Origin of the sequence: Paenibacillus tyrphae (assembly GCF_027925525.1) — a bacterium.
Classification (GTDB): Bacteria; Bacillota; Bacilli; order Paenibacillales; family NBRC-103111; genus Paenibacillus_G; species Paenibacillus_G tyrfis_B.
The window spans coordinates 1-114,365 of record NZ_BSDJ01000022.1 but is presented as its reverse complement, the minus strand read 5'-3'; the positions used below and the strand labels follow the sequence as shown (position 1 = coordinate 114,365).

The window sequence follows — 114,365 nt, the reverse complement described above, 5'->3', positions numbered from 1 at the left end:
TTTATTCCTTGGGGCACGGCTTATCGTTGTTCAATTAATATGGTGCTCATTGTGAAGCACTTTATTAGGTCTATAGAAACGGAAAAACTCTGAATGAAATTTACCTATTATAATATCAATGTTCTCTTCACAATAGTATATATTTCGCATTATCCCAGAATGTTGCGTTAATAATTTGCTCAGTAACATCCGATAATCATTATATAATGAGAGATGGCGAGTTTGCTGGTCAGTTACACGTTCATATTCAATACGGTTTAGAAAATTTGCAAAACCTTTGTGAGTCAGGGTCAAAAATACAAAATCTAGCCCCTCGCTGTGAATACCAGATGCGCCAAGCAAATATGGCATTTCCCCGCGGTGAGAGAGATTAGTGGAGGAACTATGAGAATAGCAATTATGCAACCATATTTTCTACCGTATATCGGCTATTTTCAGCTAATAAATGCAGTTGATGTCTTTGTAATTTATGACAACATAGAATATACGAAAAAAGGCTGGTTCAACAGAAATCGTTTCCTACAGAACGGGAGAGATGTTTATTTTAGCATCTCTGTTCAAAAGGATTCAGACTATTTAAACGTGAATGATCGTAAGATTGCCTTAGATTTTAATAAAAAAAAGCTTCTCAACCAACTAAGTGAGGCTTATAAAAAAGCCCCTCATTTTCTACAGGGAATTAAAATTTTCGAAGACTCCCTATTAAATAATGAAACTAATTTGTTTAAATATATTTGTTATTCAATAAATACAGTAGTTAAGTCTTTGGATATAAGAACCAAAATAATTATTTCTTCTTCCATAGATATTGATCATTCCTTGAGGGGACAAAGTAAGGTATTAGCAATTTGCAAACAATTAAACGCTAGTACTTACATAAACTCCATTGGCGGAGTGGATCTCTATTCAAAAGAGGTATTTGCGGAAAATGAAATCGAACTGCGTTTTATAAGATCAAAGCCAATTATATACACGCAGTTCAAAAACGAGTTTGTACCATGGCTTTCCATAATTGATGTTATGATGTTTAATGACCTAGATAATATTAAGAAGATGTTAGAGGATTATGAGGTGATATAGTGTCATTTAATCCAACTCCGATTACATCTGAAACTGAAATTGTGCATGTATTAAGTTATTTTAATGATTATTTTCCGCGTTCAATTGAAAGTCGGGTCGGAAATCTAGTTACATATGCATCTAAACTTGCTGACCATGCTTGTGTTTTTGTAACGAAAGATAGTAACGCAATCTCTGGGGTAGTCATATTTTATGCAAATGATCTAGTCAGCAAAGTAGCGTATCTAAGTCACATTGCAGTATCAGTCGAATATCAAAACATGGGGATTGGAAGTTTATTATTGCAATTAAGCTGTCTACTTTCTAAAGGATATGGTATGACAAAAATAAAACTCGAAGTTGATAAGGTAAATTCTAAAGCAATAGCTTATTATGAAAAACATGGCTTCACAATAGTTAGCAGAGCATCTTTAGATTCCTATTATATGATAAAGGAGCTAACATAAGCATGTTTAAGTGGATTAAAAAGGGGATTGTTTTTGATCCCGCAACTATTAAAAACAGACCGTTGTGGATGGATCAATTCGCACAAGCACCTAACGTAGTAAATTTCGATAATTTTATTAGGGTTTACTTCAGCTGCAGACCAAAACCTGATGAAAATAGACAATATGTAAGTTACAGTGCTTTTGTTGATTTAAATAGGAAAAACTTGCTGGACGTTATTAACGTAGCCGAAATTCCTTGCCTAGAGCTAGGTAATATCGGAACTTTCGACGAGTTTGGCACCTATCCAGTCACTGCTATTAGAGAAGGGGATGACATATTAGCCTTCTATGGAGGTTGGACAAGGTGTGAGTCAGTACCATTTAATGTTGCAATTGGTTTTGCAAAAAGCACAAATGGTGGGAGCTCCTTCGAAAAAATTGGCCAGGGACCAATACTATCTTATTCGTTAAATGAGCCTTTTGTTGTTGCCTCCCCAAAAATTAGAAAGTTTAATGATGTTTGGTATTTATCATATATAGCTGGACGTAAGTGGATTCTAGATGGTGAAAAAGCAGAAATTATTTATAAAATTAGAATGGCAACATCAACGGATTGTTTGCATTGGAATAAAGTTAATAAAGATATTATTTCTAATAAATTGGGGGAAAATGAAGCTCAAGCCTGTCCGGATATTATTTTTCGTAATGGCAAATATCATATGTTTTTTTGTTATAGACAAGCAATTGATTTTAGAAGAAATAAGGAAAAAAGCTATCGTATAGGTTACGCCTATTCTAATGATTTAATAAATTGGACAAGGGATGATGACAAGGTAGGAATAGATGTATCTAACGATGGCTGGGACTCTGAAATGGTTGCGTATCCAAACGTATTTGAATTGGATGGTAAAATACATATGCTGTATCTTGGAAACGAAGTTGGTAAATATGGATTCGGGCTAGCTGAGTTGGAAGGGGACTTAGTGTAAATGATTTGGGAAAAGAAAGGTAAAATATTTGATCCATCGGATTACGGGTTACTATTTGCACAATCACCACAGGCATTGGTTTTCGATCAATTTATTCGTATATATTTCTCGACCAGACAAAAAGATAAACAGAAATATTTGAGCAATATTGCTTTTGTTGATTTTGATAAGAATTTTAAGAAAGTACTTGATGTCTCCACGCATACAGTTATTCCACTTGGGAAGTTAGGTTGTTTTGACGAACATGGTATTTTTCCTATGAATGTTGTAAGGTATGAAAACAAAATATATGCCTATACCTCTGGTTGGAATAGGAAGGTTTCCGTTTCCACTGATACAGGTATTGGTTTAGCAGTATCAAATGACGATGGAATAACATTTCAAAAACTAGGTGATGGTCCCGTATTAACCTCATCTTTGTATGAACCATTCCTAGTGGGTGATCCTTTTGTTAAGATTATTAACAATATATTTCACATGTGGTATATATACGGAGTGAGTTGGAAGATTTTTGATGGTAACTTACAACCTGATCGAGTTTATAAAATTGGACACGCAATCTCGAAAGATGGCATCGATTGGATTAAAGATAATAAACAGATTATAAGCGACAAGTTTCCTGATGAAAGCCAAGCGCTCCCTACAGTCATTCATTTCGAAGATAAGTACCATATGTTTTTTTGTTACAGACAATCTTCCGATTTTCGAGAAAACAGGAACAGAGCCTATAGAATTGGCTATGCGTACTCAAGTGATTTAATCAATTGGATCAGGAATGATGCGCTAGCAGGAATCGATGTTACTGAAAATAGCTGGGATTCTGATATGATGTGTTATCCAAATGTGTTCAGTTCTGATAATAAAATTTATATTCTATATAATGGAAACGAGTTTGGGAAGTATGGTTTTGGTTTGGCACAGTTAAAGGAGGAATAAAAAGTGAAACGAAACTACAACCAGGAACTTGAAGATAATTCAGTACGCAAATACGCATATAACTTTGATTTGGATATTATGCATCCGTATATGTTAAAATCTTTTTTACCGTTTTTCATAGTAGGGAATCTTTTAGAACTTGGTAGCTATAAAGGTAATTTTACACAAAGGTTTTTAGAGTTTTTTGACGACATTACATGTGTTGAAGCCTCGGATGAGGCTTGTAATTATGCAAAATCGCTATTGGGTGACGAAGTGAAGTTTGTAAACTCACTTTTTGAAGAAACGCTATTACCTACTAAATACGATAATATAGTTTTAACTCATGTGTTAGAGCATATCGATGATCCTGTTTCATTACTAAAGAAAGTAAATAACGAATGGTTATCTGACAAAGGCCGGTTCTTTATCGTTTGTCCCAATGCCAATGCTCCATCAAGACAAATAGCCGTAAAAATGGGACTTATTAGTCATAATAGTGCGGTTACTGATGCAGAAGCGGCCCATGGTCACAGAATAACGTACTCGCTAGATACACTAGAAAGAGATATTAAACTGTCAGGACTCAAAATCATTCATCGGTCAGGAATATTTTTCAAAGCACTTGCTAACTTCCAGTGGGATAAGATCCTTAACACAGATATTGTTTCAAAAGAATACTTAGATGGTTGTTATGAATTAGGACAGCAATATCCCGATTTATGCGCAAGCATATTTTTTGTATGTGAAAAAGGCGGTAATTAGTAAATATATTTAATGAGGTGTTTTATATGCTAATCAATGTAACTAGATCCTCATTACCGCCTTTTGAGGAATATATAGATGAGATAAGATCTATATGGGAAACAAAATGGCTTACAAACATGGGAGAAAAACATAATCAGCTTGAAAAAGAACTTGAAACCTACCTTGGTGTTCCATTCGTTTCACTTTTTACCAATGGCCACATTGCACTCGAAATGGCAATAGAAGCACTTAATCTAACCGGCGAAGTAATCACAACACCTTTTACCTTTGCTTCAACAACACATGCTATCACAAGGCACGGGTTAACGCCTGTGTTTTGTGACATTTCACCAAGTGACTATACCATAGATGTCGAGCGAATTGAATCCCTTATAACTGATAAAACATCTGCAATTATTCCGGTTCATGTTTATGGAAATATTTGTAACGTCCATGAGATAGATAAACTTGCAAAAAAGTATAACTTAAAGGTTATTTATGATGCAGCTCATGCATTTGGAGTTGCCTTGAATGGCCAAGGAATCGGAAGTTTTGGAGATATTTCTATGTTTAGTTTTCACGCAACCAAAGTGTTTAACTCAATCGAGGGTGGGGCACTAACTTTTTCAGATGAAAAGTATAAAAATAGACTTTACCAAATTAAAAATTTTGGGATTGCATCTCCTGAAAGTGTAATTTTCGCCGGTGGTAATGGCAAAATGAATGAATTCTGTGCTGCTATGGGTATTTGCAATATTCGCCACGTTAATGAAGATATTAATAATAGGAAATTGGTTGTGGAACGATACAAAGAGCGATTCATGGGGGTTAAAGGTTTAACATTATTGCAAGAACAAAAGGGTGTATCCCAAAATTATGCCTATTTCCCTGTTGTATTCAACGAGAAACAATTTGGAAAAACTCGTGATGAGGTGCACGCTGCACTCGCAAAAGAAAACATAATAGCTCGAAAATATTTCTACCCGCTTACAAATAATTATGAATGTTATAGTGGAAGATATAATTCAAATTATATACCTGTAGCAAAATATATTTCTGAAAGGGTTCTCACTTTACCCTTATACGGAGAGCTTACACAGCAAGATGTTGATAGGGTATGTAATATAGTCTTGGCGGATTAAAATGGGATTGGACCGTCATTGAGAAAGGATTTATAAAAAAAAGGGACCTAGCCAACAGGCCAGGTCCCTTTTTGAACTATCTCCCTTGTAATTTAATCAAATCATACTACTTTACTTAAATACTACATATAATACATCACTCGGCGATAATCCATATTTTTCAGCTTCCTCTGCACCATATTGCTCAGAAAAATTATATTGAAGCACTCTAAAGCCGGCTTCCTCTAATCTATTCACATAATCCTTTGCGTATATTCTTACATGATCTTCTTGCCCGAATGTTTCAAGACGCCCAGACTCGGTAGTTATTGAAAAATCCTCAAACGTACAATCAATACTTGTTGCTAAAGGTACTTGTAAAATTCCCCATCCTCCTTTTTTCAGCACTCTATAGAATTCTCTCATTGCTCGTCTATCATCCGGAACATGCTCAAGAACATGACTACAAAAAATTACATCAAAACTCTCATTGGCATAATGAATATCAGTCACATCTAATTTTTCTGTTTCATGATCATTAGGATAAAGATCACCACATTTATAACTAAGATTTGAGAAACTTTTAAGCCAATTTCTCATATTTTTCTCAGGCGCAACGTGTAAGATCTTATTTTCCTTGGATAATAAATTAGTCTCTTTCTCAATATAAAGTTTATAAAGTCTCTCCCTGTCTAATGCCAAACATCCAGGGCAAATCGCTGTGAACTTATTATTCATCTCAAATGTATACCTGGGAAAATCGTATTTATCATCCCATGGAATAAACTTATTAAAACTATGATTACAGTATGGACAAGAATACTTGTCGTCTTTTTGGTCTTCTAAGTAATTTATAGTTTTCTTGATGTAATGAAATGCTTGCTCTTCTTGTAATTGATTTTCATATCCGGCGCTAAGTGCCTCCTGAATAATCTGAAGAGCTATAACACTGTAATTCGCTAAAGATTTTTTAAAATCTTTCTGAATGTTAAGAAACCCACTTTTTCTGGAATCTACTATTAGTTGAAACCATTCTCTTATAGTCGGAATACGGATGTGCATTTGGACTTGATTTTGGCCTGGATGTTGTCTAAAGTAACTCAGTGGTTCAGTAATATAGGCTAAATTCCCTTTGGAAAGTAGTGAAATCCATGAGGCTAAGTCGTTTATACTTCTATTGTAATCAAATCCATGGAAACATCCGAAGTTTTCCAATAAATCTTGTTTTCTAAAGATAGGTGTACTTGGCTCACCTATTACATTAATAATATTAGTTAACATGTAATTCCCTATCGCTTTTCCATCTACGATAGTTGTTTCTTGGAACAACCTTTTAGTACTCGGGAGGTCTCCCAAAACGTTGCCATCTAGGTCAATTAGCTGTCTATATGATGTTACTAATGTTACGCTTTTATTGTGTTCTAAAATTCTAACCATTTTCTCTAATTTATTTTTATGATACAAATCATCATCACAAAGGTAACTAATATACTTTCCTTTTGCTAGTCTGAACAATTTATGTAGATTCTCATAATTTAACTGACGTTCATTACGGTAGTAATGCAAATTAGTATTATTTTTTAGATAAGGCTGAATCATTTGCTCAACCCCATCGTTCGTGCTATCGTCACAAACAATGATCTCGATATTCTTATAGGTTTGATTAAGTACGCTTTGTAATGCTAGTTCTAAATAGCGCGGCCTATTGTAAGCAGGTATTAACACACTCACTAGCGGTTCCTCAATATTAATTGAGGCTCCCAAGCCGTTCAATTTATCGATCAACATTCCCTTATAGCGAACAATCTCTTCAAAATAATCTTCATTCGAAGCTAATTTTTGTACAGAACCAAGCACTTTATCGAGATAAGCTATACAATTTCGAATAGCTTTTACATGCAGAGATCCATCCCTAAAGTAACCGTAATCTACACTATTTAAAATGATATGAGCGTAATCCACAGCACCTTCCAATACTTTCTGAGTCGTATGCAGTTGCTGGCTTTCATGTATTCTGAAATAACTCAATGTTTCGGACATATATACAATTTTGCCTCTTGAAAGCAATTGAATCCAAGTTGCCATATCCACGTTACATCCATAAGCCCGACCATTAAAAAATCCGAAAGGTTCTACAAGGAGTTTTTTCCTGAAAAGTGGCGTAGTGGGCTCTCCTATGCAATTAAAATTTCTAGTAAGGGCAAACTCACCAAATGCTATGCCATCAATAATTTTATCTTCCTCAAACAGCCGCTTTGTTACAGACCAATCAGGTGTTTCATTACCATCAGCATCAATTAATTGACGATGGGATGTAACGAGCGAAATCTCTTGGTTCCGATCGTGGATAAAGTAATGCATCATTTTTTCAATCTTCTCTGGATGAAAAAGATCATCATCCATCAAAAAGTTTATGTATTCTCCGGAAGCCAGTTCCATGCACTTCAAATCATTTTCAAATTGACCTAGGTTCTTCTCGTTTTTGTAGTAATGGATATGACTGTGCTCTTTTAAGTAAGGCTCCAATAATTTTAACGTATCGTCATTCGTGCTATCATCGGATACTATAATTTCAATGTTTTTGTAAGTTTGTTGTAACACGCTAGTAAGCGCCTGCTCAAAATACTGCGGACGATTATATGTAGGAATAAGTACACTCACTTTGGGCAGCACATTAGATGAATATTGATTAAGGAAAACGTCACGATAAATATCAAATTCGCTTCCAACATCATAACTGCCGCCATCGTGAATGCACCAAGGTTGTTCTTGATTCACCACGCCAACTTCGAACCCTGCCTGTGAAAACTCAAGACATTGCGACAAATCGCATAAATGCCATCCACTAAATAAGTCTTCTTTCCATGCCAAATCGTACTGTGTTATTAGCAGTAAACCATCTAAAGCTATAACACTCTTATAGTCGCTTGGCTGGGAATTGAATTCAATTTTTTCTAGATGGCCCATAACATTTTCATAAACTTTACCATACTTAAGTTTGGAATCCTTCCAAACACCATTTGTCGGCAGATACTCAGCACCTACCATTCCAAGAATCCCAACTTGGGGATTTTCCTTAAAAATCCCTACAACATCATACATAAAATCCTTATTTACAATAAATGTATCCTGATGCAAATACACTTTATACTTCGCGTCGGAGCTTTGCATAGCCTTGTTATAACCCGCGGCCATGCTTTCAGCCCCGACGATACCTAACGTTTCAATCTCAAATCCTTCAGGAATCTTTAGAGTATGTATATACTTCAAACACTCTTGGTAGAGCACCTCGTCATTGTAGCAAGTGATAAAACATACTTTGTTTTCGTTCATACGGCGCTTACCTCACTTAGTTTTTGCATAAGTTCTGTTACGCTGCTATCGTTGTTCCGCACACGATTAAGATATAATCTTGCACTATCAAACTCCCCAAGATCATACAAAATACGTGCCAGCAAATATAGCGCATCTTGATTATCCGCATCAAACTCTAGTGCTTTTTCAAAGAATGGAAATACCATATCCGGTAGATCGTGCTCATAACAAGCTACCGCTAACTGTGTTAACAGTTGTGATTTTTCCACCATATCGTTTTCAATTGCTTGATTTATTTGTTCGATGCGTGCTTCTCCATTACCTAACATTCGAAGCAGCTCTGCCAAACTGGCTTCTCCCTCGACGTCATTTTCCAATCTCCGAAGCAAAAACTTTAATTTATGTTTCTCATAAGTTTTAGTATAGAGATCCGCTTCAATTTGCTTTATCCAATGCTCAAGCTTATCATCTCTAACGGAAATTAAACTCAGCCAATCCAAAGCAAGTTGGTCATGCCCCTGTGTATACATCGCCAATCCCAAATTAAACAAAGTAGGATCATGGCTGGCATCAAGCTCAAAAGCTCTGCTTAAATATGGAAGCGAAAGATCCGGTTTCTGATGCTCGATAAACTGCACTGCAATATAGTTCAGCAATTCAACCTTTTGTTCGTGCCCCGCATCTTCAATAACGTTCAAAATCTCTTCGGCATCTATTTTTGCAAGCTTAGTTACGCTCGACTGAATGTCGTTTTGAAGTAAAAGATTGTTAATTAACGTCTTAACGCCCTGTTCTTTATTAATTTTGCATGCCATAACCAAGTAACTGTGTATTTCGTATGGCTTTGTAGTCTTGAGTCCTGCCATTTCAGCCAAGCGCTGAATAAATAACTGGTCAGCGGGTCTGATCTCTTCTAAGAGGCCAATAATCTCTGGTTTTACAAAACCTAACTTATGAAAAACCTCTTCAAGATCGGATAATTTCCAATACTTCAATTCATCTGAATTGATTGTTCCCTCAATAATCTTTTTGATTGAAAGATGATAAAGCAAATGAGGGACAATCACTATTAGCTGTCCATTTTTATTTAAAAGTTTGTAGAAAAGCTTTACCATATCTAACGTATCATCACTAAAGCCTCCAAGATTGCCCACAATAATAACGTCGAAAAATCCGTCCGTATATTGATGAGAAATATCTTCGAGAGATCCGTAGATCCGAGGCGTGACTTTAGTCGCCACTTTTGCAGCAAAAGGATTAGTCTCAATTCCATAAACTTCTGCGCAAGGGAAATGATTTCTTACATACAGAAGCGTTCCACCGCAACCACTCCCCATTTCAAGCACTCGAATAGGATCCGTTGATAATGCTTTAATCTGTTTTACAAGTCCATTTTGAATAATCGTAGCCTCTGGATTAAAACCCCACTTTTTAAAAAATTTGTCTTTGTTTACACTAAGCAGCTGGTTATAAGCCTCTATGTTATTTCTAAATGAGACGCTTCCAAAGTGATGGATAAATGTATCCCTACATAAAAAAAGCTTATATCCTGCTAGCTTAATGCGTAATGAAAGATCGTCATCTTCGAAATTCCCCGGCGTAAATCTTTCATCCAACAGACCTACCTCATCTAAAACCTGCTTCTTTATTAACATGCAATAACCGACAAGCCTAAGACGCTCTTCCCATAGCTTCGGATTCGATGCTCGATTATATTGGGTGGCAAATGGATGCAGTTCTTCGATTGATTTATAAGAAACCTGAATACTTTGATCATAGGAGCAGTGATTTGTTACCGTTCCCACCGCGCCAACCTCTTCACTGCTATAGAGACAAGCCAACATGTTAGTTAACCAGTTTTGGGTCACAATCGTATCGTTGTTCAACAATAAAATATTGTCACCGGTCGAAATTTCAATCCCTTGGTTGCAAGCTTTAGGAAAGCCCAGATTTTCTTTGTTAAATATCACTGTAATATCCGACTGGCTGCTGAGCCATGCTGCGGTATCGTCTGTCGAATGATTATCGACGACAATAATTTCGTACTCATGCTGGGACGTGAATTCTCGGATGCTTTCGATACACAATTGCGTATATTCCAATTTGTTGTAAGTTGCTATAACGATACTGGTTTTCACGTTGTTTCCTCCGCTTTCGTCACGTGGAATCTGGTATACTATATATATCGACAATTTTAGATAAAAAGTGATACCAAATTACTTTACAATTTCTGTGATCCTGTCGATAAAACCTATATAGATCTACTTTGGAACTCCGTCTATCGGGAGGCATTATGGAAAAGCTTATTACCTTATGTATGATCATAAAAAACGAGGAGGCCGTCCTTGCTCGTTGTTTAGAAAGCGTTAAGAATATCGTAGACGAAATCGTCATTGTAGATACAGGATCAACAGATCAGACGAAAACCATTGCTCAGCAGTATACGGATCTTGTTTTTGATTTCCCGTGGAGCAACGATTTTTCTGTTGCCAAGAATGACGCAATCTCGAAAGCAACCGCTCCATGGATCCTCGTGCTGGATGCTGATGAGTACTTGCAGCATGACGGCCCGGACATTCGAAATTTCCTAAGAGGTCTGGATCCTCAAAAGCCTCTGGGAGTTATTTCTTCTATCATTAACTATGTCGGTCATCCGAACTCTGGAAAAATGGTCGAATCTTCCGCCGCTCGTATTTTTCCTAGAAATCCTGATATTTATTTCGTGCGCCCTATTCATGAACAGTTAAGATACCGACACGGGGAGCTTACTTATATTAACGGCCCCCTGGTTATTTACCATACCGGATATACACAAGATACTATTCAGCTTAAGAATAAAACCGAGCGCAATTTATCTATTTTTCAAACTATGCAACACACTGGAAATTTAAAGCCATATGATTATTACACACTTGGCAACGAATATATGATGGCAGAACAATATGAGTTGGCCTTAAAACAATACCAGAAAGCGTATGTCAAAGAGGAATTTGAAAAATACTGGTTCCCTTATTGTGCAACCCAAATGATCACAGCATATTTAAAACTCAAACAATATAAAGAAGCTTCTCTTTTAATTGATAGTAGCTGGCGGTTTTGGCCCCAATACTCTGATTTTTACTGGTTCAAAGGGGCCATTTTATATGATCTCGGTCTTTATGATGCAGCAATAACAGAATTGCAAATGGCAATAACGCTATCTGACATGCAAGATGTACAGAGTGCTGATAACCAACCATGGCTCATTAGTCCGAATTACGGAACATCTCTCCCTTACCAAAGACTGGCCGTCATTCATTTGGATCATTTACGTATCCGTGAGGCCGTTTATTGTCTTACGAAACTGCTGTATTCCAATCCAAATAATGAAACCGTATTATTTCGAATCCTTCAGCTCATGAGTCAATCCGAGTCACCAGATTCGATAATATCGTTTCTGGATAAAGTATACGATGCCCCAAAGGAACATCATTTGCTTATGCTGCTTCGGGTAACGATGAATTTAGGAAACCTGCCTTTATATCATTACTATAATGAAGAGTGTCTAAAAAAGGGTATTCCTCTCCCTATTCATTTACAGCTGATTCAGGCATTAGTGTTGGATAGACAGGATCTATTCGTTAGCTTAATTGAAAGTTGTAGTCCTCTGCCTGATGATATCGAGCTAATGACAACAATCTGTTCTGCAAGTATGGTGTGGGAGGAAAGTAGCTTTTCGGCATTAATTCCGCAGAGTAACAAGGCCAGCGAGTTAAAGTTTATTCTGGACCATTATTGGGGAGTGTCGCCAGAAAATTCGTTATCGCAAAAAGATATTGCTGTATTAACCAAGTTGCTCACTCAACTATTCCAACTTGGCTTTTTCGATACTTACGATAGGCTTATTGAGAGCTTTAACATTTATGCTGACGAGCTAGCGAACGAACTCGGACATTACTTTTATTCGGTACAGCAAATCGAGCTTGCTATCAATTATTATTCGATTCTGATCAACAAAAACAAGCTTTCAGGAAAAGGGTACGAGAACTTAGCTAAGCTTTATATTCTTCAAGGTGAATACGAAGAAGCTCTTTATTTCATTAAACAGGCTCTTCAATTAATAGCCGTTCCTCCATCTCTCTACTTCATGTTTTTACAGCATTGCGAAGATTGTAAACTGAACACTCAAATTCGGGAATTGCTGCGAATGAAGCATTCTGAACTTTTAGACATTCCATTGTTAAAACCATATATATAAACTAAGACAGCATAGGAGAAATCGGCATGAACAAATTGCTATCCTTATGTATGATTGTAAAAGACGAAGAAAAGACCCTCCGGAGGTGCCTAGACAGTGTTAAAGGCTTGGTTGATGAAATCATAGTGGTTGATACAGGCTCTACGGATAAAACGGTAGAGATTGCTTCCGAATTCACCAACCATGTCTATCCATTTCAGTGGATCAATGACTTTGCCGCGGCAAAGAACGAAGCGATAAGGAAATCCACTGCGAAATGGATCTTGGTACTGGATGCAGATGAGTATGTGCAATCCGACGAACATCAACGCCTCCGTGAGCACCTGCAAAATCTCAATTATGCGGAACCTCAAGGAATCATATTGCCGATCTTCAATTTTCTAGGCCATGTAAAAGATCGAAAGTTCATTGAGTCTACAGCCGTACGTTTGTTTACCAATCATCCAGACGTTTATTTTTATAGACCCATTCATGAACAAATAACATACCGGCATGGTGAAATAAAGTTAACCAATCACTATTTTAAAATATTTCACACGGGTTACACAGATGAAACAAGAGGAAGGAAAGATAAATCAACTCGAAATTTGTCTATTTTCGAATCTCTAAGCAATAAAACAGACTATGACTTCTTTACCCTTGGAAATGAATATATGATTCTTAAGGATTACAAAAAAGCGCTTTATTACTATGAACGTGCTTACAAAAAGGCAAAGAAAGATGAAGCCTGGTATCTCCATTGTGTAAACTCCACGATTAATGCTTATTTTCATTTGGATCGATACAAGGAAGCTAGTGAATTGATTGAGGAATCTATTCGAACCTGGCCTTATTATTCAGACTATTATTGCTATAGGGGGCTAGTTTTTTCCCACTTCGGTCTTTATGAGCAAGCGATTCACTCGTTTAACAAGGCTTTGGAATTAGGTGAAAATCCAGTTAGTAAAAACCAGCGTTTTTGGCTCATTAGTCCGACATATGGTAGCTCCCTACCTTATTCTAAACTTTCTAATATCTATATGCTTTTACGTGATATGCCCAAGGCTGTCTATTGTTTAACCAAACTGATGCAGCTCATACCTAATGACCGCTTGGTGCTATATCAACTGCTCATGATTTTGATATCGACGGATTCAGCCTCTTCTATCATAGAGTTTCTTAATAAAAAATATCCTGAGATGACTGCAGCCAACGCTTTGCTTCTATTTCAAATGGGACTACTAACAGGTAATAAAGAGATTGCTGATCATTATTACAGAGCATGTATGAACTTAAATCTAGAGATCTCTTCAATAAATAATATTCACTACGCATTGATTTCTAACGATCGTACTCTCTTTGATCTACATTTATCGAATCTAAATCATGCCAATGAACAGGAAGAAACTGATCTCGCTAAAACTTTATTATTAGCCGCAAGCATTTGGAAAGATACAAGCTATCTTAATAGAATTCCATACAACGAGGAAACAAATCTAACAAAAGTTACGATGAAATATATCCTCTCTGAATCATTAAATGATAGTGCAGAAATTGATTTATTAATGATTATCAAATTACTTATTGATCTGTTTAAAATGGGGCATTTTGAAGTATATGATTGGCTTATTAAGCAGTTACCTTTTCATCAAGACTCGATAGCCAATCTGCTCGGAGACTACTTCTACACGCAAAATCAAATCGATTTAGCCTTTGATTATTATTCGATGCTGCTGCAAAGAAACGCCCTTCAAGCTACAGGATATGAAAATATAGCAAGACTATATCTTCAACAAGGAGAGATAACGGAGGGTCTGAACTTTCTAAAAACCGCTTTAAAGATAAACCCTACTAATATCGTATCTTATACGTTATTTTTACAGTACAGCTCTGATACTCAGGAAAAAGCAAAATTTAAAGAACTAATGTATAACCAATTTCCTCAATACAGAGGACTTCCTTTTATTAAATCACTCTAAAAAAATAGGATCAGACCAATGAAGGTCTGATCCTATTTTTTGTTATCTATGAAGTAACCTTCTACTTGCGAATAAGCTTGCTGGTATCTGTGCTTCATCAAGGATCCGGCCTGTAGCTTATTTATTTCGGCCTTAATCATATTTTGTTCTAATTGAAGTCTTTTCTGTGTGGATTGCTCTAATTGCAAGCACTCTGCTATTATTGCCTTTGCTGAGACATCGGCATTTTGACCATTAAACCCAAGTTGATCCAATTGCTTTCTGAGCTCGTCTTGACTAGCTTGCAGTATCGTTAATTGATCCAAACTCTCCTCTTGATCAAAAGCAAGCAAAGAGATTTGTTTAGTAACGTCCAATAACTGTTCTAAAAGCTGTTTTTCATGCACCGAAACCATTACGACTGCACCTTCGCAGGAGACTTCAAAGATTTCATGGCTTTAACCCAAGTATCTCTGAGATCTGTCATCAACTCAATGCTTACTTGAAGGGCTTCTACATTGAGTTTAACATTGGCCTCAAATAATTTATCTTTCATAAAAACGTATAATGCATCGAGGTTTTTGGATATTTCATATTTTTTATCCAGTGTAGCAATTAATTCATCTATGATTCGGATTGCTTTTTTGATATAAACATTTTTCATTTCAAAATCTCTTTTTTGAATCCCGTCCAAGGCTTGCTTCATGAATTTGATACAACCATTATAGAGCATTAAGGTTAATTCCCACGGCGCCGCTGTTGTCACCTGCATTCGCAGGTAGGTTTCTTGTCCTTGCTGCTGGATCATTCGTGTTACCTCTTTTCATCTATAATTATGCCGCAGATATCCTGAAGCTTTGCAACGAGATCCAATAGTTTTTCAGGTGGGATTTCCCGGATAATTTCATTGGTTTCTTGGTTGAGCACTTTTACCATAATTTCGCCTGTTTTTTGATGAACACGATATTCAAATCTTTTTTCGACGCCTTGAAGAGCTTTATTTGCTTTTTGGATCGCCTTGACCACGGCTTCCTCAGAAATGGACAACTCAAACTTCTCTTTTTTCAATAACTCTGTTGCATTAGGCGAAACATTAGGCACGTAACCAATGCTACCATAGCTATCTATCTGAACTGCTGAGTCTGTCCCGTTTCTTACTGATCCTGTCATACCCGTCATGTTAGTCGAGGAAGGCATTGAGTTCATTTCCATAACATCCACCTCACCTTTACAAACAAGAAATTACATTCTTTGGGCTAACCATGAGCTTTGAGCATTGCTTTTTTGGATCGCTTTTTCCATTCGTGCAAACATGGCGTAATAGTTATCTTCTTTTTTCTTCATTTTGGCTTCCATATCTGTGATTTTGCGCTCAAAGGTCAACATTGAGGAGCCTAATGTCGTGTTGATATCATTTTCAACAGTTCCTGGCTTGCCTGCTTTTTCAGATAACTCATTGATGGATGAACCGATTTGTTCAAACATACGCTGAGCAATACCCTTTTGCTTGTATTTAGCCTGTTCGGATAAACTGGAGTCTGCAGGAAAATTCGTAAACATGGCGATCACTGAGTCCGGGTCGCTGGCCAAAGCTTGTTTAAGCTTGGTCTCGTCGATCGTTAACTTTGCCGAATCTTCCGGTTTATTGATGTTGTACGGCATCGTCGTAATACCAATTTTATAAAGAGCATTGTAATCTTGCGTAACCCCATCAACGGTTTCACTCGTCATTCTTCTTAAAGAACTCAATGCTTTAGAAACAATGCTATCTCTTCGAATGAGACCGCTCTTTGCTTTTTCTTCCCAAAGCTTGATGTCAGCCTCTTTCATGTCCTTCTTCTCATCGTCACTTAAAGGATCGTAGCCGCGATACTTGTCTTCATTCAAGCGTTTACCCATTAACTCTACGGTTTCGTTGTACTTCGAGACAAAATTTACAATTTTGTTAAAGAGGGCATCCGTATCTTTAGTGACCGAAATGTTAACGACTGTTGCAGGCGCCGTTGTTTGATTTAAGGTGTAAGTAATGCCGCCTTTGGTAAAGGTATTGGACTGTTCGTAGTGTTGAACACCGTCAATTTGAACACTTGCATCTTGTCCATAAACCGCGCTGCTGTCAGCAAATTTTAACCCGGCTAAAATGGAACTATTGGTTCCCGTTAAGTCTACCTTTGCAGCGCTCCCCGTTCCTTTGGATGTAAAAATAACTTTATCGCTTGCCACATCGTAACTCATCGCTACACCTGCAGCGGACGTATTAACTTTGGTCATGATATTAGATAACGAATCTCCCGGTCCGATAGCTACCGTTTTCCCATTAATGACCATATTTCCGGAGAATCCTATCGGAGCAGCGCTATCCAGTCTATTGGATCTTTGAGTTCCGGCTGCAAATCCAAGAGCTGTTAGTCCATTGTTGCCAGCCACATCTGATAATGTGACTTGTCCTGTACTATTGAATTTAAGCTGGTCGTTACCTGCTCCTGTTAAACTAACCGATACGGCAGCGCCAAAAGCGGCTGAAAGCTGCGTATTAATTTCATCTTTTAGAGTAGCAGGAGTATAGGAGGCATTGGGGGTTAGCGTGATCGTCTTCCTGACTCCATTAACGGTTATATCAAACTTATTATTGCTGGAATCGATCGAGGGCGTTCCGGATAAACTGCTTCCCGCAAGATCATTTGTTATTGCTGAACTGCTCGATTTAGTTGCTCCGCCCGCCAATCTATCAATAGTGATCGTATGATTCATAACATTCGCACTGCCATCCGACGATACCGTTACTGCGGTGTTCGAGGATGCTGCTTTAGTTGCCTTCCAATCACCGCTTAATTTCATATCATTGACGACAGATTTAAAACTGGAAAGCTTCGTATTAATTTCCCGATACAACCCCATCGTCCAAGATGTTTGGGTTTTCTTTTTAGTCATTTTGTTTAATGGCATCCGTTCCGCCTTCATCAGGTCGCTTACCATTTTGTCGATATCAAGTCCCGAGCTCATACCGGTAATTCTCATAGGCATAAAAAACGCCCCCCTTTTCCATAATAGTCTTTACTTCATTTATCGTAATTTTGGCAATAAAAATAAAGGGTTTTATAAAAATTTTAGTCTTTCCGTAGCAGGCTTGTATCCTTCAGAGGCTGAAGATAAATAGTATTCTCTGGCTTTAGCTGTATTACCGATAATTTCATAGTACACTCCTAGATTATAAGCGGCTTTATATGAGCCTACACCGGTAACGGAAGTATACTTTGTGCTCTCTCCAATGGCCATAGCTCTTTGAAAAGCAGGAGCAATTCGTTGAACATTTCCCGTATCCATCGCGAGCAAGCCTTGCAAAAAGGGAAGGTCCGGGAAATCGGGATAATCACCCTCGAAATTGATTAGCAATTGCTCCGCTTCTGAACTTCTCCCCGTCTCTTTTAAAGCATATCCCAACATAACCAATGCTACCGGAAAATACAACCGGTCCGCTTCACCGATATTTAAAGACTGCATTAAATACCTGATGGCCGAGGAATAATCGTTTTGCGAAAAATAAATCTTTCCCATTTGATAAATCATGTAACCATCATTCGGGTTCTCATCCAGATGCTTTTTATATAGAGGCAGATACCTGCTCATTTTATTCTTCCGATCGTAATGATCTTGCTCATAACCGTAGTGGGTAACGGTCAAATTCATTGGCTTAAACTCGGCTGGGGCATCCTTATAATAAATTTGCTCATGAACAATTCCATGAAACAAGTACATTCCGTCGTTAGGGTAAAAACGCACCATGCGATGTGTCTTGATCTCATCTTCCATCTCATTCTTAATAAAAACCGAGGCACACATTTTCGGGTATTGTAAAACAAATTGATTTATGATCTCGTTGGTATTTACAGGAAAAGTCTCGTCTGCGTCAAGTACTAAAATATAGTCTCCTGTAGCAAACGAGTGACAATAATTTCTTGCATCTGAAAAATTATCGTTCCAAGCATAACTCTTAACTATTGCCCCGCTGGACTGAGCAATTTGGATGGTTTGATCCGTTGAGCCCGTATCCAGTACAATGACCTCATAATAAGGAGGGATGCTGGCCAAAGCGTTTTTAATGCAATCCTGTTCATTTTTCACAATCATACAAACGCTTACTTTCATTTAGGAGCCTCCCGTATTTACTAATACAAAGAGCCCATTAATCCATAATGGGCTCTTTGTATTACATCTAAAACAATTAACGAAGCAATTGCAGTACGCCTTGAGGTGCTTGGTTCGCTTGAGCCAACATCGAGTTGGAAGCTTGTTGCAGGATGTTGAGCTTCGTGTAGTTCATCATTTCTTTTGCCATATCGGTATCGCGGATACGGGATTCTGCAGCTTGCAGGTTCTCGGTAGTGGTTCCCAAGTTGTTGTAAGTGTGCTCCAATTGGTTTTGAACAGCACCGAATGCGGAACGAGCGCTGTTTACTTTCAAGATATCAGTGTCAATTTTAACAAGTGCTGCACTTGCGTTTGCCATGCTGGTGAGATCGGCACCGTTGATGGAAAGACTTGCAACTTTGATATCTTGCAGCGAAACTGTTACAATGTCGCCAGCGTTATCGCCAATTTGAATAGTAACGTTTCCTGTGCTGTTCAGTACGCCGATACCGTTAAATTTCGTTTTTTGTGCAATGTTATCAATAGCGGAGCTCAAAGAGCTGAACTCTTGGTTGATAGCTGCCAAGTCGGAACCATTGTATGTACCGTTCGCCGCTTTTACAGCCAGCTCTTTCATGCGGGACAGCATGTCGGATACTTCGTTCATTGCACCTTCAGCCGTTTGTACAAGGGAGATACCGTCTTGAGAGTTGGCTTGCGCTTGGTTCAAAGATCTGATCTGCGTACGCATTTTTTCCGAGATAGAAAGACCTGCAGCATCGTCAGCAGCGCGGTTGATGCGGTAGCCGGAAGACAACTTCTCGCTGGATTTGCCTTGGGAGATGTTGTTCAAGCTCATGTTGCGGTGTGCGTTCATTGCGTTAAGATTGTGGTTGATAATCATGTGATTGTTCCTCCTTGAATTTTGAATTCATTCACATCCGTGTGAATATAGGGATTGTTCCCTACAATTAGTTATATCGGCACATAGACTTCAAATGTTAATAGCTTTTTTCAACTTTTTTCTGCCGATTTCATCATGTTCTTTAACTTGATTAAGTCTAGTTTTGCCGACAAGGCTTCCTGATTGCTTTGCTGAATCGCTTCAATTAATTCTTTTCGGTATATTTTAATGTCACTGGGGGCCTTAATACCTATTTTTACTTGATCCCCTTCGATAGCGGAGATTACAATTTCAATATTGTCATGAATCATAATCGACTGTCCTTTTTTTCGGGATAGGACCAACAATGCGATTCACCGCCTTTCTATTTATTCGATTTATCGAATAGAGGAGTTTTGATGTCATATTCATATTTGGGAGGCAGCACAATTTGTCGTCCGTTCAAGCTTTGAATATTAATAATAATTGGTGCCATTAAGTTCATGGTAGAGTTCTCAAACGGCTCTTTGACGGTAACGATACAAAGAACCAATGCTTCTTCTTCTGACGAAAGCGCAAGCTGATCGATATCATCTTGTGATAATTCAAAAGTATAATCTTTAAAATGCACGAACGGCACGCCAACGACAAATCCAATATTTTCGTCGTCCAAGCTTTGAAAATAAGCGAATTCCGTCCCCTCGATATGCTGCAGATCATATTGATTGTAGTTCTCGAAACCTAATATACTGCCGTTCAGATTGAATGCCTTTCCATTCAGTTGATCCAACATAGGAATGCTCCTTTCAAATATGCAAAGGCTATAGCATTATAGCTATAGCCTTTAATTGTTTTACTTATACCAATCGTACTCGCTTACCGTAATGTTAATAGATTGCATTTGCCTCATATAAATATCAACCTTGCCCGGGGTATAAGTGAACTCGGGCTTCGATACGGTATAGTTGATTTCCGGTTTATTCGCTTGAATATTAATTTGTGGAGAATTTGCTGTATAGTTAATTTTAACGTTCATAAAAGATGCCGGCCCTACATATTGAATTTCAGGTTTATCCTGTAAGGCTCCTTTGGCAATATCGGCAAAAGCATTGGACGGGTTTGTAATTTGCGCCATTCGCTTACCTTCTTCGACTTTTTTGGCCAATCCTTGCAGAAACACGGAGTCCATCTGGCTATAAATCATATTCAGCCAAGCCTGATGCCCGCCTTTAGCATAGGCCTGCCAAGCTTGCGACGAATCGATCTGAAGCTCGCCTTGCGGACTGTGAAACTCAAGCGTGGCCGGCTTTTGCTCTATCGTTTGCTGACCTGGAGAATTGTGCTCAATTTCCTGCTTCGCATTGTTCGTCTCCATGCCAATCTGGCCCAAGGTTTGTTCAATGGATAATCGAAGTAATCTCACCTAATCCCTCCTAGGATAAGGCATTTATCTCAAGTAATCAAGCAAGCTGGGCTGAATGATTTTTGCGCCGGAAGAAAGAGAGGCCTGATACACGTTCTCATCCCGCTGCATTCGAATCATCGTTTCCGCCATATCGGCATCTTCCGTTTTGGAACTCATACTCGTCAGATTCATCTCGAGGTCCTTCAAACGATTGTCCATAAGATCAATTCGATTCGCTCGAGCTCCCACTTCCGATCTGACTTGGGAAAACTTATCTTGGCGCACCTTTAGCTTTTCCATGAAATCTCGGGCCGTAGCCTGATCTCCATTCACAAAAGCATTTTGGATACCCTTCAGTACAGTAAACAAATTATCGGTTTCCGCACCTTCTCCAAACACTTCATTGCCGGTAATATTAATCGGAATCACTACGCCTGCAGAAAACTCATATTTAATCTGCGCCGTATCGGTAGATTCAGCCCCTGTCGTATACGGTTTTTTATCCGTAAACTGGCCGTTGAAAATGTATTTCCCGTTCATTTGGGAATTCCCCAAAGTTATAGCTTCATCGAACAAGGAACCGATTTCCTTGGCTATAGCGTTTAAAGCATCTTGAGGGTTTGTCCCGCTAACCCCTTTTACTGTCAATTCGCTTGCCCGTTGGATAATGTCATTGATTTGACCAAGAACCGAATCCGTATGATCGACCGAAGATTTAGCAAAATCAATGTTTTTTTGATATTGTTCGTTAATGGAGAGTTCGCTTCTATAACGCAATGCATAGGTAATACCTACTGGATCATCCGACGGCTTGTTCAATTTTCTGGCCGTGGTCAGTTCGTTTTCTGTATTACTCATTCTTTTCACATTATTGGACAGGTTGCGCAGAAGCTGGGACTGCATCATCCCTTGGGTGACTCTTAATGGCATTGAAAGCACCTCCTACTGATAAAATTGTTATCTACCCACAACACCCATGCTGTTTATCACTTTATCCAGCATTTCATCGAACGTTGTCATTGCTCTGGAAGCCGCGCCATAGGCATGCTGGAATTTGATCATATTGGACATTTCCTCATCGATAGATACTCCACTAACCGATTGTCTGCGGCTGTCTACTTGGTCCACCAATGCTTTCTGGTTTTCCAGCTGTCTCGTCGCTTCTTTAGACTGAACGCCGAGCTGTCCGACCGTGGACCTGAAATAGTCGTCTACCGTTCCTTCGGCTACTGTAGCCCCGTTACTTACAAATGTTAATTTTGTATCTTTCATCTGGGAGATGAGCAATGCTAACCCGTTATTTCCTTTAACAACCTTTTCCGAAGTACCCGATATTGCTGTGCGGAGCGAAGTGGCGATTTTATCCGGGTTGGTTGCAATAACAGGGTTAAGCTGAAAACTCTCCGCCGTTATAGTGGTAAAGCCGCTTTTTGCTGTAAAGAAATCGCCGCCTGCCTGAATCGGATCAGATAAGTTGTACCCGAGTTTGTGAAGACCGTTCAATCCGTTTACCTTAACTGTCAAATCGTCAGTAAGCGTACGGCTTGCTCCGGTATACTTGATATTGTTCAGAACCGTCCCTTCCGGCAATACGGAACCTTTAGGGATAGTGATTGTCATTTCACCGTTAGCTATCGTGTTAGCCAACGTATCTAATTGTCGTTGATAATCAGAGACATATCTTTCACGGGAAAGAAGCATCCCGTGAACCTCGCCGCTATTAAGAACACCGGAGTTATAAGCATCCGTTAATGCAGCGGCAGAAGTAGGAACTGCCGTTTGACCGTTCACCAAGTTTATCGTACCCATGTTAATATTATAGCCTTGGTCGGTATCTTGAACGGTAATGTTTACGATTTGCGATAATTGGTCAACTAATAAATCTCTCTGGTCACGTAAATCGTTGGCATCGTCACCTAAACCCTCGATTCTGAAAATCTCCGCGTTCAGATTCGCGATACCCGTAGTAATCGAGTTCAATTGAGTGGTCTTTACGTCTACATTATTAGTTAAGTCCGTGGAAAGGTCTCTGAGCTGCTTGCTCGTATAGTTAAATGCATCCGCCAAAGCCATTGCATTCTCGCGTACAATCTTGCGTCCGGTTACATTCTCGGGGTCTTTGCTTAAGTCGGACCAGGATTTCCAAAAATTGTCAATAACCGTGCGAATACCGGTACTGCTTGGCTCATTCATAATAGTTTCCAATTTCTCTAAAGTGTCCGCTTGAACGGTCCAAGTGCCCAACCCTTTGCTTTCATTTCGGAATTGATCGTCCAAAAACCTTTCCCTTACTCTTGTAATGGATGTGAATTCCACACCCGTACCAAGCTGGCCCGGTACGGCGGAATGCGACATGCCTACCGCTTCGATCGGTCGGGACGCGACCATATTCACGACTTGCCGAGAATATCCCGCCGTATTGGCATTCGCGATATTATGAGCCGTCGTTTGCAATGCCGCTTGTTGTGTAAACAGGCTCCGCTTGGCCGTTTCTATTCCATGGAAAGTTGACCTCATAACGTCACTCCTCTTTTCCTATGCTCTCGTATCAAACATGGTATTTCGACGAAGGTGTTGGTCCTGTTGTTGAGTTGGTTTGGAATAAAACATATCATTATCTGGAGGAGCTGCAATGATATCTATCGAATAATTAATAAACGCGAGCGACTGCTCGATCATCTGTTGATTTAACTGATTGTGCTCCCGCAGCTTTCGGATGGTAGCCAGCAACTGTTTCTGGGAATCGACCAAGATTCGCTTCTCCTCGGCATTAAAAATAATCTTGGTCAAGTCGCTGACCGTCACCCGCGGATTCGGTTTGTATCCTTTTTCAATCAAGAAATTACCGATCGCATCCACCCGCTGCTGGTCCAATTCCCCAATTCGCTTGAGCAGCTTGTTTTCTTTCGTTACAATTTGCGTCAGCTGCTCCACTTGATTGTGGATAAGCGCATGCTTTTTCTGCTCCGCCAGCTCCAACAAGGTGAGATGTATATCGTTCAGTTCGGACATGGTCTGCAACACGGCTTCAAAAGACATGGCTCTCCACCTTCAAAAAAGTTATTTCAAAAACGGGAAAATTTTCTCGGCCAGCTTGCGCGCATCGACAACATACGTCCCGGATTTTACGGATTGCTTGAGCTCTTCCAGTTTTTCGCGGCTGGCTCCTGCTGCCTCCGTTCCTAGAAGTTCTTTGGCTTCGCTGGAGATCTCAACTTGGTCTTTTTGCTTTTGCTTCTTCCCTGCGGCAAATGCCTGCTGCGCTTCCTGATTCTTCTTATATTGATTCACGGCACCTACCTGGTTCGTTCCATTAATTTTCATCAAACTCACCTCGATTAACTACATAATAAACCCACCGATTCAGCGTTATTACTTTTATCGGTGGGCGGATTTTAAAAGTTTAGATGTATTCGTTATTTTGTTCGATCCTGCAAGCGGTCTTTAATAAGAAACGAGGCATGCTTCTCTTGCTCGGTCTGCTGCTTTTTGCGCAGTTCGTCTTCGGCCATGTTTCGCGCTTCCTTCGTCAACCGCGACCGACAGGCATCGCACATGTTATGTTCGCGAATCTGCGCTCCGCAAACGTCGCATTCGTAAGCCATGTTCGGATTATTTTTAATTGAAATGCGTCCTTCGCGGATAAACTTCACGATTTGTTTGACCGGCACTTCGGTCGCATCGCTTAATTCTTGGATCGAGCAAGCACGGTTCTCACGCAAATATTTTAAACACGTCTCGTACTGCTTCTCCATTTCCCGAAGGCAGTTCGGACACAAACCGTAATTGTTTTTCATGTATATTTTTCCGCAGCGATCGCAGTTTGCTACATTCAGACTCATATTAATTCTACTCCTCTCAAGAGCAAGGCCTATTACTCCTAATATAGCTGAAATGATCGAAGTTTGCACTTCATTTTTTGTCGAAAATTGGACGTTTGCCGCAAACGAACTTATCTGGCCCAACTAATGCCGCACACCTCCAGAGGAAGGATCGTCTTTATTGCTCTTGAGCATTCGTTTAGCGTGCTTCCGGTCGTATACACGTCGTCGATCAAATAAACCCGTACCCGCCCTTGTCTGCATGCTGCCGCCACTTGGGAAGCAGCTCCCGGTTCCAGAGCAAACACGCCTTGGAGATCGTCCAAACGTTCCATTCTTCCTTTGAAGCTTTGTTTGTCCGTATGTCTCGTTCGCAGCAGCAGCGGAAGAACAGGCAAGCCCGTCAGCCTTCCCAGCTCGGAAGCCAGCTGTTCGGCCTGGTTGAAGCCGCGTTCGGCATATCGCTGCTCACTCAGGGGCACAAAAGAGATGAACTCGGAGGCAGGCTTCCCGAAGTTCGCGCCGCCGGACGGTCCTTGCAGATGCAGATGATAGGCGTGCAGCAGCATCGGGCCGAGTACGCTGCGCAGCGACTCTTGACCCCGGTACTTATATTGTCCGAGCCATTCCTTCATTCGTTCGTCATAACGAACAGCGCTGCGGTTCTGGTCATAGTACGTATCGGTTCGCCGGGGGCAGTCAGGACAAGCTTCGTAACGACCGCACTTGACGCAGCAGACTTCGTGGATCCACGGGATCGCTTCCCAGCAGCGCCGGCAAACCGGCAGCTTGCGGGTACCGTCGTTCGCCGCGCCGCAGGCGACGCAAGGCTCCATTTTGGAAGCTAGCAGTGATTCTGCCCCGCTCAGAAGCCGACGCATCCACCTTCCGGCTTGTTCGGTCCAGCTCATCGTACGCGCCCCCTTTTCAGTCGATATATCCTTTTTTACGTGCGATGACGTTCATTTCAGCAATTTGCCGCTTGGCATGCGCTTGTGAGCGTGTCTTTTCTTTGGCCGCAAAAAATACGCGTCCCCGTGGATCCTGTGCCGATCTTCCTGCCCGTCCCGCCATTTGCACCAGCGCCGCCGAATCGAACACCGGGGAATCGGCATCGATAATAAATACATCCGATTTCGGAATCGTTACTCCCCGCTCCAAGATGGTCGTGGTGACCAGCATCCGAATCGAAGTTGCGCGAAAATCGGTGACCTTTTGTGAGCGGTCGGCATCTTTGGAAGAAGTGCCTTGAACGTTGACAGAAGGAAACGATTGCCGAAGCAAAGCGACGAACGGCTCCACCATGGCGATTTTCGGGACAAAGACGAAGACTTGCGCTCCTCTCTCCAACGAGGAGGATAGGTGCCCCTTAAGCTTGCCGTTCAGCCCGTTCTGGGCCAGTATTTGCCGCAAAGGCGGGCACGCAAGAAGCGATGGCTCAGGCAGCGGGTGACGATGATATCTTGCCGCTACTCGGGCATGCGGCAGCCGATTGCGCTTTACAGCCCGTTGCAGCTCTTCTGGCGGCGTCGCTGAAAGCAAAATATATGCTCCACCTAAAGCGCATACCTGTTCGGCAGCATAGAGCAGCATCGGATTGTTATGGTACGGATACGCGTCGATTTCGTCGACAATGACCAGATCAAACGCTTGCCGAAATCGCATCAACTGATGCGTCGTTGCTAAGGTTAACTCCCCCTGCTCCCACCTCTGCTCGCTACCACCATATAACGTGACAACCTTCGTATGTGGAAAAGCTTTCTCCAGCCTTGGCTTCAGCTCCAAGACAACATCGCGGCGCGGAGTAGCAATGGCGACCCGGCCTCCCTTAGCCAACGTATATTGAACCATCGGAAAAATCATTTCCGTCTTCCCGGCGCCCGTTACTGCCCAAATTAGAAAGCGCGGCGCATGAGGGCCCTGTGCTTTTTCCCTTGAAAGGGACTTATTTGCTTTCAAAAATTGCAACGCCGAACCCGACGCTTCCGCCTGCACGTCACTAAGCCCCCACGATTGCAAGTAAATCTCCATGTCTTCATCCGCCGGCGACCCACTATTCATGTCAGGACTGCCGATCACCAGAACGATCGGGGTACAATACCGCGACCTTCCCATGGTCAAACAGGCTTCGCAATAAGCGCATGGTCCGCCGCAATCTGCACAATGTGTCCAACGAACCGGCGATGCCTCAATGCCCGCCTGTCCTCCGAACATTCCTTGGCTTCCGCAGCGCTTGCACTTCCCTTTCAATGCCTGGGGCAGCAAGGACCACCGCCTGCCTTCGCTTCGATCTAATTCCACCCCGGCTTCCAGTTCAACTCTGCCCTGAATCCAAGCGAGCTGTAGAAAGTATGCCGGCGATTCGGCAACGACTTGACTTCCTTCATGCTGCATTAGGCCCATAAACTCTTCCATAAGCAAGTACCGGCCTTTCAAGGATAGGCACATGGCATTGATCGTCCAATTCACGAAGTGTCTGGCCTCGTCGGACAGCCCCTCCGCCGTTCCGGCCCACTCCCACAGCTTCCAATCTGCTACGGCCTCCGGATGAAGGCCAATCTCACGTGCTGCTGTTCGTAAGCTTTCCAGCATATCTGACGAGGACGAGGATGCTTTCAGCTTGCGCTTAATTTCACAGGCTTGTCCGAACGATAAGGCGGGTTCCAGCACACGCAGCTTGAAGCGGCCACTGGCTTGATCCGTCCAGTAATCCCGGTCGGCCCGCATATCCAAGGAAACGTGCCAGGAACATCCTTCTGCTGTCATTGCGGCATATACGAAAGCTTTCATGAATCACCTGGTTCGAATTATTTTTATGCTTACATGTACTTGAAAGCGGTTTCTAAACCTTCGTTTTGGTTAAGCCGGACCACAACCACCTGTTCATCTGCATGCTTCAGGACCCATTCCTCCAAGTTCCGTTCCGCAATTGTACAGATGCTCAACTGATGCTCCAGACTTAACCTTCGGGCAATCGCAAGCGTATCGTCCGTCGAACCTTCATCCGCCAGCGTCACCGATATCGCCTTGCCCTTCATCCAAGAAAAAAAATACAGCGAGCGAAGATACCACTCCACCTGCAGCTGATTATTGTAGGTTTGCAGCACATAATGCGTTGTTCGGGACTTTCCGTATCGCCTCCACTGCCAATGGAGCCAATGGATGATGGCGACCCCTGCGGCGTAGCAACCGATTATCCAAGCCAAGCCTAACATCATAGCGGCTCCCTCCCTTAAGAGCAGTATATGCCAATTGAAGGGAGATGGTTCCTGCCATGCTTGAAGAAAGGACAGCAGCTATTGCGAACCGCTTACAGTGTCACCCAGCCATTTTTAATCGCGATAATAACCGCTTGTGTCCGGTCGTCAACTTCCATCTTCTGCAAAATGCTGCTGACATGATTTTTAACCGTTTTCTCACTAATATACAGAAACTCGCCGATCATTTTGTTGCTTTTGCCTTCGGCCATTAAGCGAAGCACTTCCGCTTCCCGGCGGGTCAGCGGGCTATTGTCCATATGCACGTATTTCACGCCTGCTTCTTTCGACGCCGCGCCGGAACCGGCTACGCCCTGCTCGTCCAAATATGTCATACGACGAAGCTGGTTGATGAGCTTTCCAGTCACTTTCGGATGAATGTAGGCATGTCCGGCCACGACCGAACGAATCGCGTTAATTAAAGATTCCGCTTCCATGTCTTTTAACAGATAACCGGAAGCCCCTTTACGAAGTGTCTCGAAGACGTAGCTCTCATCGTCATGAATCGAAAGAATAATCACTTTAATGTCCGGAAAAATATCCTTTAATTTCTCCGTCGCTACGACACCGTTCTCTATAGGCATGTTAATGTCCATCAAGACGATGTCCGGGTTCAAGGTATTACAGAGCTCCAGTACCTGAATGCCATCGCCGCATTCGCCGACGACTTCCAAGTCGCTCTCCATATTTAAAATTCGTTTGACCCCCTCGCGAAACAGCTGGTGATCATCTGCTAAAACCAGCTTAATCGGGCGTTTGGCGCTGCCCATAATGTCCATATTGATTACTCCTCCTTGGATTCTGACTTGATCGGGATGACCATGGATAGTTTTGTTCCCGCCCCTGGCGCCGATTCGATGTCCATTCGCCCCTCGAGCAGCTCTACGCGCTCACGCATGCCCATTAAGCCGTAATGACTGCCGCGTGCAATCTTCTTGTCGATATTGTCGGTGCTGAAACCAACGCCATTATCGGATACGGTTATTTTAATCATCTGCTGCTGGAACGTAAGCTCCAGTGAGACATGGGAGGCTTCCGCGTGCTTGAGGACGTTAGAGAACGCTTCCTGTACCAAGCGGTATACCGCGACTTCCATACCGGATGGCAGGCGGACTTCTTTTCCGACCAGTTCGATTTTGGTACGAATCTTCGTTCTCTCCTCGTAATCCTGCACAAACTTACGCAGAGTGGGGACTAATCCGAGGTCGTCAAGCGCCATGGGACGAAGATTGAAAATGATCTTGCGAACCTCTTCAATCCCGCCCCGGACACCCGTTTTCAAATCATTCAGTTCATCTTTTACGGCATTATAGGCCTGCTTGGCCAACATGCGTTCGGTAATTTCGGTGCGAAGGACCATGTTTGCCATGTTTTGCGCAAGGCCGTCGTGAATTTCCCGGGCAATTCTCTTTCGTTCCTCTTCCTGCGCCAAAATGATCTTAAGACCCAGCAGCTGCCGGTTTTTGGCCGATTCCAGAAGACGTGTCACTTGATTGAGATCGCCGGATAAGTACTCAAGCACTACATTGAATTGAGAGACTAAAGACTCTGCCCGCTCCAGCTGTTTGTCGACATTTTTCAACCGTTTCTGCAGGTCGTCCCGTCTTGCTTTCAAATGCAGTTCTTTTTCCCGGTGAATGGCGAGCTGGGCTTGCAGTTGGGTGGCCGCCTCGTAAGCCGCCCGAATATCTTCCTCATTGAAGCGCTTGAAATCGCGGCTCACTTCGGTCAAACGAACACGGGAGCGTCGATACTCCACCTCGAATCGGTCCACCGTATCGATCGTTCGGCTCGTTTCCTCAATCACCGACTGCAATTCCTTGTTCAGCGCTTCGCGCTCAGCCCGGACGCTCTCACAGATCTCAAAAATTTGGTACTTGCTGTTTTCCATGACATCAATGGCATTTCTGATGACGCGGTCAAAAACGTCGACTTGCATCCGGACAAAGCTCCTTCGCCATTTTTCTCGGACGTACTAGCAATATAGTACCATATTTTCGGAAGATTGTGAGAGCTTATAGTACTAATTATTGCAGGGTGATTTGCTGGGTTTTTCCATCCCAAGTCACTTTCCAGCCCAGGTTCTCGGACAAAATACGCAGAGGCACCATCGTCAAATCTTTCATAATGACCGGCGGAACTTCGGCCGTAATCCGCTGCCCGTTTACAATCAGGTCTTTGTTATCGATCCACAGATCGATCATTTTACCGCCGCGAAGGATCGTTACCTTGCGCTCCTTCTCGTCCCAGCTCACCTTTCCACCCAGAGCATCGGTCACAAAACGGATCGGGATGAGCGTGTTACCCTCTGTGATGACTGGCGCTTGTTCCAGCGTCATTTCTTTGCCGTTAACCGTCACAGCCTTTTTGTTGACTGTCAGCCGGACGGAATTATTCGATGGCTGCTGCACCGCGCCGCGGTACGTAAAAGTAATATCGTCGATGCCGATTTTCCCTTTGGCTGCCCGTTCGTCCTGGCCGATTTCCTCATTTACAACATAGATGCTCTTGACGCGAATCGGATAGCTCAGCTTCAAATCCGTCAGATCGGCAGTAATTTGCTTCCAGCCTTTCCAGTTAATATTTCTTGCGAAATCAACATAATGAATTTTACCGGCATTGTCAAGCAGCTCCGCACGCAGCCAGTTCAGGCTCTCGTCGCCGTTGACTCTCATTTTCATATATTGCGGCTCGCCCTCAATAAGAATGCGGGTATCCATCGTCGCATAAGCCCATTTGGTGCCTTTTCCTTGCGTGAAGTCGTAGACTAACTCCAAATATTTGTTGCCGTTCGCGTCAGGAACGGTGTAGACGGAAGCGGCCACTTCTTGCGGCTTCGCATCCGGCAGCGTCATCACAGACTCTTTGTCCAGATCATACCACACCTTGTCAATCCCGACAGGAATGCTCGTCGTCGTGCTGAAACCGTCGTATCGTGCGATCAACTGTGCACCCGTGCTTCCTGCTAAGCTTGTCACTTTCAGTACACCATTCGTAACTTCGCCTTGGATGCCAAGCACTTCCCATTGAATGAGCTCCGGCGGAATTTCTCTCGTCTTGCCAGACGACGTTGTCGCAACGACCGGCAGCTTGTACGTTTCGCCTTCGGACAGCGCGAGGTTATCAGCCGTAATTTTCATGCTGGTCAGCTGATTCCGGCCCACGACTTCGACATCCGCCGTTGAGGTGCCTTGACCCGATACCGCCGTGACTTTGCTTATTCCCGGTTGGTTTGGAGTAAATATGTTATCTTTGAACGTACCCTTATTGCCGGCTACGATCCATTGTGCCGTAATTTTATCGGTGTCGACCACTGGGTTGTAAAAGACGTCGTACGCTTTAAAACGAAGCGGAGCCTGCTCGCCGACAAACAGCACGCTTGGCGCCTGAATAAACAGTTCCTTCACTTCACCCTGCGGCGCGGTCGAGAATACCCCTACCCCGTTCACGACTTTCCGCTGAATTCCGGTTTCGGTCTTATTCACAAGCACCGGCGTCATTTCGCCCAGCGGCCGGGCTACCATCTGTGTGGAACCTCCTCCGTCAAGGTTAAGTCCTTTCCATACGCCTACTTGAATCATGAACTGCTGCAGCTCTTTCATCGATAAGCCTTTGCTGTCGCCGCTGTAGTCCGCTGTAATGACGTAGGCTGTCTTCTGGTCCTTGGAATAGCCGAGCGCCGTCCGCGAACGCGTGCAGCAAAGATCGTCCACCGGGCGCGAAAATTCCGATGGCTTGCCTTCATCCACCAAAATCGTGTGACCGCCGATCATCATTTTGAACGTACTCGCATCATACTTCTTGTTCGGGTCCTGAGGCAGGATCTGATAGTCTGCCTTCAGCGGATCGCCCACTTTGACATGTGCTCGGATAAAATCGGCAGCTTTGCCCGATGCGCGCAAAATATACCCGTCTTTCGGAGCAATCATTTTAATAATGCTGTTATCTGCAATTTCTTTAACGATACCGTTCTGCACCAAAATTTCCGTTGGAACGGTCACGCCGTCATTGGAACGGTCCACTTGTCCCCAAGCGTTCGTATACATGAACAAACCGTCGATATGACTGTGCTCGCCGCCGGGCTCGAACCAATAGTAGGTCTTGTTAATCCCGCCAAGCGCGTAGCTCTGTCCATCTTTTGCAATAATAGAGCCTTTAAACGTGAACAGGTCCACAATAGGCTTGTTGTCCTTGTCCAGCGCAAACGAATAGAAGCCCGGCAAATACGGCGGCGTTGCCATCAACTGCCCGTTGGCAATCTCCGGTCCCATCGGGACACCTTCCGCCTGGGTGTTATAAAAGTCGCCGTTTACCCCTGCGACAGCTTTCGTTTCCGTGGCCATACCCAGCACGCTTTGCTTGCGCGTAAACTGGTTCTCGGTCCCTGTCATGACATCCAGCTTGACATATGGGTTCGTCAAATCGACTTCTACGACATTCGCATTGACTTTGACGTCTTTTTTGCTTCTCGTGAACTGCCATACATATTTTTTCAACACGGCTCCGGTTGTCAAAATTTCTTGGCTTACGACTGTCGGAGCCGAATCCGCCGCTTCTGCCCTATACGGTACCGACCATGTAGACAGCAGCAACGACACGGCCAAAACGGCACCCGACAATTTTCGCCATTTCTTTTGCACAATCACGTTTCTGTTCTCCTCTCGTTTTCCACTCTCCTTTTATATAGACTCAATGACTATCCAAAAAGTTACGATAATCACAGGTTATAAAAATCGACAAAAATGCAAAAAGACGATCCGCGAAAAGAACGGACCGTCTTGCTTAGACAGATCTGGAAAAAATATTAAGCTTGCGCGTCAGCTTTCAGCTGCTCCGCTTTATCCGTACGCTCCCAAGGCAAATCAATGTCAGTGCGGCCAAAATGACCGTAAGCTGCCGTTTGCTTGTAGATCGGACGACGCAGGTCGAGCATTTTAATAATGCCGGCTGGACGCAGGTCAAAGTTTTTACGAACGATTTCGACCAGCTTCTCTTCGCTTACTTTGCCTGTCCCGAACGTATCGACAGAAATCGATACCGGCTTCGCTACGCCAATCGCATAAGCGAGTTGAACTTCGCATTTGTCGGCAAGACCTGCAGCTACGATGTTTTTGGCAACGTAACGAGCCGCGTAAGCACCGGAACGGTCGACCTTCGTCGGATCCTTGCCGGAGAACGCGCCGCCGCCATGACGCGCGTATCCGCCGTACGTATCGACGATGATTTTACGGCCGGTCAAACCAGCATCACCTTGCGGTCCACCGATAACAAAACGGCCTGTCGGATTGATAAAGTATTTGGTATTATCGTCAATCAAAGCTGCCGGAACAATCGGCTTGATAACGTGTTCTTTAATGTCGGCTTGGATCTGCTCCAACGATACTTCTTCGGCATGCTGGGTAGAAACAACGATCGTATCGACACGAACCGGTTTAGCTCCTTCGTACTCTACGGTTACTTGCGTTTTACCATCTGGACGGAGGTAAGCAAGCGTACCGTTTTTACGAACTTCCGACAAGCGGCGTGCCAGTTGGTGGGACAGCGAAATCGGCAGCGGCATCAATTCAGGTGTCTCGTTAACCGCAAAGCCGAACATCATGCCCTGGTCACCGGCGCCGATGGCTTCGATTTGATCATCCGTCATTTGGCCTTCACGGGCTTCAAGCGCTTTGTTAACGCCTTGGGCAATGTCAGGCGACTGCTCGTTCAAAGAAACCAGCACGGCGCAAGTTTGGGAGTCAAAACCGTATTTCGCACGAGTGTAGCCGATATCTTTAATGGCCTGACGTGCAATGGATTGAATATCGACATATTCCGATTGGCTTGTAATTTCACCGATGACAAGAACCAAACCGGTAGCTACGGAAACTTCACAAGCTACGCGAGCATTTGGGTCATTCGCCAAAAATGCGTCAAGAACCGAGTCGGAAATTTGGTCACAAATTTTATCCGGATGCCCCTCAGTTACAGACTCCGAGGTAAACAAACGGCGGCCCACAGAATTGGACATGAAAACAACCTCCTACTGCTTTTATTATGGATAAAGGCTGAAGTCCACATACAAAAAATCAACCTTTTCCGGGTGGAAAAGGTTCCTTTAGCTGCTACCTTCTTATTGTATGTTACTGGATTTGTAGAAGGCTGTCAATAAAATATGATGAGATCGCGTAAAATTAACATTCCTGTTGATAATTGTCTTCTTTTTTACAAGCTCAACATCATTTCTTCAGCCTTTTTGATTAATCTTGCTGTAATCGTGCCGCCTACAGCACCCGCATCTCGGGAAGCAATGTGTCCCCAATAGTCTTCTTTAATCGAAGCAGCAGGGATCGAACCGAGCTCAGTAGCAAATTCAACATTAGCGTTAGCCAACTGTTTGCCAACTGGAAGCCCCAGCTCAGCAGCGATCTCGTATTTTAAAATATCCAGCGCTTTTCCGCTTTCCGGTACCACTTTCTTGTTGCTTTTCGCCATAAGGGATACCTCCTCAAGTATGATGTAATGCTATTATCCCTCCCGAGGCGAACCCCAAACGTATGAATGATTGGTGAAATGGGTAAAATTATGATGCAGCTTTCGTTCCATCTGCATTCATAATTAAGTAACTGCCGCGAACCATAACGTAAATTTCCTGCTTGTTCTTGGCGTCAGGCTTAACGCCCCGGCCTTCCCGCGGAACGATGAGCAAGTGGTTAAGCTCAACCGTAGCTCCCGCAGCAATATCTTTGCCAGAAGTAACATCCGGAATTCCATCGTCCGAGCTCACCGCTACAACTTTGCCGGTTCGGACAATGAATTCGGTGCCAGCACCGCCGTAAAGCGTTTGTCCTTGTTGGAGCTTGACGACGGTAAGTCCGGAATTGGGGACAGCGTTATTGCCAGCACCAGAACCTGCAGATGGGGAAGTTCCACTTCCAGCTCCTTGCTTGGCCAGCTCAGCTGCGATGAGTTGTTTGATTTTTTCTTCATTTACGCTTTGTTTAGCGAACTCATCCGCTACTTGTTTAGCGATGTTTTGTTCGAAGTAGCTTTTGGTAATGATGGGATCGTCTACAGAACCAGGCTGGGTCGATGTATTGTTGGAATCGGCGTAAACGATGGTTGAGAAAAGAAGGATTAGAATTACAGTGACGAGAGTAATTTTTGATTTCATGAGTTCACCTGCTTTGGATATATGTATTTAATGGGTCTTGATAAAAAAAGAAGACCCGTATGGGTCTTCTTTTTTTAATCCGTTAGGATTAGTTGATAACAACAGTAGTTGTAACGGATTTACCGTTAGCAGTTGTTGCAGTGAGTGTGAAAGAACCTTTACCGTTGATTTGGATTTCGTCAAACTTGCTGGTAAGTTCTGCAACATTTTTGTCTCCAACTTTTGTTGCATCGGAGATGGTGTATCTAACTCTCGTAATTTTGTCATAGTCGATGATCCGATCGTTTTTGAACTCATCACCGTATTGATCTTTGAGAGTGAGGTTACCCATCAGGCTCCAAGCTTTAACGGTACCGGATACGTTTGTTGTTTTGCTCGCGTCGTCGCGTTCGATGCTAGCAATCTGGGGAGCATCACCTTTAACAGTGACAGTTCCCGAAGCTGTTTTAATTTCACCTTTTGCATCATAGAAACGTGCAGTTACGTTAGAAGTACCGGTTTTGTTACCGATGACGTATCCTTTTGTTTGTGGCTTACCAAAAGAATCAGTAGAAGTAGCAGTATCAGTACGTGCAACGGAGTAGACATCCGCTACTACATCAAGAATACGTTTTGGATAAGCAATTTCGTTACCTGCGGAGTCTTTTGCAATGACCTTCACTTCTTTAGCAAGCTTGCTAGTTGCAATTTTGTTTTGGTCATCACCATAGGTACCGTCATCGATTGTTTTGAAGATATCACCAATCGACGCCAAGCTGTACTTCAGATCTTCGGAAGTTGGGTTAACAATTGTAACCTTTTTGGTTGCCGAAGTTTCGTCGGTAACATTACCGTTTGTAGTCTTACGGATTGTAAACTTCACTTCGTAAGTTCCACCAACAGCTGTGTTGCTGTCTGTCGCAATTTTCAGTTCCTTATCCGAGAACTGTTTCATAGGAACAACGTCGCCATTTTTAACAACAGTACCATTGTCAGTTGTTAATGTAGCACCTACACCGTTAGCGTTCACAGTTGCATATACGTCGTAAGATACCGTTTTGCCATTCTCATTGATTTTGTCGGTAGGCATTTCTTTCAGAACTTCTTGGTAGTTATCGATCAATTGGAATTTCGGTTTCACTTCTGCACCAGCAACCGCTTTGTTTGGCGCTTCAGTGATCGTTTTAATGGTCACAGGATAACGTGCATCAACCGTGCTGTACGATTTGTTTTTGTTAGTATCCCCGCCATAGATGCCTTGGATATAAATCCAAACGGAACCGCTAGCTTTACCGTCTACTTTAGAAAAGTGAATTTTACCTTTGTTTTCGCCGCTAAGAACTACTTTTTTGTCAGCATCCAACATGGAAGCCGGAACGTCTGTAGTTTCACCAGTTACGAGCGGACCATTAACGGAAATGTTGAAACGTTTGTCTTTAACGTTGTCAACGATTTCGTCAGCAGTCAATTTAGTGCCGTCTGCATCGTATGCAATCAGATCAAGATAAACATCTTTATCTCCGTTTGCAAGGTTCTTTTTGCTGAAGTCACCAAATTCTACTTTGGTTGCGATTTTGCTAGCACTAACTTTGATGGTAGCACTAGCAGTGGAGCCACCGCCATACACTTGGAGAGTGTACTCGCCGCTGCCCGTAATTTTCTTGTCTGTTTTGACGATAACTTCTTTCACGCCGTCACCGTCATCGTCTTCAACCTTAGGCTGACCCAAGTTGTTATCAACAACAGTGTTGCCTTTAGGGATAAGTTGAGCAGACGGATCTTGGATCTTTTGATTCAGGCTTCCGGAATCAATTGTAATTTCGCCGCCATACTGATCGTATTGCGTCATTTTAACTACAGCTTTATCGCCGGATGCTTGAATAGCAGTTTTATTGTTGCTATAGGTTACTTCACCCAGTTCAACTTTGGCAACATAAGGATATTCACCGATTTTGAAGACTTTCGTTGCGGAAATATCTCTGTAATCGTTAGACCAAATGTTAATGGAAACCGTCGAGCTGCCCGAATATACGTTAGGACCATCAGTAGTGAGCTCTACGTACATTTTAGTTCCATCACTAGATTTTTTGATCGTTGCATTGTTGTCCGGGGACGGAACGTTTACAGTATAGCTACCAGGCGTAAAGGAAGCCAGTTGGCCATATTGGTTCGTCGGCTTGATTTGAACGCGAACTTTTTTCGATTTTGCAATAGTGTCGTTAGCTGTTACAAAATCGATTTTCGTCAACTTCTCGATTTCGCCTTTGAATTCTTTAGTTACAACGTCAACTGCGGAAGCATCCAAACCGCCAAGAGTTACGCTGTACGTATCTTCAACGATTTTTGCGCCGTCTTTCAAAGTCAACGTAGCAACTTTTTTGTCTTCAGACCATTTAACGTCTTTATCTCTTGCTTCGTATTTCGTTTCAGCTGTTCCTTTTTTCAGAACAAAAGTAGCTTTATCCGTTTCTACGTCTCTGTCCAGAGTTACTTGGACTTTGTTGTAGTCAACAGCTTTAACTTCTTTAACGGAAGCTTTAGCCGGTTTGTTGGTGTCAACAAATTGTTTCTTAGCTTCGTAGGAGCTCGTTACCAACAGGTCGCGAGTTGCTGCCGAAGTACCGCCGAATGTGCCGTCAGTGCCGTTGCTCAGCAATTTCAGTTCGATTGCCAGTGCAACATAGCCTTTAGCCCAGTCGGAAACCGTTTTGTCGCTCACGCCGGTTTTGTTTTTACCTTCGGAGTCTTTGTTCAGACCGCGGATCAAGAAAGTAGCGAGTTGCTCTTTCGTTACGTCGCCAGCCGGGTTGAATTGGCCAGGAGCGTAACCGTCCGTGATGCCAGCAGCTTTAACAGCTTCGATGTAAGGCAGAGCGTATCCGTTAGCCGGATCGTCGGATTTCACATCGGAGAAGCTGGAAGTTTTCAGGGAAGTGTCGACTTTCAAGTTGAAGACCAAAGCTGCTACTTTCGCGAATTGCGCACGGTTCATTTTGTCTTTCAGACCAAATGTACCTTCTTTAACGCCGTCGAAAATGCCAGCGCCGATCATTTCGTCAAACTTTGCTTTTGTAGCTGCATCCAGATCTTTCAGATCTGTGAAATCAGCGGAAGATTTCTTAGCGTCTGCACCCAGTGCTACGGAAGAAAACATGGAGAATGCCATAGCCAGGGACAGGATTGCAGATAAACTTTTCTTCATAACCTTTTTTTCTCCTCCTCGAATATCTTTCAGTTGTTGAGAGTTCTGTGTAGAAAAATTATAGCTCGATTCCCTCATTAGCCGATTCACCCCCTTCCCAGAGTTGAGCAAAATGAGTTTTTATTGAAAATGTCTGCAATGTATAAATTGCAGAAACTAGTAAACCATAGGAAGATTAAGGATAGAATCGCATGCCACCTAACATTATACACTGACATGCCAGCAAGGTAAAGAGCATATTTTGTGAAAATTATCCATGTTCACAGCTCTTTGTCTTGCTTTCTGTTTGTTTCAATGTATTAAACGCACGTTGTTTCGAAAAGTTGCGCTCTTTGAAAAAACTTTTTTTGGTTTTTTTTGAGACAACTTTGGAACAAGTACATCAAGAGCGTCTATCAATTATGTATTGTATCGAGCGCCCACAAAAGGTAGTATACAACGATCTATTCACATACGTCATCATTAATAATTTTCCAATATTGAGCGGAAATCACCTAAAATTAGAGAACAAACCGCCAACCCACGGTTGACGGTTTGTTTAGTTATCTTATTTCGGGAATTTCTTTTGCTGCTTCAAGATGCGCTCCATGACGGCAGCAGCTTGAACACGCGTGAAGTTTTGAAGCGGATCGAAACGATACGTTTTCTTCTTCTGACCGGAAAGAAGAACGTTCTCGATACCTTCGATGAATCCGGCTTTGGACACGGCTTCAACCGCAGGCAAAGCATAGATGTCGATATCCTTCGCATCAGTAAATTGCTTTTGAAGCGTAGCAAGAGACTTATTGCTGTCCGAATTCACTTTCAGCTCTGCCGCTCTCGCAATCATGACGGCCGCATCCTGGCGCGTAATGGCCTCGTCCGGCTTGAATCGGCCTCCGGCATTACCGCGTGCGATGCCGACCCGTGCTGCAGTCTCGATGTACTTATAATCGTACAGCGGATTGGTGCTAGCAAACTTCTGCACATCGCTGAACGTCAGGTTGCCGGTGTACTGAAGCGGAAGATCGAAAGCTTTTACGAGCAGCGTAGCAAACTCACCGCGAGTAATCGATTCGTTCGGTACAAACAGCGATTGCAGTTTATTGAGCATAAACCCTTTGGAATAAAGCGTATCAAGCGTATCACGACCCCACTCGTGGCTCGTAATATCGTTGAAGCTGTCGTACATATACATGACTTGGAAATAACCGAAATGATCGATCGGAACCGTGATCGTGTTTTTCTTCGGATCGACTTCGCCGCCGATGTTTTTCCAAGCCAAGGTCGTCATGCCCCGGTAATCTTCGTAAATATCCATTTGATACACGGTGACATACTTCCAAGAATCCTGTCTGATCGAATCGTCATACTTAAGCGTCAGCTCGCCGCGCTTAGTTGGTACAAACGAGTTTTTCAGATCATTTTCATTATTCTTCTGGTAAAATCTCACGTTTGCGTTGTTTACATCAATGTTATACGGATCGCGTCCGGAGCCTGTAAGAGCTTCTTTCAACTTATCCTTGTCCAAATAATCGTCTTGGCCCACAGCACCGCCGTTGATCCAGAACAACTTACTAGCCGGACGGAACTTGCCTGTCGGCTCTTGCAGGAAGAACGATGCGCTGTAGTCTGTATTGTAGGCTTTGTTAACACGACCGTCCTTCACATTGGCAAGACCAAACAACAGCTTGCGGTCTGACGTCAAGTACTGATTCGTTGCTGTTGGTTCGTTACGCATAAGCTTCGTGTTAGCCGGGAAGCTGAGTTCCAGCTCTCCCTCGAAGAGCTTATATTTGTTTTGAAGCGGCATCAGCATTTGCGCACCTTCTACCGCCGTATTCACGTTATTCACCACAAAGCTGGCTTTGGAGCTTTCTTTGCCGCGATTAACGGTAAAGCTGATCGTGTTACGGCCTGCCTTCAAGTTTTCATAACGGTAGTAGAAGTAAGGCTTGTTGTCGGACGGGTCAATCTTGCTGAGCACATTGGCGTCTTTACCGAAGCTTACGCTATCTGCGTTCTCAGCTTCCAATTTGATGTCCACGAAGTTACCGTTGATCGTAGCCACATCATCCTTGCCGCTCTTCACAAGAATCGGCTCGATAATACGGTAAGGTACCGGTTCACGGGAAATCGTGATGCTCCGTGTTTCGGTAATTCCCGTTTTGTTGGAAATCATAAATTCGAAGACGACATCCCCTGTAAAAGGAAGAGGAATGCTTGCCGTATTGATGGCTCCTGTCCCGACGCTGTTCAGATAGTTTTGCTGGCCGTTGGCCGGAGCAGCAGGATAATTCCATCCGTTCGCGCTATCCCGGGCATCAAAAGTAACAACAGGGTTGCCCAGAGCGTCTTTTTTGCGGACGGTCATTTTGATGCTGTCTGCATTCACAAAGTTGCCCACGAATGATACGTTGTTTGCATTCGTCGCGTATTTATCCGGCGTTTGCGCCTTGGTGAATTTCTCCAGCGGGCTCGGCAAGATATCTCCTACAAATGCAGGAGTCGGCAGCGTAAACTTAAAGATCTCGTACTGTACTGTCGTTACAACTGCACCGTTCAAGCGCAGGTTGATTTTTACCGTGTTGCGTCCTTCGTTGAGCAAATCTTTGTTGTCGTTAGGCAGCCAACGGGCGTCGGCCTTGCTCACATCCAACATAAAAGTCGATTTGGCATTGGTATCGCGGAAATCTCCTGCAACCAACTTGGTTACATAACCGTTAACGGATACCTCGACATTGGCATACTCCGCTTCAGGCAAGTTCATGATTTTCGCCTGCAAGCAAGGCGTACCGCCTGTACCTGGAGTACAATAAGGCGTCTCCAATGCAGCGTTTTTAATGACCATATTATTATAGAAGTTCACCGGAATGATATACGGCGTACTCGTAATAACTAATGGGAAGTCCAGCTTACCGTTTGTTACACCGTTCGGTACTACAGACATGATGGCTCTTCCATCACGAATACCGTTGACTTGCACTTTCCATTTTTGTTGGGTACCATCAGGTCCAACATAAGTGGCCGCAATACCAGTAGCATCTCCACCGATGTGAGCCTTAACGCTACCCGCCGGAGCTACACCGGTCGTATAAATATAGAACGTAGATGGCAACTCGCTGATTTCGTTATCGCCATTTTGGTTGAGGGCCACTTCAACCGGTTGATTCGTTAACGGATCCGTGCCAAGATCCTTGGTTACTTTCGTTACATAAGGTGCAGCCGGATCGAAATAATTGAACGTAAACGTCTGCTGCGGCGCTTGGCCTACCAAGCCGCTGCCTGTATAGAACGTCACGATAAGCGTCTGATTCCGGTTCGTCGGAAGAGTCAGCGGAATAGAACCCAAGTCAAAAACTTTATAAGTCGAGGTCGACTCTGCCGGGATTTCCGTAAGCGGAGCCGGTGTGGTGCCCGAGAAGTATACCCGTTGGGTTGCCGGGCTGCCGCCTACTACGGTGATATCTGCATACACATACTGCGTAACCGTCGAAGAACCCGGTGCCAGATCCACCTTCATTTTGCCTGTCAGGTTAGCCGTCGTTTGGTTCAATTGCGGAAACGGATCATTCACCAGCTTCTGTTTTCCAGAACCAGTATCCAAAGCGCCTTCAAACAAAAACGGCTTGCCATTGTTGAAAATGAATTTTTTAGTCGTGTTGTACGTATTCGTGTTGTTGCTGGCGACAATTTTAAAAATATTGTCCCCGGCTTGCATGTTGAAATCGGTGTTCCGGTTCGGAATGAACGTGAAGTCGCCATTGTTGCTGCGGAACGCCGTAATCGGATTAGCTTGGCCGAGCAAGTAGCCTTGAACCGTCGTCGCGTTCGGCGATTTACCGGTAATGACATACGCCGTTTGCGTCGGATCCTTCGGATACATCTTCCCGTCATCGATCGGCACGTCGTTAAACTTCAGGTCCGTAATGTTCGTTGTCGGCGTAAACGTCAGGTAGGCAGGCTGAGAAGAAATCTTGGTGACGTCTCCCATCGTAAACGTAATTTTGTTCGTACCTGCGGACAGCTTGACGCTGTTGAAAGTCACTTCATACGGGCCCGTCTTCATGCCCTTGTTGGATTTGTTTTCCACCGGGCTTCCTGGGCTGGTCGTCACGTTCTCAATCTCATAATAAATAGAAGAGATCTGAGCATCGTCGATATTATCGATTTCGACGGTAATATTAACCGTCTCGCTGGTGACCGGAGTAGGGGTTGCCGCTGCCGTACTGTATCCTTTGACTTTCATCAGCGAACCGCCGGCGGCCATCGCGGAAAACGGTACGATCATCGACACCAGCAGGGCAACGATGACCGCAAAGCTAACGGCACGATTGGTAAGTCGTTTCAAGAGAAGTACCTCCTTATGTAATAAAAAATGTAGGCAAATTAACGATTCAAAGCATTCCGGTTAAAAAACAACCTCCCCCGCCTGAAACCGGCAAAGATTTGACATCATTCGCCAAAAAAAATAGTTGTACTTTACATATCGGCCGAAAGTCATCGTTTTTTTAGGGAAATTTGCAAGCAGCTCAACAAAAAATCCCAAACCAATCAAGGTCTGGGATTATTAATGCCTATTATCGTGTTATAGATGTCACACTTGATGCTAAAATTATCATTTCGACATCCGGGAACGAGTGCTGATCTGCATCGTTTTCACACGGATTTTATTTAAAAAGTGAAGCACCGGTTTTTTGGTTTTGCTGATGATGCCGATCGCTTCCGCGCCAAGCACCAGCACAAAGAGCAGAATGGCAATCAATATCACGGCGCCCCATAGCGCATCCTGCTCTGACATGAAGGAAAGCAGCACGGCGGACGAGCCGAAGAAAATGGCAATTCCGTATATAATAAGCACCGTTGTCCGGTGGCTGAAACCAAGCTGAAGCAGACAGTGATGCAAGTGGCTTTTATCCGCAGCCGAGATCGGCAAGTTATTGACCCACCGGCGCATAATGGCGAAGAACGTATCGGACAACGGGACCCCTAAAATCATGATGGGTACCAGCAAGGATACGACGGTCGCCTGCTTAAAGCCGAGCACGGACAGCGTAGCCAGACAAAACCCGAGGAACAGCGCTCCCGAGTCACCCATAAAAATTTTGGCCGGATGAAAATTATAGAACAAAAATCCGGCGATAGAGCCGAGCAGTACGACACACAGCAGTGCGACGGTAACGTTCCCCATCATCAGGGCCAATACCAGAATCGTCGTCGTCGCAATCCCCGATACCCCGGCAGACAAACCGTCCAAACCGTCGATCAGGTTAATGGCGTTGGTCACCCCCACGATCCAGAAGATCGTCAGCGGAACGGCTAGCCATGTTAAAGAAACGGCCCCGTCGCCAAAGGGCAAGTTGACCAAATCGATCACAGCCCCGGAATAGACCACTACACTAGCAGCCAAAATTTGACCGAGCAGTTTAATTTTGGGTGACAAGTCAAACCGGTCGTCCAGCGCGCCGATTAATACGACAATCGCCCCACCTACCAGCAGACCGAAAACAACATCCGTTTTTAATGTATTTATAGCAGGAGAAACAACAAAATAAGCTGCGATGAATGCAATAAAAATAGCTAATCCGCCGAGTCGCGGCATGATCCGGCTATGTACTTTGCGATGATTCGGTGCATCTACGGCACCAACCCAAAAAGCAAAGCGTTTTACCAGCGGTGTCATCAGCAATGCGATCAGTAAAGCAGCAACAAAGCCGATACCGTATAACAAGTTCATGTGTGTTTTCACAGCCCCTTTTTTCTATGACAAAACCCCAAACACTTCAAATTATACCTTGACGGCTTCTGAAATACCATCACGAATTTAGGCAATTTGGGCGGTTTTCAGGTGGTTTTCACAGGGATTATCCGGTTTCCGCACATTTTCCTCTCTACGATTCACTTTCACTGCGAATTACGGCAAAACAAGCACATTTTCATTGCATAGCGCAGCCTTATTAATTCCCTTTAAATCGACTGGCAAAATAAGTAGCGATTCGTTCCGCCGGGCGCCCGGCTTCGACTTTCAGCCTTTCAATGGCCGGCTGTTTCTCCCGCTTCCAAGATTCCACGCCGTTCCACAGCCGCAAAGTTTCTTCGGCCAGCGCGTTCGCATCGGGCTTTTGGGTACTGCAAGCGGCTTTGATCCCGAGACGATTCAAAAATTGATCGATCTTCGGATCGTACGACACGCCGACCATAGGGACGAATTGACCGGCCGCATAAATCAAGGAGTGAAGACGCATTCCGACCAACACCTGGCAGGAAGCAACTTCCGCCAACATATCCTGCGGATGGCTAATCGGAGGGGTTATGCTCATCCGCTCTTTGTAGAGTTCCCCCATATGTTCCATCACATACAAGGAAGCTTGTTCGTCGGATGGCAAATGAAACGGCAGGAAACGAATGTGCGCATCCGATTGCTCCAATACAAGCTTAAGCGCATCGGCAACAGCTCGCAGCTCTGAGCGATCTTCGTTCCAGAAACGGACGGATACCCCAATAACAGGCTTCGTAAGGGTATCGCCATTGAGGGACCTTTGCTCGCGAAGCGATAACCCCATCACCGGATCCGGCACCACTTCGACCCGGTCTGCAGGAACACCCATTCGCCCCAGCAGCGCTTTCGATTCGTCGTCTCGAACAGAAATAAACGCGCATCGATTGAAGGCCGAACGAATCCATCCATAGAAAAATGGCCGGTGCACCGGACCGATGCCTTGAGAATAAATAAATACGGGCTTTCGAAACCATTGAGCAAGCCGGATTATGGCAATGTAGTACGGGATTGTCTTCGTTCCCGTTTCATCCTGCAGCAAGCTGCCGCCGCCGCTTATAAGCCCGTCGGCTCCGCGCAGCGTCCGCCATACTTCGGCAGGGCGCATCCTGTGAGCGGCTTCAACGCCGTAGGTTCGGGCCGTTTCCTCCGGGTTTATGGACAGAACGACAGGGACGAATGTTACGCCCTGTCGTTCTCCTTGTTCCTTCAAAGCCAGCAAAATCGATTGGAGCACGGCCTCGTCACCGCTGTTATGGAATCCGTAGTAACCGGACAATACTATTCGCTTAACCGGGGTACCCAACGCTGCCAACTCCTTGCAATAATTTCCCATACTACAATTAAGATTGCTCCGATCAATAGGCCGAAAGCCAAACCGTAGACGACGCGAATCGACGAAATGACGAGCGGCGTATGAAGATGCGCGAACGTATCTACGACCGAAGCTTGACCAATCACGCCGATCAGAACAAGCAGAAGCGCGCTGCGGTACTTATAGCACAAGTAAGCTCCAAGCAGGAACAGCGGATGGGAGATCATGAACTCCTTCGTCCGCGGCCGCACGCCGAGCGTATTTTCCAGGAAGGATCGGAAATAACGTTCGAACGACGATGCCTGCCCCTCATTGCCGGTACGCGAAATGTAGTAATAGCCTGCTGCCGCCACGACTACTGCGACAATGACCCACAGAACGCGAATATTCGCGTGTATGAAGCCCTGAATTCGCCGTACTTTATCCCGGTAAGAAGTTTCATCGCTGAACAACAGCCAGTACAGAACCGCTAGTGCGATCGGAGCCGCATGCAGGATGCCGACGCCGCGGAATTGCTCCAGTACCAAAGAATACGTGATTTGATTCAGCAGCCCTACGATAAATAGAGCACCGATTAACGAAAGAAGACTGGTCCTCAGAAGAAGTATCGCAGCGAACAGCCCTCTCTTCCCATCCTTGCGGTTTAGCTTATTCCGCGCCATCCGGATCGCAAACATCATGCCGAGAGTTGGCGCGCAGGTTCCTGCGCCAAGCGCCAACGCTTGGGAAAATAAACTGTTGTTCCAGACATACATCCCTGCAGAGCCCACCAATCCGAGCAAAAAGACAGCTAGCGCAAGCTCAGGGACGAAGTAAGAGATCGTCAGCGCAATTAAAGCGATGGCTCCAATGGACAACAGCGCCTTGGCGACCGGCTGCCAGCCTGAATGTACCGGCACAAACGCCGTAGCCGGCCCGGTTTGATAGCCTATATTATGAATTTGAGGAATAACCCCATCCGGCCCCTTCAACGTTAAATAAATGGAATCGAGCGGATGAACGATTTTCCCTTTGTCTGTACTCTTTACCGCTTTGGCATGCAAGAAGATCATCCGGATGTTGCGATCCTTCACCGCCAGCAAAAACCGGTCTGCATAGTCTTGAATGCGGCCCTTCAGCTCTTGCGGAGTGATATTCTCCGTCAGCTTCTGGGAGTCGGATTCCGTGAGCGGGTGAAGACGGACCACGTTGTAATCGATCTTCTTCGCGATGCTATTGAAGCCGCGAGGCGGCGTCTTTTGATACAGGGCTTCGGTCGAGGCCAGGCCAATTTGGTGCTTTTTCATGAGCTCGGCCATCAACTCGAGATTGTGCAAATCTTTATCGCTTACGAAACCGGGTACGGTCTCGCCATCGATAATCATTCGCTTAACCCCGAGAGCCTTCAGTCTTCCCAGCAGCTCATCCATGCGGGCCTCGTCAAAAGCCCGGCGGTTGGATAGCCGGATGACGATCGTGTACCCTTTTTCCTTAAGCAGTTGCAAAGTGATCGGATCCGGGTCCATCGTTTTCAACATCGCATCTTCCATCGACATCTCGATGATCAGGCCCGGCTGATTTTTGTAGCTCCATGCTCTCGTGTTTACATTCAACTCGGCAAAAGCCTTCTGAATCATCGGCTGGAGCTGCTGCTCGGATTCTTTTTCCGCAAACAAAAGATACGTAAAGTTTTCATTCGGCGAAATGGGCGTCTGGGTCAAAGCGGACGCTTCATGCGATGTAAACAGCTCGATGCGACGGCTCAGCTTCAGCTCGTTGAGAGTCGCTTCATAGACAGCCATGGATTGAATCCCATGCTGCTTCATCTCGTCCAACTGCTCCAATACGAATTTGCGGGGGTCCGTTTGCAAATCGGAGATTTCCAGCAAATTGCGGTAATCGAAGACGAACTCTACCTTTCGTCCCGTTTTCTGCTCCGTCTCATTCCGCTCGAACGCTACGGGGATGGCAGCCAGCATCCCAAGGATAACCAGCCACCACAACCATTTAAGCGCCCGTTGGTTCCATTTCATGTACGTTCCCTTCAACACTGCCCACTCCCAAAGTTAGTTGTGATTGTCCACGCGGGACATAACAGTCTGCACCAGTTGTTCGATCGCTTCGGAAGCGGCCTGCGCGGAGGTGCCTCGAACGGCAAAGTATACTTTGATCTTCGGCTCCGTGCCCGATGGGCGGAGACAGAACCAAGAATCGTCTTCAAGCGTGTATTTAAGGACGTTTTCCGACGGAAGTTCGTACAACCCTTGAGAGAAGTCCTCAACCTTAACGACCCGCAATCCGTTAAGCTCTTCCGGCGGAGCGCCGCGCCAATCGCTCATGATGCTTTGAATTTTCTCGACGCCATCCTTGCCTTTGAGCGTGCGTGATTCGAGCTTTTCCAAGAAGTAGCCGTGACGCGCATACAGTTCTTGCAGAACATCGTACAAGGTTTTGCCTTGGCTTTTGTAATAAGCTGCGGCTTCACAGATCAGCATCGAAGCGATCACCGCATCCTTGTCGCGCGCATAGTTGCCAGCGAGATAACCGTAGCTTTCTTCGTAGCCGAACAAAAACTCGGCTTCTCCGGTCCGCTCGAACTGTGTCATTTTTTCGCCGATATATTTAAAGCCCGTCAGCGTGTTCATTACTTTGGCCCCATAATGCTCGGCAATGGCTGCTCCCATCTCACTGGTGACGATCGTCTTGATCACGACGCCGTTAGCCGGAAGCTCTCCGCGCTCTTTGCGGCTGCTGAGCAGGTAATCGACCATAATCGCACCCGACTGATTGCCCGTCAGCACGAAATATTCGCCGTTTGCATCCTTCACAACTGCGCCCATCCGGTCGCAATCCGGGTCCGTACCGATAATGATGTCCGCGTCCGTTTTCTTGGCTTCGTTAATCGCCAAAGCGAACGCTTCCCGTTCCTCCGGATTCGGCGACTTGACCGTGGAGAAGTTGGCATCCGGCTGTTCCTGCTCGGCAACCACCTGCACCTGATCGAAGCCGATGCCGGCCAATGCCGCGCGCACGGATAAATTGCCTGCTCCATGCAGCGGTGTGAACACGATGCGGAAGTTGTCGCTCGTCTGCTTCACAAGCTCCGGGTTGCGGCTGATGGCCGTGACCGCACGAATGTATTCCGCATCCACCGCCTCGCCGATCCATTGCAGCGAACCGGCGTTCTCGGCCTCCGCACGCGACTTTCTTTTCACGTCGGCAAACGACTGCACTCCGCGGATCTCAGCGATGACCTGCTCGGCTTGCTCCGGAACAAGCTGTCCGCCATCGTTTCCGTATACTTTGTATCCATTATATTCGGGAGGATTGTGGCTCGCCGTGATAACGATACCGGCGTCGGCTTTCAAATATCGGACGGCAAATGAGAGCTCCGGCGTCGGGCGAAGCGATTCGAAAACATACGCTTTGATCCCGTTGCCTGCCAGCACCTTAGCCGCTTCAAGCGCAAATTCGGGCGACTGGTTCCGGGAATCGTAGGCAATGACCGCGGAAAGCGATCCTTTGCCGGAAGCAAGCATGAACTGCGCGAGCCCTTGAGTGGCACGGGCTACCGTATACGCGTTGATCCGGTTCGTACCAGCCCCAATGACGCCGCGCAGGCCTCCGGTCCCAAATTCCAGATCTCGGTAAAACCGATCCTCGATTTCTTTGGCATCCCCTGCAATTTGTCGAAGCTCTTCTTTGGTGCTCTCGTCTATTGCCGGATCCTTCAACCAAAGCTCGTATTGCTCCTGCACATGCTTCCCCGTATTCATCATTCCATCTCCTCTACCCGAAATTTTATGTATTTATGTTAATTATGATCGGTGTTATCCTCTTGAAGCGCGAACATGATTTCGCCTTCCGCGACGACTTTATCACCGACTTTGGCTGTTGCCTTCCCTTTGCCGATGATGCCTTTCGATCGTGTAATCATTACCTCTAACGTTAACGTATCTCCCGGCTTCACTTGGCCGCGGAACCGAAAATTGTCGATCCCTGCAAGCAACCCGATTTTCCCATGGTTTGCTTCCAGTTGCAATAGGGCTACGGCACCGACCTGCGCAAGAGCTTCGACAATCAGCACCCCTGGCATGACGGGGAATCCCGGGAAATGTCCCTGAAAAAACGGTTCGTTGATCGTTACGTTTTTAATACCTACGGATTTCACGCCCGCTTCAACTTCTACTATGCGGTCCACCAACAAAAACGGGTAACGGTGCGGAATGATCTTTTGAATTTGAACGGCATCTAACAAGGCAGATGCTCCTTTCCTGAGTGAGTATAAAAACGTCTGGTTCAACTTACAATACAAATGTCCCTTCATGAGCTGCAGCAGTGAAGGTTGATATAAGGGAGCTTATGTACGGATTTACCGGTAAGGTGAATCTGGGCATGAGCTCTTTTTATTTCGAATAGGGTTCCCTTATGAATGCAAGCCACGTTTGTTCAGCAGCTTGAACTGAAGAATATAAATAATAGAGGTGACGAACGATACGGCGATGACAAACCATAAATACGCATGAGCGTATGGAAGCTCGAAAACGATCAGCAGAATGGCAACATAATACAAGACGGTCGTCAATTTCCCCATCGCATTCGCCGGAACGGTCTTTTTGCCCCGAAAATGAAAAATCGCTGATCCTACGATCATGCCCGCGTCCCGTAAAAACATGGCTCCTGCAGCTTGCCACGAAATCATCTGGGAGAACACCAGCGACAAGATGACGGTGATCATCATCAGCTTGTCCGCGAGCGGGTCCAACATGCTGCCAAGCTCGGTGACCAAATTTCGTTTCCGTGCGATGTAGCCGTCCAGTACGTCGGTAAGCCCTGCAATAAGCAGGACGAAAAAGGCGCTTTTGATATATCCTGTTCCAAATACCACAAGGTAAACGGGAATCAGAACAAAGCGGCATACGGTCAGTACATTGGGCAAGTTCCACACGAAATAGCGTCCCCCTCTGAGCCACTCAAGGTATCGGCGCAGCTCGATTCTCTCTCTATAACGCTTCCCATCCATACATTATACCTTTATCAGGAAAAAAATAAAACTCCCTTACCCGGGAGTTTATCACTACGTATCGGCAAAGATCAAATCGAACGCATGACGCCACGTATTTAAATTGAGGACCTCATGAATATCTTGTTTTCCTATATAAACGTACCCGACCGCAAGCCCTACTAAAAGCGCCACTATGCCAGTGAACGGAATCCACGTCCACTTCAGGAACGTAAAAACCGCTTTCTTCCATCTTTTCGGTTCCGCAGGCGCCTTCTTTCGGTTATCGCTCAAGTTCCCTACCTCGCTTTGCGTAATGCCGTTAGCCGCGCAAGTTGTTGGCCAAGTTCATCATTTGATCGGACGATGATACTGCGCGGGAATTCAACTGAAACGCCCGCTGAACCATGATGAGCTCGGTCATTTCATCTGCAAGACTGACATTTGACTGTTCCAAAAAGCCTTGGCGCACCGTAATCGGGTCAACCGTGTTGTTCCCTGCCGTTACGGGCTCCAAGATGTCATCCCGCTGCTGTGCGGTAATATCGGAAGGCAATCCGAATACATTATCGCCGAGCTGCTGCAAAAGCTGAGGACGAACCACGCGCACCATTTTGATTTGCCCGACCGGAACTGCCTCCGCATTAGGATCCGCTTCATCATGGGCCAAAATCGTCCCATCCGCTTGAATTTGTATCTGGTGGTTGTTCGGCACGCGAATTGGATTGTTGTCGGCCCCCATCACGTAATGACCGTCCTTCGTAGTCAAAATCAAACCGTCAGGGTTTTGCGGATCTCCCGAAGGCGACAGCTCGAAGGAACCATCTCGCGTCCAACGAGTTTCTCTAACCGGATTGCCCGCTGCATCTACGGAAGCTGTGGATATTTCAAACAGTCCCGCCCCTTCAATCGCCACGTCAAGCGGGTTGTTCGTTGGCTTCAGCGAGCCTTGACTCATATTCAATTGGGATGCCGCAAGCTTGGCCCCCCATCCTTGGTTGTATCCAAGCGGCGTAAGCCGGCCTTCCTTTTGAAAACCGCGGGGCTGCTGCTTCACGTTGGTCAAAACGTCTTGAAACGAAGCTTCCCGGCGTTTATAGCCCGTATTGTTGACGTTGGCCATATTATTCGCAAGCATATCGAGCTTTTGCTGAAGCGCATGCATCGAAACGGATGAATTGATCATCGAATGATTCACGTGAACTCCTCCTGTAAGGGGTGTTTCTCAGCTGGACGAGCTATATATAATGGCGGATTAGACGCGGCCGATTTCGTTGGCTGCTTTCTCCATGCTTTTATCGTAATACTGAATCATCTTTTGATTAGCTTCATAAGCCCGTAAAGCCGACATCATATCGACCATGGACTGGCTGGAATCCACGTTGGAGCGCTCGACATAGCCTTGCCGCACTTCAACCTGGTCTTGAGCGTCAATCGGCCGGAACGCGCCTTGATCCTGGGCATTTAAGCGGTACAGCCCGTTGCCCTCGCGGACCAGTTGGTTCGGATCTTCCACCCGGGTAATAAGCAGCGTCAACGGTTGTCCGTTCGCCCCCAATATCGGCTGACCTTCTGCATTGGTGAACTGTCCCGTACGGGTCATACGGAAATTCGTGACCGGTGTACCCGCATCCATCAGCACGATAGGTTGTCCGTCGCGACCTAACACCGAATGTCCTTCGGAATCGATCAGCCGTCCGTTGGCATCCAACGAAAATTTGCCGTTCAGGGAATAGCGTTGTTCGCCCGCCGCGTTCAAGATCGTAAAGAAAGCTTGGGGCTGAATCACCCGTTGTCCGTTCTGATCCACGTACTTGCCTGAGCTGTCAAAGCGGGCACCCGGCACCTGAATATCTGAAATCAAAGCGAAGTCAAAAGGGTTCTTCGTTTCCTGAATATCGCCTTGCGCATGCAGAGAAACATTCTCCTCCGCCATAACCCCTGTATTAATCCGGCCGACAGGCACCGAACCCGGTTCGTCCTTGCCGCTGCGTACCCGGGAAATGAGAATTTCCGGGAACGACCGGTTAATTCCGTTGCCGCTTTTAAAGCCGGGGGTGTTGAGGTTGGCAATATTATTGGTAACGATATCGTGCTTGCGCTGCTGTGCGATCATGCCGGAAGCGGCGGTATACAGGCCTCTTAACATCGATGGTTACCCTCCTAAAATTTGCGCTTGGTTACTTTATCCAGGTTGTCCAACATAATGCCGGTTCCTTTTACAACGCAATGCATCGGATCTTCCGCAATCAGGATGGGCACCTTAAGCTCGTCCGCCAGCAATTGATCGATGCCGTGCAGCATCGCGCCGCCGCCGGTCAAAATAACGCCGCGGTCGATAATATCGGCCGAAAGCTCCGGAGGCGTACGTTCCAACACGCTCTTGGCAGCCGCCACAATAGACGATACCGGCTCCGACAGCGCTTCTTGAATTTCCTGCGAATTGATGGTCACCGTTAACGGCAGTCCGCTCACCATATCTCTGCCGCGGATATCCATCGTCTCGCGCTTGCCATCCGGATGCACCGTTCCGATGCGGACTTTAATATCCTCGCTTGTACGTTCGCCGATCAAGAGCTTGTACTTGCTTTTAATATATTTCATAATGGCAGAGTCGAACTTGTCCCCTGCGATTTTAATAGAAGAGGAGGTAACGATGTCGCCCATGGACAATACGGCCACATCCGTCGTACCTCCGCCGATATCTACGACCATGTTGCCGCTCGGTTGGAAAATATCCATTCCGGCGCCGATGGCCGCAGCCTTAGGCTCTTCTTCCAAAAACACTTCGCGTGCCCCGCTCCGTTCGGCCGCTTCCCGAATGGCTTTCTGCTCTACTGACGTGATGTTCGTCGGAGCGCAGATCAAAATACGGGGGTGACTGTACCAGTTCTTCCCGCCGACTTTATTGATAAAATACTTCAGCATCATTTCCGTTATTTCAAAGTCGGCAATAACTCCGTCTCTCAGCGGACGGATCGCCACAATATTTCCGGGCGTCCGGCCAACCATGCGGCGCGCTTCTTCGCCCACGGCCAGCACTCGCTTTATATCGCTTTCGATGGCGACGACGGACGGCTCATCCAGGACAACGCCCCGACCTTTCACATGAATCAGGACGTTCGCAGTCCCGAGATCTATGCCGATATCCTTGCTTAACATTCCTATTGATCCTCCCTAACCAACCGTCCATCCTTATTGTAAAAGAAGTGGCACTTCTATTATATACGTTACTTAGGTAAATTCGCCATGTATTTCAAAATTCCTCTTTTTTTTGAACGATTTTTCGACAAATATCGCTTCGTCTCCGGCCGGTTCGGGAGAAGGGGCGTACCGTCAGCGGCGCGGAGGCCCGTTTGTATCCAAGGGCTATAGGCCTACCTCCGCGTTGGGAAATACAGCTCACGGTACGGCTGGAAACGCGCCCTGTAACGGGGCCGGTTTTACTTAACGGTAACGAGCTTCTCTTGCGCCTTCGGGCTGCGGGTTTTCCGGTATTTAATCTTGGTGGCCTCTCCCCCGCGCAGGTGACGGATGGACTTATGATATTCCAAGATATGCTTCACCTGATTGGCAAGCTCCGGATTAATCTCCGGCAGACGTTCCGTCAAGTCCTTGTGCACCGTGCTTTTGGAAACGCCGAATTCCTTGGCTATGGTGCGAACCGTATGCTTGGTCTCCACCAGGCAGCGGCCTATCTTAATGGTTCGCTCTTTGATGTAATCGTGCACTCCCCTCGCCTCCCTACTCGAGTTAGTTTGGTACATTATATGAGGGGCGCACGCTTATATTCTTTGTTTCGGAAGGCTGACAAGCCCGCAGCGAACAATTATTTCAAGGACAAGCGTTTTTTCATAAGACACATCCGTTCCGCGAAAATAAAAAGGCAGAGGAAACGATCCCCTGCCTGTCGATCCGCCGATATTAATGTTCTCCGAGGTATTGCTCCGGATTAACTGCCGGGCCGCCTTGACCTTGACGCAATTCGAAGTGCAAATGGTTGCCTTGATCTTTTTCAAGCTCGTTGCGTCCCGCCTTGGCGATGATGTCGCCCTTCTTCACTTCGGCGTCTTTGGCGACCTTGACTTCGGCCAAGCTTTGATAGACCGAAACAAGCCCGTTGCTGTGCGTAATTTCCACCAAGTTGCCGACGACCGGATCTTTCTGTACCGCCGTGACCTTACCGCCCATGACGGCCAATACGTCAAACGCTTGATTGTCGTGTCTTGCGAAATCCATACCCATATGCGGGGTGAAGGTATCGCCGTACTCGACCATCGCGGCTTGCCGCACTTCGTTCGACGCTTTATTATCGAAGAAAGGAAGCACGACATCCAATTCGCTGCGTTCTTTGACCGGCCATTGCATCGTTTCCTGTTTCGCGTTGGTAGCTACCGCATCGGTACCCGAGACGTTTCCTGTGACCGTACCGGATTTCGTAGCATCAAGACTGACATTTTTGTCAGGCTTCGTGATGCTGGACCCTTGGTACCACCACATTAACGTTAAGATGATTGCCGCAGCTGCTATGTACGTTGCCGGAAATACCCACTTCTTGGCGAGCAATCTTTTCCAGGATGACGATGTGCCGCTTTGGGCTCCTTCGGTAGATTTAGGAGCTTCTTCTTGGACCAAATCTCTTTTTTGTTCACTCATTTGTATATCACCTCGCTAACCATTCTTGCCAGGTTCGCGAGATTTATACGCGGGAAAACCTATTTTATTAGAAAGTTTTTCCTTTCAATAGATTGGAAGCCCGATCGATGGCTATGCCGGTATAATAGTACTTCACAATGTCCTCCGCTTTGCGTCCTTCCATCGCCATCCCGTTGGCGCCCCATTGGCTCATCCCTACGCCATGCCCGTAGCCGAATGTCGTAAACCGCCATTCTCCGTCGCTCCATGTCCATTGAAACTGGCTGGAATTCAGTCCGAGCTTCTCTCGAACCTCTCTTCCGGTAAATAGCTTTCCGCCTATTGACAGCTTCTTGATCCGGTTTCCTTGACTCTTCTCTATCACCTTGATGCCTAGAGAGCTTCCGGCCGATACCGGCACGGCGCCGGGCAACCCCAGCTTGCGCTGCAGCTCTTTGGACGTAAAAGCTACCGTCTCTTTATAGCGCGGCGACAGCTTAGCATCCCAAGGGCTCGGTACGCTTCGCAAATACGGAACGTTGAAGTTCCAGTAGTCTTCCGAATTTTCCGTATACCCGTTGCTGGTAGAAAAAAAGCTCGCTTCGATCGGCTTCCCTTGATAGGTTAGGACGAGATCTCTTGTTTCCTCTACCGCCCGTTTTAGCTTGTCCATACGGGAGAGGAACGCATCGTCGCCCCAGCGCTGCTTTAGCTCCTCGTCGGTGACATAAACTTGGTGGCTGATCGTATCCGTCACAAGCGCACTGGCATCCGGGACATTGCTCTGGTCGCCGTCGAGCAGCCTTCGGACGATATAGGTGCGTGCAGCCATCGCTTGGGCTTTGAGCGCCTCCGACTCGAATTCGATGGGCATCTCCGCCGCGACGACTCCCCGCACATACTGCTCGAGGGCCATTTTCTCCGTTCTCTTCTCCTTTGCCCGGTAAACGGGAACAAGCAGTTCGTCCTGCTGCCGCGCTGCGGATGGCTGCTCTGCAGCAGGCGGCGCAGGCGCAGGCTCCTTTCCGGGCCCCGTACGTACGAGCAGTCCGGGTACCAGCACGACGACAGCTGTGAAGCTGGTCAGCCATACGGCCAGCCAGCGAATCCAAGATTGTTGCGTCCGGGTCAGCTTGTACTTCATCAACGGGTTCCTCCATCTTTTGTCGGCTCTCCATAATCAGGCGCTGCGGCTGCAGGTAACACCATCTTATGAACCGAAAAGATAGAATAGAACCTCAAAAGAAAGAGAACCGACCCTTTCCGAATGAAAGAGTCGGTTCCCGTTCCAAGAGAATAGAAGCCATATGTGTTAAGCGAGGCTTGGCTGCACGGCGAACAGCGGGAGCGTTTGTTCCTCTTCTTCCGTATCGACGATCTCGACAGGAATCCGGCGAATGTCCGCCCCCAGCGTGCTGAGCTTCTCAGCAATATCCACATAGCCCCGGTCAATATGATGAATGCCGATAATCTCCGTATCGCCGTCGGCCGCAAGCGCAGCCAAAACAAGCGCCGCTCCGGCTCGCAGGTCGGTTGCACACACCTTGGCCCCTTGGAGCTTGCTTCCGCCGCTGACAACCGCTGTACGGCCCTCCACCTTAATCTGCGCATTCATGTTCAGCATTTGCTCCACATGCATAAAACGATTCTCGAACACCGTCTCGGTAACCAGGCTGGTCCCGTCTGCCATGAGCAGCAGGGCCATCATCTGCGACTGCATGTCGGTAGGGAAGCCGGGATAAGGCAGCGTTTTAAGATCTACCGCACGCAGAGGACGATCCGTATACACCCGGAGGCCGTTCTCATCTTCTTGAATTTGCACGCCCATCTCCTGCATCTTGGAAATGACTGGACGCAAATGGTCGCCAATTGCTCCTTCGATGTACAAATCGCTGTTCGTGATGGCGGCGGCAATCATATATGTACCTGCTTCAATGCGGTCGGGAATGACCGTATGTACTGCACCGGTAAGCTTCGATACGCCGTCGATGCGGATGATGCCCGTACCCGCTCCGCGGATTTTGGCGCCCATCGCGTTAAGATAGTTCGCCAGATCGACGATCTCCGGCTCCTTGGCGGCGTTCTCAATTAAGGTCGTGCCTTCGGCAAGCGCCGCGGCCATCATAATGTTCTCCGTCGCTCCTACACTGGCGACATCGAGGTACACCTTGGCACCCTTTAATCGTCCGCTCACCCTCGCTTCAATATACCCTTGGCCGAGCTCAATCTCTGCGCCCATCGCCTCGAAGCCTTTCAGATGCTGGTCGATCGGACGCGTACCGATTGCGCATCCTCCAGGCAGCGATATGCGCGCTTGGCCGACACGGGCTAACAGCGGGCCCATGACCAGAAACGACGCCCGCATTTTTCTTACCAGATCATAGGAGGCCTCGCACGTATCGATTTTGGATGCATCGATGCGGACCGTTTCATGTTTATATTCAATCTTGATTCCCAGACTTTCAAGCACCTTGTTAATGACAAGGACGTCATCCAGAGGAGGCGCGTCGTGAATGACGCTGACTCCATCCGTTCCTAAGATCGAGGCTGCGATGATCGGCAGGACAGCGTTTTTCGCGCCGTTTATTTTTACCCTGCCGGATAGCTTTTTGCCGCCGCGGACGATTATTTTGCTCATCATGATCCCCCTCCGCGTAATTTCTGCTTGCGGTTGCATAGTCTTTAGCCGGTCACGATACCATTCGTGGCCCGAGCGGATTTTTTAACGGTTGTACTAACCATTGTTGACAACATTCTCCTCGGTTATTCGAAAAAATGTTTTTTCAGAACATTCCGGAGAACCAAGTCGACCACTCCAAATAGTCGATCACGAAGCGGGCGGTTTGATACCCTAGCGCGATCGAGAGCAGGATTTGCAGCATTTTGGCCTGGGCGCTTTTGGGGCGTCGCAGCATCATCTCCAGCTTCAGCTCCTGCAGAGCCCACCAAGAGACGCCGATGAAGACCAGGACAACCACAATGTTGATCATCCCCTTGAGTCCCATCGACGCGCTCATTTGATCCAAATAATCCATGGAAAAAGCATTCCCCGCTTTCACCGAAGTATCCCGGTCCGGCAACAGCCGTATTGACCGCTTCCGGGCCCGTTTATTTCAGAATCCCCATCAGCAGCTGGACGAACTCGGCCCGGGTTGCCTGCTGCTCGGGCCGGAACGAGCCATCTGCATAGCCTCCGACCAGTCCTTCGGCTTTCATCTGCTTGAGCAAGCCGGTGCCCCAATACTCTTCATCCACGTCGGTGAACGGAAGGGCGCCTCTTCGTTTACCCGTCATGTTCATGCTGCGTGCCAGCATCGCCGTCATCTCCATGCGAGTGACCGGCTGATCCGGTGCAAACGTCTGGTCCGGGTAACCTTCGATAATACCCGCCTGCGTCGCCCGGGCCACATGATCGTAGGCCCAATGCGTCTCCGGCAAATCCGAGTAGCTGACCGCTTTTTGCTTTGACAGCCGGAACGCCCGCGAGATAACCGCCGTCGCTTCGGCACGGGTAATCGGCCGGTCGGGCTGGAACGTGTAATTGTCATATCCGTTAATGACCTGTTTGCCGGTCAAATTCAAGATCGCATTTTGCGCCCAATGCCCTCGAATATCGGTATAGCCGCCGATCAGCGGCTTGGCGTTCACGAGTAGCTGATACATACGGTTATCGAACGGCCGGTTGGAAGTCAGCTTCAGATAGTACGTCCCCGGCTTGAAGCGGCCGGACAACTCCTGCGAATCGGCCGAGCCGTTGTTCATCGAGGTCGCCATCGAATTCATCGACCCATCGTATAAATGCATATACATGCTTACGCCGGAAGGGATGTCGCTAAGTCCGACCCGAACGAAGCTTTCCTCTTCCACCTTGAATTGGAACCAATCCACGTCGTCCGACTTATCGAGCAGGCCGTTATAAGGAGTATCCATCGAGATGGCAGTCGCCTGATAAGAGCGATTATTCGGTTCGTTCGGATCGATCAGCTTCGCGTCGTACTCGATCGCGAGCGTGTATTCGCCAACAACCGGGTTCGTATAATCCTTCACGTTAGTAACCCGAATGTAATAGGTTCCCGGGAATACTTCGGGCAAGGAGTATGACTCCGTTGCGCCGTCATCCTCTTCGTCGATCGTCACCGACTTCTCTCCTTGCTTTTGAACGAGAAGCACCGGGTCGATTCGCGCCGTATCGGTCGTCACATGAATGCGCAACGAACCGGTTTGGGTAACCGGGAATTCGTACCAGTCCACATCATTGTATTGGTGGAACGTCCCCTTGACCTTCACGCTCCGGGAAGGCAGCACGTACGCTTTGAACTGGCGATCGTTGTCTTCGTACGGATCGCGGTAAATGTCAAAGGAAGTCGTCAGTCCGTAAGGCGTCTCCACTTTGCGGTTGCGGTCGCTAAGCTGGAGTTGAAAATAACTGCGCCCCTTCGATACTTTGAACGGAACCGTCTGGCCTCCTTGCACGGTTTTGGTTGTCAACACGCCGGAAGCGTCCGTATGCTGTACATTTACCGACAAGCTGCTATCGAGCTCCAGCGTAACATTTACGGTTCCGTCGTAGGAGGCATCCGTGGCATACCAGTCGTTGTCCGTGCCGTCCGAGAAGGATGCGGTAATTTTTTTGCTGGCGGAGATTACTTTGGCCTGATCCTTACGGTTGTTCGGTTCGTACATGTCGGCCAAATAAGGCTCATTGAGCAATCGGTCTACCCGAAGCAAGCCGTAGCCGGTGCGTGGATTCCAACCTTTTCCGGTTAAGTCCTCCGCAGTTTGGCGAATCCATTGACGAATCTGATACGCTTTCATCTCCGGATTCCGTCCCCACAGCAGTGCGGCGGCAGCAGCGACTTGCGGTGCAGCCATCGACGTGCCGTCCTTCGCTTCGTACGAGCCGCCTATCGCCGTCGTGAACACATCCCAAGGCGCGACCACGTCGACCTCCGGACCCGTGTTGGACAATTCGTTCACCGTACCGTTGGCATTCACTCCGCCAACCGCGAGGACGGTAGGGTACGCCGCCGGATATTTGACGCGGTTGCCTTCGTTGCCCGTAGCGGCTACCAGCAGCACATCTCTTTCCTCCGCGTACCGTACGATATCATTCATGTAGGCGGAGTATTTATTAAGGCCGAGCGAGAGAACAACAATCTTGGCGCCATGATCGATAGCATAGCGAATCCCTTCACCGAGCTTCTGCTCGCCGCCGGACCCGTCCGCTTCAAGCGCTTTAATCGGCATGATCCGGGCGTTCCACAGCATGCCGGCAACGCCCCGGTCGTTATTTCCCACAGCGCCTATGACACCCGCTACGTTGGTGCCATGGCCGTTGTCGTCCGCCGGCGGCTGTTTCGAATGAATCAGGTTGACGCCCGGCACCAAATTAGGCTTCAAATCGGGATGCGCCAAATCCACTCCTGTATCGACGACCGCGATGATCATGCCGCTGTTGCTCTGCGTCACATTCCAGGCTTCGTTCATATGAATTTGCTTAAGGTAAGTCTGCTTGGCATAGAACGGATCGTCCGCCTCCAAAGCATAGACCGTACCGGTGCTAGTGAGGAAAATCGTGAGGCCTAAGAATGATGAGTATATTGTATGTTTAAGATGTATGCCGTTCATCGCATTCAGAATCCTTTATCATGATTTTCTTCAGCCTAACCCCATTATCTCATTCTAAGCTTTAAGCCGAATCCCTGCAACTGGAATTGAAAGCCTGAGAGCAAATTTTCACCATTCAGACATATACGTCGAAAAACCCCGCCTTTCCGGTCAAGGAAAAGCGGGGTTTCGCATGGACGAGCGGAACAATACGTCCACCCGGACTAGCTAAATATGAACAAATCCTGCGTAAGCGAGAAGATGCGCTCCAAGTAGCCGAGCAACCAGTGCGGGAACAAGCCGAGCACTACGCTCGCGGCTGCGCATAGCCACATCGTTACGCTAAGCGGAACGCTCGTGGGGATCGGCTGCGCTACGTCTTCGCTGCGCATGAACATTTGGCGGATCATGCCGAAGTAGAAGTAGTACGAAACGACGCTCGTTCCGATCATAATCGCCGCAAGCCAGTAATGCTGCGTCTGCAGCGTGCCGAGCAAAATGTACAGCTTCCCGAAGAAACCGCCGGAAACCGGCAGCCCGGCCAGAGACAGCACCAGCAGCACAGCTGCGACAGCCGTTCCCGGCGCCCGGTAATACAGGCCGGCCAAGCCCTTGATCTCATCGTCGCCCGTCGAGCGTTCGACGATCATCAGCACCGCCAAAATCCCGATGTTCATGAACAGGTAGGCGATGAGGTAAAAAGCGAACTCAGCGAAATTCGAATAATGCATCATCGAGAACTGAATCGCGATCGGCACCATCAAATAGCCGGAGTTGGCAATCCCAGAGTAGGCCAGCAGCCGCTTCATGTTCGTTTGCCGCAGAGCAATGAAGTTACCGACAATCATCGCAGCAGCCGCCACGACCATCAAGGATAGCAAGACGTCCTTATGGAACGGAAGATTCATCAGATCCCCGATCGCATAGACGTTGTACATGAACCGGAACAGAATCGCAAATGCCGCCGCCTTCGACACGACCGCCAGAAAAGCGGTAACCGGCGTCGGAGCTCCTTGGTATACGTCCGGAGCCCACATATGGAACGGCGCCACCGCGACTTTGAAGCCAAAGCCCGCAAGCAGCAGGAAAAAGCTTAAATAAACGAGCGGAAGCATTCCATGGGACGCTTGCCCCAGTCCCGCATTAATTTCCTTAATCACCGTCGAGCCCGTCATACCGTACAAGAAGGACATTCCGTACAGAATGACAGCTGACGATACACCGCCGAGCACAAGGTATTTGAAAGCTGCCTCGTTCGAGCGCTTGTCTTTTTTGCGCATGGCTACCAAAATATACGAGGTGATACTGAGCAGCTCCAATCCGACGAAGATGGTGATCAGATCGCCGGACGAAGCCATAATCATACCGCCGAGCGTCGCTGGCAGAAGCAAATAATAAAATTCGCCGATATGCGGAATTTCATCTTCTTTTACCGAGCCGATGCTCATTAGCGTAATCAGCCCGGCTCCCGCCAGCAGCACCAGCTTCAGGATGGCCGCAAAATCGTCGGCCCGGTAGCTGAAGTTAAGCAACTGCTTCGGTTCTGCAGGGTTGAGCTGCCCGACCGCAAATAAAGCGGCGATTATAATGCCCGCCAGCGACAGCCAGCCCAGCCAGGTCCGGTTTATCTGACGCGGCAGCAGCAGATCAAGCAGCGACAACACCACAGCGGCGACGACAAGCGTCAGCTCCGGAGCCAGCAGAGCCAGATCACTTAGCTCAAGACGTATCGGTTCCACCGGTCTAACCCCCTATCTTCGCAGAAACGCTGTGAATGAATTGATCGAAGCTGCTGACGGTTTGATGCAGCGGATTGCTCAGCACGCCCGGGTAAATCCCGAGTACCACGATGAAAGCGACAAGCGCAATCATTGGAATCGCTTCGATCAGCCGTGCGTCCCGCATTTCCGGCAGCGTCGTCTTCTGCGGTCCGTATGTGATTCCGAGCACCCCGCGAAGCACGTAGACCGCAGCCAGAATAATCCCAAGCGCCCCGACGGCCGTAATGATCTTATACTTCTCGAACAAGCCCAGGAAGGCTAGAAACTCGCCGATGAAGCCGGACAACCCGGGCAGACCGAGCGAGGCCATCCCGGCTACAAGCAGAATCCCGGAAATGAACGGTACCGATTTGGCCAGGCCGCCAAGCTGATCGAGCTCCGTCGTCTGTGTGCGCTCATAAATGCTTCCGACAAGCAGGAACAGCAGCGCCGAGATGAGACCGTGAGAGACGAGCTGGAATACGGCTCCTTCCAGACCTGCCGGGTTAAACGCGGCAATGCCGACCAGTACGATGCCCATGTGGCTAATACTGGAGTAAGCCAGCACCAGCTTGAACTCCTTTTGCACGAAGGCCAGAATTGCACCGTATACGATGTTGATCACACCGAGAATCGCCAGTACGGCAGCCCACTGCACCGCCTGCTGCGGGAACAGCAGAATCCCGAAGCGGATCAAGCCGTAAGCGCCCATTTTCAGCAAAATGCCGGAGTGAATCATAACGATCGACGGCGGCGCTTCCGTATGTACTTTCAGCATCCACGTATGGAACGGGAAAATCGGCAGCTTGATGCCGAAGGCTACGAGCATCATTAGGAACAGCACCCATTTCAGCGTTTCGCTCAAATAGAACGGGTTGCCCTCCAGATCGCCTTGATTCACATACGAATCCGCGCTCTGGAACAGATGCTCCATAATGACGTTGATATCGCCGGAATAATGGATCGAAATGCCGTTATCCCCCATCGTTTGGCCGAAACCCGCCGTACTGACGAGGATGAGAAAAGCAATCAGCATAATCGCTGAACCAATTCCGTTATAGATTAAGAACTTGTTCGCCGCACGTTCCCGGTCCATGTATCCCCAAATGCCGATCAGGAAGAACATCGGGATCAGCGTCAGCTCGAAGAAGACGAAGAACAAGAACAGATCCTGTGCCATAAAGACGCCGAACATGCCGGTTTCGAGGAGCAGGAACCAAATAAAATACGATTTCCAGCGTTTCTTGATGTACACCGACGCCAGTGCAGCCATCGTTGCGACAATCGCGGTCAATAAGACGAGCGGCAGCGAAAGGCCGTCAACAGCCATCGTATACTTGAACTCGAAGAAATAAGCCGTCAATTGACTGAGTCCCTGCGTCTCTTTGTTCAACGGAACGAGGATCCACGGTACCTCTTCTCTGAACTGCATGCCTTCGAGATTATGGTTGAACTGCCCGTAAAGCCAAGCGGACAGCACCAACGGAATGAGCGTCGCGACAATCGCCGTCGCTTTGATCCACTGGCCCTGCGTCTTAGGCGTAAACATCAGGATCAGCACACCGATGAGCGGTGAAAAAGCGATGAGCGATAAAATAGGAATACTATCCGGCATCGATGAACCTCCTTCCCGCAATGGCCAGCATCAAAATCAACAGCCCGAGCAGCGTGATCAGTCCGTACGATTGTACCTGTCCGTTCTGCATCCGGGACCCGAGACGTCCGAGGCCGGTTACGGTATAGGCGGCCAAACGAACGACGCCGTCGACCACATAGACGTCGAACAGGTGCAGCAAAGACCCGATTCCCTGAAGCGGACGCACGATGATCGCCTGATACAGCTCATCGATGTAATATTTGCGGTTAAGCAGCCGGTACAGCCAAGGCACACCAGCCGTGAAGGCATCCGCCGAAATCACGCGTTTGAGATAGACGAGATACCCCAGCCCGATCCCAAGCAAACCGACGACATTGGACATCACCATGACGAACCAGGAAGCATGCTCTTCTTCCGCATGTCCGGTCAGCCACGAGCCCAGCCACGGATTGAACGGCGTGAAGACGAAGCCGGCTACGACGGCAAGAACCGCCAGCACGATAAGCGGGAAGGTCATAGAGCCTGGAGATTCGTGAACCGGACCGTGATTTTCCTTTTGCCGGGACTTGCCCATGAATACCAGAAAGAACAGGCGCGACATATAAAATGCCGTAAAAAACGCTGCGATCAGTCCGACCCAGAACAATCCGGTATGTCCGGTGTTATACGCTTCAGCAAGAATCGCATCCTTGGACCAGAAGCCGGACAGCGGCACGATCCCGCTGAGCGCAAGCGCGCCGATGGCGAACGTCCACGCCGTAATTTTCATTTTGCTGCCAACGCCGCCCATTTCGTGAATGTTCTGCGTGTGCACCGCATGAATGACGCTGCCTGCGCCGAGGAAAAGCAGTGCCTTGAAGAACGCATGTGTGAACAAGTGGAAAATGCCGGCCGTATACGCCACGGTCGTGCCGATGCCCAGTGCCATCATCATGTAGCCGAGCTGGCTGACCGTAGAATAGGCCAAGATCCGCTTAATATCGTTCTGCGCCGTACCGATTGTGGCGGCGAAAATCGCCGTAAACGCCCCGACCGTAGCGACCACGGTCAAAGCCACGGGCGATGCGGTGAAAATATCAAATGTCCGCGCTACGAGATACACGCCGGCAGCAACCATCGTCGCGGCATGGATCAGCGCACTGATCGGCGTCGGGCCTTCCATCGCGTCCGGAAGCCACGTGTGCAGCGGGAATTGGCCGGATTTGCCGATGGCGCCGACGAAGATCAGAATGGCGATCCAAGTCGCCATATCGCCGGAAATTTTTCCGCCGGACAGCGCATTATGAATCGAGCTAAAGTCGAGTGCATGGCTCGGCATAACCCAGAACAGCAGCAGAATGCCGAGAAACAACCCGACGTCGCCGATCCGGGTGACGATGAACGCCTTCTTGGCAGCCGCCCGAGCCTCCGGCTTGAAATACCAGAAGCCTACGAGCAGGAACGAGCAGACGCCGACCAGCTCCCAGAATATGTAGAACTGCACCAGGTTCTCCGAGATAACAAGTCCGAGCATGGAGAACGTAAACAGAGCGATATAAGCGAAAAACACGTTAATTCGCTCGTCCCCGTGCATATAGCCTTTGGAATAAATATTGACCAGCAAGCTGACAAAAGTCACGATGACCAGCATGAGCGCATTCAAATTCGTAACCTCGAAGCCCATGTTCAACGTAATGTTGCCAAGATGGAGCCATTGCAATTTGTTCCACGTGAAATCTTCGACGTTCCCGCCGATCCGTTCCCAGAAAATAAGGACGGACAGGGCGAACGAAGCGAACACGGCCACTATGCTGATATAAGCGCCCGTCTCCCGCAGACTGCGCCCCACCGCCGTTAAAATGAGAAACGACAGCAAAGGGAACAACGGGATGAGCCAAGCGTATTGCGAATAAGCCGATACCATGGGCTTAAGTCCTCCTCCAAGAGATTGCCGCAAGCTTGCCTAAGAACACGATCTCTGATTTCTTGTCCGGATATCCCTTCCCGGCTCCGGACAAGCGCTTGCGGAAGCTGCGCTATCGCTTCATCGAGTCCATCTCGTTGACATCCGTTGTTCCTTTGTTGCGGTACAGCGCAATCAGTATCGCAATGCCGACAGCCACTTCCGCCGCGGCCACCGTAATGTTAAACAGCGAGAAAATTTGCCCAGTTAATCCGGGGTTGACGCCCAGCTTGGAAAAAGCGACGAGGTTCAGGTTGACGCTGTTGAGCATCAGCTCGACAGACAGCAAGACGATAACGGCGTGCTTTTTCGAGAGCGCTCCATACAATCCGATGCAAAATAGAATTGCTGCCAGCGTCAAGTAAGGCGTAGCCAGTCCGGTAGCTCCCATCCCTCAGTCCTCCTCTCTCTTCGCCACGATGATCGCACCGATGAAAGCGACCGTAAGCAGCACCGACATCAACTCGAACGGGATCACATGGTTGGAAAACAGCAGCTTCCCGATCTCCATCGTATTGTCCTGCATCGACGGGTATTCGCCGGAAGGAAGCTGCGACTTCTGGATCGCGTAGAAGATGACGCCGAACAGTCCCGCCGCCCCGACGAACAATAGTCCGTTATGCCACGGCCGCTTCGGCTCTTCTTCCTCTTCCTTCGTATGCTTGGTCATCATGATCCCGAAAATCATCAGAATGGAGATGGCGCCCGCATAGATCAAAATCTGAACGACGGCCACAAATTCCGCTTCGAGGACGACATACAGCCCGGCCAGGCTGATGAACGTCAGCGCCACAGCCACGACCATGTGGACCACTTTGGTAAAGCTGAGCATGAAAATCGCCCCGCCGATGGCAAGCAGCGCACAGATGAAAAATGCGATATTTTCGCCACGGGACAAAAAATCGACGATATTTCCGAACATTATTTCGCCCCGCCTTTCGGAAGCGCCGAGTTGTTCTCCTTGCGCACGTTGTGATTGTTCTCGTTCAGCCATTGCAGGTTTTTGAACAAATCGTCGCGGCTGTATGTGCTCAGCTCGAAGTTGTTGGTCATCACGATCGCTTCGGTCGGACATACTTCCGTGCACAGATCGCACAAGATGCAAATTTCAAAATTAATATCGTACGTATCGATCACTTTTCCCTTTTTTTCGGGGTCCGGGTTCGGCTTGCCGACCAGATTGATGCACTCCGTCGGGCAAATGCGCGCGCATTGGTTGCAGACAATGCACTTCTCGGGGTCAAAATGCTGGATGCCCCGGAACCGGTCCGGCATTTGAAGCGGAACGTCGGGATAAGCGTAGGTCACTTTTTTCTGGGTCATGGATTTAAAGGTCACGCCCAGTCCCTTCATGATGCCCTTCATAGTCAATCACCCTTTCATCCTCGGCATCCGGCTGCCGGGTCCTTGTTACATCGCAATCGCCATATAGATGGCCGTTACAAAAATATTAACCAGCGCCAGCGGCAGCAGTACCTTCCAGCCGAGTCCCATCAGTTGGTCCACCCGAATCCGAGGCATCGTTGCGCGCAGCCAGAACAGGAAAAATACGATGAACGCAAACTTCAGCAAAAACCAGATGATCCCCGGGATAAAATCGAGGAACGGAAGCGGCGCCTGCCACCCTCCCAAAAACACGGTCGTCGTCAAGCCGGCAATGGCGAACACATAGACGTATTCGGCAAGCATGAAAAAGGCAAAGCGGAAACCGCTGTACTCAACGTGGTAGCCTGCAACAAGCTCCGACTCAGCCTCAGGCAAGTCGAAGGGCGTCCGGTTCAGCTCCGAAACGGCGGCAACGACAAACACGGCAAAGCCGATAATTTGTGGCAAAAAGTTCCAGTGCCAGAACCCGCCCGCCTGTCCTTCCACGATCGTGCGAAGGTTCATGCTGCCGGACATCATCACGACGCCTACGATGGAGATAACCAGCGGAATTTCGTAGCTGATCATCTGGGCAGCGGAGCGCATTCCGCCGAGCAGGGCGTATTTGTTATTGGAAGCCCAGCCGCCGAGCACGATGCCGATGGTGGAGATTCCAGAAAGCGCGACATAGTACAGCACTCCAACGTTCAGGTCGCTGCTGATCAGCCGGTCCGTGAACGGAATGGCCGCAATGACCGTAAACGCAGGAATAAACGTAATCACCGGAGCGAGGATGAAGAGCTCGCGCTCGGCTTTTTTCGGAATCGTATCTTCTTTGATTAAGAGTTTGAATACGTCCGCGACGGATTGCAGCAGTCCGAGGGGGCCGACGCGGTTCGGGCCGATCCTCAGCTGCATCCAGCCGATGACCTTACGCTCGAAGTAGATCGCATACGTCACAAAGCCAAGCACGATCAAAAGCAGCACGACGCCCCATGCGAAAAAAATGGCCGTATTCGTCCATGTTAACGGCTCTTGCAATAAATCCGGCATCAGCTATCTACCTCCCCGACAACGATATCGATGCCTCCGAGAATGGTGATCAGGTTCGTCATCGTTTCGCCGACCAGCAGCTTCGGCAGGATCTGCAGATTGACGAATGACGGTCTGCGGAATTTCAGGCGGTACGGCTTATCTTTTCCTTTGGAAATAATATGGCAGCCGATTTCACCGCGCGGCGATTCGATACCGGCATATACCTCCCCTTCGGCGGGACGAAGCACACGAGGCACCTTGCCCATGATCTCGCCTTCCGCCGGGAACTGCTCGACCGCCTGCTCCAGAATGCGCAGCGATTGGTGGATTTCCTCCAGCCGCAGCAAATATCTGGCGTAGCAATCGCCGCCCGTGCTTACCGGGACGTCGAAATCGAAACGATTGTAAATGCTGTAAGGCTGGTCCTTCCGCAGGTCCCAGTTTACCCCCGTACAGCGCAGATTCGCGCCGCTCAGCCCGTAGGCAATAGCCGTCTCCGCGTCGTATTTGCCGACGCCCTTGATCCGGGCCAGAAAAATTTCGTTGCCACTCACCAAATCGTTATATTGGTCCAGCTTACCCCTCATGTAAGGGACAAACTCGCGCACCTTCTGAATCCAGCCTTCCGGCGCATCCCACTTGACTCCGCCGACCCGCATATAGTTGTACGTCAGCCGGGCGCCGCATAGCTCGTTGAACAGGTCGATAATAATCTCCCGGTCGCGGAACGCGAACAAGAACGGGCTCATCGCCCCGATATCAAGCAAATACGTGCCCCACCAAACCATATGGCTGGCGACCCGCTGGAGTTCCATCACGATCAATCGCAGGAATTCCGCTTTTTCCGGGATTTCCAACTGCATGAGCTTCTCCACGGCATTGACAAGCACGTAATTGTTCGTCATCGCCGATACATAGTCCAGCCGGTCTGTATAAGGAATAATTTGGGTGTAAGTTAAATTTTCGGCCAGCTTCTCCGTTCCCCGGTGCAGATATCCCATGACCGGGATCGCTTCCGTGATGATTTCGCCGTCGAGCTTGACGACGATCCGAAACACTCCATGCGTACTCGGATGCTGCGGGCCTACGTTCAGCAGCAGTTCTTCCGTTCTAATGGCCAAACTTCATCACACCTCCGGGTCGAGCGGCTCATAATCTTTGCGCAGCGGGTGTCCGATCCAATCGTCAGACATCATAATCCGGCGCAGGTCGGGATGTCCCGGAAAATCGATTCCGAACAAATCGTAGACTTCCCGTTCGTTCCAATTGGCCGTTGGCCAAATCGGCGTCACGGAAGGAATGGACGGCGATTCCCGGTCCGTCTTCACTTTCACGCAATAATTGCGCTTCGTTTCTAATGAGATGATATGGTAGGCCACTTCCATATGTGTCTCCATATCGATCCCGGACAAATTGCGCAAGTAGTTCAGCTTCAGCTCCTCATGCGTCCGCAGCAGCTCCGCCACGTCCGGCCAAGCCTCGGCTTTGACAATAACATAAGGAATATGACCGTCTTTTTCATTAATAAAAGCTTCTTCGACCGCATCCTCGCGAAAATCTTTCAAAATCGCCACGAGCCGGTCCACCAGCGGCTGGTTCGGCGACGGCTCCTTCGGCGCCTCGGGCTCCGCCCCTTCCGCTTTCGCGGCGCGCGCGTTCGCCCGCGCGGCTCTCGCCTCGGCGGCGGCTTTCGCTTTCGCCTCCTTCTCGGCGTCGCTCGGCGCTGCTCGCTCCGCCTCCGGCGCGTCGCCGGGCTCGCCTACGGCGGCCTTCGCGGCCCGCGGCTTCCGCGCCTCCGCGGCAGGCTCGCTGCCGCCGGCGGCCGCTTCGCGCGGCTGTGCGCCTTCGGCGTCGGCCTGCGGCGCTGCCGGCTTCGCCTCGGCGTACCCGCCCGGCGGCTCGCCTGCGCCGCCCGCTTTGGCGATGTCGGCGCCCGGCGCTGCCGTCGGCTCGCCGCTCATCGACGCCGCCGCGGGAGCGGGCTTCGCCTCGGGCGCTTCGCCGCCAGCGGCTTTCGTGTCGCCGCTGCGTGCCTCTGCACCCGCTTTCACTCTATCGCTCGCAGACGGCTCGCCTGCGTTCGCTTTCGCATTTTCGGCCGCCGTCGGTTGCTCGTCTGAAATGGTCTCCACTTGATCGCCCGACGGCTTTGCATTGGCGTCCGCTTTCGCTTGCTTCTGCTCTTCCGCAGCGGCCGCATCAGCTTTCTCTCGCTTTTGCTCCTCGCTCATCGATTGGTCACCTGCTTACCGGTTTTCGCTTCATAGCGGATTTTTTCCTGCAGCTTGTTGATGCCATAGATCAGGGCGGCCGGATTCGGCGGACAGCCGGGAATATACACATCGACCGGAACAACTTGGTCAACGCCCTTCACTACCGCGTACGATTTCACATATGGGCCGCCTGCCGTGGCACAGGAGCCCATCGCAATGACCCACTTCGGCTCCGGCATCTGCTCGTACAAGCGCCTCAAGAGTGGGGCCATCTTCTTCGTCACCGTACCGGCGACGATCATCACATCCGACTGGCGCGGGGACGTCCGGAAAATAACGCCGAAACGATCCAAATCGTAATGGGACGCGCCCGTGCCCATCATTTCGATAGCACAGCAAGCAAGTCCGAAAGTCAACGGCCACAGCGAGTTGCTGCGGGCCCACGCCTTCACCTGCTCGAGCGTCGTCATGAATACGTTGCGCTCCAGCTCCTGCCGTTCCTCCGGCGTAATGCTCTCTAAATTGAAGTCCATTGCAGCACCTTCTTCTTCCAAGCGTAGAGTAAGCCTATGACCAACAAGCCCACAAATATGCACATCTCTACAAGCGCAAACAAGCCTAATTGCTTATACGCAACGGCCCATGGGTACAAAAATACAGTTTCCACATCGAAGATGACAAACATCAGCGCGAAGAGGTAATACCGGATGTTGAAACGGACATGACCCGTACCTACCGGCTCGTTACCGCTTTCATAAGTCGTATACTTTTCCTCCACCGGTTTGTAGGGACGGAGCCAGCGACCGATTGTAAGCGCTGCAATTGGAAGCAATACCGCTAAGAAGAGAAAAATCGTTACGACCACGTAATTGTTCATGTACATCGCGAACGAACCGCCTCCCTTATTATATTGGGTCCCGCCTGCATTTTGCTTTTGCAGGACAGTTGTTAATGTTATGCCTTCCCAATTATAACAAATGCCTTTTGGGGTGTCTAACATTTTCATCCACTTTCACAATGCCTTCATAAGTCGGGAAGCCTAATCCCATACGATCCGTTCAATATAACGGAATAACTAGAAAAAAGACGGAGGAACCGTGTTCCCCCGTCTTTTCAGTTCATTTCTTATTTTTTCCCAGAGACGTCAATTCGATTCAATGCACGCTGCAAAGAGAGTTCCGCCCGCTTGAAGTCGATATGGTCTTTTTTAGCTTGAGACAACCGACTTTGCGCCCGTTCTTTCGCTTTCTGTGCACGCTCGACATCGATCTGTTCCGGCAGCTCGGCGCTTTCCGCCAGTATAACCACCTTATCCTTGCGCACTTCCATAAAACCGCCGTTCACTGCAATAACCGTGTCTTTCGACCCTTTCAGTTTCACAGTAATCGGAGCGATTCGTAATGGAGTGACCAGCGGAATGTGATTCGGCAGAATTCCAAGCTCCCCTTCAACGCCCTTTACGACAATCATGTTCGCCTGTTCGGCGAACACTTTACGCTCGGGGGTGACGATTTCCAACAGGAATGTGCTCACTTGGATTCCCCTCCTAAGGGCTTTCGTTAGAAAGCCGCATCGTAAGCATTAGCTGAGTTTGCCTAGGGGCAAACTACTTCGTAAGCATAAGCTGGGCTTTCGTAAGAAAGCCACATCGTAAGCATTAGTCTTGCCGCCGAAGCCCGATTCTTTTGCAGAATCGGCGCTTCGGCCGCGTTCTATATCGTTACAGCGTTTTTGCCTTTTCGATCGCGTCTTCAATCGTACCCACGTTGTGGAACGCAGGCTCCGGAAGGTTGTCGTGCTTGCCTTCGAGGATTTCTTTGAAGCTGCGGACGGTTTCTTTAACCGGCACGTACAAGCCAGGGATCCCGTTGAACGCCTCGGCCACGTGAAGCGGCTGGGACAAGAACAAACGGAGACGACGAGCGCGGTGTACGACCAATTTATCCTCGTCGGACAACTCGTCCATACCCAAGATCGCGATAATATCGAGCAGCTCTTTATAGCGCTGAAGAATCCGCTTCACGCCTTGAGCGACATTGTAATGCTCTTCGCCGAGAATTTCCGGCGTCAAAATCCGGGAAGACGAAGCGAGCGGGTCTACCGCAGGGAAAATACCGGCGGCAGCGATGCTGCGCTCGAGGTTCGTCGTTGCGTCCAAGTGAGCAAATGCCGTTGCCGGAGCCGGGTCGGTGTAGTCGTCCGCCGGAACGTAGATCGCTTGGATGGAAGTAACGGAACCTTTTTTCGTCGAAGTGATCCGCTCTTGCAGCTGACCCATCTCGGTAGCCAGCGTCGGCTGGTAACCTACCGCGGAAGGCATACGGCCGAGCAATGCGGAAACCTCGGAACCCGCTTGGGTAAAGCGGAAGATGTTGTCGATAAACAGAAGCACGTCGCGGCCTTCTTCGTCACGGAAATATTCCGCCATCGTCAAACCGGACAATGCCACGCGAAGACGCGCACCCGGCGGTTCGTTCATCTGTCCGAAAACCATCGCGGTTTTCGAGATAACGCCGGAGTCCTTCATCTCGTGATAAAGGTCGTTACCTTCACGCGTTCTTTCGCCTACGCCCGCGAATACGGAGATACCGCCGTGCTCTTGAGCGATGTTGTGGATAAGCTCCTGCATCGTAACGGTTTTACCTACGCCTGCACCGCCGAAGAGACCGATCTTACCGCCCTTCGCATAAGGAGCCATCAAGTCGATAACTTTAATTCCCGTTTCAAGGATTTCCGCCTTCGTCGACAAGTTGTCGAACGCAGGAGCGGCTTTATGAATCGGGCTGACGTTGGTACGGTCGACTTCTGTCGTTCCGTCGATCGGATCGCCAAGCACGTTAAATACGCGGCCCAGCGTAGCCGGACCTACCGGTACGGAAATCGGAGCTCCAGTATCGACGGCGTCAATACCACGTACCAAACCGTCCGTGGAAGACATAGCGACACAACGAACCAGGTTGTCCCCAAGGTGTACCGCAGCTTCAACCGTCAGGCTGATGTCGTGCTCGCCTTGTTTTTCGGCTTTCTTTTCAATCTTAATGGCATTCAAAATCTCAGGGAGGTGTCCACGTTCAAACTCAATGTCAACGACCGGCCCTGTGATATTCACAACGCGCCCTTTGCTCATGTTTTCCCTCCTAAGAGCTTTGCCGGAGGCAAAGCTATCTTCGTAAGCACTACCAAGTTTTGCCTATGGCAAAACTGTCTTCGTAAGCATTCGCTTAAGTTTTGCCGTAGGCAAAACTGCATCGTAAGCATATATCCGAGCCTTGCCGGAGGCAAAGCCATTACGTACCATGATTCGATCTAGGCGTTAGCGTTCGCACCGGCGACGATCTCGGAAATTTCCTGCGTGATCGAAGCCTGACGCGCACGGTTGTAAGACAACGTCAGTTCGTTGATCATCTTCGTCGCGTTCTTCGTTGCGCTGCTCATCGCCGTCATTCTGGCACCGAACTCGCTGGCCTTTCCGTCCAGTACCGCACTGTATATGAGCGTCTCGGCATACTTGGGAAGGAGCACTTCCAATACGCCTTCGGCAGACGGCTCGTACTCGTAGGCTGCTGTTGTTTCGACGGATACGTCTTCCATCGGAAGAAGGCGTTTGACGGTCGGGATTTGAGTCATCGCATTTTTAAACTGGTTGTAGACCAGGAACAATTGGTCATACGACCCGTTTTCAAAATTAGCTACCGCTGCAGCCGCAATCGACTTAATATCCGAGAACGTCGGCGAATCGGAAAGTCCGGTAACTTCCTCCAAAATCGGAACGTTCCGCTTCTTGAAGAAGTCTCTGCCTTTGCGTCCGATCACGAAGATCGAATATTCGGCAGGAGAGCTGTGCTTTTCCCGGATTTCCGACATCACCTTCCGCAACACGTTAGCGTTATAACCGCCGGCCAGACCGCGGTCGGACGTGATGACCAAATAACCGGTCTTTTTCACCTCACGGGTTTCGAGCATCGGGTGCTTCACACCCTTCGTTCCCGCAGCGATGCTGCCGACCACTTCCTTCAGCTTATCCGCGTAAGGACGGGCGGATTCCGCCGCCATTTGGGCTCTTCTAAGCTTGGAAGCCGCAACCATTTCCATGGCCTTGGTTATTTGTTTCATGTTTTGCTTGGATCTGATCGCGCGCTTAATCTCGCGCATCCCTTTTGCCATACCTGCTCACCTCTCTTTCGAGGCTTCTCCGCTTGCTTCCGCAGGCCCTGAACGGCCAATGCTTCCGCAAGGGAGAACCTTCATCGAAACGCTTGTTTCAGGCTTATCGTAGAGCACCGGGTTTCTTCAGCAGATACCCGGGTTAATTATATATTACTCGGAAACCGAGAAGCTTCTTTTGAACTGTGCGATCGCATCCGTCAATGCTTTCTCGTTATCCGCAGTCAAGTCTTTCGTGTCGCGGATGCTTTGGAGAATTTCCGGACGGCTGGTGTCCAAATAAGTCAGGAATTCGGACTCGAAACGAAGCACGTCTTTCACCGGAATATCGTCCAGGTGGCCTCTGACAACCGTAAAGAGGGAAGCCACTTGACGGTCAAGACCCATCGGCTGGTTAACGCCTTGTTTCAAAATTTCAAGCGTGCGCTCACCGCGGTTCAAACGGCTTTGCGTCGCTTTATCCAGGTCGGAACCGAACTGTGCGAATGCGGCCAACTCGCGGTATTGAGCCAAGTCGACGCGGAGCGTACCGGCAACTTTTTTCATCGCTTTCGTTTGTGCGGAGCCGCCTACCCGGGATACCGAGATACCGACGTTAACCGCCGGACGTTGGCCGGAGTAGAACAGGTCGGACTCCAGGAAGATCTGTCCGTCCGTAATCGAGATTACGTTGGTCGGAATATATGCGGATACGTCGCCTGCTTGCGTTTCGATAAACGGCAGCGCGGTGATCGAGCCTCCGCCCAATTCGTCGTTCAACTTTGCAGCGCGCTCCAGCAAACGGGAGTGCAGATAGAAGACGTCGCCCGGATAAGCTTCCCGACCCGGAGGACGGCGAAGCAGCAAGGACAGCTCGCGGTATGCCGCCGCTTGTTTGGACAAGTCGTCGTAAACGATCAGGACGTGCTCGCCTTTGTACATGAAGTACTCGCCCATCGCGCAGCCTGCATAAGGAGCAAGCCACAGCATCGGGGACGGCTCGGAAGCCGAAGCGGTAACCACGATCGTGTATTCGAGCGCGCCTGCTTTACGCAACTGCTCTACGACGCCGACAACGGTGGATTGCTTTTGTCCGATCGCAACGTAAATACATTTTACGCCGTTGCCTTTTTGGTTGATGATCGTATCGATCGCGATTGCGGTTTTACCCGTTTGACGGTCGCCGATGATAAGCTCCCGCTGACCGCGGCCGACAGGAATCATCGCGTCGATCGCTTTGATCCCGGTTTGCATCGGTTCATGAACCGATTTACGGGCCATAACGCCCGGAGCCGGGGATTCGATTGCACGGAAATTCGTTGTGTTGATCGGACCTTTGCCGTCAACCGGTTGACCGAGCGGATTCACGACGCGGCCCAGCATTTCCTCGCCTACGGGAACTTCCATGATGCGGCCGGTACGCTTCACTTGGTCGCCTTCGCGGATGTCGGTGTAAGGCCCCAGAATAACGATACCTACGTTGCTTTCTTCAAGGTTAAACGCATATCCCAACACGCCGTTGGGAAACTCGAGCAGTTCGCCTGCCATGACGTTCTCCAAGCCGTGCGCACGGGCGATACCGTCACCGACCTGAATAACCGTACCTACGTCAACCACTTGAATCTCGGATTTATATTGTTCAATCTGCTGCTTAATCAGCGTGCTGATTTCTTCCGGTCTGATACTCAAATTCCCTCACCCCTATCTACAGTGCTTGAGATTGATTCAACGTTTTGTGCAGACGCTCGAGCTTGCCCGCCAAGCTTCCGTCGTACAGACGGTCGCCGATGCGGACTTGAATGCCGCCGAGCAATCCTTTATCGAGAACCGATTCCACACGGATTTGTTTGCCGGTTAATTTGCCGAACGTTTCGGCAATGGTGCCGAGCTCCGCTTCGCTAAGTTCCACTGGTGTATATACGGTGGCGCTTGCTTGACCGAGCGCATCGCTGGCGATTTTGCTGTAAGCTTTCGCGAAAGCTTCCAAAGTCTCTTCCCGGCGGCGCTGGATGAGCAGCTTCAGCGTGTTAATAACGACTTCGGATACGTCCGCATCGAAGATTTGCTTGATCAACCCGATCTTTACATCAGCCTCGATGCCCGGATGCTTGATGAGCTTGAACAGGTCCGGATTCTCGTTTAAGACCGCAATGACCTTTCCGAGCTCTTGCTCGACTTGAGCAACCCGGTCGGACTCCCTAGCAACATCGAATAATGCCTTGGCGTACCTTTTGGCTGCGATCAGATCCTGGCTCATCGGTTGCCCCCTACTTCTTTCAAGTAGTGTTCAACCAACTCTTCCTGGGACTTCTCGTCAACTTGCTTCTCGATAATTTTGGAAGCGATCATGACGGACAAAGCGCTGACTTGACCGCGAACGGCTGCAATCGCTTTGTTCTTCTCGCTCTCGATATCCTGAAGCGCTTCGTTTTTCAAACGAGCTGCCTCCGATTTCGCTTGCTCCACGATTTCTTCGCCTTGCTTGGCGCTTACTTTGCGTGCTTGCTCGATGATCTCGTGAGCTTCCTTGCGAACATCCTGCATCGCTTGCTTTTGTTCGGCCAGGAGTTGCTCCGCTTCACGGCGATTTTTGTCAGTAGACTCGATTTGCTCCGCAAGCATGCGCTTGCGCGCTTCCATGATTCCCATCAAAGGTCCGAAAGCGTATTTATTTAAGAGCCAATACAGGATCAGAAAGGCTACTATTGCGAATACAAAGGATTCCCAGTGCCAACCCATACCACCCATCTATGCCACTCCTTTCAGTCATTTCAGGCAAAACGAAGGCGTGGATGGCTCTTGCCTTCCGCGCCAAACCGATTTCATTCAATTAAGCACCGAAGAAGATCAGGAATCCGAGTACGACACCGATGATCGGAACAACCTCGACGATACCAACACCGATAAACATAGTCGTTTGCAGTGTACCGCGGAGCTCAGGCTGACGAGCGATACCTTCGACTGTTTTGCTGACGATCAAACCGTTACCGATACCTGCGCCAAGTGCGCCCAAACCGATTGCCAAAGCTGCTGCCAAAAATCCCATTGTTAAAATCCTCCTCAACTGATAACTAATTTTTTTTGTTTGATTTCCTTAAATTCGCAGACCAGCACGAAGGCGAGTATCTAAATTAATGCTCCTCATGCACGGTAGCTTGCGAGATATAAACCATGGTAAGAATGGTGAACAAGAACGCCTGAATGCCGCCGACGAAAAGACTGAAGCCTTGCCATGCTGCAAGCAGCGGAGTTCCAAAAATACCCGCCATCAGAATTGTGGCGATCAGCACCTCACCCGCAAAAATGTTCGCGTACAAACGCAGACCGAGTGTTAGAGGCTTGGAAAGCTCCTTCATCACGTTCAGAGGGAAGAAGAACCAAAACGGTTCGAAATAATGCTTCAAATAATGTTTCGTATTCTGCTTAAGTCCCAAATAATGCGTCAGTACGAATACGATGACAGCCAAGCCAAAGGTTACGGAAACGTCGGCCGTCGGCGATTTCCACCAAGCAACCTCGACTCCGTGACCGCCGTGAGCGGTTTTGATCATCTCTTCGGAAACGATCGTATAGCCGAACAGCGATAGCGGTTGGTCATGCGTTGTCACGATACCGAAGGGAAGGCCCAACAGGTTGGCTACGAAAATAAACATAATCAAGGTCATACCTAGCGAAACATAAGGCTTCACTCTGTTTAAAGGCATGGTGCTGGCAACGATGCCATGTACGAACTCGACAACCCATTCCAGAAAATTTTGCATTTTGGAAGGATTGGTGACGGACAGGTTTCTTACGGACAACCTGGCCAGAGTGAACACGATGATGCAAGTGATGATTATCGCCAAAAACGTGGAGATATCGATGTTCAAACCACCGAGCTGCCATACCGGAAATTTATGCATTTTAACATTTCCCTCCTTTCCATGCACTACGATTGATTACTTCTAAAAAATATACCCATCAGGAGTGTTACCAATTGGACAAAAAATAATCCAATAATGGTAAAAACAAGGTTGAATTGCGGCAGCTTCACGGCGATCATCACCGCGATTAGCGCCATGCACATCCTGGAGACCGTTCCCAAATTGACTCGCTTACCCATGTATTCGTTTGCGTTCCGGGAAACCGATTCAATTTTCATGGCCAAGAGCCAGGCGTTGATCAGGCTGACCGTCAGGCCGAGCATCAATCCGCACACGTATGTCCGGTAAGCCGGCAAGAAGGCCCATACCAGCAGCAGAGCAGACAAAAAATACAGCGTAACACGAACAACAGACTTTAACTGGTTCTTCATTTATTCCCGTTTGTCCTCCAGAAACCGTTTTAGTACCAGTATGACCGTAAAGATACCGATTGCAAAACCAATCAATACCCCGACGATCAACCAAGTCTTTGTACCGCCACCCCAACGTTTGTCGGCCAAGCTCCCTATGAAATACCCAACCGTTGTGCATACGACAATGTCGATACCCAAAGCGCTGACCAGTGCGGCCGCGCGCCAAGGCTGATTGTACGGATCCTTTTCATTCATGGAATGCCACCCTACAATCCTAGTATATTTTATCGAAGCAAAGTCAATTTTGTCAATTGTGCAACTTGGCAAGATTTCTATGACAAAACTCACAAAAACGTTGATATATCAAGGTTTTTTTGGCCCTCAAACCAAACAGTGCAACTGTACGCTGTAGCGTTTGTCAATATATTGTCACGGTTGGAACGGTTCCGGCCTGTCCGGCGTATGCCCGAAGTGGTAAAGGATGGCCTGAACGATCCTTTCGGAGGCCTTTCCGTCACCGTATGGATTGGCCGAGCGGCTCATTTTTTCGTACAGCGCCTCATCGCTGAGCAACGCTTTTGCCCGCTCATACACATGCTGCTCGTCTGTCCCCACCAGTTCGAGCGTCCCGGCGTCAATGCCTTCCGGCCGCTCGGTCGTTTCGCGCAGCACGAGCACCGGCACGCCGAACGAAGGAGCTTCCTCCTGCATCCCGCCCGAATCGGTCAGAATCAGATGCGCATGCCGGTAAAAGTTGTGGAATTCCAGCACGTCGAACGGCTCGACCAGCTTGATCCGGTCATGCCCGCCGAGCATCTCGTGAGCCGGTTCCTTAACGGCCGGACTCGGATGCACCGGATACACGATGACAATATCTTCAAACTCGTCAACCAGCCTGCGCACGGCTCGGAAAATTTGCCGATGCGGCTCGCCCTGCGACTCCCGGCGGTGAGCGGTCATCAGCACGAGGCGCTTGCCCTTCGCCCAATCCAGCACCGGATGGGTGAACTGCTCCTGTACCGTATATTGAAACACATCCGTCACGCTGTTGCCAGTGACATAGATCGCGTTCTCGGGCTTATTTTCCTTGCGCAGGTTGCCGGCCGACCAATTCGTCGGCGCAAAATGCATGTCGGCCAGTACGCCCGTAAGCTGGCGGTTCATCTCTTCCGGATACGGGGAAAGCTTGTTCCACGTACGCAGACCTGCTTCTACGTGCCCCACTTGAATCTGCTGCAGGAAAGCCGCATAGCTGGCGAGGAACGTCGTCAGCGTATCGCCGTGAACGAGAATGATGTCCGGCTTCTCTTCCTTGAACACAGGATCGAGTCCCTGAAGCACGCGAATGGTGATTTCGTTCAGCGTCTGGCGGTCCTTCATGACGTCCAGATCGTAGTCCGGCTTGATTTTGAAAATATCGAGCACTTGATCGAGCATCTGGCGATGCTGCGCCGTAACGCATACGAGCGACTCGATCTGCTCCGGGTGCTTCTCCAGCTCTTTCACCAGCGGAGCCATCTTGATCGCTTCCGGTCTTGTCCCGAAAATCGTAATGACTTTAGTTTTTTTCATGCTTTGCGGTTTCCCCTTCCCGAAGACTTTATTTCGTTCCGAACAACCGGTCGCCCGCGTCTCCGAGCCCCGGCACGATATAGCCGTGGTCGTCCAAATAATCGTCGATGGCCGCTACGTAAATATCGACGTCCGGATGCGCCTGCTGTACGGCTTGGACGCCTTCGGGAGCGGCGATCAGACACATCAGCTTGATCTGGGTGCAGTTGCGCTTCTTGAGCGCTTCGATTGCCGCATTCGCCGAGCCTCCCGTGGCCAGCATCGGATCGATCACGATCAGCTCGCGCTCCGTGACGTCCGTCGGCAGTTTGGCGTAATATTCGACCGGCTCCATCGTTTCCGGGTCCCGGTACAATCCGATGTGACCCACTTTAGCCGCCGGGACGAGCTTCAGAACGCCGTCCACCATGCCGAGCCCCGCTCTCAGAATCGGAATAAGCCCGAGCATCCGCCCGGAAATGACCCGGCCTTCCGCCGTGGTGACGGGCGTGCGCACCTCCACCTTCTCCAGCGGAATATCTCTTGTGATTTCGTAGGCCATCAGCGTGGCCACCTCGTCGACAAGCTCGCGAAAATCTTTCGTTGTCGTATTTTCGTCCCGTATGTACGTTAACTTATGTTGGATCAGCGGATGATCGCAAACAAATACTTTTCCCATGCCTTGCTCCCCCTACTAACGCTATGAAGCCAAACCTTGTCTATTATACCACAACTATAAGAAGTAATCCCAAATCGCTTGAAAAATATGCAGCTTCGACAAAAATGATCCACGTGGAACAAATAAAATCGGCACGCGGTAAGGGCAGCAGGCCTGCTGTTAGCCGGGGTCTACGCACAACACAAAAGAACCGGTCCCTTCGCGAGGAAAGGTCCGATTCTTTTGCAAAAAGCGAATTAGTATTGAAGCCCCGAATAAAGCGGGAATTGTGCGGTCAAATCTTTAACCATCCCGCGCACCTTGTCGTGGACCGACGCGTCGGACGGATTTTTCAGGGTCAGGGAGACGATCTTCGCGATCGTTTTCATCGCTTCTTCGTTCATGCCGCGGGACGTTGCCGCCGGTGTGCCCAGACGGATGCCGCTCGTCACGAACGGGCTGGTCGGATCGTACGGGATCGCATTTTTGTTGACGGTAACGCCGACTTCGTCAAGCAGATGCTCGGCTTCTTTCCCCGTAATGTTCAAACTGCGCAGGTCGATGAGCATCAGGTGGTTGTCCGTACCGCCGGACACGATGTTGATGCCTTCGGCCGACAAAGCTTCGGCCAATGCTTTGGCGTTGTTGATAACGTTTTGCGCGTATGTCTTGAACTCCGGCTGGAGCGCTTCGCCAAACGCTACGGCTTTCGCTGCGATGATGTGCATCAGCGGACCGCCTTGCGTACCCGGGAAGACCGCTTTATCGATTGCAGCCGCCCAAGGCTTGCGGCACAAAATCAAACCGCCGCGCGGACCGCGAAGCGTTTTGTGCGTCGTCGTCGTGACGAAGTGCGCATGCGGCACCGGGTTCGGATGCAGACCGGCTGCAACCAGACCCGCGATATGCGCCATGTCCACCATGAAGAGCGCGCCGACGTCTTCGGCGATTTTGCCAAGCGCTTCAAAGTCGATCGTACGCGAGTACGCGCTTGCGCCGGCTACGATCAGGCGAGGTCTATGCTTGAACGCCGCTTTGCGGACTTCGTCGTAATCGATGCGGGCATCCTTCTCGGAAACGCCGTACTCGACGAAATTGTACAGAATGCCGGATGCGTTCACCGGGCTGCCGTGCGTCAAGTGACCGCCATGGGACAAGTTCATGCCGAGAATCGTATCGCCCGGCTTCACTGCTGCAAGATAAACGGCCATGTTCGCCTGCGCGCCCGAGTGAGGCTGTACGTTCGCATGCTCGGCGCCGAACAATTCTTTCGCGCGGTCGCGGGCGATGTCCTCCACGATGTCGACGTATTCGCAGCCGCCGTAGTAGCGCTTGTGCGGATAGCCTTCGGCGTATTTGTTGGTCAGCACCGTACCCATTGCTTCAAGCACAGCTTGGCTGACAAAGTTTTCGGAAGCGATCAGCTCGATTTTGTCGCGTTGACGGCCGAGCTCCAAGTTCATCGCCTCAACGATTTTCGGGTCCTGTTTACGCAAATGTTCCATAATGAATAAGTCCTCCTCATAGTTAAATTGATTTATGGTTATTGTGACTGTTCATCGCAGCTTTCTTCCCCGCGAGGCGGCTCTGCCGTATAGACGGCGCGGGCTCCGCCGATCAGCTTCGGACGGGTAACCGCCATCAGCACGGGCGCCTCGCCGATCTGCCGGATCGATGGCCGGACCGGAACGGCGACGCGCTTCAAGTGCATCCCGATCAACGTGCCTCCGATATCGATGCCGGCGTGTGCTGTCACGGTCTCTACGACGACGGCGTCGGCCAGCTTCCGGTAGGCATAGGCGGCCATGGAGCCGCCGGCTTTCGGTACCGGGATAACGCTTACCTGCTCCAAGCCGTACCGCCGCATCGCTTCCCGCTCCACTACAAGCGCCCGGTTCAAATGCTCGCAACATTGATACACCGGGAAGAAACCGGCTTCTGTCCTTACGGCTTCCACCGCTTCATAGATCTCCCTGGCGACCGCTTCGCTGCCCCCGGTGCCGATATGGCGGCCGAGCACTTCGCTCGTGCTCGTCCCGATCACGATGAGCTGACCCGGTTCGATTTTCCCGGCCTGGACCAACTCTCGGACGATCGTTTCGACTTGCGTACGGACGGCCACCACAGGCGAACCCGCGGCCTGCCCGTTTTGCACATTAGGCTGTTCGGTCATCGATCTCACCCTCTTTTCCTGCCTTGCGGCAAATTTAAGGATGTACGGCGTACTTGTCTTCGAGCGCCTTGACCTTGTTTACCCGATTTCGGTGGCGTTCACCTTCCGAAAACTCGGTTTCGAGCCAGATCTTAACGATTTCCTGCGCAACCCCCGGGCCGATAACCCGCTCGCCCAGCGCGAGCACGTTCGAATCGTTATGCTCCCGCGTCGCTTTGGCGGAAAATAAATCGTGCACGAGCGCGCAGCGGATACCCGGCACTTTGTTGGCCGCGATGGTCATGCCGATGCCCGTCCCGCAGATGAGAATGCCTTTGTCCGCTTCACCGGCTGCCACTTTCTCGCACACAGCCAGCGCATAATCCGGATAATCGACGGAATCGGCGCATCTGCAGCCAAAATCTTGAACCTCGTGTCCCAATGATTCGATCAGAGGCTTCAGCTCGTCCTTCAGCCGGTACCCCGCATGATCCGCACCCATTGCAATTTTCATTTTCGTGAATTCGCCTCCTCGCTAATGTCGATTTCATTATAACCTAAAACCGCGACAAAAACGAAAAAAGAGCATGGCGCATGCGTGTCCGCTTGCGATGCTCTTTGCCCAGGCGACCGGCCGTATATCCCGATGCTCCACTGTGGTTGCCCCCACTCGTCGCCAGTTACACCGGGATTCCTTCATGTATACGTCCATCATATCCGATTCTGCGCCCGGTGTAAAGCCTATCTTACCGCTTACGTGGTAACGCAAGAGGATTTAACGGGCTTCTTTCAGCTTGGCTGCGAGCTTGATCAGACAGGCGTGAATTTCGACTGCACAGCTCTCGTACTGCTGCAGCGAGCCGCCGAACGGATCGGCGATGTCCGGAGTGGGCAGCTCCCGCTGCAGCGTTACAATCCGGGACCGCTCTTCGTCCGTCACCGGCTTCGCCAAGGCTTGTTTCAGCTGGATATCGGTCATCAGCCTTTCGACTTCGGCGATTTTCGCCGCGGCTGCCGAATCGGCTTCCACGTATTCCTTCAAAGTATGAATCTTGTCCACGGCGTCCGGAAACCGTTGAATCGTATATCTTTTATGCGCGGAAGTCATCGTCAGGATCAAATCCGCCCACTCGACCGTCGATTGCGAAAGAGCAGCGGAACGCTGAGGCCCTGTGCCGCCGTTTGATTTTAACACGGTCGCTGCGTGCTCGGAGATCGGAATCCCGTCATGGGCGGCTACCCCGGCGGACCTTACCTCAATCCCCGCCAGCCCCTCGTCCGCCAGTATTTTTCGCATCAATCCTTCCGCCATCGGACTGCGGCAAGTATTGCCGGTACAAACGAACAAGATCCGGTTCATCGCATTCTCCCCTCTTTCATATCTAAATTGGTTCTCCCTATATATTACCTCAAAACCGTCCGATTTACCTCTAAATCGCCCAAAGGCGGACGCGGATCGGTCACAGCAAAAATCGAATGCCGAACGCAAGCAGGATGACGCCGCCCAACGCTTCGCCATACTCTCCCACCCATTCGCCGACCCTTCGGCCGAGCGTCAGCCCGGCAACCGACATGAGCCCGCCTGCCGTGCCGAACATGAGAACGGTCATGAGAACATCCCCGGCGAACATCCCAAGCGAAACACCGACCGAGAACGAATCAATACTGACGCTGAGCGAAAAGAGCATGAGCCCCCAAAAGGACCGGTGATCGTACGTCGGGGATTCTTCTGCACGCAAAGAACTGTAAACCATGTGCGCTCCGAGCAGCAGCAGAAGGACGCCTCCGCAGATCGTGGCGACTTTACCGATCAGCGCGCTGATATAGCCACCCATCCACATTCCCGCGAGCGGCATCAAAATGTGGAACAGGGCGGTTACGATGCTGATTTTGGCAATATCGAGCTTGCGGATGCCCCGCATGCCGATCCCGAGCCCCAGTGATAACGCATCCAAACCGAGGGCCAGCGCCATTAGCCCGATGGAAATGAATTGTCCCCACAGCAGCGGCGATGCCAGATCCATGCTTCCCCTACCCCCTGTCCTATTCTTAACCAACATATGCGGACAAGAGAGCAAACATGAATTCCATAATATGCCACGCAGCAAAAGAGATTGAGTGAATCCCACGGCAGGTTATACGGGGCTGAAGAGACACGAAGCTAAAAAAATAGCTACACCGTTAAAATGCGCCCTCCGGCAGCTTTACGCAGCCGGTTCATGATCGCGGCCCCGAGGTCTTCTTCGGGGCAAGCTTCGGCCGCGATGAATCCGACTCCGGCTTCGTCGAACTCGCGCAGTGCTGCGTACAGCCCATGGGCGACCGTCTCCAGGGCGTCCAAGCGGCCGCACAGCACGATATGGTCCGCGCGGAAGCGGTCCGCATGCTCTACGTAGGTCAATACCCCGGTGCGCTCGCCCCGCGCCCGGGCTTCGTCCAGCTCGCGCTGCATGCGGGCATGCACCAGCTCGTCCGATGCGCCCTGCACAAGCACCATCGTCCCCCGCGGAGCGTAGTGCGCATATTTCATGCCCGGTGCGCGCGGAGCGTCGGGCTCGCGATGCTCCGCCTGCGGCTCGATCACGGGAATGCCCGGAAGCGCTTCGCGAAGCTGACCCGCCGTAACCCCGCCGGGCCGCAAAATATAAAGCGCATCGCCCGCAAATTCCACCACGGTCGACTCCAGGCCGACCCCGGCCTCTCCCCCGTCGACGATCCCCGCTATGCGGCCCGCAAGGTCGCCCAGCACGTGCGAGGCGGTTGTCGGGCTCGGGCGGCCGGAACGGTTCGCACTAGGAGCGGCGACCGGACAGCCGGAGGCCGCGATCAGCGCGAGCGCGACAGGATGGCCCGGCATGCGCAGCCCGACCGTGGAAAGTCCCGCCGTAACGAGCGGGGATAGTGCGTCCGGCTTCACCGGCAGTACGACGGTCAGCGGCCCTGGCCAGAAGGCGGCCAGTAAACGCAAAACGGCCTCCTCCGGCGGAGCGACGAGCTCCTCCAGCTGAGACCTGTCCGCGATATGAACAATCAGCGGGTTATCCGACGGCCTGCCCTTGGCTGCGAAAATGTCCGCAACGGCCTCCGTATTCCGCGCATCCGCCCCGAGGCCGTATACCGTCTCGGTCGGAAATGCCACCGTCCGTCCGTTCCGCAGGAGCGCGGCCGCTTCGAGCAATGCTTCCCGGGAAGGGGCTTCCGCGCTCACTTTCCACACCTTAGTTTCCGTCGTCATGTTCGTTATCTTCCTTTCCTGACAGACCGGCCCGGACGGGCCGCCGCATCAGGCAAACCACGAGCCGACTTTGTTCATGAGATCCCATAAGAGGAAGCGTACTTCCGGCTGTGGAGCATCCGGAGCTTCCGGTTGAGCTTTCGATGGAACGGATGCTTTGCCGCTATCCGCTGCTTTTCCGTTCCGGATCTTGGCGTCGCCTTCGGCGCTTCCCTTTTTACTCTCTGGCATGCTTTTCTTTCCGGTTTCGGCAGCACCCTGTTTCGAAGCCGGGGCATGTTCGCTTTGCGCCGATCCGCCATTTTCCGCAGGCTCTTCCGCAGCGGCGGCATACACGGTGTTGTTCTTTTTCACGACGCCTGTGTCGGCAAAGCATAAAGGGGGGAACAGCACGCACCACCAGTTCTGCCCTTCGGCGGCGCCGATGGCGATGCGCAGCGCTTCGTAATCTCCTGCGGGATACACTTCGTTGTTGTATATTTTAACCGGGAACGGGACCACTCCCAGTTCCACGCGATACGTATAGTCAAAACCGTTCTTGCGCAGCGTCTCGCCGACGAGCTTATCGAGCTCGGGCAGATGGTCGCGCAAGGTTTGGCGGGCCGCTTCGATGCCTTGAGGCTCGGTCGCCCAGCTTTTCATCTGCTCCATGACGGCATCGCGCACTTCGCGCTTTACCCATTGATCGGCCGGAGCGTCGGAGTTGGCCAGAATGCGCAGACGGATCGCTTCCTTCGGAATCGAGCTTCCCGCTTCCGTTTCTCGCTCCGCCGCGGTGACCAGCATCGCATTGGAACGGTTCGTTTCCCAGCAGGCCAGCATCACCAATAGAGCAAAAACCAAGTACGCATATCGTTTCCACGCAAATCGTTTGACCATCTCCGAACAGCCCCTCTCGAACTCTAGCATCTCTAGTTGTCATTATGCTCGGGTTTGAGAGAGTTTATACTCGACCGGAAAATTAAGTTCCGTATGTTCCGCTTAAATCTTGATTTGAGGGCCCGGCCTAGCCAGTCTTCAGGCGTGATTCTTGCTTCGATAAGCGATCACATGCCGGTCAATCCCGGCCAAATCCGGTACGATCCGTACCTCGTCCCAGTCGGCCGCCCGCTCCAGCAAACAGCGCACCTCGTCCGCCTGTCCTTGGCCGACCTCGAAGCCGACTAGCGCGGGCAGCGCCGGCAGCTCGCCCAGCTGCGCCGTCAGGCGGCGGTACGGCTCCAGCCCGTCCGCTCCGCCGTACAATGCCGTCTGCGGCTCGAACAGCCGCACCTCCGGCTGCAGCCCCGCCTCATCCGCCTCCGGAATGTACGGCGGATTGGACACCACCAGATCGAGCCGCTCGCCGCGCTCGATCCATGGGCCGAGCAGGTCCCCTTCCACGAAGGCGACCCGCTCGGCCACCCCGTTGCGCTCGGCATTCGCTCGCGCCACCGCCAGCGCGTCCGGCGCGATGTCCGACGCCGTCACGCGCCACGAAGGGCACTGCACCGCGAGGCTCACCGCGATCGCGCCGCTGCCCGTGCCGACGTCTGCGATCGTCGGCGAAGCCACACCCGCGGCGCCCGGCCTGTGCGAGGCCCCGCCGAAGAGCTGCCGCCCGAGCAGGACCACCTGCTCGACTAGCAGCTCCGTCTCCGGCCGCGGGATGAGCACCGCCGGCGTCACCGTGAAGGGGAGCCCGTAGAACTCCTGCTCCCCGATGATATACTGCACCGGCTCGCCGCTCGCCTTGCGCTCCAGCAGCCGCTGCCAGTCCGCCTCCCGCTCCCGCGGGAACGGCTCCGGCCAGCGCAGCAGAAGCCCGCTGCGGCTCTCGCCCAGCAGGTGCTCCAGCAGCCGGCCGGCGTTGGCCTCCGGCTCCCGCACCCCGTGCTGCCGCAAAAAAGAAGAAGCCTCGGCATAGGCTTCACGTATCGTTATCCGCCGCTCGTCACGCACCGGCGTATTCTCCTTTTTCCATCTGCTCGGTTTGCGAGGCGATCGTCAGTGCTGAAATGATCTCTTCCATATCGCCGTTCAGCACGGCGTCAAGCCGGTGCAGCGTCAAGCCTATGCGGTGATCGGTCACCCGGCTTTGCGGGAAGTTGTACGTACGAATCCGCTCCGAGCGGTCGCCCGTGCCGACCTTGCTCTTCCGTTCGGCACCGTACTTTTCCATTTCTTCCTGCTGCATCTTGTCGTAAATCCGTGCGCGCAGTACCTGCAGCGCCTTCTCTTTGTTCGAGTTTTGCGATTTGCCATCCTGACAGGTCGCCACGATCCCGGTAGGGATGTGCGTCACCCGAACGGCCGATTTCGTCGTATTGACGGACTGTCCGCCCGCGCCGCTCGAACAGAACGTGTCGACGCGAATGTCCGAATCATTGATCTCGATATCAAAGTCTTCCATCTCCGGCATAACCGCTACCGTTGACGTCGACGTATGGATGCGCCCGCCCGACTCCGTCGTCGGAATGCGCTGCACGCGGTGCGCCCCGCTCTCGAACTTCAACTTGCTGTAAGCACCCTTGCCGTTCACCAGGAAGATGATCTCTTTGAAGCCGCCGAGATCGTTCATGTTGATGTCCATCACTTCCGTACGCCAGCCCTGCGCATCGGCAAACTTGGAGTACATCCGGTACAGGTCGGCCGCAAATAAAGCCGCCTCGTCCCCGCCGGCCGCGCCGCGGATTTCCACAATGACGTTCTTGTCGTCGTTAGGGTCCTTCGGCATCATGAGAACCTTAATGCGTTCCTCAAGCTCCGTCTTGCGCTCCGACAGCTCGTCGAGCTCCATTTTTACGAGCTCCTTCATTTCGTCGTCAAGCTTTTCGTTCTGCATCGCCCGCGCCGCTTCGTATTGCTCGGAGACGCTTTTATACTCCATATAGGCGTCGTACGTCTCCTGCAGGTCGGACTGCTCCTTGGAATATTCCCGCAGCTTCTTCGCGTCCCCCGCAACATCCGGGTCACACAGCAGCTCACTCAACTTTTCATAACGGTCGGCCAATGCTTGAAGCCGGTCCAGCATCGTCATTCACCCTTTCTTTTGTTCCGTTTGTCGTAAGTTTGCCCGTTCCGGTTCCTTTACAGCTCCCGTGGAGCCCACAACCTTCTCTCCCGGCTGCTGCCCCGCTCTCCGTTTCACCGCGAATCGCGCGGCCGAAGCAAGAGACGGTCCCCTAAGTCCCTCAGCCCAGCCTCGCTATACGTTGAAACGGAAGTGCATGACGTCGCCGTCCTGAACGACATATTCCTTGCCTTCCAGACGCAGCTGTCCTTTTTCCTTCGCCGCATTCATCGAGCCGGACCCGATCAAATCTTCGTACCCGACGACTTCCGCCCGGATAAACCCGCGCTCGAAGTCCGTATGAATTACCGCCGCCGCTTGCGGGGCTTTCGTACCCATGCGGATCGTCCACGCACGCACTTCTTGCACGCCAGCCGTAAAATACGTATACAAACCAAGCAGCTTGTAAGCCGCTTTAATCAGACGGTTCAAACCGGACTCCTGCAGCCCCAGCTCCTCAAGGAACATCGCCTTGTCTTCGCCTTCCAGCTCTGCGATCTCCGATTCGACCTTCGCGCTGATCGGCACGACTTCCGCGCCTTCCAGCGCCGCGTATTCGCGTACCTTCTGCACGTACGGATTGCCTTCGGCGTCGGCCACTTCCGATTCGCTCACATTGGCCGCGTACAGCACCGGCTTCATCGTCAACAGATGCAGATCGCGGATCAGCAGCTTCTCTTCGTCGCTGAGTTCCACGCTGCGCGCCGGTTTATCGTTGTAGAGCGCTTCTTTGATCCGTTCGAGCGTTTCGACCTCTTGCGCGTACTTTTTGTCGCCGCCCTTCATGTTTTTGCGGGAGCGATCAATGCGCTTATCGACGGAATCCACGTCCGCCAAAATCAGTTCCAGGTTAATCGTCTCGATATCGCTGATCGGATCGACCGTGCCCGAAACGTGGGTAATGTTCTCGTCCTGGAAGCAGCGCACGACGTGCACGATCGCATCCACCTCGCGGATGTGCGCCAAAAATTTATTGCCTAGTCCTTCGCCTTTGCTTGCGCCTTTAACCAGGCCCGCGATATCGACGAATTCGAATGCCGTCGGCACGATGCGGTTCGGATTCACGATCTCGGCCAACCGGTCAAGACGCTCGTCCGGCACCTCGACGACACCGACGTTCGGATCTATAGTACAAAACGGGTAGTTCGCCGACTCCGCTCCGGCTTGCGTAATCGCGTTAAACAACGTAGATTTGCCAACGTTCGGCAGTCCGACGATCCCTGCTTTCAATGCCATGAAAAGGACAACTCCTTCAGTGTATTTCTAAGCAAATTCCTAACTTAAAATTATACTACAAAACCGGCCTTTGTGTCACCACATGCCCGCACAGCAAAAAATACCGGCTTCGCATTACGCAAGGCCGGCTCTATTCGCTCCGCTCTCGTTTGCAGCCTACTCTTCCGGCTGACCGGAAGCCTTTCTGAGCTCGTTCGCCAGCCGATGAAATTCCGCCTGGCCTTCCGTATCGTCAATCGCCAAATACGACGCAGACAAAAAATGGATCAGCTTATTCGCATCCTCCACGCTGAGAAGCGCATCCGGCGGGTCCGGCGTAACGCTGGAAGCGTACTCGTCCGCTACGTCCTGCAGAAAATCGTCAAACGTTTTGCCAAGCAGTCTCAGCGGCTCCTTGGGGTCCGTGCGCCGTGCGGGATCAAGCATGTAGTGGCCGGCAATATCCGTCTCCGGGTTCAAGCCATATCGGTAGCAGGCATACGCCAATACCCAAACATATCGTTTATACGCTTCCGCCAGATTGATGCTTCCGCCGTAACAAAGCTCGACCGCACCGGCCGCATCGTTGGCATCCGCACCGTAACGGTCGTTGTCCGTCGTTACGTTATACACAACGTGATACGCCTTCTCCGGAGCCCCCGTCAAAAACGGGATGCACTCGATAATCTCCCGGTCGTCCACAAATAAATGCGCCGAAGCCGACATGTCGTTTCGGGTCCGTTCGTAATACGCTACGTTGGATGCAGCCGTCGCGCCGGGATTGCCCGTATCGTGCGCCACCATGAAGCGGCACGGGTCCAGAGCAAGAACCGGGCGGCGTTGGCTCGGCCCCGTCAAATACCGGGGAACGATCTCGTATTTCATCGTAAACGCCATGCTGTTCACCACCTCGAAGCTTTTATCTTTATGATATGCTTCAAGTTGCCGACCAGTCCGGCGCGTTTGCCGATGAAGGCTGCGCCTTTTTTTACTCTTCCCGTTTCTGCGCAAAATGCGTCTCGACCTGCTTTTTCAGGATGAATGCGCGCAGCGAATTGGCTTTATCCGCGGCCAGCTCGTCGAAATGGGCCCCGTAATAGCAGCCGAACTCCACCGGCTCCGTCCGTATAATTTCCGCACGGCAGTGCATAGAGAAGCCAAGGTCGAGATGCAGCTGTACCAGTGCGTCCCGGTCCAACTCGACGGGCTCTTCTATGATAAAACCGATCCCGCTGAGACTGATGTTTTTAACGGTAAGCGGAATCTGCCCCTCCGGTACCTGCCAGGAACCGTCCTCGTTGCGGTACGAAACGAGAGCGCCCTTTTGATTCACATGGACCCGGGGATGCTCGCGCTTTTCTGCGAACCGGTTCTGATGCTGGGGCGGAATGAGGACCATGACCACGCCCTGATCCTTGGCAACGACCGTCGACTCGAAAGGGTAAAAACCGCCCGGCGAATAAATCGTCAGCTTGACCGCATCCCCCAATTCGAACGCCTTGTACTCCGACATTTCGATTTCAAGAATATCCCCTTCGACGTACGTCAATGTCCCGGTGGACACAAATTTCTCTTTCTCCACTACAATGCGGCTGTTCAGCATAACCGTGCCGGAGCTGCGGTGTCTTTCTTTGGAATTGTTAAAATTGCGGGAAACAGCCGGTGTGTTCATCCGCTACGTCACCATCCTTGATTTTTAAGTGATGTCCTTGGCGCAAAAAAGGCCGCCTCCCCCGTAACAGAAGAAACAGCCGGCGAATTCCGCATCTTTTCGGCGGCCAGGCTGTCGTAGTCCGTATGCGGACCTTAGACCCTAAGCTTTGCGTCGCTGCCTTTCGGCAGGTTTGCCATGAACGAATGGTTGCAATACTTTATTATCATTATCGTATATGTAAAAACAATCAATTATAGGACAATTTGCCTAATCGATACTATATTTAGTATACCGATCCCATCATCATCGTTCAATGATATCGCCAAAATTCATTTTTTCTTAATAATTCACAATGGGGATAACTTTGCTATTCACATCTTCAACAACCTGTGGATAACTGCAAAATTCGTTTTATTCCTTGCTATTTCGACTCGAATTATCTACAATGAATTGAAAATAGTGCTTTTTATCCACAATCTTATCCACAGCGTGTTAACAACGAATACTTGTTCGAGAACACATTGTGCACTTACGATAATCGAGGTGTCCGGTTTGTCCGCAGCATTATGGGAAGAACATTTGCCTTTTATGAAAGCCGCGATCGAAGAAGCGCAGAAAGCGGAAGCAATACGCGAAGTCCCGATCGGGGCGGTCGTCGTGCTCGGCGACGAGATCATCGGCCGCGGCCACAATGTCCGTGAAACGACGCGGGACCCGCTGGCGCATGCCGAGCTGATCGCGATTAAGCAGGCGAGCGAGCATCTGGATGCCTGGCGTCTGCTGAACTGCCGGCTCTATGTTACATTGGAGCCTTGTCCGATGTGCGCGGGTGCGATCGTGCAAGCCCGAATCAGCCAAGTCGTCTTCGGTACACCGGACCCCAAGGCCGGCTGCGCAGGCACGCTGATGAACCTGCTTCAAGAAGACCGGTTCAATCATCGGGTCGAAGTGATCGGCGGGGTGATGCAGCAGGAATGCGGAACGATGCTGACACAGTTTTTCCGCAAGCTGCGGGGAAAAGAGTAAACGCCGGCTTCTACTTCAAGCTGCCACAATTTGAGGCGGTAAAAAAGAGGCCGTCCTCTTTACATTTTCTTAGGACAATGGTAGAATAAAAAAGCTTCGTGCTTAGGCACACCGACGAGACGTGGCTCAGCTTGGTAGAGCGCTTGGTTCGGGACCAAGAGGTCGCAGGTTCAAATCCTGTCGTCTCGATACTTTTAAGACAAGAATTGCGGTCATGAGACCGCAATTTTTTTTATTTTCTTTTACGAAAAATATGCGCTACGTCTTTTTTATGAAAAGTCGTTCCAAGATACGCCGCAAATCGTTCGAGACAATCGAGTATGCTCTCTTTCATCGGAATCGTTATGGAACCGGAATCTTCCCACCACCAATTTTTTATGGCAAGCGGGGCGCCGCTTTTGTGCTGTTGAGGCTCGAATCGGGCTACGATTCGATCGCCATAAAGGACCGGCAGCACATAGTATCCGAATTTCCGTTCCGCGGCCGGCTTATAAACTTCCCACCGGTATTCGAAATCAAATAGCGCTTGAATCAGATTGCGGTCCCATAACATATTATCCAGAGGAGCAAGTATACTTGACCGTTCCATGGCCGGATTTTCCGAAAAAGCTTTGTTCAGAAGCTCCAAGTCCGTACTTCGGATATACAGGGGATGCTCCAGATCTTCCACATGGATTTTAACGATTCTATTTCCACTCGACAATCTATCAAAAGCTCCGTTTCGCTGCGGGCTCTTCATGCCGCTAATGCCAAGCCAGCCGTCGCTGGGCCGGTTCCACAGCATGCCAATACTTCCGATACGACGAAGCACGTTCCAATCATAGTATTGCTCGTCAGACTTGAACGGTTCCTGTGCGCAATATAGTTCTTCTGCAAGATGTCTCTCTGCCAAATCATAATATTTGCGAGTGTTGACCTTATGATGAATCACGAGAAGTCCCGCGTAATTCATCCCTTCCAATGCGGCCCGGGCTAGTCTGGTCGGTCCCCATCCCCAGTCGATTTTTTCATCAAGATTAAGATCTCCGGAGCAAAGAGCGCCCCGGTCCTTGATCTCTTCGTATATTTTGTCCACTGTGCTTTGACGGGCAGCGCACCAAGCTCGATATTTATTTCGAAATTTCGTGAAATAAGGCCAATCCTCTATGGGGAAGATGGCCATATTTTTATCCCAGTAATCAATCAGCTGCCGTTCGTTATATAACAGATCCCGGAGCATGCTGCGATTGAAATCCTTGATTCGGCTCTGAAGCACAAGCTCCGGATTCATCCCGACCACATTGAGAGGGTCGAACTGGATGCACCCCACACGGCGGATATAAGAAACGACTCCCTCCGGACCGGCAAATTGAAAATCGCCGTGCAGTCCGTGGTAATATAATAAAAACTTTCTGGCTTGCGACTTGGTTAGCAGAATAGGGGTCAATCGTTTCACCTCGAATTACAAATAACGAACTTATGTTCCTATATTATATTCCACTTTGTTCCAAACTGGCAAGCCATTTTCTTAGACTGAACAAAAAGAGCTTTGGCCAGGCATCCCACCCGGCTTCAAAGCTCTGTCGCGCTACTCTTTAATTTTTCCCATTGGCCCGGTTATAATCCGCCAACGCCTTGTTGATTCGGACAACCATGCTGGCGATGGCCTTATCGATGTCCTTCTTGTCGGTGACGTAACCCAAAATTTCTTCTTTCATCGCGGTGCTGATTTCGCTCGATACCGCATTCATCGGCTCTTGCGTATCCGGCGAAGAAGCATGCAACTGGTTGATAGCCGTCTTAAACAGCGGATTTTTGTCCAGATGCGCTTTCATATTCGGGAGATCGTACGTCTTCAAATTGACCGGAAAATAGCCCGTCCCGGAATGCCATACGAACTGGGTTTCCGCAGACGTACTGTATTTCATATATTCTCTGGCCGCATCGATCTTGGCTTTGTCGCCGCGGTCCATCGTGTATAATGCGGAGCCTCCGACAGCAACGCCGCCCTTATCGCCCGCATCCACTTTCGGAAGGAACGCCGTTCCTACTTCGAACTTCCCGCCGACGGCGTTCAGCACGCCTTTGAGCCCGGCCGTCGAATTCACGAACATGGCAAGCTTTCCTGCGGCGAATTCTTCGTTCTGATTCGTCTCCGTTCCCGTCTGGATTCCGCCGTTTCCGACCGCTTTTTTCCACTCCGTCATAAATTTCTTCATCGTCCCGTTCGAGTCGAACTCCACGGCGGTCATCGTATTGGAGCGGCCGTTTTTGTTATTCCCGATATATCCGCCCTGCATGCCGATCCAGCTGGACAGATGATACAAGTCCGGCGTTCCGGAAAAGCCCCACTGGCTGGTCTGCGTACCGTTCTTCTTCGTCAGCTTGGCGGCAAACTGCCCCAGCTCGTCGATCGTCGCCGGAGGCTGCTCGGGATTCAAACCCGCTTCCTTAAACAAATTTTTGTTATAGTACAGCAGAATGGTAGAGTTGGCAAACGGCACGCCGATGAGCTTGCCATTGTAGCTGAAGGAGGCCACGACATTCGGCTCCAGATCCGCTATGCGAAAAGAAGTATCTTGGTCGGCCAACGTCTGCGCCGGAACCACATAAGGGATGTCCTTCATGTAGGCCGTTTCCGAAGCGGGAGACTGCACGATATCCGGCAAGTTTTTGACATCCTTGGCCTGCACCGCGGCTCTTACTTTTTTCATCAAATCGCCGTAGCTGCCTTGAAAGACAGGCGTAATAACGATGCCTTTCTCCTTGCCGACCGTATCGTTGAAGGTCTGCGCCACTTTCTTGACGACCTCCTCGTTGGCGCCGCCCATCGCGTGCCAGAAGGTCAGGTTCACCGGGCCTGTACTCGTCGTCGACGGAACTGCGCTGCTGTCGGGTGTCGCCTTGGCGCTCGGATTCGCGCCGCCTCCGCATGCGGTCAATACATTAAGAGCTGTCAATACGCTGACTAGGGTGATCATAGGCTTTTTCATTTGGTTATCCTCCTTGGGTAGTGGCTAGATTGCGAATCCTTTATCCTTTTAAGCCGCCTGACGTTACGCCGAAGACGAGCTGTTTCTGGAAGAAGACGAAGACCAGGACCGATGGAATGAGGATCACGGTTACACCGGCCATAATCGGTCCGTACACCATCCCTTCCGGGAATTGCAGCATCGTAATGCCAACCTGCACGGTTCTCATCTGTTCCGAGTTCGTCACCAGCAGCGGCCACAGGTATGTATTCCAAAGACCGATAAACGATGTAATCGTGATCGAAGATAAGACAGGCACGGACATCGGCAGCAAAATTTGCGCAAAAAACCGCATATCGCCGCAGCCGTCCACAAACGCCGCATCTCTGTAATCCCTCGGCACGGTCATGAAGTGCTGCCGCAGCATAAACATGAACACCGCAGCCACCAGCATGACGATCATGACGCCGCCGTATGTATTGATCAGCCCCATCTGGGCGACCGTAATATAGTTGGTAATAATGAGCATGTCCCCCGGGATCATCATCGTTCCGAGGATCAGCAAGAACCATCCTTTCTTCCACCGGAACTCCATAAACGCAAAGGCATACGCCGCCAAGCTGCTCGTAATCAACCGCCCGATTGTGCCGATAACCGCGATCAGGAACGAGTTCCACATAAACGTGAAAATCGGCGTCGAGGTAAATACCGTTTTGTAATTATCCAAAAATAACGTGCTGGGAAACAGCTTGGGCGGATAGGAGCCGAGATCGGAAGGACTCATCAAGCTGACTCCGATGCAATAAATGAGCGGGAAAATGACGACCAGACCCGCCAGCATAGAGATTACAAGCACTCCCCAATCGTACAGCCGCTTCGTTGCCATCATGTGTAATGCACCCCTTTCTTCTCGTACGCGAAGGTGATCAGCGTAAAGATCATGACGATGAAGAAAATGATGACGGCGATGGCGCTTCCGTATCCGTACTTGCCCTTCTCGAAGGCTTCCGTGTACATCCAGTACACCATCGTCTCCGTGGCGCCCAGCGGCCCGCCTTTGGTCAGAATCGATACGGGACCGAACACCAGCAAGGAGCCGATCAAGTCGGTACACAGCAGAAAAAACAACGTCGGCGAGATAAGCGGCAGCTTGATTCGAATGAGCTTCTGCATGTAGCTGCTTCCTTCCATTTCGGCCGATTCCAGCAGCTCCTGCGGGACGTTCCTAAGGGCGGCTAGCAAAAACAAGAAGCTGAACCCGATGCTCATCCACACCGAGATGATCGCAATGCCCGTTAGCGCATATTTTTCATCGCCGAACCAGTTTAAGCCAAGTCCGGTAATATAGTTAAACATCCCGATTGTCGGATTCATGAGCAGTTGGAAGATCATGACCGCCGACGACATGGAGACGGCCATCGGCAAGGCGAACATCACTTGATAGATTCGGCTGCCTTTCCTAGCCTTCTCCGCCAGCAGCGCCAAGGTCAGCGTGATCAACAGCGTAGCGGGGACTGTCAGAATAGTGAATTGCAGCGTATTCAGCAATGCGCGGAGCAGCCGCTCATCCTGGAATGCTTCGACAAAGTTTTCCAACCCAACGAACTCCACCGGATTGCCGAGCATGTCCACCAGCGTAAAGCCCAAAACCATCGTTTTGACAAAAGGGTAGTAGTTGAAGAGAAGCACCAATACGACACAGGGCAAAATAAACAAATAGGGCTTCAGCATCCGCCCGATTTTGCTGCCGGTCTGCTTGCGAGCGGCTTCTTTAAACGTCGGCTTGGAAGCGTAAGAAGCGTCCGGATTCATCAAGATTCCTCCCCTCCCGGGGCGCCGTCCGGCAGCACTTCTCCGATGGACTCCCTCCACAGTTCATGCATCCCCATCGACACGGCTACCGCCCCGCTTTGCAGCGCCTCCTTGATTTGCTCCCGGGTTTGGATTAAGCCACCCGCAATAATCGGGATATTCGTCTCCTGCCGGTACATAGCGATGTATTCCGGCAGCAGCGCAGGCATGATCTCAATCGCATTTGGCTGAGTTTCCTGCACCGATTTGAGGCCCGATTTGACCGAATCGCTATCGAATAAAAACACCCGCTGAATCGTAAGCAGGCCCTCCTTCTTGGCGAGCTTGATCAGCTGATTCCTCGTCGTCACAATGCCGTCAGGCTTGACGCAGGTGGCCAGAAAAGCCATCCCTTCACTATCCTGACTTAGTCCTCCGAGCCGTTCAACGTGAAGAAATACGGGAATCCTGTTCTTTTTGTACAAGTCTACAAAGCTTTTAATGTTGCCGATGTTGCCGATCGAAAGCACCACCGCGCCGACCTTGGCCTTTGCAGCCTTCTCCAGCGTCTTGTGCTCCTTAACCGATGCAATCATCCGGTTTCTACGCAATCTTTCCAAAAAATCCAGATCCCGCATACCCTTCAGCCCGCCTTTCTGACACAAAAAAACCTTAAATAGACTTTTTCAACCCGCAGCTTCGGGAAAAAATCTAATTAAGGTTTCTCCATGTGACTCCAACCTATCGGATTTATTTACTTGTTCGGTTACAGCATACCCCTCGTATGTTAGAGCAAGTTTAACCCGGTCTAAAGATATTGTTAACGCAGGCATCGGCGGCAAGAGAAAATCGCTATACTCGTACTTTCCGTACCGTTTCATTTATAATAAAAACGAGAGCTTCATGGTTGTGGAAAAGGAGAGTCAAAATGGAAATAGTCGTTTCAAAAGCCGCTGCGGAGCAAAAATCTGTCGTGCGAAATTTGCTGGAGCTGTATAAATACGATTTTACCGAATTCGATCCGGAAGATGTGAACGAACACGGCCTATTCGAATATCCGTATCTGGATCATTATTGGACGGAGGAAGGAAGACATCCTTTCCTCGTTCATGTGGACGGGAAACTGGCCGGTTTTGCCTTGATTCGGGAAATTGGGTCGGATGAACCGGTGTATTCGGTCGCTGAATTTTTCGTCATGAAAAAATACCGCCGGCACGGCGTCGGACGGGAGATGGCCTTTGATTTGTTTAACCGGTTTCCGGGTCAATGGGAAGTAGCGCAAATGGAGGAGAACGAGCCGGCCCAGACGTTCTGGAGACGGATCATTGACGAGTATACGAAGGGCAGCTATCAGGAAATGACGAGAGACGATTGGGAAGGACCCGTTCAAACCTTTCGGTCGTTGCCGTAAAAAACAGCGGCCCTCTCCTTATCAGCTTTCGGAGAGATGGCCGCTGATTGGATGCTAAGTGGACCGTGAATACACGGTCCACTTTTGGATAGTCGGAACGGAAGCCCTCTCTGCCAGGACTAGGCTGCTGCCAGCACACCCCCGAGAAAAATAAGCGGCTCAACGTACCTGCGCGCCATGGTCTCATGAACGACCCCCTCTGCCCTTTTTATTTCCAAGCAGAAGCCGGATGCCCCCGCCAATCAGCAGCACCGAGATGACGAACGTCTGGAAATACTGGTCGAACCATAGCATGACCTGCCGCTGCAGTTTTTCGGAAAGCCAAATATCCAGCGTACTCAACAGCACGCGATCTAGCAAATAGTACGCCCCCAGCGCAAGCAATCCGTACCCGAGCCACCGCTGATGGTGCAGCAGCCAGCCGACAACCGGTACATCCCTTAATTCCTCACGGCCGACCTTAGACACCATCTGAAGTGCGTCGAAGAAGCTGAAAAACCATAGGATCGGAATCAGGAACATGAACAGCGACAGCCGCATTACATCCATGATATAGATGCAGAACAGAAAGGCCGCCATGAGCTGCAGGCCGCGCTTCTGCAGGCCCAAGTACATATGCCCCGCCCCGGGGAAAATCGAGAGCAGCGTAGCCAGCGTTTTATTCTTCTTGCCCGACTCCCGGCTCTCTTGAAATTCTTCAAAGATCGTCCGGTCCGTCAGGACCTCTCCCCGCTCCTTTCGTCCATACTGCTGCACGCAGTCGAACATACAGTACAGCCAAATGACCGGCAGCGCGCCGAGGAATACCAGAAATACGTCGCGGTGCGTAATGACGCTGAGGAAGAAGATCATCACCGTCAGTCCGAAGAACAAGACCATAAAGCCGAGCCCGCGCTGCATTAACCCGAGGTGGAGATGGCCAAGCCCTGGAACGAAAGAAAGCACAATGGTGCGAAACCGGTCGTTCATCGGAGCCGCGGCCTCATGCGACCAAGACCGGTAACTTCCATCTGCAGGTCCATAGGGCTGGTCTTGCGCGATGTGGGATTGCCGATAAGCTGGAGGACGTCCGCCCCGGGTGAGCAGAAAGAACACCATATCGAGAACGTTTACGACGGCAATTGCAAGGGCAATTAACAAAATGAAGAACGCGTCGCGCCCTCCGTATTGCGTACCGAGAATGAAGGTCAGCAGCAGCAAGCCAAAAAATGCAAACCCGTATACCAACCCCCGGAATGCGCGTCCCATATACAAATGGCCTAGTCCGGGAATGAACGACAGCAGAAACGCCGCCACCGGACTTTTATATGTGTTCATCGGGTACCTCCTCTTTCATGTTTCGGTTGAATGGAATCGAGCAAGCCGATCGTTTTCTCCAGTAAGATTTCGGAAAACGGAACGTAGGCTTCCGTCTGATCGGACGCGGAATAGGACATGCGGCCGGGCTCCGGATGGCCCATGAGCGAGTGGAACACGCCGGTGCTCATTAAGAGCAGCGTGATGGCCGCAGCAACAGCATAATGGAAGAAGGGACTCTGCGTCCAGGGGATACGTCGTTTGCTCTCTGCCAGTGGGATCGCCGGAGTATCTTCGGCCTCGGAAGCCAGCGGCTGCTCTTCCGTCCAACGCTGCATGACCGCAGCGGCAAAAACATCCGTATCCGGTAGTGCCGGCAGGCTGTCTGCCATTTGCCCTATACACTCCATGTACAGCTCCAAGCAGGCGTCGCAGCCGTCCAGATGGGCCTCACAGCGCTCCCTCTCCTCCGGCGGCAACGCATCGTTCACATACTGCATCCAAATGTTCAGCGGCCTGTGTTGATTCATTCCCATTCCTCCTCCTTCCAAACCTTCCGCATATATTGCTTTGCCCGGTACAGCTTCGATTCCACCGTTTTGATCGCGACCTGCTGCTCTTCGGCGATCTGTTGATAGCTTTTTTCCTCGATATAAAAGGCGACCACGACATCACGGTAATTTTCCGGAAGATGATCCAGACGTTCACGAACGTACGTACTTCTCTCGCGTCGAATGACCTGCGTCTCTACGGAACTGCTCTGGAGCGGTTCGGGAAGCGTGTGTTCCTCCCAGTCATCCGTTAACTCTTCTTTCTTGCGATTCTGCGACCGTTTGAAATCGATCGCTTTATTGACGGCGATTCGCGTGAGCCAAGTTTTGAATCCTTGGTACCGGTACTGGGGGAGAGACGCATATATTTTCAGCAGCGCTTCCTGCGTGACGTCTTCTGCATCTTTCGTCGAACGCAATACCCCGTAGACCGCTTGGAACAAATAATTTCCGTATTTGTCCACCAGTTCACGGAAAGCATCCGCGTCGCCCGATACAATGCGCGCAATCCATGCTTCTTCTGTAATCGTTCTCCCCCTCCCTTCTCTGCGAATAGACGAACCGGGGCTAATCAAACCCTGCATTATTTTTTTGAAACTTAAAAAAAATATCTTTTTATTGTAACGGTCACCCCTAACAAGAACAATGGAAAACAAAATAAGAGCCGGACAACGCCCGGCTCCTGTAACCTGATATGAATCATTAAATGCAGCATATCAGCCCGCTGCGGCTTGAGACGTTCCTCGGCTCCATTCGTACTAATTGCTTTGAGATGGGCCCGATTGCTGCAGGATCGGCGTATCCAGCGAACCTCCTCCTACCGGGCGGTAAGCGATATTTTGCAAAGCTTGCTCGCCCAAGCGCTCTTTCAATTGCTGCTTGTATAGGCTGAGCGGCGTCACGTGGCGCCCATGCAACTCCCAGTAAGCGTCCTTGCGCGGCCTTGTATCGTAATCCGTATCCGGCAAAAATCCGGGAACCTTCTCTCCGACATGGCCGATCGCATAGTTTTGGGCCGTCGGCGGTTGCTGGCTCGTCAGCTTGCCTTCGGTATTCCATGTCACATAGTTCGCACCTGCCCAGCCGTGGCCGCTTCCCAGCCAACCTCTGTCCCGTATCATGATCGGGGATTTGATATTGTCGAACAGACCGCCGACGGACCAGCGATGATGCGGCTCGCTTGTGTTGTAGTCGATCCGGCTCTCGCCTTCGAGAAATACGTTAGGCCCCTGCACGCGGCTGTCCACCACATAGCCATGCCTTGCCGTCTCCGCATACGTGCGCTGCACCAAATTTTGCTGCCCTTGAATGTAGTAGGCATAACGTCGTCCGCCTGTAATAATACTGACCATATCGAACACTTTGGAGTCCTGTACGGTTACCCATTTTGCGTTGCGGCCCATTTGCACCAAAGCATAGGCCAAGTGGTATCCGGTCACGTCCCGGACCCAGGCATTTTTCACGCTGTTCATCATGACAAAGCGCTCGGTATGCTTCTCATCGGCATAATACGGATCGGTCTTGCCGTTATCCATGGCCGTATCGATGACGGACGGATCAAAAGCCGAATCCACCCGCATCTTCTCCACGCCGACCTTTTCGATCCGCTCGTCGTCATTGTATTTATAGAGCTGTCCGCCGCCCCAACGAAGCTCGATGCTGTTCGCCAGCGGCGCGTCCACCGTAATTTCATTGCCGTTAATGCCGGTAATGACGCGGTCAAAATCAAGGTTAAACGGCCCCCATTGACTCACGGTGCCTCCCGGCCGTTTATAAATATAATCCATGCCGATTTCGGTAATAAAACGGGCATTGCCGATCCGGCGCACGATCACTTTATCGCCTACTTTATAGGCGCTGGCGTCTTTCACGTGAAACGTTCTCGCCCCGGAAGGGACATACAGGTCCGTAACGTCCGTCATGGAGGCGTTATCGATGACCGGCCCTTTGGAGGAGCCGATTTCGATCAGATTGCGCGGTTTGTTCCCCGAGCCGAACAGGAGCGTACCTCCTTCGTCCTGCCCTTCCCCACGCAGCACGACGCCGCTCGTTCGTACGTACAGCGTGCCTTCGATCTCGTAGCGTCCCTTCTTCAGCAGTACCGCTCCGCGGAAGCCGTCGGGCCCGATCGGCATTTGGGACACCTGATCGATCGCTTGCTGGATTCGCGCCGTAGCGTCGCCTTCTCCCGGCTCGACGGTTACCCGGGCCTGTACATCCGGAAGTTGGACCCCGCCACCCATATACCCGGCGTTCGAGAAATCGATCACCCGGTTGCCTTTATAGTCCGGGACATACACAAGCTTCCCGTCAGGTCCCGTATACGCAATGCTGCTCTGCCCTTCCGGAATCGCAGCCGAATCCATCACCGTAAAATAGAACACGTCATAGGCCGGAGGCAGACCTTCTCTTTGCAGCGTCAACCGGATTTCGTAGCTCCCGGATTGATTAGCTTTGAACAGGAGCGTGACGTTCTTCGTTTCCGACTTGTTCACAGCTACTTTCGGAATAACTGCAACAGGCTGACCGTTTCGGACCACTCTCCCGCTCACGTCCAGCTTCACATTTGCCTGCACCGACACGGCCGGAAAATCGTCACCGGGCTGAAGTACCGCTGGCTGGCCGATCTCCGTCTTCATACGAGGGTGAACAAGTGAAGTATTCGCAATCAAGGCTTCCGCCAAAAACTCGTTCGGATCTTTGACCAAGATCCAAATATCCGGAGTAGTCAGCGTCAGGTCCTTGGTGACCTCTACTTCCGTATACACCGTGCTCGCTCCGGCCTGAAGCGCCGTAACGGTTCCGTTCTGCTCCACCGTGATGAACTTCGTATTCGTTTTTAGCGTTTTGTTATACTTGGACAAATCGACGATATCGCCGTTCTTTCGCTTTCCTTTCAAGCTCAGCGACAGTGTTCTCGACTCGCCCTTTTTCAGCTCAATCGCTTCGTTTACGGCATAAGGCTGCCCGTTCCCCTTATCGAAGTAAACGCTTGCCAAGTCCGACGGAACAACAGGTTCCTCCGGATTCGGTCCCGGGCCGTCCCCAGTCTCCCGGTAAACGCCCCATTCGAACAAATTGACATTGCTGTTCTTGCTAAGCGTAATATCCAGCTTCACGTACCGTGCGGAGGTATCCTTAAACCGGATTTTATCCTGTACGGTCAAATTGCCTTTCTTGGACGCAACTTCTTGCCAAGTCGTACCGTCCGACGACACAAGTGCACTTACAGCCGACACCATGTCCACACTCCGAAACGATACTGTAAATGTATTGAACGTTTCCGCCTTCCCCAAATCCGCCGAGATCCACACATTCATATCCTCCCGGTCTTTCGCCAGGGGCTGCCAGAACGTCGAGGCATCGCCGTCGACGGCGGCTGTCCCCGGTCCGGTGGAGCTTGCTTGCGAGCTTGTTTGGACCGGCTTATTCCGTACCAGATTGACAGGCTGTTCTGACGCCTCCGTTTTCATAGCCGGCATTCCAAGCGTTACGGCTAAGATAAAAGAAAGGGGGAAACCTATCCACTTGCGCCAAGCCATAATGCATACCTCCGATTTCAATGAATTTTGGAAAACGCTTGCAAGAAAACCATACCAAACTTTTCCTCGTGTGGAATGTGCTAATTTATGCTCGACCTGTATATTTTTTCGTTTCATCCTGCAGTCCGTCAACGGAGATCGACTTTATTCCCTTTGCGCGGTATGGTATAATGAGTATTGCTTCAATTGAGTCCCCGTAGCTCAACAGGATAGAGCAGTCCTCTCCTAAAGGACCGATAGAGGTTCGAGTCCTCTCGGGGACGTAGAATACTTATGTAAGATCCGACGACAGCAAAAACAGAGGCCCTGAAAAGAACCTCTGTTTTTTTATGCCCGTGCAGGCGTGCATTAAAAAACGTTCCTCATGCCATACTAGCGTTGAGGTGACGCCTATGGTCAGCAGGAACGATTCGGATGAAGAGATTTACATTTTCAACAACGAAGCGATTAATGATGTCAAACCAGACGCCACCGGCGAATTGGGCTCTTCGAAACGGACGGATGTCTCTGAAACGCCGAAAAATCAACCAAACGAGCAAGCATGATTAACGGCCAAGAGCCCGCAGTACGATTTCGTTTCGTGCCGCAGGCTCTTGTTCTTCATTCGGTTAAAATGAGCGGGCCGTCGCTGGTAATGGCAATCGTATGTTCAAATTGCGCCGACAAGCTACCGTCGTACGTTCTGGCGGTCCAGCCGTCGAAGTCGATAAACATTTCATGCTTCCCAGCGTTGATCATCGGCTCGATCGTGATCACCATGCCCTCCTGCAGCAAAAATCCGCGTCCCGGCTTACCGACATGCGCAAAGGAAGGCTCTTCGTGCATTTCGCGGCCGATGCCGTGTCCGACCAAATCGCGAACGATGGAAAAGCCCGCCTGCTGAGCGTGCTGCTGCACCACATGCATGACGTCCCCGATTCGATTGCCGACAATAGCTTTGGGGATGGACAGATCCAGACACTCCTTCGTGACGCGCACCAACCGCTCCGCTTCCTCCGATATTTTTCCGACGGCATACGTACGGCAAGAGTCGGCCATCCACCCATCGTAGCTGCAGACAATATCCATCTTTAAAATATCCCCCTCCTGCAGCGGCTCTTCGCTGGGAAAGCCGTGGGCAATAACATCGTTCACGGAAGCGCAGGTGGCGAACGGATATCCTTTGTAGCCCTTGGTCACTTGTTTTGCACCATGCTCATTTATGAACCGTTCGGCAAAATCATTGATTTCAAGCGTCGTCAGCCCGGGACGAACCATCTTGGTGATTTCTTGATGGCATTTGGCTAAAACGGCTCCAGCTTTGGCCATTAAAGCAATTTCTTGCGGCGTTTTCAAATGAATCATCAGACCACTCCCCCCTCCGACGATCATTGATTGCGTGCAACGTGGAGGAATCCCGATGCATGGCAGGCAACAGTCGGTTTCAAACTATTTTACGACGATTCCCCGTGTCCTGCCACTCAGGTCAAGAAAAGCTCTTTTCGATTACAAACCCACGCAAGGACTTGTGCATTATGACGCAAAAGGTGATTTATATCACGCAAAAAATGCATTCTCTTTTGGTGCACTCTATGGTAAAATAAGGTTTCAATCACAAAATCGAGGTGGACATGATGCCGGCAAACAGCTGCTATTACATCATTTATGATGAATACTCCATTTCCATTTGTACCATGTTGGACGATGTATGTGATGCGATAGCAGGCGGGTCTTCGTTATACGGATATGCAGATAACGAAGAGATGGCTCACTTGTTATTGAATGAATGCTTTCTTAGGGTGGAGAGAGAAAAAAACAATCTATAACCACGTAATATAAAAACGACAGCCTCTTACAAAAAGTAAGAGGCTTATTTGTATTACCCTTCGCCGTTATTTTGACGGCTATGGTTTTGATTTTTTACTTTTTTCGAACCGGACAAGGGAACGTTCGGCTGACGGCTCTCTTCCCGGTTGTGCCGGCCGCTAGGAGGGTTGACAGGCTGTGGAATATCTTTAGGCATCGTGAGACCTTCTCCCTTCAGTCGATATCGGACATCGGCTCATGAGGCGGTTTATTGTGGTTTAAGGCATCCTGGTGCCGATGATCGTTGGTTTGCTGCTGCACTTGTTGAGCTTGATGGCTGGTTACCGTCTTTTTGTCCAAATCTTTCACGACATTTTGCAAATTTTTATCGACGCTGCTTTTGTTTTGAGTCATGACTTGACCTTCCTCCGTTTTAGCTATGCGTAAAAGCATGAAGCTGCTGGGCACATTCGTGGATATGCCTTACGTAATCGTCCACAAGCGTTTGAATGACGTCGGTCCGCTCGTCGACAGCCGTCCCTTCCCTCTCTACGTCGACCAACTCCACCTGCACTTCCCGCGAATCGACATACGTACACTTAAAATCGAAGCTGTAATTGCTACGTCCAGCTGTCGCGATATGAACCCGGATAACGTTTGGTTCCGCTTCATCGGCCTTCACTTCCGCACGGTCCGAGGCGTTTAGGACGGTCGGCATCGTTCTCGCCCAAGCTTCCGCCAAACGTTGGTTGTCCACTTGCAAGCTGTCCTTTTTACTCATAAGTCACACCTCCATGGTTGTTAACATGCGAAGTCCGTGACCTTCCTATACCAAGGACGAAGCAGTAAAAAAAGCCATCAAAAAAACGCCCCCTCATTTGGGGTCGCAACTTGTATGTATAGCGGAGAGGGTGGGATACGCCCACTTCGTGGCCGACTGCGATGTAGCCCTATCGAAGCTTAGGCTCCGACGAACCTCCGGTTCTCATCCCACCTGCTTGCTCCCCTATACAAAAAACGACCCCTTATTTGGGGTCGTATACTTTGTATGTATGGCGGAGAGGGTGGGATGCGGCCACTTCGTGGCCGACTGCGATGTATTCCTACCGAAGCTTAGGCTCCGACGAACCTCCGGTTCTCATCCCACCTGCTTGCTCCCCTATACAAAAAACGACCCCTTATTTGGGGTCGCATACTTTGTATGTATGGCGGAGAGGGTGGGATTCGAACCCACGGTGCCCTCACGAACACGGCGGTTTTCAAGACCGCTGCCTTAAACCACTCGACCACCTCTCCGGGTGACACCAAGCATTGTATCATAAATCAAAAAGCTTTATCAAGCTCTATTTCTTGCTGATCCGTGTAACATTCCCCATATAAGGCTGCAACACTTCCGGAATCAACACGCTGCCGTCTTCCTGCTGATAATTTTCGAGAATCGCCGCGACCGTCCGGCCCAGCGCCAGACCCGATCCGTTCAGGGTATGAACGAATTCCGGCTTCGCTTTCGCATCGCGGCGGAAGCGGATGTTCGCACGGCGCGCCTGGAAATCTTCGAAGTTGCTACACGACGAAATTTCACGGTACGTGTTGCTGCTAGGCAGCCATACTTCCAGATCATACGTCTTCGACGAGGAGAAGCCCAAATCGCCCGTACAAAGCGCCATAACGCGGTAAGGAAGCTTCAGGAGCTGCAGTACCTTTTCCGCCTCGCCAGTCAGCTTCTCGAGCTCCTCGTTGGATTGCTCCGGCAGAACCATTTTCACGAGCTCTACCTTGTTGAATTGATGCTGACGAATGAGTCCGCGAGTGTCGCGCCCGGCCGAACCGGCTTCGGAACGGAAACAAGCGCTGAACGCCACGAAATATTTCGGTAGATCCTCCAAAGCCAAAATGTCGTCCCGATGGTAATTCGTCACCGGCACTTCGGCGGTCGGAATCATGAAATAGTCCGAACCTTCGATTTTAAACACATCTTCTGCGAACTTCGGCAGCTGCCCGGTACCCGTGAGGCTGTCGCGGTTTACGAGGTAAGGAGGAAGCATCTCCGTATACCCGTGCTCGTCCGCATGCAGGTCCATCATAAAGTTGATCAGAGCCCGCTCCAGACGCGCCCCAAGCCCTTTGTAGAACACAAACCGGGAGCCCGTAACCTTCGCCGCCGACTCAAAATCCAAAATATCCAGCTCTTGCGCCGTTTCCCAGTGAGGCTTCGGCTCGAAAGAAAAAGACGGCACCTCGCCAACCCGGCGAATTTCCACGTTATTCTCTTCCGAACCGCCTACCGGCACGTCCGTTTGCGGCATATTCGGAATCGCCAGAAGGATGGCATCCAGCTCACCTTCCAGACCGCGGATTTCCTCATCCAGCGACTTGATACGATCGCCGACAACCTTCATCTCTTCGATCAAGTGATCGGCGTTTTCTTTCGCCTTTTTCAGCTGCGCCACTTCTTGCGAAACGACGTTTCTGCGGTTTTTCAATTGCTCCGTTTCTTGCAAAAGCTCTCTGCGCTTCAAATCCAGACTAGTAAAACGGTCCAGCTCTTCGAGGTTTTTGCCTCGGTTAGCCATTCCTTGTTTTACCTTGTCCAAATCCGCTCGCAGCAATTTTATATCTAACAAGGAGATCCCTCCTGCTTCGTCTCACGTACCATGTCCAAAAAATAAGCATGCATCCGTTCATCGTCGGTCAGCTCCGGATGAAACGACGCAGCCAGCAGGTGCCCTTGACGGGCTGCAACGATCTGGTCACGGTACGTCGCCAACACGTCCACGCCTTCGCCTACCTGTTCGATCAGAGGCGCACGGATGAATACCGCACGCACATCGTGATCGATGCCCTTAATATCCAAGTCCGTTTCAAAGCTTTCCCGCTGCCGGCCAAAAGCATTGCGCGCAACCTGAATATCCATCAGCCCAAGGTGAGCCTCTTCCTGCCCTGCAATATGCTTTGCGAGCACAATCAGTCCTGCACATGTGCCGAAAAGCGGCTTGCCCTGCCGCGAAAACTCGCGTAGGGCATCTATGAATTGATAGGTTCGCATTAGCTTGCCGATCGTCGTGCTCTCGCCACCCGGAATAATGATTCCGTCGATCTCCGCCAATTGCTCCGTCCGCTTCACCGCGACGCCGGTGCCACCGGCTTTTTCGATCATGCGGATATGCTCGACTACGGCGCCCTGCAGCGCCAAAACACCTATGTTCATCCCTCTATACCTTCTTCCCGAGAAACAAGCTCCAGCCGGCTTACCAGCCGCGCTCCTGCATCCGTTCGGATACATGCAGCTTGGAAATTTCGATCCCCTTCATCGGCGTACCGAGGTTTTTCGAAATATTGGCAATCAGCTCATAATCCGTATAATGCGTTGTTGCCTCAACGATCGCTTTCGCGAACTTCTCCGGATTTTCCGATTTGAAAATACCCGAGCCTACAAATACGCCATCGGAGCCCAAATGCATCATGAGCGCGGCGTCTGCTGGAGTCGCTACACCGCCGGCAGCAAAGTTGACGACCGGCAATTTTCCGGTTTCGTGCACTTGCAGCAGCAGCTCGTAAGGAGCGCCCAAGTTTTTGGCTTCTGCCATCAGCTCGTCCTTCGACAAGCTTTGGATTTTGCGAATTTGGCCGGTGATCATACGCATATGACGAACAGCCTCGACAATATTGCCCGTTCCCGGCTCGCCCTTCGTACGGATCATCGATGCGCCTTCCCCGATCCGGCGAAGCGCCTCGCCGAGGTCTCTAGCGCCACACACGAAAGGAACCGTAAATTCTCTTTTGTTGATGTGAAATACTTCATCGGCAGGAGTCAATACTTCGCTCTCGTCGATGTAATCCACGCCCATCGATTCGAGTACTTTTGCTTCAACAAAATGTCCGATACGTGCCTTGGCCATAACCGGAATGGAAACAACTTTCATGACTTCTTCCACAATGGTAGGGTCGGCCATCCGGGCAACGCCGCCAGCCGCGCGAATATCCGAAGGAACTCTTTCCAAAGCCATAACGGCAGAAGCGCCCGCAGCTTCAGCAATACGCGCTTGCTCTGCGCTCATGACGTCCATAATGACGCCGCCTTTTTGCATTTCAGCCATACCTTTTTTAACGCGGGATGTACCTGTTTCCATATCCGATTCCTCCTGGGAACATATCGTTAATATTACTTCTATCCACTTGAAATTAGGACAAACTACTAAACAATTATTTTACAGCAAGCGCTTCAAATTAACAACCCGTTTACCTTGTTTTTATCCCTTTTTGGCGCCGCTGAACAGATCGACGAAGAAGTCTTTAACCGCCCGGAAAAACAACCGGAACCAACTTCCCTTTTCGGCTTTCTCCGAAGCGACGAGATTGACCGGATATTCTTTGCCGCCATACGTCACTTTTGCCGTTCCAAGCACTTGCCCTTGCTCGATTGGTGCCACAAGCTTGCTCTCATCTGTCAGGGGCTCGGCCGTGATTTGAAATTGCTCTTTCGGTGTGCCTTTTTTCGCGATAACTTTAAGCTCCGATTGCGTAACGACGGGAACCTCCGTAGCCACGCCTTTTTTAATATTGACTGTTTTCAGCTCTTTTATTTCCTGCTTCGCATTCAGCACCGGTACGAATTCAAAATTGTTAAAGCCATAATCCAGCACTTTGCGCGTTTCATTAAAGCGGTCCGGCTCCTTCGGTGCCCCCATAACGACACTGATTAACCGCATTCCGTTGCGTTCGGCCGTACCTGTGAAGCAATACTTAGCTTCGTTGGTGCTACCTGTTTTTAGCCCATCCAGTCCCTGATAAGCGTACTTCTTGAAGTTAACGTTATCCTTGTTCCCTTCCAGCATCCAGTTCCAGTTAATCATCGGAGATTTGTCCTTCTCGCGGAACTTTCTGGACGGAGTCGCCGTGTATTTCAATACTTCCTTATGATCCTTGATGATATTATAGGCGATAATAGCGGCATCTCTAGCCGTCAGCATCGTCTCGCCTTGAATTCCGGTAGGCGCATATTTCCCCATATCCGCTCTTGGCAAGCCGGTTGCGTTAATAAAATGAGCCTTGTCCGAAAGTCCGAATTCTTTAGCCTTGGTGTTCATTAAGTTGGCAAAATTTTCCTCGTCTCCGGCAATTTTCTCTGCTAAAGCCACCGATGCGTCATTGGCCGAATAAATCGACATCGCGGCAAACATGTCATCTACCGTCGCTTGTTCATTCAAAGCCAGCAGACCGCCCGAACCGATGACATCCGCCGCATTTTGGGTTGTATTCACCATTTCCGTCGAACTAAGCTTTCCGCTTTTAATAGCTTCCATCACCAAATATTCGGTCATCATCTTCGACATACTGGCGGGAGGGTAAGCTTCGTCTGCATTCATTTCATATAAGACTTGCCCGGTACTCGCTTCCATAAGAATCGCAGATCTGACATTGAGCTTCAAATCTACCGGGGCGTCCGCCGCAAATACAGAAGCGGATTGTACCAGAACAAGAGTGGCATTCAGCAAAAGAGTGGCAGCTACAATCGAACAAATGCGTTTTACTTTAAAAAACAACCAACTCACTCCTAAAAAAAATTTTATAAAAAATACGTACGTTTAATTGTACCACAAGCCTCTTTCGCTTTACAAAAGCAAAACGGAAGCCCCAGGCTTCCGTTCTCTGCTGCACGACCCGTTCGTAGGACTACAACGAATAGTTCGGTGCTTCTTTTGTTATTTGGACGTCATGCGGATGGCTTTCCCGAAGGCCCGCCCCAGTGATGCGGATAAAGGATGTATCATTGACAAGCGCTGAGATATCTTTAGCCCCGCAGTAGCCCATCCCGGAACGCAATCCGCCAACCAGCTGATAAAGCGTATCGGCCAACGGTCCTTTGTAAGCAACCCGGCCCTCGATACCTTCCGGTACAAGCTTGCTTTCGTTCTCTTGGAAATAGCGGTCTTTGCTGCCTTCTTTCATAGCACCAATCGATCCCATTCCCCGATAAACCTTATAGCGGCGGCCTTGGAAAATTTCCGATTCGCCCGGGCTCTCTTCCGTACCGGCGAATAAGCTGCCCATCATGACGGCGCTCGCGCCAGCTGCGATCGCTTTGACCACATCGCCAGAATATTTAATACCACCGTCAGCAATGATCGGTACATTGTACTGGCGCGCAACCGTCGCACAATCGTAAATCGCCGTAATTTGCGGTACGCCAATACCTGCGATAACCCGCGTCGTACAAATGGAGCCTGGTCCGATTCCGACCTTCACAATGCTTGCTCCGGCCTCGATCAGATCTCTCGTCGCTTCGCCAGTCGCCACATTGCCCGCGCAAATTGGCAGGTCAGGGTACTGCTCGCGAATTTTACGAACGGTATTAATAATATTGATATGGTGTCCGTGCGCCGAGTCAACGACGATCAGATCCGCACCGGCTTCAACCAATGCCGCCGTACGTTCCATAACATCCTTGGATACGCCTACCGCAGCACCTGCCAGCAGGCGGCCATGCTTGTCTTTTGCCGAGTTCGGGAACTGAATGGCTTTCTCGATATCCTTGATCGTAATCAGGCCCTTAAGAATCCCGTTCTCGTCGACCAGAGGAAGCTTCTCGATCTTATGCTGCTGCAGAATGCCTTCCGCTTGTTGAAGCGTCGTACCGACAGGAGCCGTGACGAGATTTTCTTTCGTCATGACTTCTTTAATTTTGATCGAATAATCATGAACGAAGCGCAGATCCCGGTTTGTTAAAATACCGACAAGCTTGTTGTTCTCATCGCAAATCGGTACGCCGGAAATCCGATATTTCGCCATCAGCGCTTCGGCATCGTAGACATGATGCTCCGGAGTAAGGGAGAACGGATTAGTGATTACGCCGCTTTCCGAACGCTTTACGCGATCCACTTCCTCCGCTTGCTGCGCAATCGTCATATTCTTGTGGATGACCCCGATTCCGCCTTCTCGAGCGATAGCGATTGCCAAAGCCGATTCCGTTACCGTATCCATGGCCGAGCTTACAAAAGGAATGTTCAGATTGATCTGGTTTGTCAATTTCGTCGATATGTCGATTTCCTTACCGAACACATCCGATTTTCTCGGTACCAGCAATACATCGTCAAATGTCAAACCTTCTTTGGCAAACTTAGTCTCCCACACAAAAATAATCCTCCTTATTTTAATTACATGCTGTACATGCCGCAAGATATTAATAGCAATCTTATCAAAAGCCCATTTTTAGTGTCAAGCAAAAAGTCATGAAGTTTCCATGGCAATTTGTATTTAGTATGCCAATTTCCATA

The 114,365-nt window shown here is 49.5% G+C and carries 107 protein-coding genes, 3 tRNA genes and 2 riboswitches; of the genes, 13 read left to right on the top strand and 97 right to left on the bottom strand.

Going from position 1 to position 114,365, the window contains the following annotated elements; genetic code table 11:
* The first annotated feature begins 384 nt into the window (after positions 1-384).
* Genes QMG93_RS23720 through QMG93_RS23695 form a run of 6 tightly spaced genes read left to right on the top strand, consistent with a single transcriptional unit; the run spans position 385 to position 5,301 of the window.
* A complete protein-coding gene (locus QMG93_RS23720; protein WP_281940883.1) occupies positions 385-1,080 on the top strand; it encodes a WbqC family protein in 696 nt (231 codons plus the stop codon).
* The gene (locus QMG93_RS23715) at positions 1,080-1,526 is read left to right on the top strand and encodes a GNAT family N-acetyltransferase (protein WP_281940882.1); all 447 of its coding nucleotides are present in this window, start codon (positions 1,080-1,082) and stop codon (positions 1,524-1,526) included. The genes QMG93_RS23720 and QMG93_RS23715 overlap by 1 nt, the downstream gene beginning before the upstream one ends.
* 2 nt (positions 1,527-1,528) lie before the next feature.
* On the top strand, positions 1,529-2,497 hold the full coding sequence (locus QMG93_RS23710) for a glycosylase (protein WP_281940881.1): 969 nt from the start codon (positions 1,529-1,531) through the stop codon (positions 2,495-2,497).
* Positions 2,498-3,433 carry a hypothetical protein gene (locus QMG93_RS23705; protein ID WP_281940880.1) on the top strand — a complete coding sequence of 312 codons (936 nt, stop codon included), beginning with the start codon at positions 2,498-2,500 and terminating at the stop codon, positions 3,431-3,433. It abuts the gene before it with no gap.
* Between the two features lie 3 nt (positions 3,434-3,436).
* Positions 3,437-4,177, top strand: coding sequence for a class I SAM-dependent methyltransferase (locus tag QMG93_RS23700; RefSeq protein ID WP_281940878.1), 741 nt, complete (start codon positions 3,437-3,439; stop codon positions 4,175-4,177).
* A 26-nt stretch (positions 4,178-4,203) separates the two neighbouring features.
* On the top strand, positions 4,204-5,301 hold the full coding sequence (locus tag QMG93_RS23695) for a DegT/DnrJ/EryC1/StrS family aminotransferase (protein ID WP_281940876.1): 1,098 nt from the start codon (positions 4,204-4,206) through the stop codon (positions 5,299-5,301).
* Between the two features lie 111 nt (positions 5,302-5,412).
* On the opposite strand, the gene QMG93_RS23690 is transcribed toward QMG93_RS23695, so the two are convergent.
* Complete coding sequence (locus tag QMG93_RS23690) at positions 5,413-8,613, bottom strand: glycosyltransferase (RefSeq protein WP_281940875.1); 3,201 nt, start codon at positions 8,611-8,613, stop codon at positions 5,413-5,415.
* Complete coding sequence (locus QMG93_RS23685; RefSeq protein WP_281940873.1) at positions 8,610-10,733, bottom strand: glycosyltransferase; 2,124 nt, start codon at positions 10,731-10,733, stop codon at positions 8,610-8,612. The genes QMG93_RS23690 and QMG93_RS23685 overlap by 4 nt, the downstream gene beginning before the upstream one ends.
* A 155-nt stretch (positions 10,734-10,888) precedes the next feature.
* On the opposite strand from QMG93_RS23685, the gene QMG93_RS23680 reads away from it, so the two are divergent.
* A complete protein-coding gene (locus QMG93_RS23680; protein WP_281940871.1) occupies positions 10,889-12,832 on the top strand; it encodes a glycosyltransferase in 1,944 nt (647 codons plus the stop codon).
* A 26-nt stretch (positions 12,833-12,858) separates the two neighbouring features.
* On the top strand, positions 12,859-14,790 hold the full coding sequence (locus QMG93_RS23675) for a TPR domain-containing glycosyltransferase (protein WP_281940869.1): 1,932 nt from the start codon (positions 12,859-12,861) through the stop codon (positions 14,788-14,790).
* A 32-nt stretch (positions 14,791-14,822) separates the two neighbouring features.
* Here QMG93_RS23675 and QMG93_RS23670 read toward each other — a convergent pair whose 3' ends face one another.
* From QMG93_RS23670 to QMG93_RS23295, 76 genes are all read right to left on the bottom strand, one after another.
* Positions 14,823-15,185, bottom strand: coding sequence for a hypothetical protein (locus QMG93_RS23670; RefSeq protein ID WP_281940867.1), 363 nt, complete (start codon positions 15,183-15,185; stop codon positions 14,823-14,825).
* Entirely contained in the window at positions 15,185-15,577 is a 393-nt protein-coding gene (gene fliS, locus QMG93_RS23665) for a flagellar export chaperone FliS (protein WP_216794207.1), read from the bottom strand. Before fliS ends, QMG93_RS23670 begins: the two co-directional genes overlap by 1 nt.
* Positions 15,578-15,582: 5 nt before the next feature.
* Positions 15,583-15,981: a flagellar protein FlaG gene (locus QMG93_RS23660; RefSeq protein ID WP_281940865.1), complete on the bottom strand. Its 399-nt coding sequence runs from the start codon at positions 15,979-15,981 to the stop codon at positions 15,583-15,585.
* Between the two features lie 30 nt (positions 15,982-16,011).
* The gene (fliD, locus tag QMG93_RS23655; protein WP_281940862.1) at positions 16,012-17,793 is read right to left on the bottom strand and encodes a flagellar filament capping protein FliD; all 1,782 of its coding nucleotides are present in this window, start codon (positions 17,791-17,793) and stop codon (positions 16,012-16,014) included.
* 72 nt (positions 17,794-17,865) lie between these two features.
* The gene (locus QMG93_RS23650; protein ID WP_281940860.1) at positions 17,866-18,915 is read right to left on the bottom strand and encodes a glycosyltransferase; all 1,050 of its coding nucleotides are present in this window, start codon (positions 18,913-18,915) and stop codon (positions 17,866-17,868) included.
* Between the two features lie 76 nt (positions 18,916-18,991).
* Entirely contained in the window at positions 18,992-19,801 is an 810-nt protein-coding gene (locus QMG93_RS23645; RefSeq protein ID WP_216794203.1) for a flagellin, read from the bottom strand.
* A 110-nt stretch (positions 19,802-19,911) separates the two neighbouring features.
* Complete coding sequence (gene csrA, locus QMG93_RS23640) at positions 19,912-20,145, bottom strand: carbon storage regulator CsrA (RefSeq protein ID WP_306665882.1); 234 nt, start codon at positions 20,143-20,145, stop codon at positions 19,912-19,914.
* 20 nt (positions 20,146-20,165) lie between these two features.
* On the bottom strand, positions 20,166-20,573 hold the full coding sequence (gene fliW, locus QMG93_RS23635; RefSeq protein ID WP_281940857.1) for a flagellar assembly protein FliW: 408 nt from the start codon (positions 20,571-20,573) through the stop codon (positions 20,166-20,168).
* Positions 20,574-20,633: 60 nt separating this feature from the next.
* Positions 20,634-21,203, bottom strand: a complete 570-nt coding sequence (locus QMG93_RS23630) for a DUF6470 family protein (RefSeq protein WP_281940856.1) — start codon at positions 21,201-21,203, stop codon at positions 20,634-20,636.
* 24 nt (positions 21,204-21,227) lie between these two features.
* Positions 21,228-22,115, bottom strand: coding sequence for a flagellar hook-associated protein FlgL (flgL, locus tag QMG93_RS23625; protein WP_216794196.1), 888 nt, complete (start codon positions 22,113-22,115; stop codon positions 21,228-21,230).
* 27 nt (positions 22,116-22,142) lie between these two features.
* Positions 22,143-23,702: a flagellar hook-associated protein FlgK gene (gene flgK / locus QMG93_RS23620; protein WP_281940853.1), complete on the bottom strand. Its 1,560-nt coding sequence runs from the start codon at positions 23,700-23,702 to the stop codon at positions 22,143-22,145.
* 18 nt (positions 23,703-23,720) lie between these two features.
* On the bottom strand, positions 23,721-24,224 hold the full coding sequence (locus QMG93_RS23615) for a flagellar protein FlgN (RefSeq protein ID WP_281940851.1): 504 nt from the start codon (positions 24,222-24,224) through the stop codon (positions 23,721-23,723).
* Positions 24,225-24,245: 21 nt separating this feature from the next.
* Positions 24,246-24,509, bottom strand: a complete 264-nt coding sequence (flgM, locus tag QMG93_RS23610; RefSeq protein ID WP_216794194.1) for a flagellar biosynthesis anti-sigma factor FlgM — start codon at positions 24,507-24,509, stop codon at positions 24,246-24,248.
* A gap of 92 nt (positions 24,510-24,601) precedes the next feature.
* Positions 24,602-25,027 (bottom strand): flagellar protein, encoded by a 426-nt coding sequence (locus QMG93_RS23605; protein WP_281940849.1) that lies wholly within the window; start codon positions 25,025-25,027, stop codon positions 24,602-24,604.
* A 110-nt stretch (positions 25,028-25,137) separates the two neighbouring features.
* A complete protein-coding gene (locus QMG93_RS23600; RefSeq protein ID WP_281940847.1) occupies positions 25,138-25,917 on the bottom strand; it encodes a ComF family protein in 780 nt (259 codons plus the stop codon).
* 16 nt (positions 25,918-25,933) lie between these two features.
* A complete protein-coding gene (locus QMG93_RS23595) occupies positions 25,934-27,796 on the bottom strand; it encodes a DEAD/DEAH box helicase (protein ID WP_281940844.1) in 1,863 nt (620 codons plus the stop codon).
* A 29-nt stretch (positions 27,797-27,825) separates the two neighbouring features.
* A complete protein-coding gene (locus QMG93_RS23590; protein ID WP_281940842.1) occupies positions 27,826-28,224 on the bottom strand; it encodes a hypothetical protein in 399 nt (132 codons plus the stop codon).
* 92 nt (positions 28,225-28,316) lie between these two features.
* Positions 28,317-29,042, bottom strand: coding sequence for a response regulator (locus tag QMG93_RS23585; protein WP_010499452.1), 726 nt, complete (start codon positions 29,040-29,042; stop codon positions 28,317-28,319).
* Between the two features lie 5 nt (positions 29,043-29,047).
* Positions 29,048-30,202 carry a sensor histidine kinase gene (locus QMG93_RS23580; RefSeq protein ID WP_063183320.1) on the bottom strand — a complete coding sequence of 385 codons (1,155 nt, stop codon included), beginning with the start codon at positions 30,200-30,202 and terminating at the stop codon, positions 29,048-29,050.
* A gap of 88 nt (positions 30,203-30,290) precedes the next feature.
* Positions 30,291-32,909: a stalk domain-containing protein gene (locus QMG93_RS23575; RefSeq protein WP_281940839.1), complete on the bottom strand. Its 2,619-nt coding sequence runs from the start codon at positions 32,907-32,909 to the stop codon at positions 30,291-30,293.
* 158 nt (positions 32,910-33,067) lie between these two features.
* Complete coding sequence (gene metK / locus QMG93_RS23570) at positions 33,068-34,273, bottom strand: methionine adenosyltransferase (RefSeq protein WP_281940837.1); 1,206 nt, start codon at positions 34,271-34,273, stop codon at positions 33,068-33,070.
* Between the two features lie 194 nt (positions 34,274-34,467).
* Complete coding sequence (locus QMG93_RS23565; protein ID WP_281940836.1) at positions 34,468-34,737, bottom strand: alpha/beta-type small acid-soluble spore protein; 270 nt, start codon at positions 34,735-34,737, stop codon at positions 34,468-34,470.
* Positions 34,738-34,825: 88 nt separating this feature from the next.
* Positions 34,826-35,416, bottom strand: coding sequence for a hypothetical protein (locus tag QMG93_RS23560; protein WP_281940834.1), 591 nt, complete (start codon positions 35,414-35,416; stop codon positions 34,826-34,828).
* Positions 35,417-35,504: 88 nt separating this feature from the next.
* A complete protein-coding gene (locus QMG93_RS23555) occupies positions 35,505-38,675 on the bottom strand; it encodes an S-layer homology domain-containing protein (protein WP_281940832.1) in 3,171 nt (1,056 codons plus the stop codon).
* A 469-nt stretch (positions 38,676-39,144) separates the two neighbouring features.
* The gene (locus QMG93_RS23550; protein WP_281940830.1) at positions 39,145-42,927 is read right to left on the bottom strand and encodes an S-layer homology domain-containing protein; all 3,783 of its coding nucleotides are present in this window, start codon (positions 42,925-42,927) and stop codon (positions 39,145-39,147) included.
* A gap of 267 nt (positions 42,928-43,194) precedes the next feature.
* Positions 43,195-44,313 carry a glycosyltransferase family 4 protein gene (locus QMG93_RS23545; RefSeq protein ID WP_281940828.1) on the bottom strand — a complete coding sequence of 373 codons (1,119 nt, stop codon included), beginning with the start codon at positions 44,311-44,313 and terminating at the stop codon, positions 43,195-43,197.
* Positions 44,314-44,533: 220 nt separating this feature from the next.
* Positions 44,534-45,658: a polysaccharide pyruvyl transferase CsaB gene (gene csaB / locus QMG93_RS23540; RefSeq protein WP_281940827.1), complete on the bottom strand. Its 1,125-nt coding sequence runs from the start codon at positions 45,656-45,658 to the stop codon at positions 44,534-44,536.
* Entirely contained in the window at positions 45,634-47,679 is a 2,046-nt protein-coding gene (locus tag QMG93_RS23535; RefSeq protein ID WP_281940825.1) for a DUF5693 family protein, read from the bottom strand. The genes csaB and QMG93_RS23535 overlap by 25 nt, the downstream gene beginning before the upstream one ends.
* Before the next feature lie 33 nt (positions 47,680-47,712).
* Positions 47,713-49,425, bottom strand: coding sequence for a phospho-sugar mutase (locus QMG93_RS23530; RefSeq protein ID WP_413789324.1), 1,713 nt, complete (start codon positions 49,423-49,425; stop codon positions 47,713-47,715).
* 35 nt (positions 49,426-49,460) lie between these two features.
* Positions 49,461-49,904, bottom strand: a complete 444-nt coding sequence (fabZ, locus tag QMG93_RS23525; RefSeq protein WP_281940823.1) for a 3-hydroxyacyl-ACP dehydratase FabZ — start codon at positions 49,902-49,904, stop codon at positions 49,461-49,463.
* A gap of 168 nt (positions 49,905-50,072) precedes the next feature.
* A complete protein-coding gene (locus QMG93_RS23520) occupies positions 50,073-50,594 on the bottom strand; it encodes a CDP-alcohol phosphatidyltransferase family protein (RefSeq protein WP_281940821.1) in 522 nt (173 codons plus the stop codon).
* A 129-nt stretch (positions 50,595-50,723) separates the two neighbouring features.
* A complete protein-coding gene (locus tag QMG93_RS23515; RefSeq protein ID WP_281940820.1) occupies positions 50,724-50,942 on the bottom strand; it encodes a DNA-directed RNA polymerase subunit beta in 219 nt (72 codons plus the stop codon).
* 28 nt (positions 50,943-50,970) lie between these two features.
* Positions 50,971-51,846 (bottom strand): flagellar hook-basal body protein, encoded by an 876-nt coding sequence (locus QMG93_RS23510; protein WP_281940818.1) that lies wholly within the window; start codon positions 51,844-51,846, stop codon positions 50,971-50,973.
* A 57-nt stretch (positions 51,847-51,903) separates the two neighbouring features.
* Positions 51,904-52,797, bottom strand: coding sequence for a flagellar hook-basal body protein (locus QMG93_RS23505; protein WP_281940816.1), 894 nt, complete (start codon positions 52,795-52,797; stop codon positions 51,904-51,906).
* 14 nt (positions 52,798-52,811) lie between these two features.
* Entirely contained in the window at positions 52,812-53,810 is a 999-nt protein-coding gene (locus tag QMG93_RS23500) for a rod shape-determining protein (RefSeq protein ID WP_127462355.1), read from the bottom strand.
* Positions 53,811-54,091: 281 nt separating this feature from the next.
* Positions 54,092-54,379, bottom strand: a complete 288-nt coding sequence (spoIIID, locus tag QMG93_RS23495) for a sporulation transcriptional regulator SpoIIID (protein ID WP_036682840.1) — start codon at positions 54,377-54,379, stop codon at positions 54,092-54,094.
* A gap of 193 nt (positions 54,380-54,572) precedes the next feature.
* The gene (locus QMG93_RS23490) at positions 54,573-55,304 is read right to left on the bottom strand and encodes a M23 family metallopeptidase (protein ID WP_281940810.1); all 732 of its coding nucleotides are present in this window, start codon (positions 55,302-55,304) and stop codon (positions 54,573-54,575) included.
* Positions 55,305-55,371: 67 nt separating this feature from the next.
* On the bottom strand, positions 55,372-56,427 hold the full coding sequence (gene spoIID, locus QMG93_RS23485; RefSeq protein WP_281940808.1) for a stage II sporulation protein D: 1,056 nt from the start codon (positions 56,425-56,427) through the stop codon (positions 55,372-55,374).
* Positions 56,428-56,595: 168 nt separating this feature from the next.
* Positions 56,596-57,921, bottom strand: coding sequence for a UDP-N-acetylglucosamine 1-carboxyvinyltransferase (murA, locus tag QMG93_RS23480; RefSeq protein WP_281940885.1), 1,326 nt, complete (start codon positions 57,919-57,921; stop codon positions 56,596-56,598).
* A 145-nt stretch (positions 57,922-58,066) separates the two neighbouring features.
* Positions 58,067-58,318 (bottom strand): DUF1146 family protein, encoded by a 252-nt coding sequence (locus QMG93_RS23475; RefSeq protein WP_036683147.1) that lies wholly within the window; start codon positions 58,316-58,318, stop codon positions 58,067-58,069.
* A gap of 73 nt (positions 58,319-58,391) precedes the next feature.
* The gene (locus QMG93_RS23470) at positions 58,392-60,911 is read right to left on the bottom strand and encodes a S8 family serine peptidase (RefSeq protein ID WP_281940804.1); all 2,520 of its coding nucleotides are present in this window, start codon (positions 60,909-60,911) and stop codon (positions 58,392-58,394) included.
* Positions 60,912-61,114: 203 nt separating this feature from the next.
* A complete protein-coding gene (locus tag QMG93_RS23465) occupies positions 61,115-62,629 on the bottom strand; it encodes an NADH-quinone oxidoreductase subunit N (protein WP_281940802.1) in 1,515 nt (504 codons plus the stop codon).
* A gap of 4 nt (positions 62,630-62,633) precedes the next feature.
* Positions 62,634-64,265 carry a complex I subunit 4 family protein gene (locus tag QMG93_RS23460; RefSeq protein WP_281940800.1) on the bottom strand — a complete coding sequence of 544 codons (1,632 nt, stop codon included), beginning with the start codon at positions 64,263-64,265 and terminating at the stop codon, positions 62,634-62,636.
* Positions 64,255-66,150 carry an NADH-quinone oxidoreductase subunit L gene (nuoL, locus tag QMG93_RS23455; protein ID WP_281940798.1) on the bottom strand — a complete coding sequence of 632 codons (1,896 nt, stop codon included), beginning with the start codon at positions 66,148-66,150 and terminating at the stop codon, positions 64,255-64,257. Before nuoL ends, QMG93_RS23460 begins: the two co-directional genes overlap by 11 nt.
* A 112-nt stretch (positions 66,151-66,262) precedes the next feature.
* Positions 66,263-66,580: an NADH-quinone oxidoreductase subunit NuoK gene (gene nuoK / locus QMG93_RS23450; RefSeq protein ID WP_010499416.1), complete on the bottom strand. Its 318-nt coding sequence runs from the start codon at positions 66,578-66,580 to the stop codon at positions 66,263-66,265.
* A 3-nt stretch (positions 66,581-66,583) separates the two neighbouring features.
* Positions 66,584-67,111 (bottom strand): NADH-quinone oxidoreductase subunit J, encoded by a 528-nt coding sequence (locus QMG93_RS23445; RefSeq protein WP_281940795.1) that lies wholly within the window; start codon positions 67,109-67,111, stop codon positions 66,584-66,586.
* Entirely contained in the window at positions 67,111-67,554 is a 444-nt protein-coding gene (gene nuoI, locus QMG93_RS23440; RefSeq protein WP_090672266.1) for an NADH-quinone oxidoreductase subunit NuoI, read from the bottom strand. Before nuoI ends, QMG93_RS23445 begins: the two co-directional genes overlap by 1 nt.
* 45 nt (positions 67,555-67,599) lie before the next feature.
* Positions 67,600-68,607: an NADH-quinone oxidoreductase subunit NuoH gene (gene nuoH / locus QMG93_RS23435; protein WP_281940792.1), complete on the bottom strand. Its 1,008-nt coding sequence runs from the start codon at positions 68,605-68,607 to the stop codon at positions 67,600-67,602.
* A complete protein-coding gene (locus QMG93_RS23430) occupies positions 68,607-69,710 on the bottom strand; it encodes an NADH-quinone oxidoreductase subunit D (protein WP_253414095.1) in 1,104 nt (367 codons plus the stop codon). Before QMG93_RS23430 ends, nuoH begins: the two co-directional genes overlap by 1 nt.
* 6 nt (positions 69,711-69,716) lie before the next feature.
* Positions 69,717-70,820 carry an NADH-quinone oxidoreductase subunit C gene (locus QMG93_RS23425; protein WP_281940788.1) on the bottom strand — a complete coding sequence of 368 codons (1,104 nt, stop codon included), beginning with the start codon at positions 70,818-70,820 and terminating at the stop codon, positions 69,717-69,719.
* Positions 70,817-71,335, bottom strand: coding sequence for a NuoB/complex I 20 kDa subunit family protein (locus QMG93_RS23420; protein WP_010500430.1), 519 nt, complete (start codon positions 71,333-71,335; stop codon positions 70,817-70,819). The genes QMG93_RS23425 and QMG93_RS23420 overlap by 4 nt, the downstream gene beginning before the upstream one ends.
* Positions 71,320-71,685 (bottom strand): NADH-quinone oxidoreductase subunit A, encoded by a 366-nt coding sequence (locus QMG93_RS23415; protein ID WP_010500431.1) that lies wholly within the window; start codon positions 71,683-71,685, stop codon positions 71,320-71,322. Before QMG93_RS23415 ends, QMG93_RS23420 begins: the two co-directional genes overlap by 16 nt.
* Before the next feature lie 242 nt (positions 71,686-71,927).
* The gene (locus QMG93_RS23410) at positions 71,928-72,335 is read right to left on the bottom strand and encodes a F0F1 ATP synthase subunit epsilon (protein ID WP_281940784.1); all 408 of its coding nucleotides are present in this window, start codon (positions 72,333-72,335) and stop codon (positions 71,928-71,930) included.
* 187 nt (positions 72,336-72,522) lie between these two features.
* Positions 72,523-73,929: a F0F1 ATP synthase subunit beta gene (gene atpD, locus QMG93_RS23405; protein ID WP_108535312.1), complete on the bottom strand. Its 1,407-nt coding sequence runs from the start codon at positions 73,927-73,929 to the stop codon at positions 72,523-72,525.
* A gap of 179 nt (positions 73,930-74,108) precedes the next feature.
* Entirely contained in the window at positions 74,109-74,966 is an 858-nt protein-coding gene (gene atpG / locus QMG93_RS23400) for an ATP synthase F1 subunit gamma (RefSeq protein ID WP_108535313.1), read from the bottom strand.
* A gap of 153 nt (positions 74,967-75,119) precedes the next feature.
* Positions 75,120-76,634 (bottom strand): F0F1 ATP synthase subunit alpha, encoded by a 1,515-nt coding sequence (gene atpA, locus QMG93_RS23395; RefSeq protein ID WP_010500435.1) that lies wholly within the window; start codon positions 76,632-76,634, stop codon positions 75,120-75,122.
* A gap of 16 nt (positions 76,635-76,650) precedes the next feature.
* Positions 76,651-77,202 (bottom strand): F0F1 ATP synthase subunit delta, encoded by a 552-nt coding sequence (locus tag QMG93_RS23390; RefSeq protein ID WP_010500437.1) that lies wholly within the window; start codon positions 77,200-77,202, stop codon positions 76,651-76,653.
* A complete protein-coding gene (gene atpF, locus QMG93_RS23385; protein WP_025850352.1) occupies positions 77,199-77,684 on the bottom strand; it encodes a F0F1 ATP synthase subunit B in 486 nt (161 codons plus the stop codon). Before atpF ends, QMG93_RS23390 begins: the two co-directional genes overlap by 4 nt.
* A 91-nt stretch (positions 77,685-77,775) precedes the next feature.
* Positions 77,776-77,991 (bottom strand): F0F1 ATP synthase subunit C, encoded by a 216-nt coding sequence (gene atpE, locus QMG93_RS23380; protein WP_010500439.1) that lies wholly within the window; start codon positions 77,989-77,991, stop codon positions 77,776-77,778.
* Between the two features lie 85 nt (positions 77,992-78,076).
* Positions 78,077-78,847, bottom strand: coding sequence for a F0F1 ATP synthase subunit A (gene atpB, locus QMG93_RS23375; RefSeq protein WP_036682797.1), 771 nt, complete (start codon positions 78,845-78,847; stop codon positions 78,077-78,079).
* Positions 78,848-78,873: 26 nt separating this feature from the next.
* Positions 78,874-79,239, bottom strand: a complete 366-nt coding sequence (locus QMG93_RS23370; protein WP_036682796.1) for an ATP synthase subunit I — start codon at positions 79,237-79,239, stop codon at positions 78,874-78,876.
* Entirely contained in the window at positions 79,240-79,476 is a 237-nt protein-coding gene (locus QMG93_RS23365) for an AtpZ/AtpI family protein (protein WP_281940777.1), read from the bottom strand.
* Positions 79,477-79,650: 174 nt separating this feature from the next.
* Positions 79,651-80,793 carry a non-hydrolyzing UDP-N-acetylglucosamine 2-epimerase gene (wecB, locus tag QMG93_RS23360; protein ID WP_088833288.1) on the bottom strand — a complete coding sequence of 381 codons (1,143 nt, stop codon included), beginning with the start codon at positions 80,791-80,793 and terminating at the stop codon, positions 79,651-79,653.
* Positions 80,794-80,821: 28 nt separating this feature from the next.
* Positions 80,822-81,451 (bottom strand): uracil phosphoribosyltransferase, encoded by a 630-nt coding sequence (upp, locus tag QMG93_RS23355; RefSeq protein WP_063183398.1) that lies wholly within the window; start codon positions 81,449-81,451, stop codon positions 80,822-80,824.
* A 236-nt stretch (positions 81,452-81,687) separates the two neighbouring features.
* Entirely contained in the window at positions 81,688-82,935 is a 1,248-nt protein-coding gene (gene glyA / locus QMG93_RS23350; protein WP_281940771.1) for a serine hydroxymethyltransferase, read from the bottom strand.
* A 38-nt stretch (positions 82,936-82,973) separates the two neighbouring features.
* Positions 82,974-83,603 carry a TIGR01440 family protein gene (locus QMG93_RS23345; protein WP_281940769.1) on the bottom strand — a complete coding sequence of 210 codons (630 nt, stop codon included), beginning with the start codon at positions 83,601-83,603 and terminating at the stop codon, positions 82,974-82,976.
* 34 nt (positions 83,604-83,637) lie between these two features.
* Complete coding sequence (rpiB, locus tag QMG93_RS23340) at positions 83,638-84,096, bottom strand: ribose 5-phosphate isomerase B (protein WP_281940767.1); 459 nt, start codon at positions 84,094-84,096, stop codon at positions 83,638-83,640.
* Positions 84,097-84,195: 99 nt separating this feature from the next.
* A riboswitch (ZMP/ZTP riboswitch) is annotated at positions 84,196-84,276 on the bottom strand.
* An 81-nt stretch (positions 84,277-84,357) separates the two neighbouring features.
* Complete coding sequence (locus QMG93_RS23335) at positions 84,358-84,942, bottom strand: low molecular weight protein arginine phosphatase (RefSeq protein ID WP_281940765.1); 585 nt, start codon at positions 84,940-84,942, stop codon at positions 84,358-84,360.
* Between the two features lie 100 nt (positions 84,943-85,042).
* The gene (locus QMG93_RS23330) at positions 85,043-85,606 is read right to left on the bottom strand and encodes a manganese efflux pump MntP family protein (RefSeq protein ID WP_281940764.1); all 564 of its coding nucleotides are present in this window, start codon (positions 85,604-85,606) and stop codon (positions 85,043-85,045) included.
* A gap of 149 nt (positions 85,607-85,755) precedes the next feature.
* Positions 85,756-86,817: an L-threonylcarbamoyladenylate synthase gene (locus QMG93_RS23325; protein WP_281940762.1), complete on the bottom strand. Its 1,062-nt coding sequence runs from the start codon at positions 86,815-86,817 to the stop codon at positions 85,756-85,758.
* Between the two features lie 48 nt (positions 86,818-86,865).
* Positions 86,866-87,696: a stage II sporulation protein R gene (gene spoIIR, locus QMG93_RS23320; RefSeq protein WP_281940760.1), complete on the bottom strand. Its 831-nt coding sequence runs from the start codon at positions 87,694-87,696 to the stop codon at positions 86,866-86,868.
* Positions 87,697-87,834: 138 nt separating this feature from the next.
* On the bottom strand, positions 87,835-88,758 hold the full coding sequence (prmC, locus tag QMG93_RS23315; RefSeq protein ID WP_281940759.1) for a peptide chain release factor N(5)-glutamine methyltransferase: 924 nt from the start codon (positions 88,756-88,758) through the stop codon (positions 87,835-87,837).
* Entirely contained in the window at positions 88,751-89,830 is a 1,080-nt protein-coding gene (prfA, locus tag QMG93_RS23310) for a peptide chain release factor 1 (RefSeq protein ID WP_010500457.1), read from the bottom strand. The genes prmC and prfA overlap by 8 nt, the downstream gene beginning before the upstream one ends.
* Before the next feature lie 174 nt (positions 89,831-90,004).
* Entirely contained in the window at positions 90,005-91,105 is a 1,101-nt protein-coding gene (ychF, locus tag QMG93_RS23305; protein WP_281940758.1) for a redox-regulated ATPase YchF, read from the bottom strand.
* A gap of 156 nt (positions 91,106-91,261) precedes the next feature.
* Positions 91,262-91,981, bottom strand: coding sequence for an N-acetylmuramoyl-L-alanine amidase family protein (locus QMG93_RS23300; RefSeq protein ID WP_281940756.1), 720 nt, complete (start codon positions 91,979-91,981; stop codon positions 91,262-91,264).
* 91 nt (positions 91,982-92,072) lie between these two features.
* Positions 92,073-92,756 (bottom strand): flagellar brake protein, encoded by a 684-nt coding sequence (locus QMG93_RS23295; protein WP_281940754.1) that lies wholly within the window; start codon positions 92,754-92,756, stop codon positions 92,073-92,075.
* A 98-nt stretch (positions 92,757-92,854) separates the two neighbouring features.
* Positions 92,855-92,943, bottom strand: a riboswitch (cyclic di-GMP riboswitch).
* A 347-nt stretch (positions 92,944-93,290) separates the two neighbouring features.
* Here QMG93_RS23295 and tadA point away from each other — a divergent pair.
* Both tadA and QMG93_RS23285 read left to right on the top strand, forming a co-directional pair.
* Entirely contained in the window at positions 93,291-93,764 is a 474-nt protein-coding gene (gene tadA, locus QMG93_RS23290; RefSeq protein ID WP_281940753.1) for a tRNA adenosine(34) deaminase TadA, read from the top strand.
* A gap of 115 nt (positions 93,765-93,879) precedes the next feature.
* Positions 93,880-93,953: transfer RNA gene (locus tag QMG93_RS23285), tRNA-Pro, on the top strand.
* A 43-nt stretch (positions 93,954-93,996) separates the two neighbouring features.
* On the opposite strand, the gene QMG93_RS23280 is transcribed toward QMG93_RS23285, so the two are convergent.
* The 5 genes from QMG93_RS23280 to QMG93_RS23260 all read right to left on the bottom strand — a co-directional run bounded on the left by QMG93_RS23280 (position 93,997) and on the right by QMG93_RS23260 (position 99,144).
* Positions 93,997-95,199: a winged helix-turn-helix domain-containing protein gene (locus QMG93_RS23280; protein WP_281940751.1), complete on the bottom strand. Its 1,203-nt coding sequence runs from the start codon at positions 95,197-95,199 to the stop codon at positions 93,997-93,999.
* Between the two features lie 139 nt (positions 95,200-95,338).
* Positions 95,339-96,736: an ABC transporter substrate-binding protein gene (locus QMG93_RS23275; protein WP_281940750.1), complete on the bottom strand. Its 1,398-nt coding sequence runs from the start codon at positions 96,734-96,736 to the stop codon at positions 95,339-95,341.
* Positions 96,737-96,776: 40 nt separating this feature from the next.
* Positions 96,777-97,604 carry a carbohydrate ABC transporter permease gene (locus QMG93_RS23270; protein ID WP_281940749.1) on the bottom strand — a complete coding sequence of 276 codons (828 nt, stop codon included), beginning with the start codon at positions 97,602-97,604 and terminating at the stop codon, positions 96,777-96,779.
* Positions 97,601-98,527, bottom strand: coding sequence for a carbohydrate ABC transporter permease (locus QMG93_RS23265; protein WP_281940884.1), 927 nt, complete (start codon positions 98,525-98,527; stop codon positions 97,601-97,603). Before QMG93_RS23265 ends, QMG93_RS23270 begins: the two co-directional genes overlap by 4 nt.
* Positions 98,527-99,144: a glycerol-3-phosphate responsive antiterminator gene (locus QMG93_RS23260; RefSeq protein ID WP_281940748.1), complete on the bottom strand. Its 618-nt coding sequence runs from the start codon at positions 99,142-99,144 to the stop codon at positions 98,527-98,529. The genes QMG93_RS23265 and QMG93_RS23260 overlap by 1 nt, the downstream gene beginning before the upstream one ends.
* A 290-nt stretch (positions 99,145-99,434) precedes the next feature.
* On the opposite strand from QMG93_RS23260, the gene QMG93_RS23255 reads away from it, so the two are divergent.
* Positions 99,435-99,917, top strand: a complete 483-nt coding sequence (locus QMG93_RS23255) for a GNAT family N-acetyltransferase (protein WP_281940746.1) — start codon at positions 99,435-99,437, stop codon at positions 99,915-99,917.
* Positions 99,918-100,100: 183 nt separating this feature from the next.
* Here the strand turns inward: QMG93_RS23255 and QMG93_RS23250 are convergent, their stop codons facing one another.
* The 4 genes from QMG93_RS23250 to QMG93_RS23235 form a co-directional block, all read right to left on the bottom strand.
* Positions 100,101-101,234 carry a hypothetical protein gene (locus tag QMG93_RS23250; protein WP_281940744.1) on the bottom strand — a complete coding sequence of 378 codons (1,134 nt, stop codon included), beginning with the start codon at positions 101,232-101,234 and terminating at the stop codon, positions 100,101-100,103.
* Positions 101,231-101,743 carry an anti-sigma factor family protein gene (locus tag QMG93_RS23245; RefSeq protein WP_281940742.1) on the bottom strand — a complete coding sequence of 171 codons (513 nt, stop codon included), beginning with the start codon at positions 101,741-101,743 and terminating at the stop codon, positions 101,231-101,233. The genes QMG93_RS23250 and QMG93_RS23245 overlap by 4 nt, the downstream gene beginning before the upstream one ends.
* On the bottom strand, positions 101,740-102,348 hold the full coding sequence (locus QMG93_RS23240; RefSeq protein WP_281940740.1) for an RNA polymerase sigma factor: 609 nt from the start codon (positions 102,346-102,348) through the stop codon (positions 101,740-101,742). Before QMG93_RS23240 ends, QMG93_RS23245 begins: the two co-directional genes overlap by 4 nt.
* Positions 102,349-102,522: 174 nt before the next feature.
* Positions 102,523-105,306, bottom strand: a complete 2,784-nt coding sequence (locus QMG93_RS23235) for a discoidin domain-containing protein (RefSeq protein WP_281940738.1) — start codon at positions 105,304-105,306, stop codon at positions 102,523-102,525.
* Positions 105,307-105,496: 190 nt separating this feature from the next.
* Here QMG93_RS23235 and QMG93_RS23230 point away from each other — a divergent pair.
* Positions 105,497-105,569 (top strand) — tRNA-Arg (locus QMG93_RS23230).
* A gap of 337 nt (positions 105,570-105,906) precedes the next feature.
* Here the strand turns inward: QMG93_RS23230 and map are convergent.
* Positions 105,907-106,650 carry a type I methionyl aminopeptidase gene (gene map, locus QMG93_RS23225; RefSeq protein ID WP_281940736.1) on the bottom strand — a complete coding sequence of 248 codons (744 nt, stop codon included), beginning with the start codon at positions 106,648-106,650 and terminating at the stop codon, positions 105,907-105,909.
* Positions 106,651-106,705: 55 nt separating this feature from the next.
* On the opposite strand from map, the gene QMG93_RS23220 reads away from it, so the two are divergent.
* Complete coding sequence (locus tag QMG93_RS23220; protein ID WP_281940734.1) at positions 106,706-106,954, top strand: hypothetical protein; 249 nt, start codon at positions 106,706-106,708, stop codon at positions 106,952-106,954.
* A gap of 210 nt (positions 106,955-107,164) precedes the next feature.
* Here the strand turns inward: QMG93_RS23220 and QMG93_RS23215 are convergent, their stop codons facing one another.
* The 9 genes from QMG93_RS23215 to guaB form a co-directional block, all read right to left on the bottom strand.
* Positions 107,165-107,308, bottom strand: coding sequence for a small acid-soluble spore protein P (locus tag QMG93_RS23215; RefSeq protein WP_010500477.1), 144 nt, complete (start codon positions 107,306-107,308; stop codon positions 107,165-107,167).
* Positions 107,309-107,325: 17 nt separating this feature from the next.
* Complete coding sequence (locus tag QMG93_RS23210) at positions 107,326-107,505, bottom strand: hypothetical protein (RefSeq protein WP_281940731.1); 180 nt, start codon at positions 107,503-107,505, stop codon at positions 107,326-107,328.
* 19 nt (positions 107,506-107,524) lie between these two features.
* The gene (locus tag QMG93_RS23205; protein ID WP_281940730.1) at positions 107,525-107,872 is read right to left on the bottom strand and encodes a hypothetical protein; all 348 of its coding nucleotides are present in this window, start codon (positions 107,870-107,872) and stop codon (positions 107,525-107,527) included.
* A 425-nt stretch (positions 107,873-108,297) separates the two neighbouring features.
* Positions 108,298-108,387: transfer RNA gene (locus QMG93_RS23200), tRNA-Ser, on the bottom strand.
* Between the two features lie 47 nt (positions 108,388-108,434).
* Positions 108,435-109,715 carry a serine--tRNA ligase gene (gene serS / locus QMG93_RS23195; protein ID WP_281940728.1) on the bottom strand — a complete coding sequence of 427 codons (1,281 nt, stop codon included), beginning with the start codon at positions 109,713-109,715 and terminating at the stop codon, positions 108,435-108,437.
* A complete protein-coding gene (gene pdxT, locus QMG93_RS23190) occupies positions 109,709-110,299 on the bottom strand; it encodes a pyridoxal 5'-phosphate synthase glutaminase subunit PdxT (protein WP_281940726.1) in 591 nt (196 codons plus the stop codon). The genes serS and pdxT overlap by 7 nt, the downstream gene beginning before the upstream one ends.
* Before the next feature lie 40 nt (positions 110,300-110,339).
* A complete protein-coding gene (pdxS, locus tag QMG93_RS23185; RefSeq protein ID WP_036682696.1) occupies positions 110,340-111,221 on the bottom strand; it encodes a pyridoxal 5'-phosphate synthase lyase subunit PdxS in 882 nt (293 codons plus the stop codon).
* Between the two features lie 120 nt (positions 111,222-111,341).
* Positions 111,342-112,634 carry a D-alanyl-D-alanine carboxypeptidase family protein gene (locus tag QMG93_RS23180; protein WP_413789323.1) on the bottom strand — a complete coding sequence of 431 codons (1,293 nt, stop codon included), beginning with the start codon at positions 112,632-112,634 and terminating at the stop codon, positions 111,342-111,344.
* Between the two features lie 130 nt (positions 112,635-112,764).
* Entirely contained in the window at positions 112,765-114,222 is a 1,458-nt protein-coding gene (gene guaB / locus QMG93_RS23175) for an IMP dehydrogenase (RefSeq protein WP_281940720.1), read from the bottom strand.
* Positions 114,223-114,365: the final 143 nt, after the last annotated feature.

Coding starts and splice junctions, on each gene's coding strand:
- glyA (WP_281940771.1), bottom strand. CDS start 82,935: ATGGAACATTTGCGTAAACAGGACCCGAAAATCGTTGAGGCGATGAAC.
- QMG93_RS23295 (WP_281940754.1), bottom strand. CDS start 92,756: ATGAACACACCGGCTGTTTCCCGCAATTTTAACAATTCCAAAGAAAGA.
- flgK (WP_281940853.1), bottom strand. CDS start 23,702: ATGAGGTCAACTTTCCATGGAATAGAAACGGCCAAGCGGAGCCTGTTT.
- spoIID (WP_281940808.1), bottom strand. CDS start 56,427: ATGAAGTACAAGCTGACCCGGACGCAACAATCTTGGATTCGCTGGCTG.
- QMG93_RS23720 (WP_281940883.1), top strand. CDS start 385: ATGAGAATAGCAATTATGCAACCATATTTTCTACCGTATATCGGCTAT.
- rpiB (WP_281940767.1), bottom strand. CDS start 84,096: ATGAAAATTGCAATGGGTGCGGATCATGCGGGGTACCGGCTGAAGGAC.
- prfA (WP_010500457.1), bottom strand. CDS start 89,830: ATGCTGGACCGGCTTCAAGCATTGGCCGACCGTTATGAAAAGTTGAGT.
- QMG93_RS23370 (WP_036682796.1), bottom strand. CDS start 79,239: ATGAAGAACCAGTTAAAGTCTGTTGTTCGTGTTACGCTGTATTTTTTG.
- QMG93_RS23215 (WP_010500477.1), bottom strand. CDS start 107,308: ATGCCTAAAGATATTCCACAGCCTGTCAACCCTCCTAGCGGCCGGCAC.
- QMG93_RS23560 (WP_281940834.1), bottom strand. CDS start 35,416: ATGAAATCAAAAATTACTCTCGTCACTGTAATTCTAATCCTTCTTTTC.
- nuoI (WP_090672266.1), bottom strand. CDS start 67,554: ATGAAGGGCATCATGAAGGGACTGGGCGTGACCTTTAAATCCATGACC.
- QMG93_RS23585 (WP_010499452.1), bottom strand. CDS start 29,042: ATGGACATTATGGGCAGCGCCAAACGCCCGATTAAGCTGGTTTTAGCA.
- QMG93_RS23490 (WP_281940810.1), bottom strand. CDS start 55,304: ATGAGTGAACAAAAAAGAGATTTGGTCCAAGAAGAAGCTCCTAAATCT.
- metK (WP_281940837.1), bottom strand. CDS start 34,273: ATGTCCAATTCTGTGGGCCGCCGTTTGTTTACCTCGGAGTCTGTAACT.
- QMG93_RS23690 (WP_281940875.1), bottom strand. CDS start 8,613: ATGAACGAAAACAAAGTATGTTTTATCACTTGCTACAATGACGAGGTG.
- wecB (WP_088833288.1), bottom strand. CDS start 80,793: ATGAAAAAAACTAAAGTCATTACGATTTTCGGGACAAGACCGGAAGCG.
- QMG93_RS23590 (WP_281940842.1), bottom strand. CDS start 28,224: ATGATGTTAGGCTTGGCTTGGATAATCGGTTGCTACGCCGCAGGGGTC.
- QMG93_RS23580 (WP_063183320.1), bottom strand. CDS start 30,202: ATGCAAGTCGACGTTTTTGACCGCGTCATCAGAAATGCCATTGATGTC.
- ychF (WP_281940758.1), bottom strand. CDS start 91,105: ATGGCATTGAAAGCAGGGATCGTCGGACTGCCGAACGTTGGCAAATCT.
- QMG93_RS23475 (WP_036683147.1), bottom strand. CDS start 58,318: ATGGATTATTTGGATCAAATGAGCGCGTCGATGGGACTCAAGGGGATG.
- QMG93_RS23675 (WP_281940869.1), top strand. CDS start 12,859: ATGAACAAATTGCTATCCTTATGTATGATTGTAAAAGACGAAGAAAAG.
- QMG93_RS23670 (WP_281940867.1), bottom strand. CDS start 15,185: ATGGTTTCGGTGCATGAAAAACAGCTTTTAGAACAGTTATTGGACGTT.
- map (WP_281940736.1), bottom strand. CDS start 106,650: ATGATTCATTTGAAAACGCCGCAAGAAATTGCTTTAATGGCCAAAGCT.
- upp (WP_063183398.1), bottom strand. CDS start 81,451: ATGGGAAAAGTATTTGTTTGCGATCATCCGCTGATCCAACATAAGTTA.
- QMG93_RS23460 (WP_281940800.1), bottom strand. CDS start 64,265: ATGCCGGATAGTATTCCTATTTTATCGCTCATCGCTTTTTCACCGCTC.
- QMG93_RS23425 (WP_281940788.1), bottom strand. CDS start 70,820: ATGAGCGAGGAGCAAAAGCGAGAGAAAGCTGATGCGGCCGCTGCGGAA.
- atpE (WP_010500439.1), bottom strand. CDS start 77,991: ATGGGATTTTTGGCAGCAGCTTTGGCAATCGGTTTGGGCGCACTTGGC.
- QMG93_RS23250 (WP_281940744.1), bottom strand. CDS start 101,234: ATGAACACATATAAAAGTCCGGTGGCGGCGTTTCTGCTGTCGTTCATT.
- QMG93_RS23645 (WP_216794203.1), bottom strand. CDS start 19,801: ATGATTATCAACCACAATCTTAACGCAATGAACGCACACCGCAACATG.
- QMG93_RS23415 (WP_010500431.1), bottom strand. CDS start 71,685: ATGTACATGAACAATTACGTGGTCGTAACGATTTTTCTCTTCTTAGCG.
- QMG93_RS23245 (WP_281940742.1), bottom strand. CDS start 101,743: ATGAATCAACACAGGCCGCTGAACATTTGGATGCAGTATGTGAACGAT.
- QMG93_RS23505 (WP_281940816.1), bottom strand. CDS start 52,797: ATGTTAAGAGGCCTGTATACCGCCGCTTCCGGCATGATCGCACAGCAG.
- QMG93_RS23345 (WP_281940769.1), bottom strand. CDS start 83,603: ATGACCGAACAGCCTAATGTGCAAAACGGGCAGGCCGCGGGTTCGCCT.
- QMG93_RS23555 (WP_281940832.1), bottom strand. CDS start 38,675: ATGAGGGAATCGAGCTATAATTTTTCTACACAGAACTCTCAACAACTG.
- QMG93_RS23710 (WP_281940881.1), top strand. CDS start 1,529: ATGTTTAAGTGGATTAAAAAGGGGATTGTTTTTGATCCCGCAACTATT.
- QMG93_RS23275 (WP_281940750.1), bottom strand. CDS start 96,736: ATGAAAAAGCCTATGATCACCCTAGTCAGCGTATTGACAGCTCTTAAT.
- QMG93_RS23545 (WP_281940828.1), bottom strand. CDS start 44,313: ATGAACTTGTTATACGGTATCGGCTTTGTTGCTGCTTTACTGATCGCA.
- fliS (WP_216794207.1), bottom strand. CDS start 15,577: ATGATCCAGCAGCAAGGACAAGAAACCTACCTGCGAATGCAGGTGACA.
- QMG93_RS23220 (WP_281940734.1), top strand. CDS start 106,706: ATGCATGGCAGGCAACAGTCGGTTTCAAACTATTTTACGACGATTCCC.
- QMG93_RS23235 (WP_281940738.1), bottom strand. CDS start 105,306: ATGGCTTGGCGCAAGTGGATAGGTTTCCCCCTTTCTTTTATCTTAGCC.
- QMG93_RS23365 (WP_281940777.1), bottom strand. CDS start 79,476: ATGAATGAAAAGGATCCGTACAATCAGCCTTGGCGCGCGGCCGCACTG.
- QMG93_RS23260 (WP_281940748.1), bottom strand. CDS start 99,144: ATGCGGGATCTGGATTTTTTGGAAAGATTGCGTAGAAACCGGATGATT.
- QMG93_RS23445 (WP_281940795.1), bottom strand. CDS start 67,111: ATGTTCGGAAATATCGTCGATTTTTTGTCCCGTGGCGAAAATATCGCA.
- flgL (WP_216794196.1), bottom strand. CDS start 22,115: ATGCCATTAAGAGTCACCCAAGGGATGATGCAGTCCCAGCTTCTGCGC.
- atpF (WP_025850352.1), bottom strand. CDS start 77,684: ATGGGTTGGCACTGGGAATCCTTTGTATTCGCAATAGTAGCCTTTCTG.
- QMG93_RS23420 (WP_010500430.1), bottom strand. CDS start 71,335: ATGGACTTCAATTTAGAGAGCATTACGCCGGAGGAACGGCAGGAGCTG.
- QMG93_RS23270 (WP_281940749.1), bottom strand. CDS start 97,604: ATGATGGCAACGAAGCGGCTGTACGATTGGGGAGTGCTTGTAATCTCT.
- QMG93_RS23330 (WP_281940764.1), bottom strand. CDS start 85,606: ATGGATCTGGCATCGCCGCTGCTGTGGGGACAATTCATTTCCATCGGG.
- QMG93_RS23335 (WP_281940765.1), bottom strand. CDS start 84,942: ATGAACCGGATCTTGTTCGTTTGTACCGGCAATACTTGCCGCAGTCCG.
- QMG93_RS23615 (WP_281940851.1), bottom strand. CDS start 24,224: ATGTCTTTTGAAGCCGTGTTGCAGACCATGTCCGAACTGAACGATATA.
- QMG93_RS23325 (WP_281940762.1), bottom strand. CDS start 86,817: ATGACGACGGAAACTAAGGTGTGGAAAGTGAGCGCGGAAGCCCCTTCC.
- fliD (WP_281940862.1), bottom strand. CDS start 17,793: ATGCCTATGAGAATTACCGGTATGAGCTCGGGACTTGATATCGACAAA.
- murA (WP_281940885.1), bottom strand. CDS start 57,921: ATGAGCAAAATAATCGTCCGCGGCGGCAAAAAGCTATCCGGCAGGGTA.
- QMG93_RS23255 (WP_281940746.1), top strand. CDS start 99,435: ATGGAAATAGTCGTTTCAAAAGCCGCTGCGGAGCAAAAATCTGTCGTG.
- QMG93_RS23600 (WP_281940847.1), bottom strand. CDS start 25,917: ATGAGCTGGACCGAACAAGCCGGAAGGTGGATGCGTCGGCTTCTGAGC.
- QMG93_RS23705 (WP_281940880.1), top strand. CDS start 2,498: ATGATTTGGGAAAAGAAAGGTAAAATATTTGATCCATCGGATTACGGG.
- QMG93_RS23390 (WP_010500437.1), bottom strand. CDS start 77,202: ATGAGCCAGGATCTGATCGCAGCCAAAAGGTACGCCAAGGCATTATTC.
- QMG93_RS23470 (WP_281940804.1), bottom strand. CDS start 60,911: ATGAACGGCATACATCTTAAACATACAATATACTCATCATTCTTAGGC.
- QMG93_RS23650 (WP_281940860.1), bottom strand. CDS start 18,915: ATGAAAGTAAGCGTTTGTATGATTGTGAAAAATGAACAGGATTGCATT.
- flgM (WP_216794194.1), bottom strand. CDS start 24,509: ATGAAAATTAATGGAACGAACCAGGTAGGTGCCGTGAATCAATATAAG.
- QMG93_RS23535 (WP_281940825.1), bottom strand. CDS start 47,679: ATGAAATGGAACCAACGGGCGCTTAAATGGTTGTGGTGGCTGGTTATC.
- QMG93_RS23240 (WP_281940740.1), bottom strand. CDS start 102,348: ATGCAGGGTTTGATTAGCCCCGGTTCGTCTATTCGCAGAGAAGGGAGG.
- QMG93_RS23210 (WP_281940731.1), bottom strand. CDS start 107,505: ATGACTCAAAACAAAAGCAGCGTCGATAAAAATTTGCAAAATGTCGTG.
- QMG93_RS23300 (WP_281940756.1), bottom strand. CDS start 91,981: ATGGCGTTTACGATGAAATACGAGATCGTTCCCCGGTATTTGACGGGG.
- QMG93_RS23205 (WP_281940730.1), bottom strand. CDS start 107,872: ATGAGTAAAAAGGACAGCTTGCAAGTGGACAACCAACGTTTGGCGGAA.
- atpB (WP_036682797.1), bottom strand. CDS start 78,847: ATGCATAAATTTCCGGTATGGCAGCTCGGTGGTTTGAACATCGATATC.
- nuoK (WP_010499416.1), bottom strand. CDS start 66,580: ATGGGAGCTACCGGACTGGCTACGCCTTACTTGACGCTGGCAGCAATT.
- QMG93_RS23680 (WP_281940871.1), top strand. CDS start 10,889: ATGGAAAAGCTTATTACCTTATGTATGATCATAAAAAACGAGGAGGCC.
- nuoH (WP_281940792.1), bottom strand. CDS start 68,607: ATGCCGGATTTATTGCAAGAGCCGTTAACATGGACGAATACGGCCATT.
- fliW (WP_281940857.1), bottom strand. CDS start 20,573: ATGTTGGATCAACTGAATGGAAAGGCATTCAATCTGAACGGCAGTATA.
- atpD (WP_108535312.1), bottom strand. CDS start 73,929: ATGAGCAAAGGGCGCGTTGTGAATATCACAGGGCCGGTCGTTGACATT.
- QMG93_RS23530 (WP_413789324.1), bottom strand. CDS start 49,425: ATGATGAATACGGGGAAGCATGTGCAGGAGCAATACGAGCTTTGGTTG.
- QMG93_RS23660 (WP_281940865.1), bottom strand. CDS start 15,981: ATGGAAATGAACTCAATGCCTTCCTCGACTAACATGACGGGTATGACA.
- QMG93_RS23695 (WP_281940876.1), top strand. CDS start 4,204: ATGCTAATCAATGTAACTAGATCCTCATTACCGCCTTTTGAGGAATAT.
- QMG93_RS23265 (WP_281940884.1), bottom strand. CDS start 98,527: ATGAATCCGGACGCTTCTTACGCTTCCAAGCCGACGTTTAAAGAAGCC.
- QMG93_RS23500 (WP_127462355.1), bottom strand. CDS start 53,810: ATGTTAAGCAAGGATATCGGCATAGATCTCGGGACTGCGAACGTCCTG.
- atpG (WP_108535313.1), bottom strand. CDS start 74,966: ATGGCAAAAGGGATGCGCGAGATTAAGCGCGCGATCAGATCCAAGCAA.
- QMG93_RS23595 (WP_281940844.1), bottom strand. CDS start 27,796: ATGAAAGCTTTCGTATATGCCGCAATGACAGCAGAAGGATGTTCCTGG.
- nuoL (WP_281940798.1), bottom strand. CDS start 66,150: ATGGTATCGGCTTATTCGCAATACGCTTGGCTCATCCCGTTGTTCCCT.
- pdxS (WP_036682696.1), bottom strand. CDS start 111,221: ATGGAAACAGGTACATCCCGCGTTAAAAAAGGTATGGCTGAAATGCAA.
- pdxT (WP_281940726.1), bottom strand. CDS start 110,299: ATGAACATAGGTGTTTTGGCGCTGCAGGGCGCCGTAGTCGAGCATATC.
- spoIIR (WP_281940760.1), bottom strand. CDS start 87,696: ATGGTCAAACGATTTGCGTGGAAACGATATGCGTACTTGGTTTTTGCT.
- QMG93_RS23605 (WP_281940849.1), bottom strand. CDS start 25,027: ATGAGTCTGAATGTAGCAAACTGCGATCGCTGCGGAAAAATATACATG.
- QMG93_RS23565 (WP_281940836.1), bottom strand. CDS start 34,737: ATGGCGAAAAGCAACAAGAAAGTGGTACCGGAAAGCGGAAAAGCGCTG.